Genomic DNA, 111,399 nt, shown 5'->3' with positions numbered 1-111,399 from the left:
ATCGCCAGCGCCACCTCCCAGGCCCAGCTCGACGACCTGGTGGCCGCCACCCGGCTGCAACTGCCGGCCGATGACATCACCCTGCTGGATCAGGTCAGCGCCTATCGCTGAGGTGTCGCGATCACGGACGCGCACGGAGCGGTCCCCTCTCCCTCCGGGAGAGGGTTGGGGTGAGGGCAACCCCAGCAACTGACATCGAGAGAGGAAAAGGCTGCGCCGTTTTCCACGCTACGGTCTTCATCAGCTCCTACCGCACATAATCCAGTGGCAAGGCCGTGCTGTACTTGATCTGCTCCATGGCGAAGCTGGAGCTGACGTCCAGCAACCCCGGCACCTGGATCAGCCGCTTGTAGACGCCGTCGTAGGCGGCAATGTCCGGGACCACGATGCGCATCAGGTAGTCGGTGTCGCCGGCCATGCGATAGAGCTCGACCACCTCCGGAATGGCCGCCACCGCCTCGTGGAAGCGCTGCAGCCAGTCCATGGCGTGCTGATTGGTGCGGACCGAGACGAAGACCGTCACCCCCACATTGAGCTGTCGTGGATCGAGCAACGCCACCCGGGCGCGGATGACGCCCTGCTCCTCCAGCTTCTGGATCCGCCGCCAACAGGCGGTGGTGCCCAGGCCGATACGCTCGGCGATATCGGCCACCGGTCGGGTACTGTCCTGCTGCAAGATCTCAAGAAGGGCGCGATCGAAGCGATCCATGAAATGATTTTCTCTATAAATGCTTCTAAAGAGAATTCTATTCTCCATCGAGTACCAATAAGCGATAAGAAAGCAAATTTCTTCACGAGCGGGAGCGTTAGCCTAGTCCCATTCAAACGCTCGAGGCCGCCATGGACGCTTATCCCCTGTATTTCGATTACGCCGCCACCACCCCCGTCGACGATGTCGTCATCGAAGCCATGCTGGGTTGTATGGGGCGCCAGGGCGTCTTCGGCAATCCCGCCTCTCGCGGCCATGCCTTCGGCAACGACGCCCAGCGCGCCGTGGATACCGCTCGCCAGCAGGTGGCCGACCTGGTCGGCGCCCGACCCGAGCAACTGATCTGGACCTCCGGTGCCACCGAATCCAACAACCTCGCGCTGCTCGGCGTGGCCCGCCGTCGCGGGCGTGGCCACCTGATCACCAGCTGCCTGGAACACCGGGCGATACTGGATACCGCGGCCCAACTGGAAGCCGAGGGCTTCACCGTCACCTACCTGAGGCCGGACGCGGCCGGTCTGATCACCGCTACTGCCGTCGAGCAGGCCTGGCGAGACGACACCTGGCTGGTCTCGCTGATGCGGGTGAACAACGAGCTGGGTACCCTGACCGACATCGACGCCATCGGCCGGCTGGTCCGCGCCCGGGGCGCCCTCTTCCACGTCGACGCCGCCCAGGCCACCGGCAAGGTCGCCATCGACCTGGCCGGCCTGGAGGTCGATCTGATGTCCTTTTCCGCGCACAAGACCTATGGACCCAAGGGCATCGGCGCCCTCTATGTCGGTCCGCGTGCCGAGGGTGCCCTGCAGGCGCAGATCCACGGCGGCGGCCATGAGCGCGGGCTGCGTTCCGGCACCCTGGCCACCCACCAGATCGTTGGCATGGGGACCGCCTTCGCCCTCGCTGGCCAGGCCATGGCGCGGGAGAACGAGCGACTCGGCCAGCTGCGCGAGCGGTTCCTGGCAGGGGTGCAGACGCTGCCCGGCATGCAGCTCAATGGCTGTGCCCGGCAGCGCATTCCCCACACCCTGAATCTGACCTTCGCCACGCCGCTGGATACCGCGTCATTGCAGCGCCAGCTGGCCTTTTCCACCACCTCGGCCTGCAGTTCGGCCAAGGCGGCGCCTTCCCATGTGCTGCTGGGTCTGGGGCTCACTGCCGAACAGGCGGCGCGCAGCTACAGATTCAGCCTGGGTCGCTACACCACGGCCGCGGACGTGGACCAGGCGGTCGCGCTGATCCACCAGCACGCCGCCCAGCCAGCGCCCTTCTGGGCCTGATCAGTCCAGGCGGAAGGCGTCGGCATCGCGCTGCGCCGGAAAGCGCTCGCGATAGGCTTTGAGGGCGGTAGGCGAGAGCGTCGTGTGGAAGATGCCGGATTCCGCGCCGGCCTCGATCAGGGGTTCACCCTGGAAGTCCAGCACCTGGCTGTCGCCCGCATAGGGATGGCCATTGCCGTCGCTGCCGAGGCGATTCACCGCGGCGACATAGCAGAGATTCTCGATGGCCCGCGCCGGCAGCAGGCGATTCCAGTGCCCGCGCCGCGGCGCCGGCCAGTTGGCGACATAGAGCAGCAGGTCGGTATCGTCCTGGGCGCGACTCCAGACCGGGAATCTCAGGTCGTAGCAGATCAGCGGGCGGATCCGCCACCCCTTGAGGGTCACCCGCAGCCGCTGCTCGCCCGGGGCATAGTGCTCGTGCTCGCCGGCCATGCGAAACAGGTGGCGCTTGTCATAGTGCTGCAACTCGCCATCCGGCGTCGCCCATAGCAGGCGATTGCGGTGCTGCCCGTCCGCGTCCCGCACGATCAGGCTGCCGGTGACCACCGCGCCGAGACGCCGCGCCTGTTCGCGCATCCAGGCCGCTGTCGGCCCGTCCGCGGGCTCGGCAAGGGCTGCCGATTCCATGGAAAAGCCGGTGGTGAACATCTCCGGCAGGATGATCAGATCGGTCTCGCCGACTTCCGTCAGCAGCGCCTCGAAATGGGCACGGTTGGCGGCCGGGTCGTGCCAGGCTAGTTCGCTCTGCACCAGCGCCAGGCGCAGGTCCTGGGGTGGGGTCAGATCGCGCATAGCCGCTCCGCTGCCTGCCGCAGGGTCTCTTCGCGCTTGGCGAAGCAGAAGCGCACCAGGCGCAGGTCCGCGGGCGGCGTCTGGTAGAACACCGACAGCGGAATGGCGGCGACGCCATGCTCGCGGGTCAGCCACTCGGCCATGGCCACGTCGTCCAGATCCGGGCGGATGGCGGAATAGTCGACCACCTGGAAATAGGTGCCGGCGGCCCGCTGGAAGGTGAAGCGCGAGTGGCCCAGCAGATCGCAGAAGAGATCGCGCTTGGCCTGGTAAAAGGCCGGCAGCTCGCTGAGATGCTCGGGATGAGCGGCCATGAAGTCGGCCAGGGCTGCCTGGATCGGCGTCACCCCGCAGAAGCTCACGTACTGGTGCACCTTGCGCAACTCGGCCGACAGCGCCGGCGGCGCCACCACGTAGCCGGTCTTCCAGCCGGTGACGTGATAGGTCTTGCCGAAGGAGCTGACCACGAAGGCGCGGGCATAGAGTTCGTCGTGGGCGATGACGCTGGCATGGCGCTCGCCGTCGTAGACCAGGTGCTCATAGACCTCGTCGCTGACCAGATAGAGATCGCGCCCGCGGATCAGCGCGGCCAGGCGATCCAGTTCGGCGGCGCTGACCAGGGCGCCACTGGGGTTGTGCGGGGTGTTGAGCACGATGGCACGGGTGCGCGGACTCAGGGCCGCTTCCAGTACCGCCCAGTCGATACCGAAGCCTGGCAGCGCCAGGGGCACGTGCACGCAGCGCCCGCCGGCCAGTTGCACCGAAGGTTCGTAGCTGTCGTAGCAGGGATCGAAGACGATCACCTCGTCGCCTGGCCGCACCAGGGTTTGCAGGGCGCAGAACAGGCCCTGGGTGGCGCCGGGGACGATGGTGACCTCGGCCTCGGCATCCACCGCGCGGCCATAGAAGGCGGCGACCTTGGCCGCCACCTGCTGGCGCAGCGCCGGCAGCCCGGTCATGGGCGCGTACTGGTTGTGGCCGGCCGCGACATGGCGACCGACCGCCGCGAGCAACTCGGCCGGGCCGTCGAAATCGGGAAAGCCCTGGGACAGATTCAGCGCACCGGTCTGGGCGGCGAGCTGGGACATGCGGGTAAAGATGGTGACGGCGAGGTCGGGAAGCTTGCTCTGGATCATCGCGCGGGCACAGGTCTGGCTGGAAGGAGATCGGCAGACTGCGATTTTTTGCGCGAGAGGGCAAGTCTTGCCGGGCTGTGCAAGACAGCGAACTCGGATAATCCGAAGTGCAGAGCCTGATCCAAACATCCCCTTTCCCTCTGGGAGAGGGCCAAGGTGACCGAGAGCGACGGGGCCCACCTAGGCACCGTAGCGTGGAAAACGGCGCAGCCTTTTCCACTGGGACAAACATCGCAAGGGATGCCCTCACCCCAACCCTCTCCCGGAGGGAGAGGGGGCAGTTCGATGCGCGAGGAGCACCTTCGCCCAAACCCTCTACCAAAGAAAAAGGGGCTCTCCTGAGCCCCCTCCCTGCGCAACGTCCCGCCGGTCTACCGGCGCTTGTCCTTGCGCTTCTTCTCGGCCTTCTTGTGGTGGCTCATCAACCGGCGCTTCTTGTTGACCTGGCGCTCGGTGAGGGTGTTCTTCTTGCCCTCGAAGGGGTTCTCGCCACCGCGGTACTCGATCCGGATCGGCGTGCCCACCAGCTTGAGCACCCGGCGATAGGTCTTTTCCAGATAGCGGGTATAGGACTTGGGCACCGCATCCGTCTGGTTGCCGTGGATGACGATCAGCGGCGGGTTGGCGCCACCCAGGTGGGCATAGCGCAACTTGATGCGGCGACCGCTGACCATCGGCGGCTGGTGCTCCTGCACCGCGTCCTCGAGGATCTGGGTGAGGCGACTGGTCGGCCAGCGGGTGGTGGCCGAGGCGAAGGACTGCTGCACCGACTTGTACAGGTGACCCACACCGGTGCCATGCAGCGCCGAGATGAAGTGGATATCGGCGAAGTCGACGAACAGCAGGCGGCGTTCCAGTTCGGTCTTGACGTAGTCGCGCTCGCCGGACTCCATGCCGTCCCACTTGTTGAGGGCGATCACCAGGGCACGACCGGTCTCCAGCACGAAGCCGAGCAGGTTGAGGTCGTGCTCGACCACGCCTTCGCGGGCATCCATGACGAAGATCACCACGTTGGCGTCCTGGATCGCCTGCAGCGTCTTGACCACCGAGAACTTCTCGACCGCCTCGAAGACCTTGCCGCGGCGGCGCACGCCGGCGGTGTCGATCAGGGTGTAGCGTTCTTCGTTGCGCTCGAAGGGGATATAGATGCTGTCGCGCGTGGTGCCAGCCTGGTCATAGACGATCACCCGCTCTTCGCCGAGCATGCGGTTGACCAGGGTCGATTTGCCGACGTTGGGCCGGCCGATCACGGCGATCTTGATGCCGGTGGTCTCGTCGATGCCCTGCACGCGACGGAAGACGTCACCGCCCTCCTCCGCGGCAGCGCGCACCTGCTCCTCGGTGAGCTCCTCGACCTCGACCTCATCCTTGGGAAAGACGCCCAGGGCGTCTTCCAGCAGGTTGTTCACGCCGCGCCCGTGGGCCGCCGCGATGGGATAGGCGTCGCCGATGGCCAGCGGGCTGAATTCCGCCCGGGCGATATCCGGGTCGACGGTATCGACCTTGTTGGCCACCAGGAAGGTGCGCTTGTTTCGCTTGCGCAGGTGCTCGGCGATCATCTGGTCGGCGACGGTCATGCCGTCGCGGGAGTCCACCAGGAACAGCACCGCATCGGATTCTTCGATGGCCTGCAGCGACTGCTCGGCCATCTTCAGGTCGATGCCTTCCTCGTCACCGGAGATACCGCCGGTGTCGACCACGATGTAGGTACGTCCCTGCCACTTGGCTTCGCCGTACTTGCGATCACGGGTCAGGCCGGCGAAGTCGGCGACGATGGCGTCCCGGGTCTTGGTCAGGCGGTTGAAAAGCGTGGATTTGCCGACGTTCGGCCGCCCCACCAGGGCAATTACGGGAACCATGCGGCTCTCCCAGAGCAGAAAACACGATGGCCGCTACCGAACTTCACGGTAGCGGCCATCGGTTGAGGATAATAGTTTCTAGCGCAGACGATAGGCGACGAGTTTACCGCCATTGCCGTAAACGTAGAGCATGTCGCCGACGACCAGTGGCCGTACCCGGACGCCGTCACCGTCGACCTTGGTGCGACCGACGAAACGTCCATCGACCTGGCTCAGCAGGTGGATGTAGCCGGCGTAGTCGCCCACCACCACGTTGCTCGACCAGACCACCGGGCCGGTGAGCTGGCGACGGGCCAGATCGGCATTGGTCCAGAGCGCGGAGGTCGAGGATTCCTCGACGGCTTCCACGGTGCCGTTGTCCAGGCTCAGGTAGACGTTGCCGAAGCCTTCGGCGACGCCGTCGTAGCTCGAGGCATCACGCTGCCAGAGGATCTGGCCATTGGCTGGATTGAGCGCGGCCACGCGGCCGTTGTAGCTGACCACATAGAGGGTATCGCCCGACAGCGACAGGCCGCCGTCCACGTCGACGATCCGCTCCAGTTCGGAACGACCCTTGGGCACGGCGATCTGCTGTTCCCACAGCGGCAGGCCGCGCTGCACGTCCAGGGCCACCACCTTGCCGCTGGCGAAACCGGCCATGACCACCTGGTTGGTGACCAGGGGCGCCCCGGTACCGCGCAGGCTCAGCACCGGCTGGGTGTCTTCGTAGATCCAGCGACGGGTGCCGCTGCCCAGTTCGAAGGCCTGCAGCTTGTCATCCTGGGACTGCACCACCACCACGTCGTTGTTGACGACCGGGGCGGACAGCACTTCGCTGGATGCCTGGGCGCGCCACTTCTCGTCGCCACTGGCACTGTCGAGGGCGATCACCTGGCCACGCAGGGTTCCGACCAGCACCAGGCCGGAACCGACCCCGACGCCGCCGGATACCGGCAGGTCCAGATCCTTCTTCCACAGCACCTGACCGGTCTCGCGATTCATCGCCATGACCCGGCCATCGGCATCGGCGGCAAAGATCGTCTGACCGTCGACGGCCGGTACCAGGCGGTTGTATTCCTTGCCCTGGCCGTCGCCCACCGAGCGACTCCAGACTTCATCCAGCCGGACTTCGGCCTTGATGTCCTTCAGCTCGGCCGGAGGCAATTCCTTCTTGCCGGTGCTGCTGCACCCGACGACCGCAAGGGCGAGACCCAGTACCGCGATAGGCTTCCAGCGCAACATCAGGCGTCTCCTTTGGCGAGATCATCGAGTTTCATTTGCAGCACGCCTTCGGCTGCATCGTTGGGCAGCGCGGCGCGGGCTTTTTCGTAGGCGGCGCGGGCCTCGGTCGGCTTCTTCAACGCCACCAGCAGGTCGCCACGCAATTCTTCGCGATTGGCGACGTAGGCCTTGGGTGCCTCGCCATCCAGCAGCTTGAGGCCCTCTTCGGCCTTGCCCTGGGCTGCCAGCACCCGGGCCAGACGCTGACGCGCCAGCTCGCCGAGTTCGGCGTCGTGGGGCTTGTCCACCACGGCCTTGAGTTCGGCGGCGGCGTCGTCCAGGCGATTGTTCTCCACCGCCACCTTGGCGACGAAGAGACTACCGTACTGGGCGTAGGCGGTACCGGAATAATCCTGCTTGAGCTTGCCGTAGGTATCGGTCACCCGCGCGGTGTCGACCTTGCCACCGGGTGCCAGGGTAGCTTCCACCAGCTGCTGATAGAGCACCGAGGCGCCTTGCGCCTGGTTGTTCTGATAGCGCTGCCAGCCCTGCCAGCCCAGTACCGCCACCAGGGCGATGACGCCACCGGCCAGCAGCGGCTTGCCGTTACGCTGCCACCAGGCCTTGGCGACCACCAGATTGTCGTCGTCGATGGAACTCAAATCCGTTCTCCTCAATTCCCGCGACCGGAACCGGCCGGGGGCAAAATCTCGTCCAGACGGGCGGCCAGAGCCGCGAAGTCGACCTTTTCCTGGGGCGCCTCGCCACGCAGCGGCTTGAGTGCCACCTGTTGCGTGGCCAGTTCGTCGTCGCCCAGGATCATCGCCCAGAGCGCGCCGCTCTTGTCGGCCTTCTTGAACTGGCTCTTGAAGCTGCCGGCGCCGGCGTTGACCAGCAGACGCAGGTCGGGACGGGCATCGCGCAATTGCTCGGCCAGCTTGAGGCCGGCCAGTTCGGCCGCCTCGCCAAAGGCGCAGAGATAGAGATCGGCGGGGCGCTGCAGATCACCGGGCAGACGCTCCAGGGTTTCCAGCAGCAGCACCAGGCGCTCGACGCCCATGGCGAAACCGACCCCTGGAGTCGGCTTGCCGCCGAACTGGGTGATCAGGCCGTCGTAGCGGCCACCGGCGCAGACGGTGCCCTGGGCGCCGAGCTTGTCGGTGACCCACTCGAAGACGGTACGGCCGTAGTAGTCCAGGCCACGCACCAGCTTGGGATTGATCTGGTAGCGGATCCCGGCGGCGTCCAGACGGGCTTTCAGGCCATCGAAGTGGGCGCGGGATTCGTCGTCCAGGTAATCCGCCAGGGTCGGGGCGTCCTGCAGCAGCGCCTGGGTCTGGGCGTTCTTGCTGTCGAGGATGCGCAGCGGATTGGTGGTCAGGCGGCGCTGGCTGTCTTCGTCGAGCTGCTCGAAGCGGTCCTGCAGATAGGCCACCAGGGCTTCGCGATAGCGCACGCGATCGGCACTGGAGCCCAGGCTGTTGAGCTGCAGGGTGACGGCGTCGGTCAGGCCCAGGCGCTGCCAGAGGCGCGCGGTGAGCACGATCAGCTCGGCGTCGATGTCCGGACCGGGCAGGTTGAAGACCTCGACGCCGATCTGGTGGAACTGCCGATAGCGACCCTTCTGCGGCTTCTCGTAGCGGAACATCGGCCCGGCGTACCAGAGCTTCTGCACCTGGCCACCGCCGGTCATGCCATGTTCGAGCACGGCCCGCACGCAACCCGCGGTGCCTTCCGGCCGCAGGGTCAGGGACTCCTCGTTGCGGTCGAGGAAGGTGTACATCTCCTTGTCGACCACGTCGGTACCCTCGCCGATGCCCCGGGCGAAGAGTTCGGTGAACTCCATGATGGGCAGACGGATCTCGTGGTAGCCATAGCCGTCGAGCAGCGTCGCGAAGGTGCGTTCCAGGTAGCGCCAGGCCGGAGTCTGCTCCGGCAGAATATCGTTCATGCCACGGATGGCTTGCAGGGACTTGCTCACGAAAGGGCCTTATTCCTTGATCTTTCAGCTGCGCGCGATGAGTGCGGCATCCGCTTCGGCCTTTTCGGCCGCCTTGCGGCGGATGAGCCCTTCCAGCTCGTCCACCAGATTGTCGTTGTTCAGCTTGGAGGCCGGCTTGCCGTCGATGTACACCAGGTTGTTGGGCGTACCTCCGGTCAGGCCGACATGGGCCTCCTTGGCTTCACCGGGGCCGTTGACCACGCAGCCGATCACCGCGACGTCCAGCGGCACCAGCAGGTCCTCCAGGCGCCCTTCCAGCTCGTTCATGGTCTTGACCACATCGAAGTTCTGCCGCGAGCAGCTCGGGCAGGCGATGAAGTTGATGCCACGCGAACGCAGGCGCAGGGATTTCAGGATGTCGAAACCGACCTTGATCTCCTCGACCGGATCGGCCGCGAGCGAGATGCGGATGGTGTCGCCGATGCCTTCGGCCAGGAGCATGCCCAGACCCACGGCGGATTTCACCGTACCCGAGCGCAGGCCGCCGGCTTCGGTGATGCCCAGGTGCAGCGGCTGCTCGATGCGGGTGGCCAGCTGGCGATAGGCGGCCACGGCCATGAAGACGTCACTGGCCTTCACGCTCACCTTGAAGTCCGGATAGTCCAGCTTCTCCAGGTGGTCGACGTGGCGCATGGCCGATTCCACCAGGGCTTCCGGGGTGGGCTCGCCGTATTTCTTCTGCAGGTCCTTTTCCAGCGAACCGGCGTTGACGCCGATGCGGATCGGGATGCCGCGCTCGCGGGCCGCGTCGACCACCGCCCGAACCCGGTCTTCGCGACCGATGTTGCCGGGATTGATGCGCAGGCAGTCCACGCCCAGCTCGGCGACGCGCAGGGCGATCTTGTAGTCGAAGTGGATGTCGGCCACCAGCGGCAGGCTGACCCGCTGCTTGATGCGCCCGAAGGCTTCGGCGGCGTCCATGTCGGGCACCGAGATGCGCACGATGTCGGCACCGGCGTCCTGCAGGCGCTGGATCTGCGCCACGGTGGCGTCGACGTCGCAGGTTTCGGTGTTGGTCATGCTCTGCACGGCGATGGGGGCATCGCCGCCGACCGGCACCGAGCCGACCCAGATCTTGCGGGACAACCGACGTTTGATGGGCGATTCGCTATGCATGCTGGTTTCCCATGGGGTCGCCGGACGTCATTGTCCGGCCTGACCGAGTTTGATGCGGGCGGTCTCGCCCTTGGTGTAGGGCGCGAGGTCGACGACCTGACCGTTGTAGGAGATCTGGGCCCCGCGGGCGAAGCCGAGACGGATGTTCACCGGCGCCTTGATCGAAGCGTATTCGAGGCTCTCGCCGCCCTTCTTCACGCCGCTGAAAAGGATCTTGCCGGTACCGTCGCTGACCTGCGTCCAGCAACTGGCGGTGAAACGGATGTTGAGGCTGTCGCTGCCGGCGACGGGCGCCACGCTGGCTGGCGCGGCAGGCGCCGCTGCGGCGGGCGCCGTCGAGGTCGACGGAGTCGAACCCGTTGCCGGGGCCGGGGTGGGCGCGGCGGTGGGAGCGGTCATGGCGGCGACGGCGTTGGCATCCGGCGTCGGCGTGCCCACCGGGGAAGGCACGCTGGTGGCCGGCTGCTGGGCGGCGACCGGGGGCTGTTCTTCCGGCTCGTCGATCGGATGGATCTCGGTCTTGCCGTCGGCGCCCTCGACCTCGACATGCTCCATGCTCACGGCACTGGCGCTGGAGGCCTGGCGACTGCGCTCCTGCCACCAGAACAGGCCCATGGCGATGATCAGCACCACCAGGATGAAACTGACGAATCTCAGGACATTGCGCGACAGCCGCACCGGCTCGTCGAGACGCCCCAGGCTGTGCACGGTGCTGCCCTTGGCATCGGTGCCGGTGTAGCCGTCGAAGGTACGCACCAGCTCGACCTGGTCCAGGCCGAGCAGCTTGCCGTAGGCCTTGGTGTAGCCGCGGGCAAAGGTGTGTCCCGGCATCTGCTGATAGTTGCCGGATTCGAGCTGCTCGATGATGCGCTCGCTGAGATTGAGATTCTGGGCGACCTGGGCCTGGCTCCAGCCAAGCGCCAGCCGCTTCTGCCGCAAGATCTCACCGGGATTGCCCCGTCCGGCGTGTACCGCTTCGGATTGCACTGCGGTCATTTCTGCTCCGACTGAAGTTGACGATATTCAGGTGAGTTCGGGTAGAGGCGCTTCAGCTGCAGGGCATAACTCGCGGCGGTGTTGCGATCATTGAACACCTCGGCAAGACGGATCCCGAGCAGCAGGCTGCGGGCATCCTGGGGGCTTAGCTGGCTGAAGGCCTGGTAATAGCTCCGGGACGGCACGTAATCGCGCGTCTGGTAGGCCAATTGAGCCAATTCGAACAGGGCCCTGGGCTGATTGCGATCCAGCCGCAGGGATTTTTCCAGATTTTCCTTGCCCAAGTCGACCTGATTGAGTCGCAGGGCGGTCAGGCCGAGATTCTCGAACACCCGGGCTCGCTCCGGATAGAGGCTGTCCTCGGCGGCCTGGGTGAAGCGTTCGTAGGCATCCTTGTAGCGCCCCTGCTCATAGAGGAAGCTGCCGTAGTTGTTGAGGATGCGGGCATCGTGGGGCCGCTCGCGCAGGGCCAGGCGGTATTCCTGATCGGCCAGGTCGGTCTCGCCCTGGGCCTGGAACACCAGTCCGAGCGCGGCATGGGCGTCGGCACTCGACGAATCCAGCTCCAGGGCCTTCTTCAGCGGCACCTTGGCCTGCTCGGTGTTGCCCTGCTGGACATAGCCGAGGCCGAGCTGGATGTAGGCATCACGGGCCTGCATCCGTCCCTGGCGGGTATCCATGGGGTTGCGATCACCCTCGGTCACGCAGCCGGCGAGGCCACCGACCACCAGGGCGAGCGCGACAGCTGCAAAGCGCGTGATCGCCATGGTCGCGCCCTCAGCCCTGGAGCGGCGTTACAGTTTCGGCACCGTCGAGCTGGCGAACGGCGATATAGCGCTGGCTGCGGCGGGTACGGTCCATGACCTGCCCCACCAGCTGGCCACAGGCGGCGTCGATGTCGTCACCGCGGGTGGTGCGCACCGTGACGTTGAAACCGGCCTGCTGCAGCAGCTCCTGGAAACGGCGGGTGGCGTTCTTGCTCGGCCGCTCGTAGCCGGAGTGCGGAAAGGGATTGAAGGGAATCAGGTTGATCTTGCAAGGCACGTTGCGCAGCAGCTCGATCATCTGCAGGGCGTGCTCGGGCAGGTCGTTGACGTCCTTGAGCAGGGTGTACTCGATGGTCAGGACGCGCTTCTCGCCCAGCTGGCCGATGTACCTCTGGCAGGCGTCGAGCAGCATGGCCAGGGGATACTTGCGGTTGATCGGCACCAGCTCGTTGCGCAACTCGTCGTTGGGCGCGTGCAGCGACAGCGCCAGGGAGACGTCGATGTGCTTGGCCAGCTCCTCGATCATCGGCACCACGCCCGAGGTGGACAGGGTGACCTTGCGCTTGGAGATGCCGTAGCCGAGGTCGTCCATCATGATGCGCATGGCGGCGACGACGTTGTCGAAGTTCAGCAGGGGCTCGCCCATGCCCATCATCACCACGTTGGTGATGGCACGGTCGATCTTGGCGGGCACGCTGCCAAAGGACTTGTTGGCGATCCACACCTGGCCGATCACCTCGGCGGCGGTGAGGTTGCTGTTGAAGCCCTGCTTGCCGGTGGAGCAGAAGCTGCAGTCCAGCGCGCAACCGGCCTGGGACGACACGCAAAGGGTGCCGCGGCCGTTCTGCGGGATGTAGACGGTCTCGACGCAGCTGCCGGAGGCGACGCGGATCACCCACTTGCGGGTGCCATCGCGGGAGATGTCCTCGCTGACGATCTCGGGGCCACGGATTTCCGCGGCGGCCTTGAGCTTTTCCTTGAGCGCCTTGCCCAGGTTGCTCATGGCGTCGAAATCATCGATGCCGAAGTGATGGATCCACTTCATGACCTGGCCGGCGCGAAAGCGCTTCTCCCCGATGGACTCGAAGAACGACTCGAGTTGCGGCTGGGTCAGGCCCAGCAGATTGACCTTATCGGTGGCTGTGGTCATGGGATCACCTCGACGAAATCTGTTTGAAGCCCGCGCGGGGCGCGGGCGGTGCCAGGAAGGCGGGCTGGCCGCTTCCCTGGCCAGCGCTCATCCTCAGCGGATGCGCTCGCAGACTTCGGTGGCTGCGAAGAAGTAGGAGATCTCGCGAGCGGCGGACGCTTCGGAGTCCGAACCGTGGACGGCGTTCTCGTCGATGGAGACGGCGAAGTCGGCACGGATGGTACCGGCGTCGGCTTTCTTGGGATCGGTGGCGCCCATCAGCTCACGGTTCTTGGCGATGGCGTTGTCGCCTTCCAGCACCTGGACCACGACCGGACCGGAGGTCATGAAGGAGACCAGATCCTTGAAGAAGGGACGCTCTTTGTGTTCGGCGTAGAAGCCACCGGCTTCGCGCTCGGACAGCTGGACCATCTTGGCAGCGACGACGCGCAGGCCAGCCTTCTCGAAGCGGGTGACGATCTCACCGACGACATTCTTGGATACGGCATCGGGCTTGATGATCGACAGGGTACGTTGAACAGACATGTGAACTCCGAATGTGGGAATAGAGCAAAAACGAAACCCGCGGATTATACGCGGGTCCCGGTGAAAAGCGTAGCGCGGTACGGGCGATGCGTCAGGCGGACTCTTCGATCCAGGCGGCCTGGATGGCCTCCAGCACCTTCTCGCCACCCCGCTGGGGATCGTCGTCGAACTCCGGCAGCTCCACGACCCAGTTGCGCAACTTGACGAAATTCACGTAGCGCGGATCCACGTCGGGATGGGTGTCGTTGAGTTCGATGGCGATATCCAGCACATCGGTCCATTTCAGTGCCATGACAGCTGTCCTCAGTGACCTTCGGAAACCTGGTTGATGGTGTAGCGGGGAATCTCCACCACCAGGTCTTCGCTGCCTACTACCGCCTGGCAGGACAGGCGCGAACGCATCTCCAGACCCCAGGCCTTGTCCAGCATGTCGTCTTCGAGTTCATCGGACGGCTCGAGGGAGTCGAAGCCTTCCTGAATGACCACGTGGCAGGTGGTGCAGGCACAGGACATCTCGCAGGCGTGCTCAATGTCGATGCCGTTGCGCATGGCCGCGGCGATGATGGTTTCGCCTTCGCTGGCTTCGAAGACCGCGCCCTCGGGGCAGTGCTCGGCGTGGGGCAGCAGGGTGATCTGCGGCATGATGGAACTACTCCTCGATATCGTTGAGACGACGACCCGCCAGGGCCGCCTTGACCGAGGCGTTCATCCGCCGGGCGGCGAAGGCATCGGTTACGTGAGAAAGACGCTTGGTCTGGTCTTCGAGCGCCTGGAGGTCGGTGGCGTCCAGCAGCTCGGCCAGCCGGCCGATTTCCAGGTCGATCACCTGACGCTCCTCGGCGTCCAGCAGGCGCTCGCCATCGGCGGCCAGCGCGGCGGTGACCGCCTCGATCAGCCGCCGGGCCTCGACCTGCTGCTCGCGCAGCGCGCGGGCCTGCATGTCGTCACCGGCATGGCGGAAGGAGTCCTGCAGCATGTTGGCGATCTCGCCATCGGTCAGGCCGTAGGACGGCTTGACCTGGACGCTGGCTTCCACGCCGCTGGACAGCTCGCGGGCGCTGACGCCGAGCAGGCCGTCGGCATCGACCTGGAAGGTGACGCGGATCTTGGCGGCCCCGGCGACCATGGGCGGAAAGCCACGCAGCTCGAAGCGCGCCAGGGAGCGGGCGTCCTTGACCAGTTCGCGCTCGCCCTGCAGCACATGCACCAGCATGGCGGTCTGGCCGTCGCGATAGGTGGTGAAGTCCTGGCCTCGCGCCACCGGGATGGTGGTGTTGCGCGGAATGATCTTTTCCATCAGGCCGCCCATGGTCTCGAGTCCCAGGGACAGCGGGATGACGTCCAGCAGCAGCAATTCCTCGCCGGCACGATTGCCGGCCAGGGAATCGGCCTGCAGCGCGGCACCGATGGCGACCACGCGATCCGGATCGATGTCGGTGAGCGGGGTGCAGTCGAACAGCTCGCCCACGGCTTCACGGACATAGGGCACGCGGGTCGAACCGCCGACCATGACCACGGCGGCGATGTCCGCCGGCTCCACTTCCGCATCGCGCAGGGCACGGCGGCAGGCCTTGAGGCTGCGCGCAACCAGCGGCGCGATCAGTTCCTGGAAGGTGCTGCGGTCCAGCACGCCCGACCAGTCGCCGTGACTGACCTCGACGCGCTCGGCGGCCGACAGGGCTTCCTTGGCGGCGCAGGCGCTCTGCAGCAGGCGTCGCTGGGTGCCCGGATCCAGATCGCTGGACAGCCCGGCCTGCTGGACGATCCAGCCGGCGATGGCGTGATCGAAGTCGTCGCCACCCAGGGCGCTGTCGCCACCGGTGGCCATGACCTCGAAGACGCCACGGGTCAGGCGCAGGATGGAGATGTCGAAGGTGCCGCCACCCAGGTCGTAGATGGCGACCACGCCCTCCTCGCCCCGGTCCAGGCCATAGGCCACGGCGGCCGCGGTAGGCTCGTTGAGCAGGCGCAGGACGTTCAGGCCGGCGAAGCGGGCGGCGTCCTTGGTGGCCTGGCGCTGGGCATCGTCGAAGTAGGCCGGCACGGTGATGACCGCGCCGACCAGTTCGCCACCCAGGGTGGCCTCGGCCCGCTCGCGCAGCACCCGCAGGATGTCGGCGGAGACCTCCACCGGACTCTTGCGCCCGGCAGCGGTATCGATGAAGGGCATTTCCGATTCACCGGCGACGAAGCGATAGGGCAACTGCTCGCCCAGCTGCTTGACGTCGGCGATGCCGCGCCCCATGAGGCGCTTGACGGAAAGGATGGTGTTGAAGGGATCCTGGGCGGCAGCGGCCTTGGCGCCCGCTCCCACTTCCACGCCAGCGGCGCCATAGCGCACGGCGGACGGCAGGATCACCTCGCCCTGCAGATCGGGCAGGGTCTCGGCCACGCCACTGCGGACGGCGGCCACGAGGGAATTGGTGGTGCCCAGATCGATACCCACCGCCAGCTTGCGCTGGTGCGGCTTGGGCGCCATTCCGGGTTCGGCTATCTGCAATAGAGCCATTGGCTAGTCGGCTTATGGTTGTCGGTGCCTGAGCGACACCTGTGATTAATCGTCCAGACGCTCTTCGAGCTGGCGGATTTCGCTGGCCAGCTTGTCGAGAAACTGCATGCGACGGACCAGGCGCTCGGCAGACTCGCGCTGGGCGGAATCCTGCCAGATCGCGGCGAAGGCCTGCTCGATGTCGCGCTGCGCATCCTTGAGGCGCTGGCGAAAGGCGGGAATGCCCGCGCTGTCGCCCGCGTCCTGCAGGTCTTCCAACTCCTCGCGCCACTGCAATTGCTGCATGAGGAAGTCGGTGTCCTGGATGGTCGCTTCGAGCGGCATCTCGTGCCCTTCGAGCTCCAGCAGATAGCGCGCGCGGCGCGACGGGGCGCGCAGCACGTGATAGGCCTCGTTGAGCTCGGCCGAGCGCTCCAGCGCCTGGCGCCGCTCACGCTCCGGCGCATCGGCGAACCGATCCGGATGGACCGTGCGGGCCAGATCGCGATAGCGCGCGGCCAGACCCGGCTGGTCGATCTCGAAGGCGGGCCTGATCTCGAACAGCGCGAAGTGACAGGGCTTACCCATGGCCGGCCTCAGATGTTGAAGCTTTCGCCGCAGCCACACTCGCCACGCACGTTGGGATTGTTGAACTTGAAGCCCTCGTTGAGGCCTTCACGCACGAAATCCAGCTCGGTGCCGTCCAGGTAGACCAGGCTCTTGGGGTCGATGATGACCTTGACGCCATGGCTTTCGAACACCTGGTCCTCGGCCGCGAATTCATCGACGAACTCGAGCACGTAGGCCAGTCCCGAGCAGCCCGTGGTACGAACGCCCAGGCGGATGCCCTCCCCCTTGCCGCGTCCGTCGAGGGAACGCTGCACGTGGCGGGCGGCGGACTCGGTCATGCTGATCGCCATGGTTCCTCCTTAGAGCAGGCCTTTCTTCTGCTTGTAGTCGCTGACCGCCGCCTTGATGGCGTCTTCGGCGAGTACCGAGCAGTGGATCTTCACCGGCGGCAGGGCCAGTTCTTCGGCGATCATGCTGTTCTTGATCGACGCCGCTTCCTCGATGCTCTTGCCCTTCATCCACTCGGTGGCCAGGGAGCTGGAAGCGATGGCGGAGCCACAGCCGTAGGTCTTGAACTTGGCATCTTCGATGATGCCCTGCTCGTTGACCTTGATCTGCAGGCGCATCACGTCGCCGCACGCGGGAGCGCCGACCATGCCGGTGCCGACATCCGGATCGGCCGCGTCGAACTTGCCGACGTTGCGCGGATTTTCGTAGTGGTCGATGACCTTTTCACTGTATGCCATGGTTCAATCCTCACTCATCAGGGGGTGGGTCAGTGGGCTTGCCACTCGACCTGACTCAGGTCTACGCCTTCTTTGAACATGTCCCACAGCGGAGACAATTCACGCAACTTGTTGACGGCTTCGGTGACCTTGCTCGCGGCATAGTCGACGTCTTCTTCGGTGGTGAAGCGACCGAAGGTGAAGCGGATGGAGCTGTGCGCCAGTTCGTCGTTGCGGCCCAGGGCGCGCAGGACATAGGACGGCTCCAGGGACGCCGAGGTACAGGCCGAACCGGACGAGACCGCCAGGTCCTTGAGCGCCATGATCAGCGACTCGCCTTCGACGTAGTTGAAGCTCAGATTCAGGTTGTGCGGCACCCGATGGATCAGGCTGCCGTTCAGGTAGACCTCTTCCAGGCCTTCGAACTGACGGTAGAAGCGATCGCTCAGGGCCTTGATGCGGGCATTTTCCTGGACCATCTCTTCCTTGGCGATACGGAAGGCTTCGCCCATGCCGACGATCTGGTGGGTCGCCAGGGTGCCCGAACGCATGCCACGCTCGTGACCGCCGCCATGGGTCTGGGCCTCGATACGCACGCGCGGCTTGCGGCGGACGTAGAGGGCGCCAATGCCCTTGGGACCGTAGGTCTTGTGCGCCGAGAAGGACATCATGTCGACCTTGAGCTTTTCCAGATCGATCTCGACCTTGCCGGTAGACTGGGCGGCGTCGACGTGGAAGAGCACGCCGCGGGAGCGGGTCAGCTCGCCGATGGCGGCGATGTCGTTGACGGTACCGATCTCGTTGTTGACGTGCATGATGGACACCAGGGTGGTGTCGTCACGCAGGGCCGCCTCGATCATCTCGGGGGTGATCAGGCCGTCTTCGCCCGGCTCGAGATAGGTGACCTCGAAGCCTTCGCGCTCGAGCTGGCGGGTGGTGTCCAACACCGCCTTGTGCTCGATCTTGGAGGTGATCAGGTGCTTGCCCTTGTTCTGATAGAAGTGCGCGGCGCCCTTGATGGCCAGGTTGTCGGACTCGGTGGCACCGGAGGTCCAGACGATCTCGCGCGGGTCGGCGTTGACCAGCTCGGCCACCTGACGACGGGCGTTTTCCACGGCTTCCTCGGCCTTCCAGCCGAACAGGTGGGAGCGCGATGCGGGGTTGCCAAAGTTGCCGTCCACCAGCAGGCACTCGCTCATCTTCTGAGCGACGCGCGGATCGACGGGCGTGGTGGCGGAATAGTCTAGGTAGATCGGCAATTTCATCGGTTACTCCTAATCAGACGGGCGTCTCTGCTCAGTCGATGGTGGACGCTTCGATTTTTTCGACCGCCAAGGGCGATTGCTTGCTGGCACAGGCCTTGGTGTCCTGACGCTTGGCAACCTGCTGGATCTCGTTGCGGGCGACCAGGTCGGCCAGGGTGATGCCACTGAGAAAGGTGTGGATCTGATCGCTCAGGTCGCACCAGAGGTGGTGGGTCAGGCAGGTGTCACCCTGGTGACAACCCCCACTGCCCTGGCAGCGGGTGGCATCCACGGATTCGTTGACGGCGTCGATCACCTGGGCCACATGGATACCGCCCATGTCGCGCGCCAGCTGATAGCCGCCACCCGGACCGCGCACGCTGTTGACCAGCGAGCCGCGGCGCAGCCGGGCAAACAGCTGCTCCAGATAGGACAGCGAAATGCCCTGCCGCTCGGAAATGTCGGCCAGCGAAACCGGGCCCCGCTGGGCGTGCAGCGCCAGGTCGAGCATGGCGGTTACGGCATAGCGGCCTTTGGTGGTCAGTCTCATGACGAACTCGAGCGGGTTGCATCGGATGCCTCGATTATCGGATTCCCGACAAAAAAGGTCAACTTTAAAACCGACCAAATCACTCAGGCATTATCTATCGGGGGGATAGTCCGCGGATGGGATTCGCCACGGGCGGCCTTCTGGGTTTCGGTTAGGATGCCGCGCAGGATGTTCATCTCCAGCTTGCTGATGCCGGCCCGGCCATAGAGGCGGCGCAGACGACTCATCAGGTGGCGCGGCTTGGCCGGGTCGAGGAAGCCGATCTCCACCAGGGTCTCTTCCAGGTGCTGGTAGTAGAGTTCCAGCTCTTCCACCGTCACCGGCTGGGTGTTGAGCATGGCGGTGGCTTCGACCTTGTTCATCTTGGTCGGCTGGTTCTGCGCCGCGAGCCAGGCCATGCGCACCTCGTACACCAGCACCTGGACCGCCGCGGCGAGGTTGAGCGAGCCGAACGCCGGATCCGAGGGGATGTGCACGTGGTAGTGGCAGCGCTGCAACTCCTCGTTGGTCAGGCCGGCGTATTCGCGACCGAATACCAGGGCCACCTCGCCGCCCTGCTCCACCTGGGCCAGGGAGGTGGTGGCGCATTCGCGCGGATCGAGCAGCGGCCAGGGGATACGGCGATCGCGGGCACTGGTGCCCAGCACCAGGCTGCAGCCGGTCAGGGCTTCTTCCAGGGTGTCGACGACGATGGCGGCCTCGAGCACGTCGTTGGCCCCGGAGGCACGGGCATTGGCCTCGCCGCTGGGAAAGTCCTCGGGATCGACCAGATAGAGGCGCGACAGGCCCATGTTCTTCATTGCCCGGGCGGCACCGCCGATATTGCCGGGATGGCTGGTATTGACCAGAACGACGCGGATGTTGTTCAGCACATGGCTATCCTCGAGCGGACGCGGGAAATCGGCGCCGTATACTACGCCCACACGCGCCCGCTTGCCACGAATACCCCTTCCAGCGCCGCGAAGTCTGCTATCATTGCCGGCTTTCCTTATACAACCCAGGTGATTTATCCATGCAGCCCATGCTGAACATCGCACTGCGCGCGGCCCGCAGCGCCGGTGAACTGATCTTCCGTTCGATTGAGCGCCTGGACGTGATCGCCGTCGATGAAAAAGGCGCCAACGACTTCGTCTCCGAAGTCGACCGGGCCGCCGAGCAGACCATCCTCGCCACCCTGCGCAAGGCCTACCCCACCCACGGTTTCCACGGTGAGGAATCCGGCTACCTGGCGGGCGAAGGCGAAGGCGCCGACTACGTCTGGATCGTCGACCCGCTGGACGGCACCACCAACTTCATCCGTGGCGTCCCGCACTTCTCGGTCAGCATCGCCTGCAAGTACAAGGGCCGCCTGGAACACGCCGTGGTCCTGGATCCGGTGCGCCAGGAAGAATTCACCGCCAGCCGTGGCCGCGGTGCCGCCCTGAACGGCCGGCGCATCCGCGTCACCAATCGGCGCAGCCTGGAAGGCGCCCTGCTGGGCACTGGCTTCCCCTTCCGCGCCAATGACGTTGATCACCTGGACAACTACCTGGGCATGTTCCGCAGCCTGATCGGCCAGACCGCCGGCATCCGCCGCGCCGGTTCCGCCGCGCTGGACCTGGCCTATGTCGCCTCCGGTCGCTTCGACGCCTTCTGGGAAATGGGCCTGTCGGAGTGGGACATGGCCGCAGGCGCCCTGCTGGTGCAGGAAGCCGGTGGCCTGATCGGTGACTTCAATGGTGGCCACGACTTCCTCGAGAAGGGCCACATCGTCGCCGGCAACCCCAAGTGCTTCCGCGGCCTGCTGACGCAGATCCAGCCGCACCTGCCGGCTTCGCTCAAGCGCTGAGTCCGCCTGGCTTACGAAAAAGCCCCTATCGGCCATGCCGACAGGGGCTTTTTCTTGCCTGCCGCGGAGAGACTCCGCGGCAGGCCGGCCGGGTTCACTTGACCACTTTCAGACTCGGCCGCGCCGGTGCCGGCTTGGGCGCCTCGGGCTTGCTGCCGCCGTTGTCGGGACCCTGGTCATCCGGCGGGGTGGGCTCGCTGTCGAAGACCATGCCCTGGCCGTTCTCGCGGGCATAAATGGCCAGGATGGCGCCGATCGGAACATAGAGGTTGTAGGCCACGCCACCGAAGCGACCGTTGAAGCTCACGGCTTCGTTGTCCATGTGCAGGTCACGCACGGCACTGGGCGAGGCGTTCAGCACGATCTGGCCGTCGTTGGCATAGCCCGGCGGCACGCGCACCTCGGCGTAGTCGGCATTGACCAGCAGGTGCGGTGTGCAGTCGTTGTCCACGATCCACTCGTAGAGCGCGCGGACCAGGTAGGGGCGACTGGAATTCATGGGGTTCTCCTCTAGCGCATCTCACGCTCGGTGACCGAAAGGCTGGATCGGAAACTGTCGCGCGCGAACATGCGATCCATGTAGTCCTGCAGCGGCTTGGCGGCCCGGGGCAATTCGATGCCCAGGCGCGGCAGTCGCCACAGGAGGGGGAGCAGGCAACAGTCCACCAGGGAAAAGTCGTCGCTCAGGAAAAAGGGTTTTTCCGCGAAGATCGGCGCCACGCCGGTCAGGCTCTCGCGCAATTCCTTGCGCGCGGCGGCGAGGTCGGCGCCCGGCGCCGCCTGCAGGATGGCGTCCGCCAGGGTGCACCAGTCGCGCCCGATGCGGTGCATCAGCAGCCGCGACTGGCCGCGGGTGACCGGATAGGCCGGCAACAGGGGTGGATGCGGATAGCGTTCCTCGAGGTACTCCATGAGCACCTCGGTGCCATAGAGCACCAGGTCGCGATCCATCAGCGTCGGCACGGTGCCATAGGGATTGTGCTCGGCCAGCTGCCGCGGACATTCGCCACGGCGCACGGCGATCAGCTCGCACTCGACGTTCTTTTCCGCCAGGATCAGACGGATCCGGTGGCTGTAGTGATCCTCGGGATCATGGAAACAGGTCAGGCGGGTTATGGCGCCCATGGGTCCCTCCCCCGTTGGGGGCGAAGCTGCAAAGGCGGGATTATCTCGCACCTTGCCGCCCGAGACCTAGCCTCATCGCTCACTGTCGGGCAATCGCCGCCAGAATTCGCGTTTGAGCCAGAAGGCCAGGACGGCGAACAGCACCAGATAACCCAGCACCCAGGGCGCGAGGCGCCAGGCCAGGCTGCGCTCGGGCGCGGCCGAATAGCCGAGGTAGGCGACCAGATCGTCGACGGTGCGCGCGAATTGCTCGGGCGTCTGGGCACCGCTGCCGGGTTCCAGACGCAGCACGCAGCGCCCTGCGTCGCAGTCGCGCACCTGGCGGCCGCGCAGGGCGGCCAGGACGTCGGGCATGCGAGTGCCGGGCGCCCTGAGGTTGTCGACCCCGAGCGGCCGCCCGGGTGCCACATAGAATTCCTGCAGGAAGGCGCGCAACCAGGCCTCGCCACGCACCGCGGCGATCAGGGTGAGATCCGGCGGCACGCTGCCAAAGGCTCGCCGGGCATCCTCGGGCTTGAGCAGGCCGAGCATGGGCGCGCTGGCGGTGCGTCCGGGCGCCCAGCTGGCAAGGTCCAGGTGGAGATCGGCGGCGACCCGGTCGAAGCGCTGGTACTCCTGGCCATGGCAGGCCAGGCAATAGCGGCCGAAGCTGATGGCTCCCGCCCGGGGATCGCCTTCGGTGCCGACGGCCAGACCGCTGCACAGCAAAAGCAGGCCCAGCAACAGGACGCGACTCATGACCGGGACTCCGCTGGCGCACGCGGACGACCCAGCCGGCTATACCAGGGCATGCCCAGCAGGCCGATGAAATAGACACCCGCGGCCAGGCGCGCCAGCAACAGGCGCCCATCGGTCAGCGCGACCACGCCCAGAATTCCCAGAGCGACAAAGGCCAGGCAGGCCAGGTACAGCCCCAGTCGCGCCGGCCAGGCCTTGTGGCGGACCGAGCGGACCGCGCTGCGATCCAGCCAGGGCAGCACGAACAGCAGGGCGATGGCCAGGGCCGCCAGGCCGAGGCCGCCGGCCTTGCTCGGCACCGCCCGCAGCAGCGCATAGAAGGGCGCCAGGTACCAGGGCGGGGCGATGTGCGCGGGGGTCACCAGCGGATCGGCCGGCTGCTGGTTGGCCGGTTCCAGCACCAGCCCGCCCAGGTCCGGCGCCAGTAGCACCACGGCGAGAAACACCAGCAGGAAGACCGCCAGGCCACAGAGGTCCTTGAGCGTCAGATAGGGGTGAAAAGGCACCCCGGCGACGCCGCTGACCTCGCGCTCATCGCCCTCGGGATTGTTCGAGCCGGTCTGGCGCAGGGCGACGACGTGCAGGCTCACCAGCGTGAGGATCAGCAGCGGCAGCCCGACCACATGCAGGGCCTGGAAGCGTCGCAGGGTGGCATCGGACGGCACCACCCCACCGCGCAGCAGATCGGCCAGGGTCGGGCCCACCAGGGGCAGCGCCTCGATCGCGCTCAGGGATACCTGGGCGCCCCAGTAGGAGAGCTGGCCCCAGGGCAGCAGATAGCCGAAAAAGGCCTGGGCCAGCAGGAGCAGGTAGAGCAGCACGCCAAAGCTCCAGACCAGCTCGCGCGGCGCCCGATAGGAGCCATAGAGCAGGCCGCGCAGCATGTGCAGGTAGAGGCAGACGAACAGCGCCGAGGCGCCCACCGCGTGCAGGTAGCGGATCAGCCAGCCGAAGGGCACCTCGCGCATGAACAGCTGCACCGAGGCGAAGGCGCCCTTCACGGTGGGTTCATAGCCGAACAGCAGCCAGAGTCCGGTCAGCACCTGCAGCGCCAGGATGAAGATCAGCAGCGAGCCGAACAGGTAGAAGACGTTGAGATTGCGCGGCACCCGGTAGTCACTGAAGTGCCGGCGCCAGAAGGCGCGTAGCGGCAGGCGTCGCTCGAGCCAGTCGTGCTCACCTTCCTTCACGTTATCCCCTCCCCGTCACTGCCGATGACCACCAGGTTCTCGCCTTTGAAGTGATAGGGAGGCACGGCCAGATTCAGTGGCGCTGGCTGGTCGCGATAGACCCGGCCAGCCAGATCGAACCGGGAGCCATGGCAGGGACAGAGATAGCCTTGGTTCGTGGTTGCGGTGTCCAGCGAGGGAATACAGCCCAGGTGGGTGCAGATAGCGGTGACCACGAAGATGTCCGGCCGCCGCGATCTCAGGCGCGGATCGACGTAGGGCGGCTGAAGGGATTCCTTGGAAAGCGGATCGGCGAGCCCGGCCTCGTCGGTCAGCAGTTGCGCCTGGTCCGCGGCGCTGCGCCGCAGGACGCAGACCGGCTGGCCGCGCCATTGCACCGTGAGTTGCTCGCCTTCGCGCAGGGCCTGGAGATCCACCTCGACCGGCGCCGCCGCGACCTCCGCCGAACGACTGGGCCGCAGGGCGCAGACGAAGGGCACGCTACCCGCCACCAGTCCCAGGCCGCCGACGGCGGAGGTGGTGGCGATCAGCAGGCGGCGGCGTTGGGCATCGGGGGCATCGTCGGTCACGTCAGGCTTCCCGGCTCCATCTCCAGTGTCACGCCGAAGCGCTCGCGCACCGAGGCGCGGATGCGCTCGGCCAGGGCCAGGACGTCGCGACTGCGGGCGCCACCAAAGTTGACCAGCACCAGCGCCTGGGCGGCATGCACCCCCACGGCGCCATCGCGATGACCGCGCCAGCCGGCCTGGTCGATCAGCCAGCCGGCGGCCAGCTTGACGCTGCCATCGGCCTGCGGATAGGTCGGCAGCCTCGGATGGCGCTCATGCAGCGCTTTGGCTTCGGCGGCGGTCACCACCGGATTCTTGAAGAAGCTGCCGGCATTGCCCAGCACCGCCGGGTCGGGCAGTTTGCTCCGGCGAATGCTGCAGATGGCCGCGCTGACGGCTTCGGGCGTTGGCTGCGTGACGCCCGCCTCGGTCAGGGCCTGGCGTACCGGACCATAGTCCAGCACCAGCTGCGGCTGACGACTGAGGTGGAAACGCACCCGCAGCACGATCCAGCGCCCGGCCTCGGCCTTGAAGCGACTCTCGCGGTAGGCGAAGGCGCAAGCGGCCGGGCTGAGGTCGTGGATCTCACCGCTGTGGCGATCGAGCGCCGTGACGCCGGCGCATCTGTCCTTCAATTCGACGCCATAGGCGCCGATGTTCTGGATCGGCGAGGCGCCCACGGTGCCCGGGATCAGGCTGAGATTTTCCAGGCCGTACCAGCCGTTGGCCAGGGTGGCCATGACGAAGGGGTGCCAGGGCTCGCCGGCTTCGGCTTCCACCAGCAGGGCCTCACCCTCCTCCGCCAGCAGGCGGATGCCGCGCGAGGTCAGCCGCACTACCAGGCCCTCGACCCGCTCGGGCAGGACCAAGTTGCTGCCACCGCCCAGCACCCGCAGGGGCACGCCCAGCTGCCGGGCCAGCACCAGGGCCTCGCGGACCTCGACGTCACTGGCGGCTTCCAGATAGCGGTCGGCTTGCGCCACCAGGCCGAAGGTATTGAGCCCCTGCAGCGGGACCTGCTGTTGCAGCTCAGCGACCATGACGGGCAGCCACCTCGGCGACCAGGCCATCGCAGGCGCTTTCCAGCAGGTCGAGGACCCGCTCGAAGCCGGCTGCACCGCCGTAATAGGGATCGGGCACCTCGTCCACCGCCAGGCCCTGGCGCGCCAGGAAGAGTTCGGGCACCGCGCCCTCGCCCGGACGCAGCTGCTCCAGCCAGGCGAGGTTGTCCTGGTCCATGGCCAGGATCAGGTCGAAGCGCTGGAAATCGTCCTCCGCGACCTGGCGCGCGCGCAGGTCGCCGATGTCATAGCCGCGACCGGCCGCGGCCTGGATGGCACGGGAATCCGGCGCCTTGCCGACATGCCAGTCGCCGGTGCCGGCCGAGTCCAGCTCCACCGCCCCGGCCAGGCCGGCGGCGTCCAGCTTGGCCCGGAGGATGCCTTCGGCGGTGGGCGAGCGGCAGATGTTGCCCATGCAGACGAACAGGATGCGCAGGGTCATCTAGGCTCCCAGCAGGCGTCTGACGCGCTCGAGGTCTTCCAGGGTATCCACGCCGGCCTGGGGCGCTTCCAGGGCGTCGGCGACATGGATGCGCACGCCGTGCCAGAGGGCGCGCAGTTGCTCCAGGGCTTCGGTCTCTTCCAGGGCGCAGGGACCCCAGCTGACGAAATCAGCGAGGAAGCCGGCACGATAGGCATAGATGCCGATGTGGCGCCGATAGGGAAAGCCCTGGGGCAGCTGCGCGCGATCAGCGGCAAAGGCATTGCGCGCCCAGGGCAGCGGCGCCCGGCTGAAGGTCAGCGCCAGGCCGTTCACATCGGTGCTCACCTTGACCACATTGGGATTGAACAGGCTGTCGACGTCACTGATCGGCTCGGCCAGGGTGGCCACCCCGGCTTCGGGATGGGCGGCGAGATTGCCCGCCACCTGATCGATCACCGCCGGTGGAATCAGCGGCTCGTCGCCCTGGACGTTGACCACCATGGCGTCATCGGCGAGGCCGAGCAATTCGGCCACCTCGGCCAGGCGATCGGTGCCCGAGGCATGGTCGGCGCGGGTCAGCAGGACCCGGGCGCCAAAGCCTTCGCAGGCGCGCAGGATGTCGTCGTGATCGGTCGCCACCACCACCTGCTCGGCGCCGCTGCGGCGCGCCTGCTCCCAGACGTGCTGGATCATCGGCTTGCCGGCGATGTCGAGCAGCGGCTTGTTGGGCAGCCGGGTGCTGGCCAGTCGCGCCGGGATGACGACGGTGAAGGCGGTGCTCATTTGTCCAGACGCTCATCCGTGGTGATGATGCGCGCCTCGCTTTCCAGCATCACCGGGATGCCGTCGCGAATCGGAAAGGCCAGGCCGGCGGCCTTGCTGATGAGCTCGGTCTTGTCGTCGCTCAGGATCAGCGGGCTCTTGGTCAGGGGGCAGGCGAGGATGTCCAGCAGCTTGAGATCCATGGGCGAAGATTCCGTCAGTGAGAGTGTTCGGGCAGGAGTCGGTCGAGACGCCCATCCAGCCAGGCGACGAAGGCGGCCGAGGGCTGGGCGTCCACCGCCAGGTACCACCAGTCGGCGGCGGCGAAGGAGCGGCACTTGACCGCGTCCTTCTCGGTCATCACCAGCGGCAGCGCCGGCGTGAAGGCCAGCTCCGCGGCGCTGTAGGTGGCGTGATCGGCGAAGGCATGGGGCAACGGCTGCCAGTGTAGTCCTTCGAGGGTAGCGAAGAAACGGCCGGGGTTGCCGATGCCGGCCAGGGCGTGCAGGCGCTGGCCCGGGGGAAAGAAATCCAGCGGTCGCGGCTCGCCGCTGCGCAGATTGACCAGGGCGCTGGGCTGCAGGGTCAGGCCGAAGCCGTCAGCAGGATCGACCGCGGCGCCGTTGTGGATCACGGCGTCCACCTCGGCCAGGCGCTCCAGGGGTTCGCGCAGGGGGCCGGCCGGCAGGCAGCGGCCATTGCCGAAGCCGCGCGCCGCATCGACCATCACCAGCTCCAGGTCACGGGCCAGGCGATAGTGCTGCAGGCCGTCGTCGCTGAGGATGACATCGAGCCGCTCCTCGGCGAGCAGGCGCTCGACGGCGCGACCACGATCGGGATCCGTGACCAGGGCGACCCCGGTACGCTGCACGATCAGCAGCGGCTCGTCGCCGGCGACGGCGGCGGTGTCGGTCGCCCGTACCCGCCAGGGCAGACTCGGCGGCGTCGCGCCATAGCCACGGCTGACCACCCCGACCCTCAGTCCACGCGCACGCAGGTGGCCGATCAGCCAGAGGATCATGGGCGTCTTGCCGGTACCGCCCACGGTGAGATTGCCCACCACGATGACCGGCACCGGAGCGCGATGGATGCTGCCCTGCCCCGTCAGGAAACGCTGGCGCTTGCGCCGGGCGACCTGGCGATAGAGGGCTTCGAGCGGCGCCAGCAGACCCAGGGCCGGATGCCCCTGGTACCAGGCGCGGACCAGGCGCTCGCCCAGGCTCACGGCCGTTTCGCCTGGGCCTCGAGGGTGGTGATGCGCAGCTGGCTGAAGCCCAGCTTGCCGGCGGCGTCCATGGCCATGACCACCGCCTGGTGGGTGGCGCGGCCATCGGCGGTGATCACCAGCGGCAGGCTGTTGTCACCGCCGGATTCCCGCTGCAGCGCGGTGGTCAGGCCGGTCAGGTCGTTGCGCGCCAGGGTCTGGCCGTTCAATGCCATCTGGCCTTCGGCGGTGATGCTGATTTCCAGGATCTTGCCCTGGTTGGCGGCCGCCGCGGCGCTGTCGGCCTCGGGCAGTTCGATCTTCAGCTGGCTGGGCTTGCTGAAGGTCGCGGTCACCACGAAGAACAGCAGCAGGACGAAGATGACGTCGATGAAGGAGGCCAGGTTGATATAGACCTCTTCGCGAGCGGCGCCCCCGGCGCGACGACGGAATTTCACGCCGGGGCTCCTTCGCGGACGTCCACCTCGCGATCGCCGTGAAGAATGTCCACCAGCTTGACCGCCTCCTGCTCCATGCCCACCACCAGCTCATCGACCCGGCGCAGCAGATAGCGATGGAAGAACACCGCAGGAATCGCCACCAGCAGGCCGGTGGCGGTGGTGACCAGGGCCTTGGAGATGCCGCCGGCGAGGATGGGCGCATTGGCCATGCCGTCGTTCATGAAGGCGCTGAAGATGTCGATCATGCCGAACACCGTGCCGAGCAGGCCCATCAGGGGCGCCAGGGCGGCGATGCTGCCGAGGGTGTTGAGATAGCGCTCGAGGTCGTGCACCACGCGGCTGCCGGCTTCCTCGATGGCTTCCTTCATGATGTCGCGGCCATGACGGGAGTTGGTCAGGCCCGCGGCGAGGATGTCGCCCAGGGGCGACCCGGCGCGCAATCCGCGCAGCCGCTCGGCATTGAGCTGCTTGTCCTGGATCCAGCGCCAGACCTGCGCGAGCAGCGTTGGCGGTGCGACCCGGCTGCGCCTCAGGGTCCACAGCCGCTCGGCGATGATGGCCGTGGCCAGGATGGAACTGAGGATGATCGGCAGCATCATCCAGCCGCCAGCTTTGACCATTTCGAACACGAGACCGTTACCCCTGCCGCAAAATGCGGCCACTCTAGCACGAACGCCGGAGAGCCTGTTCAAGGGCTCGCGAGCTGGAGAAGGCGAAAGACCTGAGGAAGCGGATCGGACCCGCGCACGGGTTTACGAAGGGTAAATGAGCATTGCGACGGGGCCGCCTAGGTGGGGCTGGCGAACCAGGGTCTTTTCAACGCGGTTTGGCCGACGCGCAGCAGCCTTTGAATAGGCTATCAGGGTGTCGGCGGTGGGATCCGCCACCAATGCCGCACCTGGCGCTGCCCGTGCGGTACCTCCCAGCGCCCGAGGGTCCAGCTCAGGGCGCCCAGCTCGGCGGTGTCGTAGGGCAGCACGCCGCGCTCGCGATAGCGCGCCAGTACCTGGGGATGGGGATGGCCGTAGCGGTTGTTCAGCCCCCGGGAAATCAGTGCGCCGCGCGGCTGGACGGCGTCGATGAAGGCGGCGCTGGAACCACTGCGACTGCCATGGTGCGGAGCGACCAGCCACTCCGCCGCCAGCGGCACCCCGCTGGCCACCAGTTCCGCTTCACGGCGGGCATCGATATCGCCGGTCAGCAGCAGGCGCTCGCCCCTCGCCGCGACGCTGAGCACGCAGGAGGACGCATTGGAATCCGCCGCGGGGTGCCACCAGGTGGTGAAGACGACCTCGTTCCAGCGCCACTCGGCTCCATCCGTGCAGTCCCGGGCATGCAATTCCGGCGTGAGCCGACCCGCCTCGCCACTGAGCACCTGACCCGGAGGCAGTCCCCTGGCCACGGCCGGCGCACCGCCGGCGTGGTCGGCATCGGCATGACTGAGCAGCATGACATCCAGGGCGCCGATGCCGACGGCCTTCAGGTTGGGCAGGACGACCCGGGCGCCGGCGTCGTAGCTGCCCTGGCGCGGACCGGCATCGTAGAGCAGCGCATGGTCACGGGTACGCACCAGCACGGATAGGCCCTGCCCCACGTCCAGCACGGTGATCCGCGCCAGCCCCGCCGCGGGTACCGGCGGTGGGGGAAACAGCCCCGGCAGCATCAGCAGCGCGCCAAAGCCGCGCAGCGGCACACCCGCGGGCAGCAGCGCCAGCAGCGCTCCCAGCCCCGCCAGCCACAGCGCCCAGGCGGGCGCGAGGACCGGCTGCCAGGCCGCAGCCAGGTGCGCCAGCCCGCCCAGCAGCCAGAGCAGTCCCTGCAGCAAGCCACCCGCCAGCAGCAAGGCCGGAGTCCCCAGCGGCGACCAGAGCAGGGACAGCAGGGTCCCCGCCAGCGCCAGCGGCACGATGGCCAGGTCCATCAGCGGCACGGCCAGGGCATTGGCCAGCGGGCCGCTCGGACTCAGCGGCAGGCCCAGCGCCAGGAGCAGCGGCGCCAGTCCCACCGCCATGCACCACTGGGCGCGCCCGAGGGTGAGCCACCAGGGCAGTCGGCCCAGGCGGCCGGCAAAGCTCCACAGCAGCAACAGCACGGCGCCAAAGGACAGCCAGAACCCGGGCAGCAGACTGACCAGGGGATTGGCGGCCAAGACCAGTGCCAGGGCCAGCAGGACGGCGTCCGCCAGCCGTACCTGCTGGCGCCCGAGTTGCCAGAGCAGGCCCAGGGTGACCATGACGCAGGCCCGCTGCACCGGCACCTCGAAGCCGGCCAGCAGTCCGTAGCCCAGCGCGGTGGCGATGGTCAGCACCGCCGCGGACAGGCGCCAGGGCAGTTGGCGCGGCCAGAGGCCCCGGCGCGCCAGGAGGACCACCCCGGCATAGACGCCCAGGGCGATCAGCCCGATATGCTGCCCGGAGATGACCATCAGGTGCACGGTGCCGGTGTCCTGGAACAGCTGCCACTGGGCATCGGTGATGCCCGAGCCGTCGCCCACCACCAGGGCGGCGAGCAGGCCGCCCTGCCCCGCCGGATCCCGCGTCTGCAGGTATTGCCGGATGCCGTCGCGCCAGGTCGCCAGGCCACTGGCGGCGGCCAGGCGCTGGCCATCCTCGACGCTGCCGGTGGCGCCTATGCCCTGGGCCAGCAGCCAGGCTTCGCGATCCTGCCCGAGGGGGTTGACCAGACCCGCGGGGCCGCGCAGCTCCGCGGCCAGGCGCCAGCGTTCGCCGGCCAGTGGGCGCGGCCCTCCGTGCCAGCTCAGGCGGATCCGCGCCGGCAGCTGCAGCGCGCGGCGGCTGGTTGCCCCGGCGAGCACGAAACCCACCGAGTCGGCGTCCAGCGTGGGCAGCCCGCTGATCTCGCCGTCGATCCACAGCACCCGCTGCTCCAGCGTCGGATCCAGGCGATCGTCCAGCGCCCAGTGACCATTGAGCAGCGCCCAGGCCAGGCCCAGCCCGAAGGCCCCGAGAACCAGGAAGCGGGTGAACAGCAACACCAGGGCGACCGCCGCGAGGGCCGCCAGCAGGGATAGCGACGGCAGTGTGGCGAAGGCGCGCAGGAGCAGCACGCCCAGGGCGAAGGACAGCAGCGCGGCGCGCATCAGGACTCCATCCGTGGAGAGCCGAAAGGGCTTCAGAAGCGCGGATTAGAGCAGTTTGGACGCCGCAGGGCCAGGGGCATGGCGCCACCTGGCCCGGCAGGAGATCAGTCGTAGCGCAGGGCTTCGGCCGGAGAGGTGCGCGAGGCGCGCCAGGCGGGATAGAGGGTCGCCAGGAAACTCATGCTCAGGGCGGCCACGGCGATCAGCACCACGTCTTCCAGCTCCAGCCGCGACGGCAGGTTGCTGATGAAGTACATGTCGCCGCCAAACAGCTTGTGGCCGACCAGGCGTTCCAGGGCGGCGATCCAGCTGCTGACGTTGAGCGCCGCGATGACGCCCAGCACGCCGCCGATCAGGGTACCGACCAGGCCGATCACCGTGCCCTGCACCATGAACACCGCCATGATCTGCCCGGGCGTGGCGCCCAGGGTGCGCAGGATGGCGATGTCGGCCTTCTTGTCGGCCACCACCATGATCAGGGTGGCGATGATGTTGAAGGCGGCCACGGCGACGATCAGCAGCAGCAGCAGGCCGATCATGGTCTTTTCCATCTGCATCGCCTGGAACAGGCTGCCCTGGGAGATCGTCCAGTCGCGCGCCTGGTAGCCGTCGCCGAGGGCCTTGGCCACCTCGCGGGAGATGCGCGGCGCCTGGAACAGATCGTCCAGCGCCAGGCGGATGCTTTCCACCTGGCCCGGCTGCCAGCCCTTGAGCGGGGCGGCATCGGCGACGTTGATCAGCGCCAGGGAGGCATCCAGTTCGGCGCCAACCTTGAAGGTGCCGACCACGGTGAAGCGCCGCAGCCGCGGGGTGATGCTGCCGGTGGCGCCCACCTCGGGGATGATCACCGTGACCTGGCTGCCCAGCTCCAGCTGAAAACGCCGCGCGGCGATCTCGCCCAGCACGATGCCGAATTCGCCGGGCTTGAGGGCGTCGAGACTGCCCTGGGTCATGCGCTCGCCGACGATGGACACGCGCTTTTCCTGGGCCGGATCGATGCCGTCCACCAGCAGCGGCTGCATGCGGCCCCGTACCGAGAGCATGCCCTGCAACTGGGTATAGGGCACCGCCGCCAGCACATGGGGCTGCTGCTCGGCCTTGGCCGCCAGCGGGCGCCAGTCGTCCAGCGGCTGGGCCGCGCTGATGAAGGCATGGGGCACCATGCCGAGGATGCGGCCGCGCATTTCTTCCTGGAAGCCGTTCATTACCGACAGCACCAGGATCATGGCCAAGACGCCCAGCGCGAGGCCGAACATGGAGACCAGCGAGAAGAAGGAGATGAACGACTTGCGCCGCTTGGCGCGGGTGTATCTCAGGCCGATGAACAGCGAAAGCGGTCTGAACATGGCGACCTCAGACCTGCCGGGCCGGCGTGGCGTCGACCAGATGGCCTTCGTCCAGGCGCAGCATCCGGTCCATCTGGCCAGCCAGCACCTGGTCGTGTGTCACCACCAGGAAGGCGGTGCGCAGCGAGGTGGACAGCTCCAGCATCAGGTCCTGGATGCCATGGGCAGTGTGCTGGTCGAGGTTGCCGGTGGGTTCGTCGAGCAGCACCAGCTTGGGCTGGTTGACCAGCGCCCGGGCGATGGCCACGCGCTGGCGCTCGCCGCCGGACAGCTCGGCCGGCTTGTGGCCCAGGCGATGACCGAGACCGACCCGCTCCAGCAGCTTGGCGGCGCGCTCGCGGGCTTCGCCAATGGACGCCTTGCCGATCAGCAGGGGCATGCAGACGTTTTCCAGGGCGCTGAATTCGGGCAGCAGGTGGTGGAACTGGTAGACGAAGCCCATGGCGCGATTGCGCAAGAGGCCACGGGCCTTCTCGTTGAGCGCCGACAGCTCTTCGCCGTCGAGCCAGACACTGCCGCTGCTGGGGGTATCCAGGCCGCCGAGCAGGTTCAGCAGCGTGGTCTTGCCCGACCCCGAACTGCCGACGATGGACACCCGCTCGCCCGGTTGCAGGGTCAGCTGGACGTTGCTCAGCACCTCGACGGTCTGGGGGCCTTCCTCGTAGCGCTTGCCCAGGTCCTGGCAACGCAAAACGGCTCGATCATTCATAACGCAGGGCCTCGGCGGGTTGGGTACGGGCGGCGCTCCAGGAGGGATAGAGCGTGGCCAGGAAGCTCAGGGCGAAGGACGCGCCGCAGACCAGCAGGACGTCGTGCAGCTGCAGCTGCGCCGGCAGGTAGTCGATGAAGTACACCTCGGCGTTGAGGAACTGGTGCCCGGTGACCCGTTGCACCCAGGCCAGCGCGGCACTGACGTTGAGCGCGGCGAGCACGCCCAGCAGGCAGCCGATGGCGGTGCCGATGACGCCGATGAAGGTCCCCTGGACCATGAACACCGCCATGATCTGCCGGGGCGTGGCGCCCAGGGTGCGCAGGATGGCGATGTCGGATTTCTTGTCGGTCACCACCATCACCAGGGTGGAGACGATGTTGAAGGCGGCCACGGCGACGATCAGCAGCAGCAACAGGCCGATCATGGTCTTTTCCATGCCGATGGCCTGGTAGAGATTGCCGTGGGTGCGGGTCCAGTCGCGGGCGTACCAGTCGTTGCCCGGCAGCTGGCGAGCGATGTTCCAGGACACGTCGGGCGCCTGGAACAGGTCGTGCAACTTGAGGCGCACGCCCTGCACCGCGTTCGCCGGCCAGCGCTGCAGCCGCGCGGCATCCTCGATGTCGATCAGGCCCACCGAGCCGTCCAGCTCGCCGGCGCCGACGCTGAAGATGCCCACCACGGTGAATCTCTTCATGCGCGGAAACATGCCGGCGGGAGTCACGGCCACTTCCGGGGCGATGTAGGTGAGCTTGTCGCCAACCTTCACGCCCAGTTTCTCGGCGGCCAGGGAGCCGATGATGATGCCGAATTCGCCCGGTTTGAGGTCGTCGAGCCGGCCCTCGCGCATGAAGCTGGAGATGATCGAGACCTTGGGCTCCTCGGCCGGATCGATGGCGTTGAGCAATACCGTCTGCACCGCCTTGTCGTGGGCCAGCATGCCCTGCAACTGGGTGAAGGGCGCCACCGCGGCCACCTGGCTGTTCTGCAGCGCCAACTCGCGCACGCTGCGCCAGTCGGGCACCGGCTGGTAGGACTCCACCGTCGCATGGGGAATCATGCCGAGGACCCGATCGCGCATCTCGCGATCGAAGCCGTTCATGACCGACAGCACCACGATCATGACGACCACGCCGAGGGCCAGGCCGATCATGGAGGTGAGCGAGATGAAGGAGACGAAATGGTTGCGGCGCTTGGCGCGGACGTAACGCAGGCCAAGGTAGATCGGCAGGGGTCTGAACATAGGCTCGCTTGCACGGCGGAAAGACGTAGGCGCCCTGCGGGTTGGACGGCGACACCGTGCCGGCTCGCCGGCTACACTCGGGGCCATCACCCACGGAGCGGCCCGACATGACCACCCCAGACGCGCGTGAACGGCGGGAATACTATCGCATCACCGACCGCATCGCACTGCAAATCAGCCCTGCCGACGGGGTCCCCGGCGAGACCGCGCCCTTGTTCGCACTCCTGAGCGAACTGCACCAGCTGGAATTCGAATCCCGCCACCTGCTGCGCAATCTGGACGAGCGCGACCGCGCCGTCACCGCCTGCCTGCGCCTGGTGAACAAGCGCCTGGACCTGCTCGGCCAGGCCTTTACCTGGAATCTCCTGCACGACAGCGGCGCCACCCGCGACGTGGTGCTGTCCGAAGGCGGCCTGGCCTTCGTCGATGCCGAGCCCTATGCCCTGGGCACCCGGCTCGACCTGCGCATGGCACTGCCGCCCCAGGGCCTGGGCCTGCAGGTGCTGGCCGAAGTGACCGGTTGCCAGGCCGTGGCCGGCGGGTACGAGATCGGCACCAGCTTCATCGACCTGGAAGACGCCCAGCGCCAGTTGCTGGCGCGCCACGTCTTGCGCCAGCAGGCGCGAGTGCGGCGCGCCGACCGCGGGGACGAGGCGTGAAACGCGCCTGGCTGGCGCTCCTGCTGCTCGGCGCCACCCTGCCCGGCTGGGCCGAGACCCTGCAGATCCCGCTGGGCCAGCAGGGCGATGGCAGTACCCCGCTGCCCCTGCGCGGCGACAGTCGCAGCCAGGTCCTGGAGCGCTTCGGCCTGCCCGACCAGGAGCATCCACCGGTCGGACGCCCGGCGATTCGCCGCTGGGACTACCGAGATTTCAGCGTCTATTTCGAAAACGACCGGGTGCTGGACGCGGTCCGTGAACCGCGACGCCCGGTCCCGTCACCCTAGGAGCCCTCATGACCCTCATTTACGGACACCGCGGTGCCCGCGGCGAAGCCCCGGAAAATACCCTGGCCGGATTCGAGCTGTGCCTGGAGCTGGGCGTCAGGCGCTGCGAACTGGACCTGCACCTCTCCCGGGACGGCGAGCTGGTGGTGATTCATGACCCGACCCTGAAACGTACCACCGGGCGAGGCGGCAAGGTCAGCGAAAAGGCCGTCGCCGATCTGGTCGCCCTGGATGCCCGCCAGGGCGGCCCGGCCTGGCCGCGCCCCTGCCCCATCCCGACCCTGCGCGAGCTGTTCGAGAAGTGCGCCTTCGACCACTGGCAGCTGGAGGTGAAGAGCGCCTCGCGGGTGCGGGCGGCGCAGACCGTCAGGGCCATCGCCCAGCTGGTCGAGGAATTCGGCCTGCAGGACAGGATCACCGTGACCAGCGCCTCGCGTGAGGTCCTGCGTGCCCTGCAGCGCGATACGCCGCATCTGGCGCGCGGGCTGGTGGCGGAATACGCCTGGCTGGATCCGCTCAAGGTGGCCGCTCACTACGACTGCCACCTGCTGGCACTGAACTGGACGCTGTGCACCCCGGAGCGCCTGCTCAAGGCCCAGCGCCAGGGCCTGCATGTCTCGGTCTGGACGGTGAACGACGCCAGCCTGATGCGCCGCCTGGCCGACTTCGGCGCGGACAGCCTGATCACGGATTTTCCAAGTCTGGCACGGCGGACGCTGGGGTAGGCGCTGGCGCAGGTCGAAGCCCGGGACGTGTTGGGCTTCGCTGCGCTCAACCCAACCTACGAAAGCCAAATCTATCGGCCATGGCCGCGATATGAGCCGACGCAGAACCGTAGCGTGGAAAACGGCGCAGCCTTTTCCACTGGAGGCTGCTACGGGGGTACCCTCACCCCAGCCCTCTCCCGAGGGGAGAGGGGGCTAGCCGAGCGGACATTCGCATCCGTCCGCTCAACCTAGGCCGACTCAGAACAACCGATTCAAGCCATCGAAGGCCGCTACCCGGTAGGCCTCGGCCATGGTCGGGTAGTTGAAGGTGGTGTTGACGAAATAGCGGATGCTGTTCGCCGTACCTTCCTGGTTCATGATCGCCTGGCCGATGTGCAGGATCTCCGACGCCTGGTCGCCGAAGCAGTGCACGCCCAGCACCTGCAGGGTCTCGCGATGGAAGAGGATCTTCAGCATGCCCACCGGCTCACCGGAGATCTGCGCCCGCGCCATGCTCTTGAAGAAGGCCTTGCCGACCTCGTAGGGCACCTTTTCCTGGGTCAGCTCGCGCTCGGTCTTGCCCAGCGAACTGATCTCGGGAATGGTGTAGATGCCGGTGGGGATATCGTTGACCACCCGCCCGTTGTTGTCGTGCAGGATATTGTCCGAAGCCGACCGCCCCTGGTCGTAGGCGGCACTGGCCAGACTCGGCCAGCCGATGACGTCGCCCGCCGCATAGATGTTGGCGACCGAGGTCCGGTAGTTCTCGTCGACGGTGACCTGGCCGCGGCTGTTGACCGAGATGCCCACGTTCTGCAGGCCCAGCTGGTCGGTGTTGCCGGTCCGGCCATTACACCACAGCAGGGCATCGGCGCGCAGTTTCTTGCCGGACTTCAGATGCAGGACGACGCCGTTTTCCTGGCCTTCGATACGCTCGTATTCCTCGTTGTGGCGAATGAGCACGTTGTTGTTCTGCAGGTGATAACTCAGGGCGTCGGAGATTTCGTCGTCGAGGAAGCTGAGCAGCTGGTCGCGGTTGTCGATCAGGTCCACCAGCACCCCGAGGCCGCTGAAGATGGAGGCGTATTCGCTGCCGATCACCCCGGCGCCGTAGATGATCAGCCGGCGCGGGGTGTGGGTCAGCGACAGGATGGTGTCGCTGTCGTAGATGCGCGGATGGCTGAAGTCCACGTCCACCGGACGATAGGGACGCGAACCGGTGGCGATGACGACCTGCTTGGCCACCAGTCGCTCCAGGTCACCGCGCAGGTTGACGATCTCGATGGTGTTGTCGTCGGCGAAGCTGGCGGTGCCGAAGAACAGGTCGACGCGATTGCGCGCGTAGTAGCCGGTGCGGGACGACACCTGCCGGGCGATCACCCGCTCAGCGCTGCGCAGCACGTCGGGAAAGGAGAACCAACGCGGCTCGCCGATGGAGCGGAACATCTCGTTGGTGTTGAACTGGATGATCTGCTTGACCGAATGGCGCAGCGCCTTGGAGGGAATGGTACCCAGGTGGGTGCAGTTGCCGCCGACCACCTGGCGATTGTCCACCACCGCCACGCGGCGGCCATTCTTGGCGGCGTTCATCGCCGCGCCCTCGCCGGCCGGTCCCGAACCCAGTACCACCACGTCGTAGCTATAGACCGCCATGCTTTCTCCTCAGAAGGTTAGCCGTCCGCAGGCGACGGCTGGAGCCGGACCGCCTCGTGAGAGGCCGGATCCGACGCGAGATCGCCCCAGGGGGCTGCGACCTCTTGTCACGGGCCGCCATTGTGGCGCAAAACCCGGTCAAAACGAAAACGGGAGCCACCTGGGCTCCCGTTTTTTCTTGCAAGTCAGCCTTGCCTAGGACGCAAGACTCAGGCCGGGAAGGCCGGCGGATTGACGCCCGCCATCTCTTCCAGCACCCGCACGACCTGGCAGCTGTAGCCGAACTCGTTGTCGTACCAGACATAGAGGACGACACGGTTGTCGCTGACGATGGTGGCACCGGCATCGACCACGCCCGCATGACGGGAGCCGACGAAGTCGCTGGAGACCACTTCCGGCGAGTTCACGAAATCGATCTGCTTGTGCAGCGGCGAGTGCAGCGCCATTTCGCGCAGGTACTCGTTGATCTCGTCCTTGCTGGTGCCGTTTTCCAGGTTCAGGTTGAGGATCGCCATGGAAACGTTGGGCGTCGGCACGCGGATGGCGTTGCCGGTCAGCTTGCCAGCCAGTTCCGGCAACGCCTTGGCCACGGCCTTGGCGGCGCCGGTCTCGGTGATGACCATGTTCAGCGCGGCGCTGCGGCCACGGCGATCGCCCTTGTGGAAGTTGTCGATCAGGTTCTGGTCGTTGGTGTACGAGTGCACGGTCTCGACGTGACCGTTGACGATGCCGTACTTGTCGTTGACCGCCTTCAGGATCGGCACGATGGCGTTGGTGGTGCAGGAAGCCGCGGTGACGATGGTGTCTTCGGCGGTGATGGTGTCATGGTTGATGCCATGCACGATGTTCTTCAGGCTGCCCTTGCCGGGTGCGGTCAGCACCACGCGGGAGACGCCCTTGCACTTGAGGTGCTGGCCCAGGCCTTCGGCATCGCGCCATCTGCCGGTGTTGTCGACCACGATGGCATCCTGGATGCCGTACGCGGTGTAGTCGACGGTGGTGGGATCGTTGGAGTAGATCACCTTGATCAGGGTGCCGTTGGCACACAGGGTGCTGTTGGCTTCGTCGACGGTGATGGTGCCGTCGAAGGAACCGTGCACGGAATCGCGACGCAGCAGGCTGGCACGCTTGACCAGGTCGTTGTCGGCGCCCTTGCGCACGACGATGGCGCGCAGGCGCAGGCCGTCGCCGCTACCCTGGTGCTCGATGAGGATGCGCGCCAGCAGGCGGCCGATGCGACCGAAGCCGTAGAGCACCACGTCCTTGCCCTTGCGCTGCTCGACGCCCTGCTTGCCGACCACGGCGGACAGTTCGCTGCGCAGGAAGTCCTTGAGGTCGCGACCGGCGCCTTCGGCCTTGAACTTCAGGCTCAGGCGGGCCAGGTCGATGGAGGCGGCGCCCAGTTCCAGCTCGCTCAGGGCCTTCACCAGCGGGTAGGTGTCCTGCACGGACAGCTCGACGTTGTCGATCTGGCGGGCGAACCGGTGGGCCTTGAGAATGGAGATCACCGAACGGTTGACCAAACCGCGACCGTAAATCGAGGTCACAACATTGTTGTTACGGTACAGCTGACCAATCAGGGGAATCATGGCCTCGGCGAGCGCTTCGCGATCGATCCATTCTTCAAGGCACTGCTCAGGCTTCTGACTCACGACAAATCCTTCCCTATGTAGGAGCTGAAAAAAGGAACTACATTATGACCGCGCTGCCTCTCCCAGGCAATCTACGCGCGTCGCTGCACTGACAGCGCGAAAGCCCGGTCGTTACAATCCCAACCCTCCCGACATCCACCGGAGTTCCGCCCGCGTGTCAGTTTTGCGTACCCCGTCAATTCCTGAAACCGCCGGCCGCCAGCAGTGGGGCAACCTGCCCGGCGCCGCGCTAGCCCTCGCCATCGCTGAAGCCGCCAAGGCCGCGACTCGCCGCTTCACCCTGCTGATCACCCAGGACAGCCAGACCGCTGATCGCCTGGAGCAGGAACTGCGCTTCTTCGCCCCCGAGCTGCCGGTGCTGAATTTCCCCGATTGGGAGACGCTGCCCTACGATGTCTTCTCGCCGCACCAGGACATCATCTCCCAGCGCGTCGCCACCCTTTATCGGCTGCCGGAGCTCTCCCACGGTATTTTGGTAGTCCCTTTGGCGACCGCCCTACACCGCCTGGCGCCCACCCGTTTCCTGCTCGGCAGCAGCCTGGTGCTGGACGTCGGCCAGCGGCTGGATGTGGAAGCCACCCGCGCGCGCCTGGAAGCGGCCGGCTACCGATATGTGGATACGGTGTACGAGCATGGCGAATTCGCCGTACGCGGCGCCCTGATCGACCTCTTTCCCATGGGCAGCAACCTGCCCTACCGGATCGACCTGTTCGACGACGAGATCGAGACGCTGCGCACCTTCGACCCGGAGACGCAGAGATCCATCGACAAGGTCGACAGCATCCGCCTGCTGCCGGCGCGGGAATTCCCGCTGCATAAGGAAGCCGTGACCGGCTTTCGCGCGCGTTTCCGCGAGCGCTTCGACGTGGACTACCGGCGCTGCCCCATCTATCAGGACCTGGCCAGCGGCATCACCCCGGCGGGCATCGAGTACTACCTGCCGTTGTTCTTCGACGAGACCTCGACCCTCTTCGACTATCTGCCGGCCAACACCCAGGTGTTTTCCCTGCCCGGCATCGAGCAGGCCGCCGAGCAGTTCTGGACCGATGTCCGTAACCGCTACGAGGACCGCCGGGTCGATCCGGAGCGGCCGCTGCTGCCGCCGGCCGATGTCTTCCTGCCGGTGGAAGACTGCTTCGCCCGCCTGAAGAACTGGCCGCGGGTGGTCATCGGCGCGGACGACCTGGAAGCCGGTGTGGGCCGCGAGCGCTTTACCGCGCGCGCCCTGCCGGACCTGGCCATCGACGCCAAGGCCAGCCAGCCGCTGGCCGCCCTGGAGCACTTCATCACCGACTTTCCCGGCCGGGTGCTGTTCACCGCGGAAAGCGCCGGTCGCCGCGAGGTGCTGCTGGAATTGCTGGCCCGCCTGAATCTGCGTCCTGGCCAGGTCGAGGGCTGGGCGGCCTTCCAGGCCAGCGCCGAACGCATCGCCATCGCCCTGGCGCCGCTGGACGAGGGCCTGGTGCTGGATGACGCCGGTGTCGCCCTGATCCCGGAGAATCCGCTGTTCGGCCAGCGCATCATGCAGCGCCGCCGCCGCGAGAAGGGCCGTGACGCCGGCGAGAACGTCATCAAGAATCTCACCGAGCTGCGCGAAGGCGCCCCGGTGGTGCACATCGATCATGGCGTCGGCCGCTACATGGGCCTGATCACCCTGGAGCTGGACGACCAGCCCCAGGAATTCCTGCTGCTCGAATACGCCGACGACGCCAAGCTCTATGTGCCGGTGGCCAGCCTGCACCTGATCGCCCGCTACTCGGGCACCGACGATGCCCTGGCGCCACTGCACAAGCTGGGTTCCGAGACCTGGCAAAAGGCCAAGCGCAAGGCCGCCGAACAGGTGCGCGACGTGGCCGCCGAGCTGCTCGACATCTATGCCCGCCGTGCCGCGCGCAAGGGCTATGCCTTCAAGGACCCGGCCGTCGACTACGCCAGCTTCTCCGCCGGCTTCCCCTTCGAGGAGACGCCGGACCAGCAGGCTGCCATCGAGGCGGTGCACAAGGACATGCTGGCGGGCACGCCCATGGATCGCCTGGTCTGCGGCGACGTGGGCTTCGGCAAGACCGAGGTGGCCATGCGCGCGGCCTTCATCGCCGTGCACGGCGGCCGCCAGGTGGCGGTGCTGGTCCCCACCACCCTGCTCGCCCAGCAGCACTACAACAGCTTCCGCGACCGCTTCGCCGACTGGCCGGTACGGGTCGAGGTGATGAGCCGCTTCAAGTCGGCCCAGGAAGTCGCCGCCGCTGCGCGCGAGCTGGCCGACGGCAAGATCGACATCATCATCGGCACCCACAAGCTGCTGCAGGGCGATGTGAAGTTCAAGGACCTGGGCCTGGCCATCATCGACGAGGAGCACCGCTTCGGGGTGCGTCAGAAGGAACAGCTGAAGTCGCTGCGCAGCGAGGTGGACATCCTCACCCTCACCGCCACGCCGATCCCGCGTACCCTGAACATGGCCGTGGCCGGCATGCGCGACCTGTCCATCATCGCCACGCCCCCGGCCCGCCGGCTTTCGGTGCGCACCTTCGTCATGGAGGAGCAGAACGCGGTGATCAAGGAAGCCCTGCTGCGCGAACTGCTGCGCGGCGGTCAGGTGTACTTCCTGCACAACGAGGTCAAGACCATCGAGAAGCGCGCCCGCGAACTGGCCGAGCTGGTGCCCGAGGCCCGCGTCGGCATCGGCCACGGGCAGATGCGCGAACGTGATCTCGAACAGGTGATGAGCGACTTCTACCACAAGAGATTCAACGTGCTGGTGGCCTCGACCATCATCGAGACCGGCATCGACGTGCCCAATGCCAACACCATCATCATCGAGCGCGCGGACAAGTTCGGCCTGGCCCAGCTGCACCAGCTGCGCGGCCGCGTCGGGCGCAGTCACCACCAGGCCTATGCCTACCTGCTCACGCCGCCGCGCAAGGGCATGACCCCGGATGCCGAAAAGCGCCTGGAAGCCATCGCCGGTGCCCAGGACCTGGGGGCCGGTTTCATCCTGGCGACCCACGACCTGGAGATCCGTGGTGCCGGCGAACTGCTTGGCGAAGGCCAGAGCGGGCAGATCCAGGCGGTGGGCTTCACCCTCTACATGGAAATGCTAGAGCGGGCGGTCAAGGCCATCCGCAAGGGCGAGCAGCCCAACCTGGAGCAACCACTGGGCGGCGGTCCGGACATCAACATGCGGGTTCCCGCGCTGATCCCGGAAGACTACCTACCCGATGTCCATGCGCGGCTGATCCTCTACAAGCGCATCGCCTCGGCGGCGGACGAAGACGCACTGAAGGAACTGCAGGTGGAGATGATCGACCGCTTCGGGCTCCTGCCGGAACCGACCAAGAATCTGGTGCGCCTGACGCTGCTCAAGCTGCGTGCGGAAGGCCTGGGCATCGTCAAGGTGGATGCGGGCCCCCAGGGCGGGCGGCTGGAATTTGCCGCCGATACCCAGGTGGATCCGCTGGTGCTGGTGAAGATGATCCAGGCGCAGCCGAAGAAGTATCGGCTGGAAGGCGCGACCCTGTTCAAGTTCCAGGTGCCGATGGAGCGGGCGGAAGAGCGCTTCAACGTCCTGGAAGCCCTGTTCGATCGCCTGACGCCCGCCGCCAGCTGATCGCAGAGCCGCTCCCGGTTGATCCAGGGAGCGGCTTGGCTCTTGTCAGCCGGTCAGCACCTCGGCCAGCACCTGACGAACCTCGTCGATGCCGCTGGCCAGGACCGCTTCGATCTCGGCCATGGTGATTTCCCGCTGCACCTTGCCGGCCGCCGGATTCACCACCAGCGCCAGGCAGGCATAGGGCAGGCCCAGTTCGCGTGCCAGGGCCGCTTCCGGCATCCCGGTCATGCCGACGATATCGCAGCCATCGCGCTCCAGCCGGACGATCTCCCCTGCGGTCTCCAACCGCGGCCCCTGGGTGGCGGCATAGACCCCATGGTCGCTGTGCGGCAGCTGCAGCGTGCGCAGCGCATTCAGCAGCCGTTGGCGCAGGGACTCGTCGTAGGGAAAGCTGAAATCGATGTGGGTGACATGCGCAAGGTCCGCGCCTTCGAAGAAGGTATGGCCGCGCCCCCAGGTGTAGTCCACCAGCTGGTGGGGCACGCACAGATGGCCACTGCCCATGGCGGCATGGATGCCACCCACGGCATTCACCGCGACGATGGCTTCGGCGCCGGCTTCCTTGAGCGCCCAGAGGTTGGCGCGGTAGTTGACCTGATGCGGCGGTATGCGATGAGGATGGCCGTGGCGGGCCAGGAACAGCACCGGGCGGCCGGCATAGTGGCCGCGCTGCACGGGCGCCGAGGGCGCTCCCCAGGGCGTCTCGAAAGTCTGGGCCTGGTCCAGCTCCAGGCCGGCGAGCGCGGTGAGGCCGGTACCGCCGATGATGGCGTAGGTAGTCATGCAAAAATCCCCTTAGAGCCTGTTCAAAGGCTCGCGAGCTAGAGACAAACAAGGCGAAAAGGCCGGAGAAAGCGGATCGGACTCGCGCGCGAGTTTACGTGTGGTAAATGAGCATTCCGACCGGGCTGGCGACCCAGGGCATTTTCAACGCGGTTTGGCCGACGCGCAGCAGCCTTTGAATAGGCTCTTAGATGAGTTCGGCCTGGCGCAGCCGCTGCAGGGCAAGACTCCACTGCGGTTGCTGGCGGTAATCGAGATCGACGAGGCGGCGGGCTCTCATGCTGGCCAGTCGTGGCGCGGGCGAGACGCCCAGCTGCTGCACCCGGATCAGGGCCAGCTCGGCCGCTGCGCGGTCATTGCACACCAGCCCCATGTCGCAGCCGGCGCTAAGCGCCGCCTCGACGCGCTGGCCGGCATCGCCCGCGACGTGGGCGCCGGCCATCGACAGGTCGTCGCTGAAGATCACGCCCTGGTAATCCAGCTCGCCGCGCAGGATGTCCTGCAGCCAGCGTCGGGAAAAGCCGGCCGGCTGGGGATCCACCGCGGGATAGATGACGTGAGCGGGCATCACCGCGCCCAGCACCGGCAACAGGGCCTGGAACGGGCGCAGGTCGGTACGCAACAGGGTGTCCAGATCGCGCTCGTCGGTGGGAATGGCATAGTGGGAGTCGGCTTCGGCCCAGCCATGACCGGGGAAGTGCTTGCCGGTGGCGGCCATACCGGCGTCGCCCATGCCGGCGATGAAGGCGCTGCCCAGCTCGATCACCTGCTCGGCGCTGCCGAAGGAACGAGCGCCTATGACCTGGCTGCGCCCATGGTCGACGTCCAGCACCGGGGCGAAGCTGAAGTCCAGCCCCACCGCCAGGATCTCGGTCGCCATCAGCCAGCCGCAGAGTCGGGCCAGTTCCGCGCTGTCCGCGCGACCGCCCAACTGCCCCATGGCCGGCAACCGCACCACGTCGCGGCGCAGCCGCTGCACGCGACCGCCTTCCTGGTCCACGGCCAGCAGCAATTCTGGTCGCACCGCGCGAATGGCACGGCACAGTTCCCGTACCTGACCCGGGGTTTCGATGTTGCGGGCGAACAGGATCAGTCCGCCCACCTCCGGCTGGCGCAGCAGCTGGCGATCCTCGGCGGTGAGCCAGGTGCCAGCGATATCGACCATCAGGGAGCCTTGCATGGGTACCTCGTCCGAATGCTCCGGCGCACGGCGCCGTGAAAGGGACGCAAGCTTACCCCAGGCACCGCCGGCCTCGCAGCCTAGTAGCTCTCGACCGTCTCCGCGACCACCGGCCGCCGTGGCCGATACTGCGCCTGGGCCAGCTCCGGCGCGTGCATCGCCGTAGGGGCGCGCATCCCGCTGGCGAGGAAAGGCACCATCAGTCGCAGCACCTGATCGGTATGGGTATCGACGCCGAAGTCGTTTTCGCCGATCGCCCGCAGCGCCTTGATGCCGGACATGCTGAACACCGCCGCGCCCAACATGAAGTGGGCGCGCCAGAACAGCTCCAGGGGTGGAATCTCGGGAACGGCTCGATTCACCAGCAGCAGGAAGCGACGGAAGGCGCGGCCGTAGGTCTGTTCCAGATACTTGCGCAGGTGGCCCTGGCTCTGGCTGAAGGCCAGGCCCAGCAGGCGCATGAACACCGAAAGGTCATTGCCATGCCGCGGCTTGATGGCCAGGGAATGATCCACCAGCAGATTCAGCAGCGCCTCCAGGCTCACGTCCTCGCCCTGCTTCGGCTGCCACTGATCGAGGTCCCGCTCCAGGTTGAAGCAGAAGGGATCGAGAAAGCGCGAGAACACCGCCTGGATCAGGGCCTTCTTCGAGCCGAAGTGATAGTTGACCGCGGCCAGGTTGACGGCGGCCCTGGTGGTGATGAGTCGCAGCGAGGTCTCGGCAAAGCCGCGCTCGGCGAACAGCTGCTCGGCCGCATCCAGAATGCGCTCCACGGTATCCGACTGCGCCATGACCTTCCTCGATAGATGAATTCCGTTTGAAACATATGTTTCAAACGCCATCCAAGTCAATCACGGCCTGGATTCGAGGCGTCGGCACCATGGCGTGAAAGGCCCACCGATCCCCGACCTGGAGGCTGATCGCGGTGAATCCGGCCTGTCGTCCGAAGGCCTGGGCGGCGGCCTTGCCTACCACCCTGAGTTACTGTATATAATCACAGCATCATTAGACGACGCGACGTGCATCATGCTGAAACTGACACCGCGACAAGCCGAGATCCTGGCCTTCATCAAGCGTTGCCTCGAAGCCAATGGCTTTCCGCCTACCCGCGCGGAGATCGCGCAGGAGCTTGGTTTCAAATCACCGAACGCGGCCGAGGAACACCTCAAGGCCCTGGCGCGCAAGGGCGCCATCGAGATGACGCCGGGCGCCTCCCGGGGCATCCGCATCCCGGGGCTGGATGCCACGCGCAAGGCCGACGAGAGCCTGCCGGTCATCGGTCGGGTCGCCGCGGGTGCGCCCATCCTGGCCGAACAGAACGTCGAAGAGAACTGCGCCATCAATCCGGCTTTCTTCCAGCCGCGTGCCGACTACCTGCTGAAGGTCAAGGGCATGAGCATGAGAGACGTCGGCATCCTCGATGGCGACCTCCTGGCGGTCCATGTGACCCGTGAGGTGCACAACGGCCAGATCGTCGTGGCCCGGGTGGGCGACGAGGTCACCGTGAAGAGATTCAAGCGCTCGGGCAACCAGGTCACCCTGCTGGCAGAGAATCCCGAGTTCTCCCCTATCGAAGTCGATCTTTCCACCCAGGAATTCGCCATCGAAGGGTTAAGCGTTGGCGTCATCCGCCGCTAACGTCTAAGGCTGGCCTTCGGGCCAGCCGTTATCACGCCTTTTGCCTTACGCCGAAGTCTTGATCGGGGGTATCTGTTCGCGCTCCGGAAAGCGCTCAAGACCAGGCTGAGCACAGTGACGTCATGTATCCGTGGTACATGACCTCGAGTGGATTTGATCGAGTCGCCTCTAGGAGGTCGCCATGCAATTTCCCCTGATGTTCGATGCACCGCGCTCGCCCGTTCAAGAGCTGGATCTGGCACCCGAGCTCCTGCTGCAGGAGCTGACCGCCTTTCTACCCAAGCCCGGCAAGCCGGCACGGGAGCTGCCGGCCGCCCCGCTGCCAGACACCTTCAGCGAGATGTCCCTGAATGGTAGCCAGGAGCAGTGCCTGCAGTTGCTGGCACCCATCCTGCGCCAGCTGAGCGACAAGGACGATGCCCGCTGGCTGACCCTGGTCACGCCGCCGTCGCTGCTCAGCAACGCCTGGCTGCGCAGTACCCATCTGAATCCGGAGCGCGTGCTGCTGCTGCAGACGCCGAGCGCCGCCAAGACCCTGCAATTGGCTTGCGAGGTGTTGCGCAAGGGGCAGAGTCATACGGTGATCAGCTGGTTGCACGACCTGAGCGATGCGGGCAAGCAGCAACTGGCACGCGCCGCCGCCCAGGGTCACAGCCAGAGTCTGAACGTCAGGTTCGCGTAGGAAGCAGGCGCCGATACGGCCTGTGAGGGCGGCATTCCACTATGGAATGCCGGATCGAGAAGAGTATCAGTGCAGGACGCGCGGTTGATCGTCACGCTGGAGGCTGTCGCCTTCGGCCAGTCGACCGGCCATCTGCACGCCCAGGTTGAACATGGCCTTGGCCACCTCTATCTGCTGTCCATGCAGGAAATCCTTGGCATCGCTGGAGAACTCCAGGGTAACCAGAGCTTCCTCGTCGTCCGCACGGCGCAACACGATGCGACCATCGGAGAGTTCAACGATTTCCAGGTAGGCAGTAGTCATTCAGTATCTCCACAGCTAAGCGGATAGTGTAACAGCGTGGGGTCTGAGAGGCTGACTTGCCTGAGCCTTTTTCGACGGTCTGCAAGGCTATCGTCCTGACGGCCTCTGCGGCGTTGCAGCGGGTGGCGATTTACCACTCGGTCATGGCGCCGCGAAATCTGAGCGCGGTCTGCTTGAGACTTTCACGCCAGGCTTCCACCTCTTCGAGACCCAGTTCCGGCTCGGCCGGTTCCAGGCTGACCGCCTCGATCAGCGCCAGGGTCGGGTCCTGCTTGGGTCGCCGCGGCGCCTGGGGCGGTTGCAGCAGTCGCTGGTATTCGGCGATCAGGCGCGCCAGCCAGGTTTCCGGATTGCCGGCCAATTCGATCAGTTCGCCCATCTCGGGGCTAGGACTTTCGGCGAGCGTTGCGGGGGCAAGCAGGACGGCCAGCGACGTGGCCTCCATGCTGGGATGACGATAGAAGCCCGCCACTTCCTGACAGAGGCCCAGCAAGGCGCCGTGCAGGTGAAACAGGCAGGCTTCACGTTCAGCCATGATGCGACCCTGGCTTTGCGCTGAAGGCGCGGCCTGGGCCAGGCGCCAGCTTTCCAGGGCCAGACCGGCGAAGTACAGCTTCTGGTTGGTACGGGTATAACGCTCGTTGGCCATGCCCTTCTCCTGGAGCCGACTCACGCCGGCCGCCTGTCTGCCGTTAGCGCCAGAGGCGCTAGCGCTTTTCGTCCACCTGCCACTTCTTGCCGTCGTAGAAAGCTTTCCAGCCGGTGGGCTTGCCCTCGACCTCGGTCTGCACGTACTGCTCCTTGGTCTTGCGGCTGAAGCGGATCACCGCCGGGCGACCCTCGGAATCCTTCACCGGGGCACTGAGCAGATAATGGTACTTGGGATCGATCTCGTCGCGATGGGGCAGCAATTCGCTGACCAACGGCGCGCGGGTCTCGCGATTCTTCGGGAAGCCGCTGGCGGCCAGGAACAGGCCCGAAGCCCCGTCGCGCAACACATAGGTGTCGTCGACCTTTTCGCAACGCAGCTCCGGCATGGGCACGGCGTCCATCTTCGGCGGGGCCGGCTCGCCATTCTTGAGCAGCTTGCGGGTGTTCTTGCAGGCCGGGTTGGTACAGCCGAAGAACTTGCCGAAGCGGCCGGTCTTGAGCTGCATCTCGCTGCCGCACTTGTCGCATTCCAGCGACGGGCCTTCGTAGCCCTTGATGCGATAGCTGCCCTGCTCGATCTCGTAGCCCGGGCAGTCCGGGTTGTTGCCGCAGACGTGCAGCTTGCGATGCTCGTCGATCAGGTAGGCATCCATCGCGGTGCTGCAGATCGGGCAACGGTGCTTGCCGCGCAGGACCAGGGACTCGGATTCGCCCTCGTCGTCTTCGGCGATCTCGTCACCCGGCACCAGGTTGATGGTGGCCTTGCAACGTTCCTTGGGCGGCAGGGCATAGCCCGAGCAGCCGAGGAAGACCCCGGTGGACGCGGTGCGGATCATCATCGGCCGGCCGCAGAGCTGGCAGGGAATGTCGGTCAGGGTGGGCTGGTTGGCCCGCATGCCCTTCTCGCCGGTCTCGGCGGTTTCCAGCTTCTGCTTGAAGTCGCCATAGAATTCGTCGAGCAGATTCTTCCAGTCCCGCTCGCCCTGGGCGACGTTGTCCAGGTTGCCTTCCATGTTGGCGGTGAAGCTGAAGTCCATCAGGTCGGCAAAGCTTTCGTTGAGTCGATCGGTGACGATGTCGCCCATCTTCTCGGCATAGAAACGGCGATTGTGCACCGTCACGTAGCCACGATCCTGGATGGTGGAAATGATGGCGGCGTAGGTCGACGGCCGGCCGATGCCGCGCTTCTCCAGCTCCTTGACCAGGCTGGCTTCGGAGAAGCGCGCCGGCGGCTTGGTGAAGTGCTGGCTCGGGTCGAGCTTGATCAGGCCAAGGTCCTCGCCCTGCTTCATCTCGGGCAGGACGTCGTCGTCGCCCGGCTTGCTCTGCTGCGGCAGGACACGGGTATAGCCGTCGAACTTGAGGATGCGGCCACGGGCACGCAGCTCGAAGTCACCCGCCGCGGCGGTCACGGTGGTGGACAGGTATTCAGCCGGCGGCATCTGGCAGGCCAGGAATTGACGCCAGATCAGTTCGTACAGGCGCTCGGCGTCACGCTCCATGCCCGACAGGCTGTTGGGCTTGACGTTGATGTCGGACGGACGGATGGCCTCGTGCGCTTCCTGGGCGCCTTCGCGGCTGCCGTAGACATTGGCTTTTTCCGGCAGGTACTGCTTGCCGAATTCGCTCTCGATGTAGCCACGGGCCATGGCGATGGCATCGCCCGACAGGTTGGTCGAGTCGGTACGCATGTAGGTGATGTAGCCGGCCTCATAGAGACGCTGGGCCATCATCATGGTCTTCTTCACCCCGAAGCCCAGGCGATTGCTCGCGGCCTGCTGCAGGGTGGAGGTGATGAAGGGTGCCGAGGGCCGGCTGCTGGTCGGCTTGTCTTCGCGCTTGGCGATGCGATAGGCGGCCTTCTCCAGCTTGGTCAGGGCAGCCTTGGCCTGGGCTTCGTTCAGCGGCTTGAAGGCTTCGCCCTTCTCACGCACCACCTCGAAGCGCACCTGAGCCTTTTTCGGCGTGGCCAGGTCGGCGTGGATTTCCCAGTATTCCTCGGGGACGAAGGCGCGGATCTCGCGCTCGCGCTCCACCACCAGCTTGACCGCGACGGACTGCACCCGACCGGCGGACAGGCCTCGGGCGATCTTCGACCACAGCAGTGGCGAGACCATGTAGCCGACCACGCGGTCGAGGAAGCGGCGCGCCTGCTGGGCGTTGACGCGATTGATGTCCAGCTCGCCGGGCTGGGAGAAGGCTTCCTGGATGGCCTTCTTGGTGATTTCGTTGAAGACCACGCGCTTGTAACGCGAGTCGTCGCCACCGATGGCTTCCCGCAGGTGCCAGGCAATGGCCTCCCCTTCGCGGTCCAAGTCGGTTGCGAGATAGACGGTGTCGGCGTCCTTGGCCAGGCGGCGCAGCTCTTCGATCACCTTTTCCTTGCCGGGCAGGATCTCGTAGTGCGCCTTCCAGCCGTGCTCCGGGTCGACACCCATGCGGGCGAACAGCTGACGCCGGGCCTTTTCCTTGGGTGACAGCGCGGGCGCCTCGGCGGCGGTCTTGCGCGTCTTGGCGGCGGGCTCCTTGGCGGTGCCGGCGCCGCTGGTGGGAAGGTCGCGGATGTGGCCGATGCTCGACTTCACCACGTACTGGTTGCCCAGGTACTTGTTGATGGTCTTGGCCTTGGCCGGGGATTCCACGATGACCAGCGATTTACCCATGGGAGAGTCAGATTCCTGCTTGAAGGCGGTAAGCGAGCGAAAGGCGAGCGCCATAAAGGCGGATGGAGGACCAGAACGATTTCAGTCTGGTGCGCCGGGGGCGGTCGGCCAACGCGGCACCGCTATATATAGTGGCGATGTCGGCAAGGTCAAGGCTGCGGCGTGGCATCCAGACCCAAGGGATCGGCTTCGACGCTGATCAGCGCGAAGCGCGGCACCTGCTCGCCATCCACCTGGACGCTCTCGCGAAACATGCTCAGGGGACGCGCCCAGAGACCATATTCACCATACAACGCCTGATAGATGACCAGCTCTTCTTCGGTCTCGGAATGCCGGGCCAGACCCAACACCCGATACTGCTGACCCTTGTAGTGCCGGTAGAGTCCCGTCTGCAATGCCATGTTCCACCTCGAAAAAAGAAAACCGGGGCAGCCCTGGGGGCGCCCCGGTCGGATGACGCACGCTGCGGCGGATCAGCGCAGGCGTTCGAACACCGTGGTGATGCCCTGGCCGAGCCCCACGCACATGGTGGCCAGGCCGAAGGTGCCGTCATTCTGTTTCATGACATTCAACAGCGTGCCTGAAATCCTGGCGCCAGAGCAACCGAAGGGGTGACCCAGGGCGATGGCGCCCCCATGCAGGTTGACCTTCTCCTCCATCTTGTCGAGCACCTTGAGGTCCTTGAGCACCGGCAGGGCCTGGGCGGCGAAGGCTTCGTTGAGCTCGATGAAGTCGATGTCGGCGATGGTCAGGCCGGCGCGCTTGAGCGCCTTCTGCGACGCCGGCACCGGGCCGTAGCCCATGATCGCCGGATCGACGCCGGCCACGGCCATGGCGCGGATCCTGGCCAGCGGCTGCAGGCCGAGGTCCTGGGCGCGCTGGGCCGACATGACCAGCATGCAGGAAGCACCGTCGGTGATCTGCGACGAGGTGCCGGCGGTCACGGTACCGCCCTTGGGATTGAAAGCCGGCTTCAAGGCCGCCAGGCCTTCGAGGGTGGTTTCCGGACGGATGGTCTCGTCCTGGCTGAAGACCTTGAGGAAGCCGTTCTCGTCGTGACCTTCCAGGGGAATGATCTCGTCCTTGAACTTGCCTTCCTGGGTGGCCTTCCAGGCCAGCTGGTGCGAGCGGTAGCCGAACTGGTCCTGGGCCTCGCGGGTGATGCCGTGCATTTTGCCCAGCATCTCGGCGGTCAGGCCCATCATGCCGGAGGCCTTGGCGGCGTGCAGCGACAGCTGGGGATTCGGGTCGACGCCATGCATCATGCCGACGTGGCCCATGTGCTCCACTCCGCCGACGACGAAGACGTCGCCGTTGCCGGTCTGGATCGCCTGGGCGGCGGTGTGCAGGGCACTCATGGAGGAACCGCACAGGCGGCTCACCGTCTGGGCGCCGCTGGTGTGCGGGATGCGGGTCAGCAGCGAGGCCATGCGGGCGATGTTCCAGCCCTGCTCCAGGGTCTGGTTGACGCAGCCCCAGATCACGTCCTCCACCTCGGCCGGATTGACCTGGGGATTGCGGTCGAGGACCGCGTCGATCAGCCGCGCGGACAGGGTCTCGGCGCGAGTGTTGCGGTGCATGCCGCCCTTGGAACGGCCCATGGGCGTGCGGGCGAAGTCGACGATGACGACGTCTCTCGGATTCAGACTCATTTCTTTACTCCAGGCTCAACCGAAGAAGCGTTGGCCAGCGGCGGCCATTTCGCGGAGTTTGGGGGTCGGGTGGTACAGCGGCCCGAGGTCGGCGTACTTGTCGGCCATGGCGACGAATTCGGCCACGCCCAGGCTGTCGATGTAGCGCAGCGCACCGCCACGGAAGGGCGGGAAGCCGATGCCGTAGATCAGGCCCATGTCGGCCTCGGCGGCGCTGTCGACAATGCCGTCTTCCAGGCAGCGCACGGCTTCAAGGCACAGCGGCACCATCATCCGCTCGACGATTTCCTCGTCGGTGAATTCACGCTGCTCGTAGGTGACCGGTGCCAGCACTTCGGCCACGGCCGGGTCGGCGACCTTCTTCGGCTTGCCCTTCTTGTCGGTCTCGTAGACATAGAAGCCCTTGCCGTTCTTCTGGCCGAAGCGCTGGGCTTCGTAGAGGGCGTCCACCGCGGTCTTGCGGCTTTCCTTCATGCGCTCGGGGAAGCCCTCGGCCATGACGTCGCGGGCGTGGTGGGCGGTGTCCATGCCGACCACGTCCATCAGGTAGGCCGGGCCCATGGGCCAGCCGAACTTCTCCATCAGCCGGTCGACGCGCTGGAAGTCGGCGCCCTGGGCCAGCAGCGCGGCGAAGCCGCCGAAGTACGGGAAGAGGATGCGGTTGACCAGGAAGCCAGGGCAGTCGTTGACCACGATGGGGTTCTTGCCCATCTGGCGGGCATAGGCCACGGTGGTGGCGATGGCCCTCTCGCTGGTCTTCTCGCCGCGGATCACCTCGACCAGGGGCATCATGTGCACCGGGTTGAAGAAGTGCATGCCGCAGAAGTTTTCCGGACGCTTGAGCGCCTGGGCCAGCAGGCTGATGGAAATGGTGGAGGTGTTGGAGGTGAGGATGGCGTCCTCGCGCACCTGCCCCTCCACTTCCGCCAGCACGGCCTGCTTGACCTTGGGATTCTCGACCACGGCCTCGACCACCAGGTCGACGCTCTTGAAGTCGCCATAGGACAGCGTTGGACGGATGCGATTGAGCGCCTCGGCCATCTTCGCCGGCTCCAGGCGGCCCTTCTCGACGCGCTTGTTGAGCAACTTGCTGGCTTCGCTCAGCCCCAGCTCCAGGGCTTCGTCGCGAATGTCCTTCATCAGGATCGAGGTGCCCTTGAGCGCGGACTGGTAGGCGATGCCGCCACCCATGATGCCGGCGCCCAGCACGCTGGTCAGCTTGACCGGCGCGGCCTGCTTTTCTAGTACCTTGGCCTTGCGCTTGAGCGCCTGGTCATTGAGGAACAGGCCGACCAGGCTGGCGGAGACCGAGGTCTGGGCCATCTTGGCGAAACCGGCGCCTTCGACTTCCAGGGCCTTGTCGCGGCCGTAGTTGGCGGACTTCTGGATGGCCTTGATGGCCTCCAACGGTGCCGGATAGTGCGGACCGGCCTGGCTCGCGACGAAGCCCTTGGCCGATTCGAAGGCCATCATGGCTTCGATGGCATTGAGCTGCAGCTTTTCCAGTTTGGGCTTGCGCTTGGCGCGGTAGTCCAGCTCGCCGGCGGCGGCGCGGCGGACCAGGTCCAGGGCGGCGTCGAACAGGTGCTCGGGGGCGACCACGGCATCGGCCACGCCGACTTTGAGGGCGGTGGCGGCGTCGTTTTCCTTGCCGGAAGCGATCCACTCGATGGCGTTGTCGCTGCCGATCAGGCGCGGCAGGCGGACGGTGCCACCCCAGCCCGGATAGATGCCCAGCTTGACTTCCGGCAGGCCGATGCGCGCCGCGGTGCTCAGCACCCGGTAGTCGGCGGCCAGGGTCATCTCGCAACCGCCACCCAGAGCGATGCCGCCCACGGCGGCCACGGTGGGCACCGGCAGGTCTTCGAAGTCGTTGAAGATGCGGTTGATCTCGGCGATGCCGGCCTGCAGCTCTTCGGTCGGCCGGCCGAACATCTCGACGAATTCGGTGATGTCGGCGCCGACGATGAAGACGTCCTTGCCGCTGGTGACGATGACGCCGCGCAGGCCGGCGTGGGCTTTCAGGGCATCCACGGCCTGGCGGAATTCGCGCAGGGTGATGGCGCTGAACTTGTTGACCGATTCGCCTTGGAGGTCGAAGCGAAGTTCGGCGATGCCGTCCTCCACGTCGCGCACCGAAAGGGCTTTGCCTTCGAAAATCATCAGCGGGTCTCCCTTGAGTCCTGGTCGCGAAGCGGGCGGCGGCTTGAGTGGAAGCCGAGAATCGCCAGCCCCGATATTGTTCTGTGGAGGGCACCGGCCGGGCCGGGGCGAAAATTCATACAACCGTTTGAACGGCTCGCACAACCTTCTGGCAAAAGCGGGCGCTTGTCAATTGGGACGCACGGGGAAAGCGCGACCGGGGTATATGGGGTGGGCGCTTGAGCTTGGCGCGCTTCTGTGCAAGATAGCCGTGGAGCTATCCCCGACTCCTGGAGTCGAAACTACAAGTGGGCTAGAGCCTGCGAATCGAGCGCCAGCCACGGTACGGTCTGGCGCCCCATCATGAAGGAGAGTTGTGTATGGCCTACCAACACATATTGGTTGCCGTCGACCTGACCGAAGATTGCCAGCCGGTGATCCGTCGCGCCGTGGCCATGGGTCAATGCTGTGGCAGCAAGGTGTCGCTGGTGCACGTGGTCGAGCCCATGGCCATGGCCTTTGGCGGTGACGTGCCCATGGATCTGTCGTCGCTGCAGCAGCAGCAGATCGAGCAGGCCCGCGAGCGACTGGATGGCTTCACCACCCAGTACGCCGAGCTGGCCGGCAACTGCGTGCTGGCCTATGGGCAGCCGCGTCAGGAGATCCACCGCATGGCCAAGGAGCAGGGCTGCGACCTGATCGTGGTCGGCAGCCATGGTCGTCACGGCCTGGCGCTGCTGCTGGGCTCGACGTCCAACGACCTGTTGCACGGCGCGCCCTGCGATACCCTGGCGGTGGCCCTGAAGAAAGACAAGGCGTGATCCCATGGCCGGGCTGGATTACTCCAGTTCGGCCCAGCGCTCGATAAGGCGATCCAGCTCGGCCTGCAGCGCGTCCATGCGGGCGAGCTTGGCCTGGGTGACTTCGCCCGGTAGCTGATAGAAGCCGGGATCGGCAATGGCAGTCTGCAGGGCTTCCAGTTCGATTTCCGCGGTTTCAATGGCGCCCGGCAGGGCGTCCAGCTCACGCTGCTCCTTGTAGCTGAGCTTGCGCCTGGCCGGTGCGGCTGCAGCGGCCACCGGGGCCGCTGCGGGTGCGGGCTCGGCCTTGGCAGCGGCGGGCGCCGGCTTGCTGTCCTCGCGGGTCTGCACGCCCAACAGCCGCGGCGAGCCGCCCTGGCGCAGCCAGTCCTGGTAGCCACCGACGTATTCCCGGACCCGCCCTTCCCCTTCGAACACCAGGGTGCTGGTCACCACGTTGTCGAGGAAGGCCCGGTCGTGGCTGACCATCAGCACCGTGCCCTCGAAACTCAGCAGCACCTCTTCGAGCAGCTCCAGGGTTTCGACGTCGAGGTCGTTGGTGGGTTCGTCCAGCACCAGCAGGTTGGCCGGCTTGCTGAACAGCTTGGCCAGCAGCAGGCGCGCGCGCTCGCCACCGGACAGCGCCTTGACCGGCGTGCGGGCACGCTGGGGGCTGAATAGGAAGTCGCCCAGGTAGCTCAGCACGTGGCGATCCTGGCCGTTGATGGTGATGAATTCACGACCCTCGGCAAGGTTATCGATCACCGTCTTTTCCGGCTCCAGCTGCAGACGCAACTGGTCGAAATAGGCGATTTCCAGCTTGGTGCCGTACTGGATCTTGCCGGTGGTCGGCTGCAGGTCGCCCAGCAGCAGCTTGAGCAGGGTGGTCTTGCCGGAACCGTTGGGGCCGAGCAGGCCGATGCGATCGCCGCGCTGGATCAGCAGGGTCAGGTCGCGGATCAGCGGTTCGCCACCGGGATGGGCATAGCTCATGTGCTCGGCGAGGATGACCTGCTTGCCGGACTTGTCGGCCGTCTCCAGCAGGAGGTTGGCCTTGCCCTGGCGCTCACGGCGCTCGCTGCGCTCGTTGCGCATGGCCTTGAGGGCGCGGACACGGCCTTCGTTGCGGGTACGGCGGGCCTTGATGCCCTGGCGGATCCATACCTCTTCCTGGGCCAGGCGCTTGTCGAACAGAGCGTTGGCGGTCTCTTCCGCCGCCAGCTGCTGCTCCTTGTGCACTAGGAAGCTGGCGTAGTCGCCCTGCCAGTCGATCAGGTTGCCGCGATCCAGTTCGAGGATGCGGGTGGCCAGGGCCTGGAGGAAGGCACGGTCGTGGGTGATGAACAGCACGGCGCCCGGATAGCCGCGCAGGGCGTCTTCCAGCCAAGCGATGGCACCGATGTCCAGGTGGTTGGTGGGTTCGTCGAGCAGCAGCAGATCCGGCTCGGCCACCAGCGCCTGGGCCAGCAGCACGCGCCGCCGCCAGCCGCCGGACAGTTCGGCGAGGGTCTTTTCGGCCGGCAGCTGCAGCCGGCTCAGGGTGCTGTCCACCAATTGCTGCAGGCGCCAGCCATCGCGGGCCTCGAGCTCCTGCTGGACGTGCATGAGCCGCTCCATGTCCAGTTCGCCGCTGGTGTCCTGGGTCAGGTGGTGGTACTCGGCGAGCAACTCGCCGACACCGGCCAGGCCCGCGGCCACCACGTCGAATACCGAGCGGTCGTCGGCCCGTGGCAATTCCTGCGGCAATTCGCCGATCTTGATCGCCGGAGCGCGCCAGACCTCGCCGTCGTCGGCCTGCTGCTCGCCCTTGACGATGCGCAGCAGGCTGGATTTGCCGGTGCCGTTGCGGCCGATGATGCATACCCGCTCGCCCCGCTCGATCTGCCAGGACACCCCGTCCAGCAAGGGGGTGACGCCAAAGGCCAGGGATACGTTGGTGAACTTGAGCAGCGCCATGGGTTTCTCCGCGAAAAAGGCCATCCAGTCTAGCAGAGACGCCTGCCCTGGCGCCGATCTGCACGAGCCGGCGAAACGCCCGGACCGCCCGACGGCAGGCCATGGCCGACGCTTTCGCCACCTGGCGCCGGCACGTAAGCTAGACTGCCCCGTGACGGTCGGCCGCCTGCCCTGAGCCTGGCGCGCCGCCCCCTCCGCATCCAGCTTTTACGGAATTCCCATGCGCGGTCGCCTGTTCGTCATCCTGCCCCTGCTCCTCGCTCCCCTGATCGGCTCCACCACCTCGCAAGCCGCTCCCCTGGAGCAGCAGCGGCAACTCTACGACCAGGCCAAGGTGGCGCTGGACCGCGGCGATGCCAGCGTCTACCTGGCCAGTCGCGGCGACTTGCGGACCTATCCGCTGGAGCCCTACCTGGCCTACGACGAGCTGATCAAGCGCGTCCCTGGGGCCAGCGATGCCGAGATCGAGAGTTTTCTCGCCGAGCACGGCGATCTGCCGCAATCCAACTGGCTGCGCCTGCGCTGGATGCGCAGCCTGGCCGATCGCGGCGACTGGAGTCGCTTCGAGAAATACTATTCGCCGGACTTCAACTTCACCGAACTGGACTGCCTGCACGGCCAGTACCTGATCGCCCAGGGCAACGCCAGCGAGGGCTTCAAGCTGGCGGAAAAGTACTGGCTGGTGGGCAAGGCCCAGCCGACCACCTGCGATGGCCTGTTCCAGGCCTGGGCGGCGCGTGGCCAGCTCACCGAGGAGCGGGTCTGGGAGCGCGCCAAGCTGGCCGCCGACAAGGGTGAATACGGCCTGGTGCGTACCCTGTCCGCCCAGCTACCCACGTTGTCCGGCCAGGCCCAGCGGCTGATCGACGTAGCCCAGAAGCCGCAGCAGATCGCCAATGTCCAGGCCTTCGCCCCGGCCAGCGAAAGCCTCGCCGACGTGGTCGGCCTGGGTCTGCGCAAGCTGGCGCGCCAGGACCCGGAACAGGCCATGAGCCTGCTCGAGGTCTACAGCCAGCGCATGCCCTTCACCCGCGATGAAAAGGTCGCCATCGCCCGCCAGATCGGCCTGACCCTGGCGAAGAACTTCGATCCGCGCGCCCTGCCGCTGATGGAGCGCTATGACCCCGAGTTGCGGGACGACGACGTCAGCGAATGGCGTGCCCGCCTGCTGCTGCGGCTGGGTCGCTGGAGCGATGCCCACGCCCTGATCGAACGCTTTCCGCCGAGCCTGGCCAAGGCCAATCGCTGGGAATACTGGCGCGCCCGCACCCTGGAGCTGATGCAGCCGCAGAGTCCGGCGGTGCTGCGCGAATACGCCGAGGTGAGTCGCGAGCGTGACTACTATGGCTTCCTCGCCGCCGACCGCAGCAAGGCGCCCTATCAGCTCAACAACAAGCCGCTGATGCTCAGCGACGCCCTCAAGCGCAAGGTGCGCAACACCCCCGGCGTGCAGCGGGCCCTGGAATTCATCGCCCGCGGCGAGCCGATCAACGCCCGCCGCGAGTGGTTCTATGTCAGCCGCCACTTCAACCGTGACGAACTGGTGGCCCAGGCGCGCATGGCCTATGACATGCAGTGGTACTTCCCGGCGATCCGCACCATCAGCCTGGCCAAGTACTGGGACGACCTGGACATCCGTTTCCCCATTGCCTATCGCGAAAGCTTCGTGCGCGAGGCCCAGACCCGCGGTCTGCACAGCAGCTGGGTGTTCGCCATCACCCGCCAGGAAAGCGGCTTCATGGCCGATGCACGCTCCGGGGTGGGCGCCATGGGCCTGATGCAGCTGATGCCGGCCACCGCCAGTCATACCGCCAGCAAGTTCGCCATTCCCCTGGCCTCGCCGCAGCAGGCGCTGACCCCGGAAAAGAACATCCAGCTGGGGACCGCCTATCTGTCCATGGTCCATGCCCAGTTCAATGGCAACCGGGTGCTGGCCTCGGCGGCCTACAACGCCGGCCCGGGGCGGGTGAAGCGCTGGCTGACGGGCGCTCGCCACCTGGCTTTCGACGTCTGGGTGGAGACCATTCCCTTCGACGAGACGCGCCAGTACGTGCAGAACGTGCTGGCCTACGCGGTGATCTACGGGCAGAAGCTCAATGCGCCGCAGCCCCTGGTGGACTGGAACGAGCGCTTCTTCGACGAGACCTGAGCGCTCGGCGGCCCGCCCTGATACCACCGCAGCGGACTCGCACGCCGGGTCGGGTTCGCTGCATAACCGCTGCCCAGAGCCGTCGCGTCATTCCACAGCGGCATCCTGCAAGGCCTTCGGCCCCGTGACGGCTGCGCAAAACAGCGCCACCCCCTATACTGCAGCCCCTTTTTTTCCGCTATTGAACCGGAGAAACCCATGCTCAAGCGTTCGCTGGCCCTGGCAGCAGGCCTGGCCCTGTCCCTGACTTCCCTGCTCTCCCACGCCGCCGACGAACTGCGCGTCTCGGCCATTCCCGACGAGGCGCCCACCGAGCTGATCCGCAAGTTCAAGCCGCTGGGTGAATACCTGGAGCAGCGTCTGGGCATGCCGGTGAAATTCGTCCCGGTGTCCGACTATGCCGGGGTGGTGGAAGCCATGGCCTCGGATCGCCTGGACCTGGCCTGGTTCGGCGGTTTCACCTTCGTCCAGGCGCAGCGCAAGGCGCCGATGACCCCCCTGGTGCAGCGCGAAGAAGATCAGAAATTCACCAGCAAATTCATCACCGCCGACCCGGCCGTGAAGACCCTGCAGGACCTCAAGGGCAAGACCTTCGCCTTCGGTTCGGTCTCTTCCACCTCGGGCAGCCTGATGCCGCGCTACTTCATGCAGCAGGAAGGCATCGTCCCCGAGCAGTTCTTCTCGCGGGTGGCCTACTCGGGCGCCCATGACGCCACCGTCGCCTGGGTCGCCGCGGGCAAGGCCGATGCCGGCGTGCTCAACGCCTCGGTGTGGAAGAAGCTGGTCGACGCCGGCAAGGTCGATACCAGCAAGGTCCGGGTCATCTCCACCACCCCGACCTACTACGACTACAACTGGACGGTGCGCGGCAATCTGGATCCTCAACTGGCGGCCAAGATCAAGCAGGCCTTCCTCGACCTGGATCCGGCCAAGCCGGCCGACAAGGCGATCCTCGACCTGCAGGCGGCCAGCCGCTTCGTGCCGACCTCGCCGGACAACTACAAGAGCATCGAGGCTTCCGCCCTGGCAGCCGGCCTGCTCAAGTGAGTCTCGCCCTCAGGGGCGTGACGCTGGTACACGCCGACGGCTCGCCCGCCCTGGCCGATCTCGACCTCAGCCTGCAACAGGGTGAGCAGGTCGCGCTGATCGGCCCGTCCGGGGCGGGCAAGACCAGCCTGTTGCGCCTGCTGGCCACCGGGCTGCGACCGGTCGCGGGTGAGCTGGAGCTACTCGGCCAGCAGCCCTGGAGCCTGGGCAACCGGGCGCGGCGCCAATTGCGCGCCCGTATCGGCCTCATCCACCAGGCGCCGCCCTTGCCGGCGCGCCAGCGCGTCATCACCGCGGTGCTGGCCGGACGTCTCGGCCAGTGGTCGCTGGCGCGCAGCCTGGTCAGCCTGGTGCATCCGCTGGACCGCGCCGGCGCTGCGGCGGCCCTGGCACCGCTGGATCTCGCCGATCGGCTCTATTCCTCCTGCGATCAGCTGTCCGGTGGCCAGTTGCAGCGCATCGGCATCGCCCGGGCGCTCTACCAGCAGCCGCAGCTGCTGCTCGCCGACGAACCCGTGTCGGCCATGGACCCGGTGCTGGCCGCCCATACCCTGGAGGTGCTGAGCGACGCCGCGGCGCGCCAGGGCACCACCCTGGTCACCAGCCTGCACAACGTCGAACTGGCGTTGCAGCGCTTTCCGCGCATCCTCGGTCTGCGTGCCGGTCGGCTCCTGTGGGACAAGCCCGCCAGCGCCGTCACCCCGGCCGATCTTGCCGCGCTCTATGCCAACGAGGGCTTGAGCACCACCCTGCCGCCCGCCGCTCCGGCCCCAGTCCCGGCCGAGACGCCGCTCGACCTGCCGCGATGCTGACCTCGCCTCGCCAGGACCCGGCCGCCCGGCCTCGTCTGCTGCTCACCCTGCTGGCCCTGCTGCTGGCCTGGCCGATGCTGCGCCTGGCGGAATTCGATCTGCCGGGTCTCTTCACCGGCGACAACGCCCGCACCATGGGCAACTTTCTCGCCGGCTTCTGGCCGCCCGCCCATGACGCCGACTTTCTCGCCGTGCTCGGGCGTGCCACGCTGGAAACCCTGGCCATCGCCACCCTGGGCATGGCTCTGGCCGCGCTGATCGCCCTGCCCGCCGCCCTGCTCGCCACCCGTGTGCTGTCGATCTCCGCCCTGTCCCGCGGCGGACGTCCAGGCCGCCTGCCGCGCCTGCTCCGCGGGCTGGTCCGCGGGGTGCTGATCGTCTTGCGCAGCGTGCCGGAGATCGTCTGGGCGCTGCTGTTCGTCCGCGCCGTGGGCCTGGGCCCCACCGCCGGGGTGCTGGCCATCGCCATCACCTACGGCGGCATGCTGGGCAAGGTCTATGCGGAGATCTTCGAATCGGTCGATCCCCGCCCGGCGCGGGCCCTGCTGCTGCAGGGCGCCGGTCGCCTGCAGGCCTTCGTCTATGGCGTGCTGCCCAATGCCGCGGGCGAGATGATTTCCTACAGCGTCTACCGCTGGGAGTGCGCCATCCGCGCCTCGGTGGTGATGGGCTTCGTCGGCGCCGGCGGTCTCGGCCAGCAGGTCGATCTGTCGCTGCGCATGTTCGCCGGTGGCGAGGTGGCCAGCCTGCTGCTGACCTTCCTGGTGCTGGTGCTCCTGGCCGATGTGCTCAGTCGCCTGCTGCGCCAGGTGGAGCGCGGTCAGGGCCGGGGCCGCGGCGCGCTGACGGTGCTGGCCATGGGCGCCGCCCTGATGGCGTCCGCCAGCTACCTGGGCACCGCCTTCGGCGAATTGCTGAGCGCTCGCGCCCTGGCGCAGATGGGCAGCTTCCTGGCCGATTTTCTCCAGCCGGATTTTTCCCTCGCCCAGCTGTCGGCCGTGGCCCACGGTGCTGTGGAAACCCTTGCCATGTCGGCCCTGGGCACCCTGCTCGCCGGGCTGCTCGGCATCCTGCTGGCGCTGCCGGCGGCCGGTCGCCTTGGCCTGGGCGCCCTGGCGCTGGCGCGGCTGTTGCTCAATGCCTTGCGCGCCGTGCCGGAACTGGTGTGGGCGGCGTTGATGGTGCTGGCCGCCGGCCTGGGACCCAACGCCGGGACCCTGGCCCTGGCCCTGCACACCGCCGGGGTACTCGGCCGGCTGTTCGCCGAAGCCCTGGAAAACACCCCCAAGGCGCCCGCCGAGGCCATTCGCCTGGCGGGCGGTGGCGCGCTGACGGCCTTTCTCTACGGCACCCTGCCGGCGGTCTGGCCGCAGTTGCTGGCCTACCTGCTCTATCGCTGGGAAAACAACATCCGCATGGCCAGCATCCTCGGCTTCGTCGGCGCCGGCGGCCTGGGGCAGCAGCTGTACTTCAGCCTGAGCCTGTTCCAGCAGGCCCAGGCCGCCACCGTGATCCTCGGCATGCTGGTGCTGGTGCTGGGCGTGGATCTGCTGAGCAACTGGGCCCGGCAGCGCTGGGTCGTTCGCTAGCGAATCTCCGGTAGCAGCAGCGCGGGTAGTTGCGCGAGAAAGGTCGCTTCGTCGTCGAGTTGGCGCAGGTCCAGCCAGAGCGCATCGGCGTCGATGCGCCCCACCACCGGAATGGGTAGCTGGCGCAGGCCCTCTTCCAGTTGCCGCAAGGCACGCCCGCGCAGGCGCTTGCTGACCTGGGGACGACAGCACAGCGCCGCCCCGGGCAGGCGTGCCACCGGCTGGGCGCCACTGCCGATCATGCCCAGCGCCGGCTCCACGCTGACCGCATAGGTCGCGCCCAGCACGGCAGCGAAGGCTGGCAGCAGCCGCTCGGCCTGGGTGGTGATGGCCTCGGCCGGGCGCGACAGCAGGCGCAGGCTGGGCAATCGCTCGGCCAGCCGATCCGGATCGCGATAGAGCGCCAGGGTCGCCTCCAGGGCGGCCAGGGTCAGCTTGTCGACCCGCAGCGCTCGCTTGAGTGGATTCTTCTTGATGCGCTCGATGAGGTCGCGGCGACCGACGATAAGGCCGCACTGGGGTCCGCCGAGCAGCTTGTCGCCACTGAAGGTCACCAGGTCCGCGCCATCGCGCAGGGCCTGCTGCACCGTGGGTTCGGCGGGCAGCCCCCAGCGGGTCAGATCCACCAGGGTACCGCTGCCCAGGTCTTCCAGCAGCGGCACGTCGTGGGCGCGGGCGATGGCGGCCAATTCCGTCGTGGCCACGCTGGCGGTAAAGCCCTGGACGCTGTAGTTGCTGGTGTGCACCCGCATCAGCAGCGCGGTGCGCGGGCCGATGGCGGCTTCGTAATCGCGGGCATGGGTGCGATTGGTGGTGCCCACCTCCACCAGCTTGACCCCGGCGCGGGCCATGATGTCGGGAATGCGGAAGGCACCGCCGATCTCGATCAGCTCACCGCGGGACAGCACCCCTTCCTTGCGTGCACCTATGGCATGCAGCGCCAGCAGGACCGCCGCGGCGTTGTTGTTGACCACCGTCACCGCCTCGGCGCCGGTGAGTTCGCGCACCAGGTCGGCGACCAGGTCGTCGCGATCGCCGCGCTTGCCGGTGGCCAGGTCGAACTCCAGATTCATCGGCTGACGCGCGGCCTCGGCTACCGCGGCGATCGCCTCTTCCGCCAGCAGCGCCCGCCCCAGGTTGGTGTGCAGCACCGTGCCGGTGAGGTTGAACACCCGCCGCACCCGCGGCTGGCTGTGCAACGCAAGCCGCTCGCCCAGGCGACCGGCCAGCACGCCCTCCTCCACCTCCACGGCGGTCAGGGTGCCGGCCCTCAGGGCCTCGCGCAGATCGTCCAGCAGCGAGCGATAGCCGCCAAGGACCTGCTCGCGACCATGACGCTCCTCCAGCGGACGCGAAGCGGGATGGCGCAGCAGGCGGTCGATGGACGGCAGGCGAATGGCGGTCATGGGAGCCTCTTGGGTCGAGTCGACCCCCAGTGTAGCCCGAACCCGCGGCGGGTCGACCAGGGGCGCCGGACTGTTCCCAGGCTGGCCCGCACGGGAAGGGAGCGGCCCGACCCCGGACCCGGGGCGTCCGGAAATGACCCCCGGGTTCCCGGTTTGCCGCGTGCCAGAGCCCGTCCTAGGATGGTTTCGCGGGCTCTTCCCAGGCACCTGCCACGGTCCTGGCGTGGAGAGCCCTGGCCACCACGTCCACCTCACGACAATAACAAGGGTGCCGTCATGTCCAAGAAATCCTCCCTCTGGGCCAGCGATGGCCTGCTCGACAACAGCGACATCGTCAGCCTCGGCAACTTCACCTACCTGCACACGCTGAAGAGCGCCGCAGCCACGCCGCTGGCGCAGACCAGCCCGGCCAGCACCCCTACCGTCAGCGAATTCCTCAACGGCGCCATCAGCGAGTACGTACTGGGTGGCACGCCCGACGGCATGCGGCCGTTGCTGGTCGATGGCCATCAGCTGACGCTGCACAACTCGCTCAACGGCGCCACGGCCCATACCTGGATCACCGCCGAGAACCAGGTGCTCATCACCTATGCCGGCACCACTCGAGGCGAGAATCTGCTGATCGACCCCCTGTCCACCGCCGGTGGCCTGCTGAGCGATCTGCAGATCCTCGGCCAGCAGGTCTCCAGCGCCCAGCGGCAGTCGCTGGACTTCGCCCACCAGGTGATCGAGGCGGCGGCCAAGCAGGGCTATGGCACCCAGGACATCTTCGTCACCGGCCACTCCCTGGGTGGCATCTCGGCGGCATACGTCGCCCAGCAGACCGGTCTCGGCGGCATCAGCTTCGAGGCCTCGGGCATTCCCCGCGATGCTCAGGCGGTCGGTCACGGGGGCAATTTCGTCAATGTGGTCACCCTCGGCGATCCGGTGGCCAACTACAGCTCCGACATCCGCGGCGAGCAGCCCTTCGCGCCCAGCTTCGTCAGCCAGGCCGAGGGTGGCGGCAGCCTGCCGCACTATGGCTCGCTGTTCCTGATCGGTGCCCAGGCCGACCAGCACGACCTGACCCAGGCGGCGGCCAAGGTCGGTCAGCTGTTCAACGGCGACAACGGCGGCCAGGTCAATCCACTGGGGGCGGCCCTGCATCCACTCAGCGTGGCCGCCGGGATCGCCGAAGCGGCGCGCCTGATCGCCGAATTCCACCTGCCGGCCGCCGAATACACCAACCTCGGGGTAACCCCTACCGGTGGCTTTCTCGACACCCTGCCGGCGCAGATCGGCACGGCCCATGGCCCGGTGCTGATGGTCGGCAACTACAGCGTGGCGGAATTGCAGGCCTATGCCGAGACCCACGCGACCTTCGGCTGAGACCCGCTTATAAAACTACTGCGCGTCCGCCATACAGGCACGTGCGGTGCTCGGAATCCTCATGTACTACTCGTACACTCCTGTCCCTGCGCGCCGCACACACCTGTCTGACAACCGCTCGCGACGTTTTATAACCGACTCACGCCTTTGCGGCAGTCTTCTTTCACCTGCGCGAGAGAACTCCCCCCTGCCGTTCGGGTCTGCCCTCCTATCGTCCGGGACCCTGAGGGTCCCGCCCGCCTTTAGCTCAGGAGAACCCCATGACCGCAGACGGTCCCCAGCGCATGACCGATGAAGAAGCCCAGGAATTCGCCACCGAGGTGTTCAACCTCGCGCGCACTGGCAATGCCGAGGTGCTGGCTCTGGTGCTGGAAAAGGGGCTGACGCCCAATCTGCGCAACCACAAGGGCGACGGCCTGCTGATGCTGGCCAGCTACCACGGTCACCTGGACGCCAGTCGTGTCCTGCTGGAGCACCGGGCCGATCCGAATCTGGCCAACGACATGGGCCAGTCCCCCCTGGCCGGCGCGGCCTTCAAGAACAACCTGCCGATGGCCGAGCTGCTGCTGGAGCACGGCGCCGCCGTGGAGGGCGCCATGCCCGACGGCAAGACCGCGCTAATGATGGCGGCCATGTTCAATCATGTGCAGATGGTGGAATTGCTGGTCGCCCGCGGCGCCGATCCCAAGGCTCGGGACGCCGCCGGCAACACGGCGCTGAGCGTGGCCCGCGCCATGGGCGCCCAGGACACCCCCGCCGTGCTGGAGCGACTGGGCGGCGTCTGATCAGCGCTTCTGGTAGCGATAGAACAGATTGGGCTCGCTGACCACATAGAGGTTGCCGGTGGTATCCAGGGTAACGCCTTCGGGCTGGCGGATCCGCCGTGACAGGCCGCCGAAGGGCGCCACCAGGGAACGGGTATCCAGGGTATGGCCCTGGTCGTCGAGTTCGATCAGTACCCGCGACTCGTCGCTGAGCAGCAGCAGGTGGCCGGTGCGGCGATCGACATGGACCGCGGACAGGTCACCGGTGCTGGGCGCCTGGTCCAGCCAGGCCTGGCGATCGATGATGCGCAGGGCGAAGTCGCCGTCGAAGCTCCTGAGCAGGCCACGGATTTCATAGAGCTTGCGCGGCGAGTGCTCCTTGACCACGAACAGGCGATCGCGGGCGGCGTCGTAGTCCAGGCCTTCGAAGCCCTGGTTGGCGCGGGGGAAGAGATCCAGGGTCAGGCTGCGGTAGTCCTTGCGCCGGAGCACGTCGTCGCCTTCGGGGATGCCTACCAGGGTCAGGGCGTTGGCGCCCTCTTCCGCCAGCAGCAGGCGGTCGTTGCCCAGATAGGTCACGCCTTCGACGTCGTCGAAGCCTTCCAGGCGATGGCGTTGCAGCAGCTCGCCGTCACGGCTCAGGGCCAGCAACTCCGGCGGATTGTTGACCACCGCCCAGAGCCGATCCCGCTGCGGGTCATAGCTAAGGTCGGACAGATTCTCGGTGACGCCGGCCACCGGCTTGGCTTCCACCGCCACCCGGTAGCGACCCAGTTCCAGCGAGGTTCGGGGTTCGCTCTGCCACTGCTGGCCGAGCCAGAACAGCAACTGGCTGTCCAGATGGCTGCTGCGCAGGCCCTGGGTCACCCCCAGAGCCAGCAGCAGCGCCAGGGCCAGCAGCCAGCCGGTCCGTCCGATCCTGATCCGTCGTACCCACGCCGTCATCGCCTTGCCCCGTCATTGTTGTACGGGGCGGAGTATCCGGGGCTGTCTTTATGGTTGTATGACAGTCCTAGCGCCGGGGCTGAACGGGGTTGCCCTCCCAGCGCGAGCGACCCGGCAGGGTTTCGCCCTTCATCACCAGCGACAACGGGCCCAGTTCCACGTCGTCGCCGACGCGGGCGCCATAGAGCACCACGCTACGCGGCCCCAGGTTGACGCCCTTGCCCAGCTCGACTTCGCCAACCTTCATCACCCGGTCTTCGAACAGGTGGGTCTGGGGCCCGGCCAGGGCATTGAGTTCGCCGTGGTCACCGAGGCGCACGCAGTCGAATTCGGTGAGGTCGGTGGTATCCAGGTAGGTGCCGCGACCCAGGCGGGCGCCGAGCAGACGCAGCGCCAGCGGCAGCCAGGGCGTGCCGCGCAGGGTGCCGAGCAGATTGGGCACCGCCAGGGTTTCGTAGAGGCTGGTGATGGCTTCGCTGCGCCAGACGAAAAAGGTCCACATGGGCGCCGAGCGCGGGCGATAGCGGCCTACCACCAGCCACTTGAGCCCCAGCACGACCAGGAAGCTGGCCAGGGCGAAGGCGCTGCCGGCCAGCAGCGTCTCGCCAAGCAGTTGCAGCCAGGCGCCCTGCTGCCACAGCGGCACCAGGGCCTCGGCGATGGCACAGCCGGCGGCCACGGTGAAGCCGGTGGGCAGCACGATGCGCAGGGCCTCGATCAGGCCACGCGCCACCCGGCGCCAGGGGGCCGGGCGGAAGGTCAGGCTTTCCGGATAGCCGGTGAGGGTTTCCCGCGCCGGCAGCCGGACCGCTGGCGAGCCGAGCCAGGTTTCGCCCTGGCGCAGGGGCACGCCTTCGTCGAGCCGACCCAGGACACCGATCAGGGCGTCTTCGGGGATGTGGCAGCCGTCGGCGACATAGGCACCGTTGCCGACGAAACTGCGCCGGGCGATGGAGGTGCGTCTGAGGGTCATCCAGCCCTGGGCGACCTGTTCGTCACCGAGCATCACGGCATCGGCGATAAAGGTCTCGGCGCCCAGCTCCAGCAGCGAGGAGACCGGGCCCTGGGCGGTGGAAATCTCCGCATCACGACCGACCCGGGCACCCAGCAGGCGATACCAGAGCGCCGAATAGACGGTGGCATAGAGGCCCTGCAGGCTTTGCAGCGCCGACTCCTGGATCAGGTTGGCCAGCCACTTGCGCCAGTAGAAGAGGCTGTCGACCGACCATTGGCCTTCTTCCAGCCGCGGCAGGATCAGCCGCCGCGCCAGGGCACAGCCGAGCAGGGTCAGGGCGACGCTGACCACGCCCAGCGGCAGGGCCAGCACCCCGTATTGCAGGGCATCGAGCAGCAGCGAAGAGGTGTGCCACCAGGGCAGCCCCCCGAAGCTTTCCAGTTCGTCGATCAGCAGCGCCAGGGGGAACAGCGGCATGAAGAACAGCACCGAGACCACCAGGCCGCTGAGGGCATAGAGTCCCTTCAGCACGGCGCGCTGGGCACGGGACACCGGCGCCGGCGGCAGGACGCGGGCACCGGCGGCGCCCTGGTCATGGGCCGGCGCGCCGCCCCAGTTGCGACCGGCCGGGATGCGCTGACCGCTGCGCAGGGCGGATTGAGCCTGCAGGCGCGCACCGTCACCGAGGGCGGTGTCGCCTTCGAGGATGGCATAGGAGCCGACCTGGGCTTCGCGACCCAGGGTCACGGCGCCGAGCAGCAGTTCGCCGCGCAGCACCCGGGCATTTTCGAAGTTGACGCCGTTGCCCAGGCTGGCGCCCTGCCCCAGGGTCAGCAACTCGGGGACGCGCAGGGTCAGGGTGCCGACGAAGGCCTCGGCGCCGACCTGAGCCCCGAGCAGGCGCATCCAGCCCCGCGCCAGGGGCGAGCCGCTGAGCAGGTAGGCCGGCGCCAGGGCGAGGAAACGCTCGCCCAGCCACCAGCGGTAGTAGGTCAGGCCCCAGAGCGGATAGCGACCGGGCTGCAGGCGGCCGGTGAGGCGCTTGCCCACCACGGCCACGGCGAATTCCAGGCCGATGGCGAGAACGAACAGACTCAGGGCGGTCAGCATCGCCAGGGGCAGCGCGGTGCCGGAATGGATCAGCAGCGGGAAGGCCAGGAAGGGTGCCAGCCAGCGGCCCAGGCGCAGGGTCAGCAGCGGCGGCAGAGCCACCGCCTGGGCCAGGCCACAGCGCCAGCGCCGCCAGCGGCTGGGCGGCGCCCAGGCCTCGGTGGCCGTCGTTGCGCCCGCCTCGGCGGCGTCGGCTTCCAGGGCCTCGGCGATGGCGCCCAGGGTGCGGCCGGCATAGACCGCCTTGACCGTGGCACTGGCATAGCGCGGATCCTGGCGCAGGCGCGAGACCAGGCGGGCGGCGAACAGCGAGTGCCCGCCCAGGTCGTCGAAGAAATCCATCTCGGCGTGCAGCGGCTGCCCGGGAAACAGCTCGGTGGTAGCCGCCAGCAGCGCACCCAGGGCGCCACTGGCCGGGGCGACCGCCGCGACCGCGGCAATGGCCAGGGGCCGGGCCCGCAATTGCTTGCGATCGATCTTGCCGGAATTCAGCCGTGGCATCTCGCCGAGCCACTCGAAGCGGCTGGGCACCATGTACAGCGGCAGGCAGCCGGCCAGCTCGGTGCGCAGCAGGTCGCTGCGCGGCAGCGGGCCGCCATCGCCGACCAGGAAGGCCACCAGCTGCTCCACGCCGCCTTCTTCGCGCAGCACCACGGCCACGGTCCCGACCCCGGGTTGCCGAGCCAGGGTGGCTTCGATCTCGCCCAGCTCGACGCGATAGCCGCGGATCTTGACCTGGTCGTCGACGCGGCCCAGGCAGTGCACCTGGCCGTGCGCGTCGACCCGCGCCAGGTCACCGGTGCGATAGAGCTTGAGGTCGTGGCTGCCGGTGCTCCAGGGATTGGGCAGGAATTTCTCGGCGGTCAGCTCCGGGCGGCCCAGGTAGCCGTCGGCCACGCCGGGACCGGTGATGCAGAGTTCGCCCACCTGATCGCGCGGCAGCAGCGCCAGTGGCTGGCTGGCATCGGCAGGCACCACCAGCAGGCTGTAGTTGGGCAACGGCCGGCCGATGGTAACCGGCTCGCCCGGTTGTAGCTGCGCCAGACTCGCCGAGACGGTGGCCTCGCTCGGGCCATAGGTGTTGAACAGCCGCCGCTGCGGCCGACTCCAGCGTGCCACCAGGGGCTCGGGGCACATCTCGCCGCCAAGGTTGATCAGGCGCAGGCTGGGGACGTCTTCCGGCAGCAGCGCCAGCAGGGTTGGCACCACGTGCAGCACGCTGATGCGATTGGCGCCAAGGGCGCGGGCCAGGGCCTCGGGATCGGCGGTGATCTCGCGCGGGGCCAGCCAGAGGGTGGCGCCCACCAGGTAGCTGATCCAGATTTCTTCGAAGGACATGTCGAAGGCCACCGAGAAACCCTGGTAGACCCGATCGCCGGCCTCGATGCCGAGCAGCGAATTCTCGCTGCGCAGGAAGTGGCAGATGCTGTCCTGGCGGATGCCGATGCCCTTGGGCTTGCCGGTGGAGCCGGAGGTGTAGATCAGGTAGGCCAGGTGGTCCGGAGAGACCTGGCCACGCCGGCGCAGGGTCTCGCCCTGGGCCAGGGCGACGCTCAACTCGTCGGGGGTCCAGCAGCCGAGCCCGGGACGCGCCAGCAGATCGGCGAAGGGCGCCCCGGTGATCACGCCCACCGCCTGGGCATCTTCCAGGCAGAGGGCCACGCGATCGGCCGGGGTTTCGGCGTCGCAGGGCAGCCAGGCGGCGCCGGTCTTGGCGATGGCCAGCTGCATCACCAGCAGCTCGATCCCGCGTGGCAGCCAGAGGCCGACCACGCGGCCAGGCCCGGCGCCGGCGGCCAGCAGCCGCGACGCGGCGCGGTCGGCCCAGGCGTTCAGTTCGCCATAGCTCAGGCTGCGCTCGCCTTCGAGCAGGGCGGGCCGCTCCGGCGCCCGCGCCGCGGTGGCCTCGAACAGATCGGCGAGGACTTCATCGCGGCACAGATCGGGGCGGATGAGGCCTTCGACCAGACTGAGGGAGAGTTCGGCAAGCGCTTCCATGGGGACAGCCTCTGGGTGTTTGGCGCAGTTTGTATCTCCCGGGTTACGCGCTCCTTAAGGGGCGCTTAGGGTTTGCTTAAGGCCGGACCAGCCCTGCGTCGCGGGCGCCAGAACGGCTCTGAGACGCGCCTTCCACTCGATCCGCCATTGATCGGCGACGGACGGCGGTGCGCTGGCGAGGCCAAAAAAACGCCTCCCGAAGGAGGCGTTTCAGTCACCGCATGGCCATCAGCGCAGATCGAAACGATCCAGCTCCATCACCTTGGTCCAGACCTTGACGAAGTCCTTGACGAACTTCTCCTGGGCGTCGGCACTGCCGTAGACCTCGCTCAGCGCCCGCAGCTGGGCGTGGGAGCCGAACACCAGGTCGACCCGGGTACCGGTCCACTTCACGGCACCGGTCTGGCGATCGCGACCTTCGAAGGTGGCCTTGTCCGGACCGGTGGCCTTCCATTCGGTGGCCATGTCCAGCAGGTTGACGAAGAAGTCGTTGGTCAGGGTCTGCGGCCGCTGGGTGAAGACGCCGTGCTTGGCGCCGCCCACGTTGATGTCCAGCACGCGCAGGCCACCCAGCAGCACCGTCAGCTCGGGCGCGGTCAGGTTCAGCAGGTGCGCCTTGTCCACCAGCAGGAATTCCGGCTTGACCTTGAATTCCCCGCCCACGTAGTTGCGGAAGCCGTCGGCCCAGGGCTCCAGGTGCCCGAAGGAATGGACATCGGTCTGCTCCTGGGAGGCGTCCACGCGACCCGGGGTGAAGGGCACGCTGATGGAGTGACCCGCCGCCTGGGCGGCCTTTTCCACCCCAACGCTCCCGGCCAGCACGATCAGGTCGGCGATGGAGACCTGCTGGCCCTGGCCCTGGACGTCACGCTGGATGCCTTCCAGCACGCCCAGCACCTTGGCCAGTTGCGCCGGCTGGTTGACCTCCCAGTCCTTTTGCGGCGCCAGGCGCAGCCGGCCGCCGTTGGCCCCGCCGCGCTTGTCGGAACCGCGGAAGGTGGAAGCCGCCGCCCAGGCGGTGCCGACCAGTTCGGACACGCTCAGGCCGGACGCGGCCAGCTTGTCCTTGAGCGCCTTGACCTCGGCCTCGCCCAGGGGCGCGCCTGCGGCCTTGGGCAGCGGGTCCTGCCACAGCAGCTCCTCGGCCGGGGTTTCCGGGCCTAGGTAGCGGGCCAGCGGCCCCATGTCCCTGTGGGTCAGCTTGAACCAGGCGCGGGCGAAGGCATCGGCCAGCTGGTCCGGATTTTCCAGGAAGCGGCGGGAGATCTTCTCGTAGGCCGGATCGAAGCGCAGCGCCAGGTCCGAGGTCAGCATGGTCGGCTGGTGACGCTTGCTGGGATCGTGGGCATCGGGCACGGCATTGGCACCGGCGCCGTCCTTCGGCCGCCACTGGTGGGCACCGGCCGGACTCTTGAACAGCTCCCACTCGAACTTGAACATGTTCTCGAAGTATTCGTTGCTCCAGCGGGTGGGCGTGGAGGTCCAGGTCACTTCGAGGCCGCTGGTGATGGTGTCGGCGCCCTTGCCGGTGCCGTAGCTGTTGTGCCAGCCGAAGCCCTGCTGTTCCAGGTCGGCCGCTTCCGGCTCGGCGCCGACGCTGGTGGCCGGGCCCGCGCCGTGGGTCTTCCCGAAGGCGTGGCCACCGGCGATCAGGGCGACGGTTTCCTCGTCGTTCATGGCCATGCGGCCAAAGGTTTCGCGGATGTCGTGGGCGGACGCCACCGGATCGGGATTGCCGTCCGGGCCTTCGGGGTTCACGTAGATCAGGCCCATCTGCACCGCGCCCAGGGGGTTTTCGAGGGTGCGCTGCGGATTGTCGTTGCGGCTGTGCTCCACCGGATGCTGCTCGGGCTGGGCGGTCAGCACGCCGTCACCGGGCTGCTCCATCTTCTTGTGGGCGCCGTAGCGGACGTCGCCACCCAGCCAGACGGTTTCCGAACCCCAGAACACCGCGTCGTCCGGTTCCCAGACGTCCTGGCGACCGCCGGAGAAGCCGAAGGTCTTGAAGCCCATGGATTCCAGGGCGACGTTGCCGGTGAGGACGATGAGGTCGGCCCAGGATATCTTGCGGCCATACTTCTGCTTGATCGGCCAGATCAGCCGGCGCGCCTTGTCCAGGCTGACGTTGTCCGGCCAGCTGTTGAGCGGCGCGAAGCGCTGCTGACCCTGACCGGCGCCGCCACGGCCGTCACCGACGCGATAGGTGCCGGCGCTGTGCCAGGCCATGCGCACGAACAGCGGGCCGTAGTGGCCGAAGTCGGCCGGCCACCAGTCCTGGGAGTCGGTCATCACGGCGCGCAGGTCGGCCTTTACCGCTTCGAGGTCCAGGCTCTTGAATTCGGTGGCGTAGTCGAACTCTTCGCCCATGGGATCGGAGAGCGAGGAATGCTGGTGCAGGAAGTTGAGATTGAGCTGGTTCGGCCACCAATCCTTGTTGGTGGTACCGCCGCCGGCGGCGTGATTGAACGGGCACTTGGATTCGGTCGACATCTTCTTGGCTACCTCAGGGTCTTGTTCATCCGGTTGTCAGCCGCGACAGCAGCACGGCCTGCAGAAGGCGTGGTTCCGGTCGCGTCGGCCTAGGGGCTCGACAGGCGCCGAGGCCGGCGTCGAGCCGACTCCGGGGGAAGCCCCACCATGGGCGAAGCGGACGTTGCGGTCATTGTTATCCCCTCATCAGATGGGCACACCGACGAAGCGGCGCAATCTCCATACTAGACGGCTTCGCCGCCCGGCGTGATAGAAGGTTTTGTGCCCCTCGATAGACTGGCTCTGCAAGATGACCCTGCGGTGACAGGGCCCTGTCGACCCACGCTTGGCGCGATAAGCAACGTTGGCGACCGCTTCGCCGAGGTTCGCGCGGCTTGGCTTCACGAAGTGGAAAAGGGCCGCGTGCGTCAGCGAGGGCCGGGCCCGGGCAGCCCGCCATATGCGGAAACAGAAGCGGCGGCGACCGCCGTGCCCCGGGCGGTCGCCTTGCCCGGTCTAGCCCGGGGCGAACAGCAGGTTGGGCGCGTGACGCTCGTAGCCCTCTTCCGCCAGGCGCACGTCCAGCGCCAGGCTGGCGAGATCGGCGGACAGGGGTTCGCTGCGGGCGTCGTGGTCGCGATAGAGGTGCTTGAGATAGGTCTTGCAGTGGGCGCAGGTCTCGGCGCGCAGCGGAGCCTTCCGGGCGTTGGCGTCGTCGGTGCTCAGGGAGTAGTAGCCCAGGCCCTTGCCGGTTTCGCAGTGGCTGCACTTGACCCGTACGAAGTGCCACTCGCAGGCGCACAGCGAACAGGTCAGGTACCTCAGGCCATTGGCCTTGCCCAGGTGATGGATGACGCCGGCCATGGGTGGCGCGCCGCAGCAGGGGCAGGACGTCTGGCTGCCCTGTTCGCGCAGGGCGGTGAAGTCGCTGCGCTGTAGCCAGTGGGTCCAGGCCACTTGGAGGGCGGCGCCGAGGAAAGGCACCACGCCGGCCGGCACCAGCTCGTAGCTGCCCGCCAGCAGGGCGATGGCCCAGGCCTTGCGCTGGCCGGCATCGGCCTGGCGCAATTCCTCCAGGGCCGCCTGCACCGGCGCCTGAGAGAGCCTGAGGGTCTCCAGCAGGGCATCCAGCGCGGGCAGCCAGTCGCCCTCGCGGACCAGGGTGTCGTAACCCAGGGGTGGCAGGCCGTGAGCCAGGCTCTGGGCACTGCGCGCCTCGTCCAGCGGCAGGGGCGCGAGGGTGTCGAAGACCCCTTGCTGGGCCTCGCACACCTCGGCCATCAACAGCAGGTAGTCGCCCAGGGCATTGCCGGCGGCCAGCAGGCGCAGGCGGTCGGCGCGATAGCCGAACAGCTCGCCACCGGGCAGCAGGATGAAATCGGGATTGACGGCCGCGGCTTCGATTTCGCCGGGTTCGAGGATCTGGCCCGCCATGGCAGGGCTCCTTAGCAGAACGGTGGAAGAGAGAGAATTCAGGATAGCGGGCGGGTTGGGGTGTCGGGCTTCGCTGCCCTCACCCCAACCCTCTCCCGAGGGAGAGGGGGCAAAACGCCGCGTACCTCATCCGGTAGGTTGGGTTGAGCGCGGCGAAGCCCAACAGCAAAGGGCTTACTTCTTCTCGCGGGTGACCTTCTCGTACCACAACGAGTGGTGCTTCTTGGCCCAGGCCCGGCTCACCCAGCCGGTCATCATCGCGGTCACCGAACCCTTGATCCAGATCCCGGCATAGATGTGCACGATGATCGACAGCACCAGCACGAAGGCGGCGACGGCATGGGCCAGGGCGCCCAGGCGGATCACCGGGATGGGGAACAGGTGGGCGAAGTACTGCCGCCAGATGACCACGCCGCTGACCAGCAGGACCAGCATGCAGGCCAGCAGCACCCAGAACAGGATCTTCTGCCCGGGGTTGTACTTGTCGATCGGCGGCAGCTTTTCCTCGCGGTTGTTCAGGACATCGTTGATCTGCTTGAGCCACTGGGTGTCTTCGCGACCGATCTTGTTGTGCCGCCAGAAGCGGATCACCAGAAAGGCGAAGAACACGAACATCGCCACGCCCATGAAGGGATGCAGGATGCGCGTCCAGGTGCCGCCGCCGAACAGATTCGACAGCGGGAACAGCGCGGGATGGAACAGCGCCAGCCCCGACAGCCCGGCCATGAAGAACAGGATCGCCACGATCCAGTGGTTGGTCCGCTCGTTGGCGTTGTAACGCTGGATTTCAGGTTTCATCTCGATCTCCCAGGACGCCCCCGGCCAAACCGGGGGCGTACGCCTGCTAGGGCTGCTTGTCGTGCGGATCGAAGATCTGCACGGACGGACTCAGCTGCTTGACCTCGCCCCTGGGCGCATCGCCCTCGGGACGGGGCGGCGCCTCGACCACCTCGTCATCGTCATCGGTCCGGTTGGGGCCGACACGCACGTAGTGGAAGAAGCCGGCCAGCACCGCCGCCCCCATGGCGAACAGCGCCAGGGGTTTGGTGAAGCCCTTCCACAGGCCCACGGTGGGGCTGATGGTCGGATCCTTGGGCAGGTGGTTGTACAGCTGCGGCTGGTCGGCATGGTGCAGCACGTACATGACGTGGGTGCCCCCTACCCCAACCGGGTCGTACAGGCCGGCGTTCTCGTAGCCGCGGCTCTTGAGATCGACGATGCGCTCGGCGGCGTGCTCCTTCATGGCGTCCTTGGTGCCGAAGGTGATGGCGCCGGTCGGGCAGGTCTTCACGCAGGCGGGTTCCAGCCCCACGCCGACCCGGTCCGAACAGAGCGAGCACTTGTAGGCCTTGTTGTCCTTCTTCGAGATCCGCGGGATGTCGAAGGGGCAACCGGCGATGCAGTAGCCGCAACCGATGCAATGATCCTGGTTGAAGTCGACGATGCCGTTGGCGTACTTGACGATGGCCCCCGGACTCGGACAGGCCTTGAGGCAACCGGGCTCGGCGCAGTGCATGCAGCCGTCCTTGCGGATCAGCCATTCCAGCTTGCCGGCCTCGTCCTCGTGCTCGGTGAAACGCATCAGCGTCCAGGAGTCCGCGGTGAGGTCCGCCGGGTTGTCGTAGGTGCCGTGGGTATGGCCTACCTCGTCGCGCAGCTCGTTCCATTCCGAGCAGGCGACCTGGCAGGCCTTGCAGCCGATGCACTTGGACACGTCGATCAGCTTGGCCACTTCCGCCTGGGTGCGCACCGAGGTGTAGGCCGTGGTGGTCGCGGAGCGGGCATAGATATCCTGACTGGCCATCACGCTTTCTCCACGTTGACGAGGAACGACTTGAACTCGGGCGTCTGGGTGTTCCCGTCACCCACGAAGGGGGTCAGGGTGTTGGCCAGGTAACCCATTCGCGCCACCCCGGAGAAGCCCCAGTGGATGGGGATGCCGACGTGGTGCACCGTCTCGCCGTTGACCTGCAGCGGACGGATCCGCTTGGTCACCACCGCCTTGCAGACGATGTGGCCGCGCTTGGAAGTGACGCGCACCAGATCACCGGCGGCGATGCCCTTCTGCTTGGCCAGCACCTCGCCGATCTCGACGAACTGCTCCGGCTGGATGATGGCGTTGAGGCGACAGTGCTTGCTCCAGTAGTGGAAGTGCTCGGTCAGGCGGTAGGTGGTGGCCGCATAGGGGAAATCCTTGCGATCGCCGAAATCCGCCCAGTCGTCCTTGAGCACCCGCGCCGCCGGGCTGTTGAGGGCCTTGCGATTGTTGGGGTGCAGCGGGTTGACGCCGATCGGCGTCTCGAACGGCTCGTAGTGCTCCGGGAAGGGCCCCTCGGCCAGCTTGTCCAGGGCGAAGAAGCGCGCCACCCCTTCCGGGTTCATGATGAAGGGACTCATGCCGTCGGCCGGCTTGGCATCGATCTTGAAGTCGGGCACGTCGGTGCCGCCCCACTTCTGCGCCTTGTCGTTCCACCACACCAGCTTCTTGCTCGGGTCCCAGGGCTTGCCCTGGAGATCCGAGGAGGCGCGGTTGTAGAGGATGCGTCTGTTGTTCGGCCACGACCAGGCCCAACCCAGGGTCTGGCCCATGTGGAAGGGATCGCTGTTGTCGCGCCGCGCCATCTGGTTGCCCTGCTCGGTCCAGGACCCGCAGAAGATCCAGCAACCCGACGCCGTGCTGCCGTCGTCCATCAGCTGGCCGAAACCGGCGATTTGCTGGCCGGCCTTGGCCGAGACCGCGCCCTTGGCATCCAGCACATCGGTGACGGCGTAGCCGTTGAACTCCTTGGCCAGCTCCTCGGGTGCCGGCTCCTCCGGCTTGGCGTAGGGCCAGGACAGCCCCAGGATCGGATCGGGGAAGGCCCCGCCCTCCCTGGCATAGGCCTCGCGCAGCTTGAGGAACAGCTCGGACATGATGGCGATGTCGCTGCGCCCTTCGCCAGGTGCCTCGGCGCCCTTGTAGTGCCACTGCAGCCAGCGACTGGAGTTGACCAGGGAGCCGTCTTCCTCGGCGAAGCAGGTGGTGGGCAGGCGGAACACCTCCGTCTGGATCTCGGCGGTGTTCACATCGTTGTGATCGCCGTGGTTGCGCCAGAACTCGGAGGTTTCGGTGGCCAGCGGATCCATGATCACCAGCCACTTGAGCTTGGACAGCCCGCGCATCACCTTGGCCTTGTTGGGGAAGGCGGCGATGGGGTTGAAGCCCTGGCAGACATAGCCGTTGACCTGGCCCTTGCCCATCATGTCGAAGTAGCGCAGGACGTCGTAGCCGGCGCCGGTGACATCGACCTTGGGCAACCAGTGGTAGCACCAGTCGTTGTCCTTGGTGGCCTTGTCGCCGTACCAGGCCTTCATCAGGCTGACGTGGAACTTGCCGTAGTTCTGCCAGTAGCTCATCTGCCCCGGACGCAGCGGTTTGCTGGCGCGCCGGGTGATGAAGGTGTTGTAGTCCTGCTCGCCGTCGCCGCCGATGGTCAGGTAGCCGGGCAGCTGGATCGACAGCAGCCCCAGGTCGGTGAGGCCCTGGATGTTGGAGTGACCGCGCAGGGCGTTCATGCCGCCACCCGGCAGGCCGATGTTACCCAGCAGCAGTTGCACCATGGCGCCGCAGCGGATGATCTGCGCCCCGATGGAGTGCTGGGTCCAGCCCAGGGCATAGAGGATGGTCATGACGCGACCGGGCGCCGAGGTCTCGGCGATCTCGGCCCAGACCTTCTGGATCGCATCGGTCGGCGTGCCGCAGGTCTGGCTGGCCACCTCCAGGGTGTAGCGGCTGTAGTGCTGCTTCATCAGCTGGAAGACGCAGCGCGGATCCTGCAGGGTCGGATCGATCTTGACGAAGCCGTCGTCGCCGATCTGGTAGCCCCAGTTCACCTTGTCGGTGTAGGTGCGCTTCTCGGCGTCGTAGCCGTTGTACAGGCCGTCCTCGAAGGTGAAGCCTTCCTTCACCAGGAAGCCGGCGTCGGTGTAGTTGCGGACGTACTCCTGCTGGATCTTGTCGTGGGTGATCAGGTAATTGATCAGCCCGCCCAGGAAGGCGATATCGCTGCCGGTGCGGATCGGCGCGTAGTAATCCGCCACCGAGGCGGAACGGGTGAAACGCGGATCGACCACGATCAGCCGGGCGTTGTTGTGCGCCTTGGCTTCGGTGACCCATTTGAAGCCGCATGGATGGGCTTCAGCGGCATTGCCGCCCATGATGAGGACGAGATTGGCGTTCTTGATGTCGCTCCAATGATTCGTCATCGCACCACGGCCAAACGTCGGGGCAAGACCTGCCACCGTCGGGCCGTGTCAGACGCGCGCCTGGTTGTCGAAGGCCAGCAGGCCCAGACTGCGTGCGATCTTGTGCGTCAGATAACCGGTTTCATTGGAGGACGCCGAGGCGGCCAGGAAGCCCGTGGTCAGCCAGCGATTGACCGTCTGGCCCTGGTCGTTGGTGGCGATGAAGTTGGCATCGCGGTCTTCCTTCATCAGGGTGGCGATGCGCCCCAGCGCCTCGTCCCAGCTGATGCGGGTCCACTCGTTGCTGCCGGGCTTGCGCACCTCGGGATACTTGAGGCGATTGGGGCTGTGGATGAAATCCAGCAGGCCGGCGCCCTTCGGACAGAGGGTGCCGCGGTTGACCGGGTGGTCGGCGTCGCCTTCGATGTGAATGATGTTCTGGGCCACGTTCTTGGCCCGGTCGCCCATGCTGTACATGATCAGGCCGCAGCCGACCGAGCAGTAGGGACAGGTGTTACGGGTTTCCACGGTGTGCGCCAGTTTGAAATGGCGCACCTGGTCGGCAAAGGCGGCTGTGGGAGCCATGCCTAACGCCGCCAGGCTGGATCCCGCAAGGCCGACTCCAGCGACCTTGAAGAATTGCCGACGGTTCATATCCACGGTTCTTATCCTCGTTCAGGCTGGGTCCGGTACGTAGCCGAACCCTGCACAGAGAGTAACCCAACCGTCTGGCTTATCGAGCGCTTCGCTGTTGTCGCCGATCAATGGAAGTCGGCCTTCCGTCCCCCGAACTGCCGCTCGCCGAGCCGACACGCAGGGACGAACGCGATCAAAGGCGTCCAGTAGAGCGGTCCGTCGATCCCGTCAATTCGGCAGCGCCGAAAAGTCATGCTAAGCTCGCTAACTTTCCTCGCGATGCCTTCGGACCCCCTCACCATGTCCAAGCGCCTGCCGACGCCGCCATAGCACCACCCCTCCCCCGGTAACCGTCCCTGTGGCGTGTACCCATGTCTTGCTGCCTGTCGTCTCTCCGCGATCGCGCCCCGCTGTGCTGTCGCCCGTTCTGGATACGCCATGAAAAGTGTCTCTCCCCGCGCCGACATCCTGGCCGGTCTCACCACGTCCTTCGCGCTGGTGCCCGAGTGCATCGCCTTCGCCCTGGTCGCCCATCTCAATCCGCTGATGGGGCTCTATGGCGCCTTCTTCATCTGCACCCTCACCGCCCTCTTCGGTGGCCGCCCCGGCATGGTCTCCGGCGCCGCCGGCTCCATGGCGGTGGTCATCATCGCCCTGGTGGTGCAGCACGGCGTGCAGTACCTGCTGGCCACGGTGGTGCTCGGCGGCCTGCTGATGATCGCCTTCGGCCTCCTGCGCCTGGGCAAGCTGATCCGCATGGTGCCGCACCCGGTCATGCTGGGGTTCGTCAACGGCCTGGCCATCGTCATCGCCCTGGCCCAGCTGGAGCACTTCAAGCAGGGCGAGACCTGGCTCAGCGGTACCCCGCTGTACCTCATGATCGGCCTGACCGCAGCGACCATGGCCATCATCTGGCTGCTGCCGCGACTGACCCGCGCCGTGCCACCGGCCCTGGCCGCCATTCTCGGCGTCGGCCTGGCGGTGCACTTCCTCGACCTGCCGACCCGTACCCTGGGCGACATGGCCCATATCGCCGGTGGCCTGCCGCGGCTGGCGCTGCCCGATATCCCCTGGAGTCTGGAAACGCTGCAGATCATCCTGCCCTATGCGGTGCTGATGGCCCTGGTCGGCCTGCTGGAAACGCTGCTGACCTTGAATCTCACCGACGAGATCACCGAAAGCCGCGGCCTGCCCAATCGCGAGTGCGTGGCCCTCGGCGCGGCCAACCTGGCCTCGGGACTGTTCGGCGGCATGGGCGGTTGCGCCATGATCGGCCAGACCATGATCAACCTGAGTTCGGGTGGCCGTGGCCGGCTGTCCGGGGTGGTCGCCGGCGTGCTGATGCTGCTCTTCGTGCTGTTTCTCTCGCCGCTGATCGAGCGCATTCCGCTGGCGGCGCTGGTCGGCACCATGTTCGTGGTCGCCCAGCAGACCTTTGCCTGGGCCTCGCTGCGGGTGCTGCACCGGGTACCGCGCAGCGACATGCTGATGATCGTCGCCGTCACCGTGATCACCGTGTTCGCCGACCTCGCCACCGCGGTGCTCTGCGGCATCGTCCTGGCCGCGCTCAATTTCGCCTGGCAGCATGCCCGCCGGCTCTATGCCGACAGCCACCTGGAGGCCGACGGCAGCAAGAGGTACCAGGTCCACGGCACCCTGTTCTTCGCCTCCACCGCCACCTTTTTGAACCAGTTCGATCCGGCCGGTGATCCTGCCAGGGTCGTGGTGGACTGCCGCCACCTGAGTTTCGTCGACTACTCCGCCGTGGCTGCGCTGCGCACCCTGCACGAACGCTATGCCAAGGCCGGCAAGCGGGTACGGGTGCTGCACCTGTCGCAACGCTGCAAACAGCTGCTGCGCCGCGGCGGGATGACGGACGACCTCGCCCTCGGCGATTGAACCCGAAACGGCGCCGCCGGGTCTTTCCCAGCAATGTCCTGCTCCTGGAGACCCGCGGCCATGTCCAAGATCCTCGCCTGCCTCGACGGCTCGGCCGTCAGCGCCGCCGTCTGCGACTTCGCCGCCTGGGCCGGCACCACCCTGGATGCCCCGCTCACCCTGCTGCATGTGCTGGATCAGCGCCGCTTTCCACGGCCGGGCCAGGCCACGCCGCCCCTGCTGGTCAACCGCGAACACCTGCTGACCGAACTGGCGGCCCTGGATGCCCAGCGCGGCACCCTGGCGGAAGACCAGGGTCGGCTGCTGCTCGATGCGGCCCAGCTACGGGTGGAAGAACAGCAGGCGCGCTGCGCCGGGGCCGTGCTGCAGCACGGTGACCTGATAGGTTCGCTGGAAAGTCTGCAGGAGGATTTCGACCTCATCGTGCTGGGCCGCCAGGGCGAGGACAGTCCGCCCAAGCGGCTGATCGGCCGCCACCTGGAAAGCGCCATCCGCCTCCTGCATCGCCCGCTGCTGGTGGCCGGCCACCTGTTCGTCAAACCCAGCGGCGTGCTGCTGGCCTATGACGACAGCAACAGCGCGCGCAAGGCGGTGACCTGGGTGGCCAACTGCCGGCTGTTCGACGGCCTGGCCTGCCACCTGGTGACCGTCGGCCGCGACCGCGAAGAACGCCGCGCCGCCCTCGCCCGCGCCGCCGACGAACTCAGGGCCCGGGGCCGCACGGTCACCACTGCCATCACCGACGGCGACGTGGAACTGGGCCTGGAGCGCTATCGCAAGCAGCATGGCCTGGAGCTGGTGGTGATGGGCGCCTTCGGCCACTCCCGCCTGCGCCACTTTTTCATGGGCAGCAACACCCGCAACATGCTGGAAGCCGCCGGCAGCGCGCTGATCGTGGTGCGCTAGCTCAGGCTACGCGGAGCCTAGAAATCCACCCGCCCACGACTGGCCTTGAGGCCGCTGCGGCGCGACTTGCCTTCCAGGCGGCGCTGCTTGGAGCCGTAGGTGGGCTTGGTCGGTCGGCGCGGCTTTTCCTGGACGTTGGCGGCGGCGATCAGCGCGGCCAGGCGCTCCAGGGCGTCGGCGCGATTCTGCTCCTGGGTGCGGTACTGCTGGGCCTTGATCACCACCACGCCGTCGCGACTGATGCGCCCGTCGCGCAAGGCCAGCAGGCGCTCCTTGAGGGCGTCCGGCAGCGACGAGGCCTGGATGTCGAATCTCAGGTGAACGGCGCTGGAGACCTTGTTGACGTTCTGCCCACCCGCGCCCTGGGCGCGAACCGCGGTGAGCTGGATTTCCTGCTCGGGCAGCGTCAGACGCTCGTCGATGACCAGACTCACGCCAGGTGCGCGCCGCGGCTGAGCCAGGCGTCCAGCAGCGGTTCCAGTTCGTCCAGCGGCTGGTAGCCGTTGGTGACCAGCGCCAGCTGGCCGTCACGCTCGGCCAGCAGCGTGGGGAAGCCGGCGATACCCAGATTCAAGGCCCAGTCGAAGTCGGCCTGGGTTGCCTGGTGCGCCGGCTCGCCGTCGAACAGTGGCGCGAATTCGATGCGCGGCAGGCCGCAGGCTTCGGCCAGTTCCACCAGCAGGGCCGGCTGGGTGACGTCGCGGGCTTCGACATAGAAGGCCCGCTGGATGCGCTTGGCCAGCGGCCAGACGGCTTCTTCGTCGAGCTGGCGAGCGGCGACCAGGGCGCGGCAGGCCGGCTCGGTGTCGTACACCAGGCCTTCCGGCGGCCCCTGGTCCAGGGCGAAGGGCTGGCCGGTGGTCTCCTGCACCGCCTGCCAGTAGGCCAGGGTACGCACCCGGCTGGCGGTGTCCTGGGCCACCCGCTCGCGACGCAGGCCGCCCACTACCAGGTGCAGGGGAATGCCCTGGGCAGCCGCCCGCTCGGCCAGGCGCTCGACCACCGGAGCGAAGCCCCAGCACCAGGAGCACATGGGATCCATCACATAGAGCAGGCGACCGGGCATGCTAGACCTCCTCGGGGCTGGGCATGGCGTTCAGCCGCGGATCGCGGCCGATGGGGTGGGGTTCGTTGCGCAGGCGCGCCAGCTCGATCTGCTTCTGCCGCTCGCGGGCGCCAGCGCGGGTCTTTTCCGACAGCGAATCCCAGCAGTGCGGACAGCTGATGCCGGGGCTGTAATGCGGGGACTGCATGTCTTCCGGCGAGACCGGCGTGCGGCAGGCATGGCACTGGTCGTAGACCCCTTCGGCGAGGTCATGGGTCACGGTCACCCGGTTGTCGAAGACGAAACACTCGCCTTCCCAGCGCGACTCCGCCGCCGGCACCTCTTCGAGGTACTTGAGGATGCCGCCCTTGAGGTGGAAGACCTCGGGAAAGCCTTCCTGCAGCATGAAGCTCGACGCCTTCTCGCAGCGGATGCCGCCGGTGCAGAACATGGCGACCTTCTTGTGCTGTTGGGGATCGAAATGCTCGCGGATATAGGCCGGGAAATCGCGAAAGCTCTTGGTCTGGGGATCGATGGCACCCTTGAAGCTGCCGATACCCACCTCGTAGTCGTTGCGGGTGTCGATCACCAGCACCTCGGGATCGTCCACCAGGGCATTCCAGTCCCGCGGCTCGACATAGGTACCCACGCGGCGATTGGGATCGACGCCCGGCACGCCCAGGGTGACGATCTCCTTCTTCAGCTTGACCTTGGTGCGATAGAAGGGCTGCTCGGCGCAGTAGGATTCCTTGTGGTCGATGTCGACCAGGCGCGGATCGGCGCGCAGCCAGGCGAGCACGGCGTCGATGCCTTCGCGGCTACCGGAGACGGTACCGTTGATGCCTTCCTCGGCCAGCAGCAGGGTGCCCTTGACGTCGTTCGCCAGGAGGGTCTGCAGCAGGGGTTCACGCAATTGGACGTAGTCGTCCAGGGTGACGAACTTGTACAAGGCCGCCACGACAATCTTGTCGGTCATCTTCGGGTTCCCAGGGGTCGCCCTCGCAAAGGGCGGACCGGTTAGACGAAAACGCCGGCAAGGATGCCGGCGCCGATCAAATTTTAACCAATACAGGCTACCGCTGAACAGGGCTCGCCCGGCTCAACCCGCCAGGTCGTGCTTGCTGCCACCGCGGCAGGTGGGCGAATCCGGTGCCTGGCCCTGGGCCGCCCACTCTTCCGGGGTATAGGTGTGCAGCGCCAGGGCATGGAACTGGCCCATGAGTTCGCCCAGGGTGCCGTAGACCTTCTGGTGACGCTTCACCGCGTTGAGACCGGCGAAGTGCTGGCTGACCACCACCGCCTTGTAGTGCGTCTCCTGGCCGCGGCTGTGCATGTGGCTTTCGTCCAGCACCTCCAGGTGCTCGGGTTGCAACAGGCCCAGGCTGGACTGGATACGTTCGCGCATGCTCATGGGGATACCTCGACTGTGAGACCCCCTAGTCTAACGGGCTGGCGCCCGCCTCGGAATCTCTCCGGTCGGCCACAAACGACGAAGCCCGGAACAGGTCCGGGCTTCGTGGCAACGACGGGAATCAGCGCTTGGCGGGCGGCGGCGCGTTCTCGGCACCGGCCGGCGGCTTCACGCCCAGCTCCTTGTCCATCTCGGCCAGGATGCCGTTGACCTTGGGTACCGCCTGCTCCAGCTTGGCCTGGGTCAGCTGGGCGGACTGCGCCGACAGGCGCGGCAGGGTGGCGATCATCTTCTTGCCCAGATCGGACTGGTAGAACTTGATCAGGCCTTCCAGCTCGTCTTCGGTGAAGTTGTCGGTGTACAGCTTGACCATCTCGGGCTTGATCTTTTCCCAGCCGATGGTGCTGTCCAGCGCCTGGTTGGCGCGGGCGGTGTAGCTTTCCAGCACGGCTTTCTTGGCCGGCGACTTGGCCTGCTCGAAGTGCTGGGCGAAGAGCTGCTGGACCTGGGCGTAGACCGGCGTGGTCAGCTTGTCGGCGTTGGCCAGCTTGAGAAAGCGCTCCGCGTCGGCCGCGTGGCTCTTGGCATCGGCCAGGGCGAAGCTGCTGGCGCTGGCGAGTACAACAACGGCGCCAAGCGTACGGAGGGTCTTCTTCATGGGCATCCTTCAGGAGGCTGAAAATGGACCGCGAGTGTGCCACAGAGCGGCTGAACCTGGCCTGAACTTATCGAGGACGGCCGCCCATTTGAGAACACTTCCCATTTGGGAACCCTGGCGCTAACCTGCTGCCCAAGTTAGCTGGACCCTATCTCATCTACGGAGACCGCCATGAGCCGCACCGAAACCGATAGCATCGGCCCCATCGAAGTAGCCGACGACGTCTACTGGGGCGCCCAGACCCAGAGGTCGCTGGAAAACTTCGCCATCGGCAACCAGCAGATGCCGCTGGCGGTGGTGCATGCCCTGGCGACGGTGAAGAAGGCGGCCGCGCGGGTCAATCTGCGCCTTGGCGAATTGCCGGAAGACGTCGCCACCCTGATCGAGAAGGCCAGCAGCGAGATCCTCGACGGCTTCCACGATGACCAGTTTCCCCTGGTGGTCTGGCAGACCGGCAGCGGCACCCAGAGCAACATGAACGTCAACGAGGTCATCGCCGGGCGCAGCAACGAGCTGGCCGGCAACGGCATGGGCGGCAAGCAGCCGGTCCATCCCAACGACCACGTCAATCGCGGCCAGAGTTCCAACGACTGCTTCCCCACCGCCATGCACATCGCCACCGCCCTGGCGGTGCAGAACGACCTGCTGCCGGCCATCGCCGAGCTGTCCGGCGGCCTGGCGCTGCAATCGGCGCGCTATCAGAACCTGGTCAAGACCGGCCGCACCCACATGATGGACGCCACTCCGGTGACCTTCGGCCAGGAGCTGTCGGCCTTCGTCGCCCAGCTGGATCTGGCCGAGCGAGCCATCCGCAATGCCCTGCCGGCGGTCCTGGAACTGGCCCAGGGCGGCACCGCCGTGGGCACCGGCCTTAATGCGCCCAAGGGCTTCGACGAAGCCATCGCCAAGGAAATCGCCGAACTCACCGGCCTGCCCTTCGTCACCGCGCCGAACAAGTTCGCCGCCCTCGCCGGCCATGAGCCGCTGGTGGCCCTGCACGGTGGACTCAAGACCCTGGCCGTGGCGCTGATGAAGATCGCCAACGACCTGCGCCTGCTGGGCTCCGGCCCGCGCGCCGGTTTCGCCGAGGTGAAGCTGCCGGCCAACGAACCGGGCAGCTCCATCATGCCGGGCAAGGTCAACCCGACCCAGTGCGAGGCCCTGTCGATGCTGGCCTGCCAGGTGATCGGCAATGACGTCACCGTCGGTTTCGCCGCGAGCCAAGGTCATCTGCAGCTCAACGTCTACAAGCCGGTGATCGCCCACAACGTGCTGGAATCCATCCGCCTGCTGGCCGATGGCAGTCGCAACTTCAACACCCATTGCGTCACCGGCATGGAGCCGGACGAGCACAAGATGGCCGAGCACCTGGAACAGGGGCTGATGCTGGTGACGGCGCTCAATCCGCACATCGGCTATGACAAGGCCGCCGAGATCGCCAAGAAGGCCTATGGCGAAAACAAGACCCTGCGCGCCGCCGCGCTGGAACTCGGCTACCTGACCGATGCGCAGTTCGACGAGTGGGTACGTCCGGAAACCATGCTGGAAGCCGGTGGCCGTGGCTGAAGTTCGCGGCGCTACGCCGCTGGAAGGGGATGGCCGGCGCCTGCTGGTCATCCAGGGCAATCCCAAGCGCACCAGTTTCTGCCAGTCGCTGGCCGACGCCTATGTGCAGGGCGCCCAGGCCACTGGCCAGGTGGTGCGTCAGCTGAAGCTGGCCGAGGCGCAATTCGATCCGGTGCTGCGCGAGGGCTATGACCTCTCGCAGCCCCTGGAGCCGGACCTGCTGGAAGCCCAGCGGCAGATCCACTGGGCGGAGCACCTGGTGTTCATCTACCCGGTGTGGTGGAACGGCCTGCCAGCGGTGCTGGCGGGCTTTCTCGAACGGGTGCTGCAACCGGGCTTCGCCTTCGCCCAGCGCGACCAGACCTGGGGCGGCGAGCCGCTGCTGACCGGGCGCAGCGCCGAGCTGCTGGTCACCTCCGACACCCCGCCCTCGCCCTGGCAGCGCCTGCGCAACCAGGCCCCCCATCGCCAGGGCATCCAGGAAGGTCTCGAGGCCTGTGGCATCCAGGTGCTGCAGGTCCACGAGTACTCGCCGGTGCGGGCGGCGGACGAGGAGCAGCGGCTGCGCTGGTTGCAGGAAGTGGAAAGGCTGGGGCGCAACGAGTAGTCCAGCTAAGTCCTTTGTCGGTTGGGTGGAGCGCCAGCGAAACCCAACGGCAACTCGACATCGGCCCCGTTGGGCTTCGCCGATGGCGCTGTTTCAGCCCAACCTACGGGTCTACCACGACGCAAGCTCCAGGCATAACCAAAGCGCCTTTTATTCTTTCTCCTGCGGATCAAGCACCGGCACTATCGACGCTCCCCTTTCGTCCGCGGAACACCGCCATGACCCGCTATCTCATCCTTCCCGGCTGGCAAGGCTCCGGCCCCGATCACTGGCAGACCCACTGGCAGCGCCGTCTGCCGGATGCCCGACGGGTCGAACAGGACGACTGGCAGCATCCCGATCCGCAGCGCTGGGTCGCCGCCCTCGACGCGGCCATCGCCCAGGCCAATGCGCCGGTGGTGCTGATCGCCCATAGCCTGGGCTGCGTGACCGTCGCCCGCTGGGCGGCCAGCGCCCCGGTGGCCCGCCGGCAGCGGGTGCTGGCGGCCTTGCTGGTGGCGCCGGCCGACGTCGAGCGCCCGGGTTGCCCGGCGGAACTGGTGGGTTTCGCGCCCTTGCCGCGGCAGCCACTGCCCTTCCCTTCCAGGATAGTGACCTCGGACAACGACCACGCCATCAGCCTGCCGCGGGCCGAAGCCCTGGCCAAGGCCTGGGGCAGCGAGTTGGACATCCTCCCGGGTGCCGGCCATATCAACACCCGCTCCGGGCATCGGCAGTGGGAAGAAGGCCTGATCCACCTGGCCAAGCTGGGGTCGAGCCAGGGCCTGCGCGTCGCCTGATCCCTGCCCTTCCAAATCTCTCACAACGCCCGGCCCCAGGCGCTTCCCTGGCTCAGCCGGGGCGTTGGCATTTCTGCCCTGGCAGCGGCGCCCGGGGCATTTGCCCTCTCAAGCCTGGTGTTGGGCTTTGCTGGCGCTCAACCCAACCTACGGAGTAGCGCGAGAACGTAGGTTGGGTTGAGCGCAGCGAAGCCCAACAACTCCGAAGCCAAAAAAACCCGCCACCAGGGCGGGTTTCCTCACCACCAGGGCCGCATCACAGCTTGGCGATGGACACCTCGGTGGATTTGACGAAGGCGATCACCTCGCTGCCCACCACCAGTTCCAGCTCCTTGACCGAGCGGGTGGTGATGACGGAGGTGACGATGCCGGCGGCGGTCTGGACGTCGATCTCGGAGAGCACCGAGCCCTCGATGATTTCCTTGATGGTGCCCTTGAACTGGTTACGAACGTTGATGGCCTTGATGGTCATGGCAGAACTCCTCGGATGAACGATCAGTAGGCCCAGCGCAGTTGCGTGGGCAGGGGTTGCACGATTTCGGGTAGATCGGGATTGAGCGGCTGCTGCAGCACCCGGGCCAGTACCTCGGCTTCCAGGCGGGCCAGCTGGGCATCGCCGGCGGCCCGGGGACGCGCCAGGTTGACGTCGAGATCCAGGCCGACATGGCCGTCTTCGATGAGCACCACGCGGTCGGCCAGGGCTACCGCCTCGCCCACGTCGTGGGTCACCAGCAGCACGGTGAAGCCGTGGCGCTGCCAGAGGCCCTCGATGAGTTGCTGCATCTCGATGCGGGTCAAGGCATCCAGGGCGCCCAGCGGCTCGTCCAGCAAGAGCAGGCGCGGCTGGTGGATCAGAGCGCGGGCCAGGGCCACGCGCTGCTTCTGGCCGCCGGAGAGCGCCGACGGCCATTCACCCGCACGATCCGCCAGGCCGACCGCCGCCAGGGCTTCCAGCGCCTTAGGCTTCCAGTCGCCCTTGAGGCCCAGGCCGACGTTGTCGATGATGCGTTTCCAGGGCAGCAGGCGCGCGTCCTGGAACATCAGCCGGGTGTCTTCGCGGTGCTCCGCCAGGGGCTCGTCCTGACCCAGCAGGCTGCCGCCGCTGGCACGGTCGAGACCGGCCACCAGGCGCAGCAGGGTGCTCTTGCCGCAACCACTGCGGCCCACCACGGCGACGAACTGGCCGGCCGGGATCTCCAGATCGATCCCATGGAGCACGGTGCGCTCGCCAAAGGTCTTGACCACCTGTTGCAGCTTCAGGGCGATGCCCCGCGCCAACGGCGGAACGGCTTGCAGACTGGTCATGCGTGGGCTCCCTTCTGATAGGCCGGGTGCCAGCGCAGCCAGGCACGTTCCAGGCCGCGGGCGGCGAGATCCGCCAGCTTGCCAAGTACGGCGTAGAGCAGGATGGCCAGCACCACGATGTCGGTTTGCAGGAATTCCCGCGCGTTCATCGCCAGGTAGCCGATGCCGGAGCTGGCGGATATGGTCTCGGCGACGATCAGCGTCAGCCACATCAGGCCGAGGGCGAAGCGCACCCCCACCAGGATGGCCGGCAAGGCGCCCGGCAGTATCACGTGCCAGAACAGCCGCGCCCCGGAGAGGCCATAGCTGCGGGCCATCTCCACCAGCGCCGGATCGACGTTGCGGATGCCGTGGTAGGTGTTGAGGTAGATGGGGAAGAACACCCCTAGGGCCACCAGGAACAACTTGGCCGACTCGTCGATGCCGAACCAGAGGATCACCAGCGGGATCAGCGCCAGGTGCGGCACGTTGCGCACCATCTGCAAGGTGCTGTCGAGCAGACGCTCGCCCCATTTCGACAGCCCGGTGATGAAGCCCAGCGCCAGGCCGATACTGCCGCCGATGGCGAAGCCGATGCCGGCGCGCCAGCCGCTGATGGCCAGGTGTTGCCAGAGCTCACCGCTCTTGACCAGGCTCCAGCCCGCTTCCAGCACCGCTGCCGGCGACGGCAGGATGCGACTGGACAGCAGGCCGCTGCTGACCGCCAGCTGCCAGGCGACGATCAGGGCCACCGGCACCACCCAGGGTGCCAGGCGCTGCAGTTGACGCTCGGTCGTGCTGTTCATGCCCGCCCCCTCAGCTCTGCGCCGCTTTCTGCGGCAGGATGTCGTTGGCCACCATCTCGCCGAAGGGACTCACGTAGTTGGCGCCCTCAACCTGGGTCGGCCGCTTGACCGGCAGGTGCGGGAACAGCAGTTCGGCCACCCGATAGGATTCTTCCAGGTGCGGATAGCCGGAGAAGATGAAGGTATCGATGCCCAGGGCGGCATATTCCTTGACCCGGGCGGCCACGGTGGGACCGTCGCCGACCAGCGCGGTCCCGGCGCCGCCCCGCACCAGGCCGACACCGGCCCAGAGGTTGGGGGCGATCTCCAGCTTGTCGCGACGGCCCCCGTGCAAGGCGGCCATGCGCTGCTGGCCGACCGAGTCGAAGCGGGCGAAGGCGGCCTGGGCCTTTTCGATGGTGGCGTCGTCCAGGTTGGCGATCAGCCGGTCGGCGGCCTTCCAGGCCTCTTCATTGGTCTCGCGGACGATCACGTGCAGGCGGATGCCGAAGCGCACCGTGCGGCCCTGGGCGGCCGCCTTGGCCTTGACCGCCTCGATCTTCTCGCGCACCGCGTCCAGGGGTTCGCCCCAGGTCAGGTAGAGCTCCACCTGCTCGGCGGCCAGGTCCTGGGCAGCATCGGAGGAGCCGCCGAAGTACAGCGGCGGGCGCGGTTGCTGCAGTGGCGGATAGAGCAGCTTGGCGCCCTTCACCTGGATGTGCTTGCCGTCGTAGTCCACCGTCTCGCCTTCCAGCACGCGACGCCAGATGCGGGTGAATTCCACCGAGGCTTCGTATCTTTCGCTGTGGGACAGGTGCAGGCCGTCACCGGCCAGTTCGTCGGGATCGCCGCCGGTGACCAGGTTGAACAGCGCCCGGCCGCCGGAGAGGCGATCCAGGGTGGCCGCCTGCCGCGCCGCCACGGTGGGCGAGATGATCCCGGGGCGCAGGGCCACCAGGAACTTGAGTTTCTGGGTGACCGGGATCAGCGAGGCGGCCACCAGCCAGGAGTCCTCGCAACTGCGGCCGGTGGGGATCAGCACCCCACCGAAGCCCAGGCGGTCGGCGGCCTGGGCGACCTGGGTCAGGTAGCCGTGGTCGACGGCGCGGGCGCCTTCGGCGGTACCCAGGTAGTGGCCATCGCCGTGGGTCGGCAGGAACCAGAAGATATCGAGACTCATGGGGCTTTCTCCAGCAGGCGAAATCAGGGTTTGGCGGCAGCGGTCTGCAGACTGGCGGGCGGGGTCCACACCACGTCGCGGATGACCAGCGGCTTGGGAATCAACTTGAGGGCGGTGAAGGCGTCGGCGATTTTCTGCTGCTGTTCGGCCACCTCGGGACTGATGAACCGGGCGCCATAGCCCTGGCGCTTGACCACCCGTTCGGCGGTGTCCAGCGGCAGGTTCAGCAGCGGCGCCACCTGGGCGGCCACCTGGTCGGGGTGGGCCCTGGCCCACTCGCCCACCGAACGCACCTCGTCGACGATGGCGCCGACCTGTTCGGGATGGGCCTTGGCGAAGCTGCGGGTGGCCAGATAGAACTGGTGGTTGTCGGCGAGGCCGGTGGCATCGGTCAGGGTGCGTGCCTGCAACTGGGTCTCGGCGGCGGCCTGGTAGGGATCCCAGATCACCCAGGCATCCACCGCGCCACGCTCGAAGGCGGCCCGGGCATCGGCGGGCGGCAGATAGACCGGCTGGATGTCCTTGTAGTCGATGCCGGCCTTGGCCAGCGCCTGCACCAGCAGGTAATGGACGTTGGAGCCCTTGTTCAGGGCGATCTTCTTGCCCCTGAGATCGACCAGCGACTGGATCGGCGAATCCTTGGGCACCAGGATGGCCTCGCTGGTGGGCGCCGGGGGTTCGTGGGCCACATAGACCAGATCGGCACCGGCCGCCTGGGCGAATACCGGTGGCGTCTCCCCGGTCACGCCGAAATCGATGCTGCCGACGTTGAGGCCCTCCAGCAGCTGCGGGCCGCCGGGGAATTCGGTCCACTGCACCTTGACGCCGTCCTTCGCCAGGCGCTGCTCCAGGGTGCCGCGGGCCTTGAGAGTGATCAGGGTGCCGTACTTCTGGTAGCCGATGCGCACCGTCTCTTCCGCCTGGGCCAGGCCGGCGGCCAGGGTCAGCAGGGAAACGGCGAGCAGCGAACGCGTGAAGGAGAACTGCATGGCTAACGCTCCTGGTCAGATGCCCCAGCGCGCCTGGCCGATGCGATCGGCGAGGAGCTCGGGGGTCAGGGGTTGGGGACGCCGCACCAGGGCCGCGTGGAATTGTTCGAGGGACTCGTGCAGGCGCTGCTCCAGCGCCGGGGTCAGGGCGACCCCGGTCTCGGTGTAGCTGACCTGGCTGTCGTCGGCGAAGACGCCGTTGAGGATTTCCTGGGCCTTGAGCGCCGAGAGCACCGGCTTCAGCGCGTAGTCGATGGCCAGCAGGTGACCGCTGGAACCGGCGGTGGCCAGCGGCAGTACCACCTTATGAGTCAGGGCGCGCTCCGGGAGCAGGTCCAGCAGGGTCTTGAGGGCGCCGGCCAGCGAGGCCTTGTAGACCGGGGTGGCGATCACCAGGCCATCGGCGGCCTGCAGCTGGGCGATCAGCTCCACCACGGGCGGGCTGTCGAAACGGGCGCCAATGAGGTCGGCGGCGGGAAAGTCCTGGATGCGCCAGCGGGACAATTCCACGCCGCGCCCCTGCAGCCAGTTCGCTGCCAGATCCAGCACGCCGCTGGAGCGCGACCGCGCTGCCGGACTGCCTGCCAAAGTCACCACCTGCATCGCCGTCTCCTAGAGAAAAAAGAGCGGTGTCGCGCCGCTCGAAAAAGGAATGAGCGGACCTTAGCAGCGGGTGTTTATTCCCTAAAAATACCCTTTCGGCACTTGGTTATAACCAGAAAAACAAAACCCCGGCCTGGGCCGGGGTCTGGTTGTCGCAGGAGATTTCAGCGGTTGGGCTGGGGGGTCAGACGCAGGTAGGGTTTCACCGCGGTGTAGCCCTTGGGGAAACGCCGCTTGAGTTCTTCCTCGTCCTTGAGCGACGGCACGATGACCACGTCGTCGCCATCCTTCCAATTGCCCGGGGTCGCCACCTTGTGGTTGTCGGTGAGCTGAAGGGAATCGATGACCCGCAGGATCTCGTCGAAGTTGCGCCCGGTGCTGGCCGGATAGGTGATCGACAGCCGCACCTTCTTTTGCGGATCGATGACGAACAGCGAGCGCACCGTGAGGGTGTCGTTGGCATTGGGGTGGATCATGTCGTAGAGGGTCGAGACGCTGCGATCGGCATCGGCCAGGATCGGAAAGCCCACGGCGGTGGCCTGGGTTTCCTCGATGTCCTTGATCCAGCCCTGGTGCGATTCCAGGCCGTCCACCGAGAGGGCGATCACCTTGACGTCGCGCTTGGCGAATTCGTCCTTGAGCTTAGCGGTGAGGCCCAGCTCGGTGGTGCAGACCGGGGTGAAGTCGGCGGGATGGGAGAAGAGCACGCCCCAGCTGTCGCCCAGCCACTCGTGGAAGCGGATGCGACCCAGGCTGGAATCCTGTTCGAAATCGGGGGCGATGTCGCCCAGACGGATGGTCATTGGCAGTTCTCCTGATGCAGGTAGGGATAGCGGCACTATGCCGCCCACCAGCGCGGGCGGGAAAGATCGGATCACGCTGTGGTTATAACGCGAAAGCCGACCCAGCCTGGGCCATCCCCTGACGGCTGCGCCACGCGCTGCGTGATCACCCTCACAATTTCGTCGCGCTTTTTCCACCCAGGCGCAGCGGCCGCTAGGGTGCTACACCTAAGGAAGATCGACGGACCGCAATTCGGCCGAGCGGGGCAACCCGCAGCGCTCGCCATGGTCTGTTGGCAAGACGAGGAGGAGATTCTCATGTTCGGCAAACGCAATGACGACCCCGGTGCCAGCACCCATTTCCGTAGCGAGCGCGTCAGCGTGGTCAACGGCCAATTCTTCTTCACCACCCGCGAAGGCACCCTGGAGGGCCCCTTCTTCAGCCGCGAAGAAGCCCTCAACCAGATCGACCGCTATGTCGAGCGGTTGCAGACCTCTCAGGGGCTGATGCGCCAATCCGTCAGCAACGTCTGACCGCCTGCGCTCGATCCTTTAGACTGCGCGCCCTGAACTCCAGGCCGCGCCGCTCATGACCGACTTCCAGCACGCCCAGCTCGACTGGGACGCCTCCGGGCAACCCCTCTCCCGCACCTATGGCGATGTCTACTTTTCCCGCGCCAGCGGTCTGGAAGAGACGCGCTACGTCTTCCTGCAGCAGAATCGCCTAGCCGAACGCTTCGCCGCGCTGGCGCCGGGAGAAGTCTTTACCATTGGCGAGACGGGCTTCGGCACCGGTCTCAATTTCCTCTGCGCCTGGCAACTCTTCGCCACCCTGGCACCCAGGGAGGCGCGCCTGCATTTCGTCAGCGTCGAGCGCTTTCCGCTGACCGCTGCCGATCTCGCCCAGGCGCTAGCCCTCTGGCCGGAACTCGCCTCCTACAGCGCGGCGCTGCAGCGGCAGTACCTGGCCATTCATCCGGGCTTCCAGCGGCTGGTCCTGGAGGACGGGCGCGTCACCCTGACCCTGCTGGTCGGCGATGTGCTGGAGCGCCTGCCCGAACTGGATGCCCGGTGCGACGCCTGGTTCCTGGACGGCTTCGCCCCGGCCAAGAATCCCGAGATGTGGACGCCCGCGCTGTTCGCCGAACTGGCGCGGCTGTCCCATGCCGGCACCACCCTGGCGACCTTCACCTGTGCCGGCTTCGTCCGCCGTGGCCTGAACGAGGCCGGCTTCGCCATGGCCAAGGTGCCCGGCTTCGGCCACAAGCGGGAAATGCTGGCCGGCGCCCTGGAGCGCCCGGTCACCTCTGCCGCCGTACCCTGGTATACCCGCCCACCGCGCCCCCAGGGCCCGCGCACGGCGCTGGTCATAGGCGCCGGCCTGGCCGGTTGCGCCACCGCCGCCAGCCTCGCGCGCCGCGGCTGGCAGGTCAGGGTCGTCGAGCGCCACGGGGCGCCCGCCCAGGAAGCCTCCGGCAATCCCCAGGGTGTGCTCTATCTCAAGCTGTCGGCCCATGACACCCCGCTCAGTCGGCTGATCCTCGATGGCTTCGGCCTGACCCTGCGCGAATTGCAGGCCCTGCCAAAGGGCGCTGCCTGGTCACCCTGCGGGGTGCTGCAACTGGCGCTGACGGACAAGGACGCCCAGCGGCAGGCGCAATTGGCGGCGCACTTTCCCGCCGCTCTGCTGCATCCCCTGGATAGCGAAGCTGCCAGCGACACGGCCGGAATCGGTCTGACGGCGGGCGGCCTGTTCTTTCCGGAAGGGGGCTGGGTACATCCGCCCGCCCTGTGCGCGCACTGGCTGACCCATCCGAATATCGAGCTGGTCACCCATACCGAGGTGATCGCCCTGCAGCAGACCGGGCACGGCTGGCAGGCCAGCACCCAAGATGCGGCGCTGGCGGCGACGGTGGTCGTGATAGCCAGCGCCGCCCAGGCCAGGACGCTGCTGCCCGGACTGCCACTCAAAGCGATCCGCGGACAGCTGTCCGCGCTGCCGGAAACCCTGGACAGCCAGGCACTGGCGACCGTGGTCTGCGGCGAGGGCTATCTCGCCCCGGCACGGGAAGGTCGGCATTGCCTGGGCGCCAGTTTCGTCTTCGACCGGGACGACACCGAGCCCAGCCAGGCGGAACACCAGAGCAACCTGCGCCTGCTCGCCGAACTGTCGCCGACATTGGCCACCGGCTACGCGGCCGAAACGCTGGAAGGTCGGGTGGCCTTTCGCTGCACCTCGCCGGACTATCTGCCCCTGGTCGGCCCGGTCGTGGACGAAGCCGCCTTCGCCCAGCAATACCAGGCGCTGGCCTACGATGCCCGCCAGGTACCGGAGCAGGCAGCGCCCTGGCGCGAGGGACTCTATCTCAATCTGGCCCATGGCTCGCGCGGCTTGGTCACCACCCTGCTGGCCGCCGAACTGCTGGCGGCCTGGCTGGAAGACGAACCCCTGCCGGTGGCACGACGGGTGGCCGAAGCCTGCCATCCCTCTCGCTTTCCCCTGCGTCGGCTGATCCGCGGCGGCTAGATGATCGCCAGCGGCGTCTTGCTTTGCGGCGGCGGGAAGGCACCGTCGAGCAGGGCGAAGTCTTCTGCGCTCAACCGCAGATCCAGGGCCCGCGCGTTCTCTTCGAGATGCCCGGCATCGCCGGCCTTGGGAATGGCGATCACGCCCGGCTGCCGCAGTACCCAGGCAAGGGCGATCTGTGCTGGCGTGGCCTGATGCCGCTCGGCCAGGGTTGCCAAGGTGGGATGCCGCAGGAGATCACCGCCCTGCCCCAGCGGACAGTAGGCCATCACCGGCATCTGCTGACGCTGGCTCCAGGGCAGAAGGTCGTGCTCGATGCCGCGCTGCTCCAGGTTGTAGAGCACCTGGTTGGCGCTGCAGCGATCATCGTTCAGTTCGAGCATGTCGCTGGTGTCGAGATTGGACACGCCCCAGTGGCGGATCTTGCCTTCGTCGCGCAGCTTCTCCAGCGCCATGACCGTCTCGATCAGCGGCACCTGGCCGCGCCAGTGCAGCAGATAGAGGTCGATGACATCGGTGCCCATGCGCTTCAGGCTGCGTTCGCAGGCCAGGGGTACGCCGGCTTCGGTGGCGTTCTTCGGATAGAACTTGCTCACCAGGAACACCTCGTCCCGCCGCCCGGCGATGGCCTCGCCAACCAGTTCCTCGGCGCGGCCTTCGCCATACATCTCGGCGGTGTCGATCAGGGTGAGCCCCAGGTCCAGGCCCTGGCGCAGGGCGCTGACCTCCTGGCGATGCAGGTCGGCGTTCTCGCCCATGCGCCAGGTACCCTGGCCCAGCGCCGGAACGGTAGTGCCATCGGGCAAACGAACGGTTTGAGCGGTATTCATGGACGCATCCTTCTCATGGGTGTGGACGTTGGAACGCCAGCGCGACGCCGATTCTCCCGGTCATCCGCCAAACGGCAGCCAACGCCTTCCCACAGGCCCTGCGACCGGACGTCGCACTGGTAAAGTACGCCTATAAGGATTCCAAGAATAACCACCAGGACCTGCCATGAAACCGTCGATCCTGGGCCTTTGCGCCCTGCTCTCCGCTGCCCTGCCCATGACGTCCAGCTACGCTGACGTCATTACTCTGAGGTTTTCCCATGTGGTGGCACCGGAGACCCCCAAGGGCAAGGGCGCTCAGCTGTTCCAGCAACTGGTGGCGCAGCGCCTCGCCGGGCAGGTCCAGCTGGAGGTGATGCCCAGCGGCACGGCCTTCACTGATGCCGACGAACTCCAGGCGCTGCAGGACGGCAAGGTCGACATCCTCGCGCCGGCGATCAGCAAGCTCACCGAACTTAGCCCCAAGCTCAAGCTGTTCGACCTGCCCTTCTTGTTCGAGAGTCGCGCGGCCCTCGATCACTTCCAGGCCCGACCCAGTGGTCGCCAACTGCTGCACAGTCTGGAGCCGGCCGGCATCATCGGCCTGGCCTACTGGCCCAACGGCCTCAAGCAGCTGGCGGCGCGCAAGCCCTTGCGCGAACCCGGCGATGCCAGGGGGCTGGTGTTCCGCATCCAGAATTCCGACGTCTTGCAGAGCCAGTTCGAGGCGCTCGGCGCCACGGCGGTCAGGCTGCCCTTCAACCAGACCCTGCAGGCGCTCACCACCGGCACCGTCAATGCCACCGAGAACACCTGGTCCAACTACTGGAGCCAGCGCCTCGATGGGCAGCAGCGCTATTTCACCGAAAGCAACCACGGCGCCCTGGACTACATGCTGATCGTCAAGGCGGATCGCTGGCGCACCCTGCCCTTCGCCGTACGCAGCACCCTGGAAGAGATCATCGACCAGGTGACCTTCGAGGTGAAGAAGCAATCCGAGGCGGAAAATCAGCGCGATCGCGCGCGCATCGCCGCCGCGGGCGGCAGTGAGATCATCACCCTCACGCCCGAGCAACGGGCACGCTGGCGCGAGGCCATGCGCCCGGTGTGGCAACGCTACGAAGGCGAGCTCGGCGCCTCCCTGCTCAAGGCCGCCGAGACCTCGAACTAGAAGCGCTGTTGCGGCGGTGCGGCCCAGCGGCGCAAGGGCAGGTTGCCCGGCTCGCGACACTGCAGATCGCGAAAGGGCCCCGCGATCCGGACCCAGCCCGTGCCCGGCGGCGTCTGGGTGCAGAACTCCTGGCCATCCGTGTTGCTGCGCCAGCGCCAGTAGGCCGCCGGCTCGGCGACGGCCTGGTTACCCAGCAGCCCCAGCAGGCCGATCGCCAGGCACCTGCCGGCGGCCCGCCGGAACCTCTCGCGCGATAAGCATGTCGGTTTGCAGGTAAGCCCTTCGAATTCGCACAGGATTTTCGCCATGCCGCTGTCCGTCTTGCGTAGCAAACCCACCCTCCTCGCCCTGGCCCTGGTCGGCGCCGGCCTTGCCTTGACCGGCTGCGCCCGCGATCCGGAAAAACGTTCGCTGGGAGCCGAAGCGGTCAGCAATGCCAAGAGCATGGCGCGTACCGATGCCGACATGCAAAAGGTGCTCGACAAGTACGCCAGCTTCGATCCCAAGGCCGTGGAAAAACTCACCGCCCAACAGGCCCGCAAGCAGCCTACCATCGCCGATGCGGTCAAGGGCGTCCTGCAGGATGAAGGTCGTCCCACCCAGCCCGAGGCCCTGGTACCCGGCGTGACCAGTGTCGACCGCGCCGTCGACGGCGCCGCCGGTGTGCTGCCTGCCCGTATCTACACCCCCGAAGGCCATGGCCCCTTCCCGGTCATCCTCTACTTCCACGGTGGCGGCTGGGTGTTCGCCGATCGCAACGTCTACGACGGTGGCGCCCGCGGCCTGGCCAAGCAGGCCAATGCCATCGTGGTGTCGGTGGACTATCGCCAGGCGCCCGAATACAAGTTTCCCGCCGCCCACGACGACGCCCTGGCGGCCTATCGCTGGGTGACCACCCACGCCGGCTCGCTGAATGGCGATCCGCAGCGCCTGGCCCTGGCCGGCGAAAGCGCCGGGGGCAACCTGGCGGTGGCGACCGCCGTGGCGGCACGCAAGGCCGGTCTCACCGCGCCCAAGCACGTGCTGTCGGTCTATCCGGTGGCCCAGACCAACACCCATACCCCGTCCTACGAGCAGTACGACGACGCAAAGCCGCTCAATCGGCCGATGATGCTGTGGTTCGTCGAGCAGGTGACCCGTACCCCCGCCGACCTCAAGGATCCGCGCCTGGATCTGACCCGGGCCGATCTCGCCGGCCTGCCGCCGGTGACCATCGTCAATGCCGAGATCGATCCCCTGCGTGACGACGGTGGCTTCCTGGAGACCGCCCTGCGCCAGGCCGGCGTGCAGGTGGAGCGCAAGGTCTATCCGGGTGTCACCCACGAGTTCTTTGGCACCGCTGCCGTGGTACAGAAGGCCAAGGATGCCCAGGCCTATGCCGGCAGCCGTCTCAAGGCCGATCTGGGCAAGTAACGGCGGCTCGCTCGTCCTGAACACCGCCGGCCCCGTGCCGACGGTGTTCATTCAGCCGGGAAACAGCAGGGGGCCCGCCTCGCGCATGAAGATCTCGCAGGTCTTGGGACCTACCCCCTTCAGGGTCTGCAAACGCCGCTCGAAATCCGCACGATCTGTGCTGGAGTCACGCAAGTCGAGGAAGCGGCCACCATAGTCCTCCTGCAGGCGGTGGCAGACGTCCAGCAGGCGCGTGGCCGTGCTCTCGTCATAACGTCGGTAATGCCCCTCGCCGAGATAGTTGACCAGTTGCTGCCGGCTCAGGTTGAGCAGCTTGCGCGGCGTATCGCGACCGTAGGTGCGATAGAGCACCGTCCAGGCCTGGGCGGCAATGGTCCGGGAGATGCGCTTACCGAACAGGTAGCTCGCCAGGAACCAGCCGAACAGCGCCGCTTCGTCGTCCACCGTTAGTGTCAGGCCGAGATCGGCCGCTGAAGTCGTCTTGCTCAAGCACCATCCCTCTTGCAGGCGTCTTGCCTAGGGAGGATCGCGCGCGGTTGAGGTTCGAAAACAGCGACGGCCGGCAGGCTACTGCCGGATCACCTGGCCGCGCTGTGGCGCCAGGCGCGCCAGCAGGGCATTCTGCGCCCGCTCCGGGACGCCCTCGCGCTGCATGGCCAATTGCAGGTCTTCCACCAGGGCATTGAAGTCAGCGGGTTGCAGATTCAGACCGCGATGACTTTCCGCCATGCTCGCCCCTTCATAGCGGCAGGGACCGCCCGCATCGGCGCAGAATTTCTGGACGAGCAGACTGCGCAGTCGCGCGATGTCGACGTTGGCGAAGTAGTGGCGGATCCGGCCATCGCGCGCCACATTGAGCAGCATCCCCTCGACGATCCGGGTGATGCCCGGCTGGCCTCCCAGTTCCTGATAGAGCCGATCACCCGCCGGCGGCTGCGGCGTGCAGCCCAGCATCAGCAGCAGCGCCAGCAGCGCCAGGGGTCTCGCCGGCATCAATAGCTCCCCTGCAGCGACAGATAGAGACCCTGCTGATCGTCCAGGGTGGCGATCTCGCCCAGCCAGGCATAGGCCAGCACCAGCGACAGCTGCTTGTTGGGGAAGTAACCGACGAAGGTATCCACCCAGTCGCTCTCCCGGGTGAAGGACAGATTCTGCGGCTTCTCGCGATACTCCATGCCTACCGCCCAGCGGGGATTGAAGAACACCGCGGCCGAGCCTTCCTTGAGCCATTGGCGGCTGTCGTTGCGGTCGCCGCCAAAGCCCAGCAGCCCCATCTCGTTGGCGCGACTGTATCTGAGGCCGACGTTGATCAAGAGGTTGTAGCCGAAGGCACCGCCCAGAAACAGCCGACTGGCGCCCAGGTAGCCCTCGACATCGCTGTCGCGCCGCGCGCCCACGGCCGCAGGAATGCCGAAATCCCGCTGATGCTTGTACTGCACGCCCACGGCGATCTGCGGCAGCCGATCGTAGATCAGGTCGCCCGCCAGGCGCACCTTGGCGCCGACGATGTCCTGGCTGAGGCTGTCTTCCTCGAGCTTCATCAGGCGGCGCAGGGTCGGCATGTCCAGGCGCTGCCGGGCATAGGAGACTTCCACCCGATTGTCGTAGGCCACCGCCACGCCGGCCGCATCGAGCCGGTAGTCACCGGTCCACACCCGGGTGGCAAAGGCCGTGGCGCCGGGCTGGCCGCTTTCGCCATAGCCCCCGATCACCGCCCAGGGTGTGATGCCGCCGCCCGCCGCGCCTTCCAGACTGCTGGCGCCGCCGGTGGCCAGCAGCTTGCCGCCGTCGGCCTGCACCCCGGTCGCCAGCAGCAGGCCAGCCAGCAGCCAGCCGTGATTCATGACAGCGCCTCCAGCACCGGCTGGCTCTGCCGCTCCATCCAGGCCTCGAATTCCGCAGCCGGCACCGGGCGGCTGATGTAGTAGCCTTGGATCACATCGCAACCCCAACTGCGCAACAGCGCCAGGGCCCGGGCTTCCTCGACCCCCTCGGCGACCACCTCCAGGCCCAGGTTGTGGCCCATCTCGATGGTCGAGCGGACGATGACGGCGTCATCGTTGCCCGGCGCCAGTTCCTTCACGAAGGACTGGTCGATCTTCAATTCGTCCACCGGCAGCCGCTTCAGATGCGCCAGGGAGGCATGCCCGGTACCGTAGTCGTCCACCGACAGCCGGATGCCCAGCACGGACAGCTGCGTCAGCAGCGCGATGGCCGCCTCGGGATCGTCCATGATGGCGCTCTCGGTGATCTCGAAGGTCAGCTGCCGCGCCGAGACGCCGGCGTCATCGAGCCAGCCCATGACGCGCTCGGGCAACCGGGCATCGGCCAGGTCGACCGCCGAGACGTTTACCGACACCTTCACCTCGCGGTCCTGGGTCTGCCAGAGCGCCAGTTGCCGGATGGTCGCCTGGATCACCCAGCGGGTGAGTCCGGCCATGCTGCCACTGCGCTCGGCCAGGGGAATGAATTCACCCGGCGAGACCATACCCAGCTCGGCATGGCGCCAGCGCAGCAGGACCTCGGCCTGGTGCGGCCCACTGCCCTGCAGGGCCACCTTGGGTTGGAACACCAGCATCAATTCACCCCGCTCGCCCGCCAGCGGCAGATCGTGGACCAGTTGCAGACGCCGCTGCTGGGCCGCATCCCGCCCTTCATCATAGACCCGCAAGCGATCCGGAACCTGGCCGGCATCGAGCATGGCACTGCGCGCGCGTTCGATCAGCAGGGTCGGGTCGTCGCCATGGCGGGGATACTCGACGACACCGATCCGGCAACTCAGACGAAACAGCTGACCTTCCCATTCGATGGGTTCGGCCAGTGACAGGCGCAGTTGCTCGGCCAGCCCCACCGCGCCTTCCAGGCCGACGCGGCAGAACTGCACGAGAAATTCATCGCCCACCGGGCGCGACACGCAGCCACGTCCGGCCAGCAGCACCTGGGCCCGCTCGGCCACCATCCGCAGGATGCGATCGCCCCCGGCGACCCCGGCGCTTTCATTGATCGCCTGGAAGCCATCCAGCCCCAGGTACAGCAGCGACACCTGGGACTGGGTGGCGATGAAGACCCGCAGCCGCTCCTCGGCCAGGATGCGATTGGGCAGCCCGGTCAGGGCGTCGTGCAGGGCATTGTGGTTGAGTCGCTGCTCGCGCTCGGCGATCCCCTGGCGCATCTCTTCGAGCACCTGCGCCAGCCGACCGAATTCGTCGCGGCGCTGGACCTCCGCCTTGACCCCATAGTCCCCCTGACCGATCCGCCAGGACATCACCGACAGCTGCCGCAGCGGCTGGGCCAGGTTGCGTGCCAGCCACAGTGCGCCCAGCAGGGCCGCCAGCAGGGCACCACCGGCGATCAGCGCCAGTTGCCTGAGCAGGGGTTCGAATTCGGCCATGGCCACGTCGAGCGAACGCAGCAGATAGACCTGTACCGGATGATCGACGGTGCCGAGGGTCAGCCGCTTGACCTGATAGAGTCGGCCGCCCAGGGTCAGTTGCCAGATATCGCTGCCCTGGGGTGAGGTCGCCAGCTCATGCAGCAGCAGCCGTCCCTGCTCCTCGGGCAGGGTACTGGCCATCAGCGCGGCTTCGCCGACAAACACCACGTCCAGATTGATCAGCGAGCGAAATTCCTCGGCCATGGCCTGATCCATGGCGAAACTCATCACCACCTGGGCGATGGGTACAGGGGCACGGACCGGCACCGTGACCCGCAATTGCGGCAGGCCGGTACCGGCCAGCACGCAACTGCCGTCATTGCCCGACGCCACCGCGACGGGCAGACGCTCGCCTTCGCTATGCGCCGCCACGGTGCTGGCGATCAGCCGGCCGTCCAGATCCAGCAGGTAGGTATCGCCCGCCCCCACCCGGGCGCCATGGTTGGCCAGCACCGACCTCAGCGTCGGCACATCGCCACTGGCCACGGCATCGCGAAAGCCGAAATCGGCGGCGAGCACCCGCACCGCATCGTTCAGCCGGCGGCAGCGACCGTCCAGCACCTGGCGGAACACCCGCGCCCCGGTGTCGAGCTGGTCATAGGACTGGCGCACGGCACTGGCCTCGGTGGCCGCCTTGACCGTCAGATAGACCAGGGTGATGACCACCAGCATGAGCAGGAAGAGACTGCCGGCGATGCGGGTCTGGAAACTATGGATGAGCTTCATCGTGCGTGGCCTTGTGGAAGGCATCCTCGAAAGCCGAGCTCGCCGGTTCCGCAGGCTGCGGCTTCGGCTGAACCGCCAGCTGGAGTTTCAGGGTCACCGGCTTGCCCGCCACATCCAGCGCGGGCTGGGCAACCTCCTGCTTGTCGCTGAGGTCGGGATGCCAAAGTGCCAGCTGATAATGACCGTCCGGCGCCTCCAGTCGGGCGCGGCCCTGACCGTCGGTCACCGCGGAGCGCCCGGCGGCGGTCACGTAGACGTAACCCACCATCCAGTCGTGGATGTTGCAGCCCACCACCACAACGCCGGGTTGGTCGAACACCACCGGCGTGCTGGGAAGCCCGTGGTAGAGCGGTAGTTCGAAACGCTTGGGACTGGAAAAGGAATAGACCTGGTGGCGAATGTCATCGGTATTGGGAAAGCTCACCGCCGTCCCGGTGGCCACCGCCAGGACATGGGGGACGAACCGCCGATTCTGCTGATCGATGGCCGCTGGATGCCGCTCGGGCACCAGGCCCTGGCCCGACAGCATCACCACGGCATCGGCCAGGGGTGCCCCCTGACCGTCGACCACCTGCACCGCGACCTCGGCCGCCTGCGCAACTCCCAGGCCCAAGGCCAACCATCCCGCCACAAACCTATGCTTGTTCACCCGCTGTTCTCCACCACGCGCCCTTGGAAACTCTCGCCGGCTTCGCGGCGTGACTTCAGCTTTAGCGGCCGTCCCGGGGGAATCTTTATCGCCGCGGTGGCCAGGCTTCGTCCCGGTCGTCGCACTTCGAGCGGTACCCGGCGGTCAAGAAGGACAGGTCTTTGCCTGCGTTGAAAAAGCGACGCCCTCGCCCCATGTTGGCCTCACATCCAAGCCCAAGGTACGCCAATGAGCGATCAGGACAATCAAGCGGATATTCTCAGCGAAGAAGCCGGGCAGACCGGCCTGGTCCTGCCTGGCCAGAATCTTCCCGACAAGCTCTACGTCATTCCCATCCACAACCGGCCCTTCTTTCCGGCCCAGGTCCTGCCCGTCATCGTCAATGAAGAGCCCTGGGCGGAAACCCTGGAACTGGTGGCCAAGACCGACCACCACTGCCTGGCGCTGTTCTACATGGAGCAGCAGCCCGGCGATGCCGAGGGTTTCGATCCCGACCAGTTGCCGCAGCACGGCACCCTGGTGCGCATCCACCATGCCACCCGTCAGGACGGCAAGCTGCAGTTCGTCGCCCAGGGCCTGTCGCGGGTGCGTATCCGCGGCTGGCTGCGCCGGCAGCGCCCGCCCTATCTGGTGGAGGTCGAGCACCTGCGCCCCAGCCCCGATCCCAGTGACGAGGTGAAGGCCTACGGCATGGCGCTGATCAACGCCATCAAGGAGCTGCTGCCGCTCAACCCGCTGTACAGCGAAGAGCTGAAGAACTATCTCAATCGCTTCAGCCCCAACGACCCCTCGCCGCTGACCGACTTCGCCGCCGCCCTCACCACCGCGCCGGGCGACGAACTGCAGCAGGTACTCGATACCGTGCCCATGCTGCAGCGCATGGAAAAGGTCCTGCCGCTGCTGCGCAAGGAGGTCGAGGTCGCCCGCCTGCAGAAGGAGCTGTCCGCCGAGGTCAATCGCAAGATCAACGAGCGCCAGCGCGAATTCTTTCTCAAGGAGCAGCTCAAGCTGATCCAGCAGGAGCTGGGCATCACCAAGGATGATCGCAGCAGCGACATCGAAAGCTTCCGCCAGCGCCTGGCAGGCAAGAGCCTGCCCGAAGCCGCCCAGAAGCGTATCGAGGACGAGCTGAACAAGCTGTCCATCCTCGAGACCGGCTCGCCGGAATACGGTGTCACCCGCAACTACCTGGATTGGGCCACCGACCTGCCCTGGGGCGTCCACGGCCAGGACAAGCTCGACCTCAAGCATGCGCGCAAGGTGCTCGACCGCCACCATGCCGGGCTCGACGACATCAAGAATCGCATCCTCGAATTCCTCGCCGTGGGCGCCTTCAAGGGTGAGGTGACCGGCTCCATCGTGCTGCTGGTGGGCCCGCCCGGAGTGGGCAAGACCAGCATCGGCAAGTCCATCGCCGAATCCCTCGGCCGTCCCTTCTATCGCTTCAGCGTCGGCGGCATGAGGGACGAAGCCGAGATCAAGGGTCACCGCCGCACCTATATCGGCGCCATGCCCGGCAAGCTCGTCCAGGCGCTGCGCGACGTCAGGGTGATGAATCCGGTCATCATGCTCGACGAGATCGACAAGATGGGCCAGAGCTACCAGGGCGACCCCGCCTCGGCACTGCTGGAGACCCTGGATCCGGAGCAGAACGTCGACTTCCTCGACCACTATCTGGATCTGCGCCTGGACCTGTCCAAGGTGCTGTTCGTGTGTACCGCCAATACCCTGGACTCCATTCCCGGTCCCCTACTCGATCGCATGGAGGTCATCCGCCTGTCCGGCTACATCGCCGAGGAAAAGCAGGCCATCGCCAAGCGCCATCTCTGGCCCAAGCAGCTGGACAAGGCCGGGGTGCCCAAGGATCGCCTGACGCTCACCGACAGTGCCCTCAAGGCCCTGGTGGAGGGCTATGCCCGCGAAGCCGGCGTGCGCCAGCTGGAGAAGCAACTGGGCAAGCTGGTGCGCAAGGCGGTGGTCCGGCTCATCGAGGATCCCAAGCTCAAGGTCAAGATCGGTGCCTCGGATCTCGAGGACTACCTGGGCATGCCGCCTTTCCGCAAGGAACAGGTGCTATCCGGCGTCGGCATCATCACCGGGCTGGCCTGGACCAGCATGGGCGGTGCCACCCTGCCGATCGAGGCGACGCGCATCCATACCCTGAATCGCGGCTTCAAGCTCACCGGCAAGCTGGGTGACGTCATGAAGGAATCCGCCGAGATCGCCTACAGCTACGTCACGGCGCATCTCAAGGACTTCAAGGGCGATCCGAATTTCTTCGACCAGGCCTTCGTCCACCTGCACGTACCCGAAGGCGCCACACCCAAGGACGGTCCCAGCGCCGGCGTCACCATGGCCTCCGCCCTGCTGTCGCTGGCGCGCAACCAGGCGCCGAAGAAGAACGTGGCCATGACCGGCGAGCTGACCCTGACCGGCCAGGTGCTGCCCATCGGCGGGGTACGGGAAAAGGTCATCGCGGCGCGGCGGCAGAAAATCAGCGAGCTGATCCTGCCGGAGCCCAATCGCGGCGACTTCGAAGAGCTGCCCGCCTATCTCAAGGAGGGGCTGACCGTTCACTTCGCCAAGCGCTTCGCCGACGTGGCCAAGGTGCTCTTCTAGTCTGACCGCCAATCTCTTGGGGTATGCTCTGCGTTTTGCCGTCATACCCCGGAGGTTTCCATGTCCAACCGTCTTCTGTTCTGCGGCTGTCTGCTCCTGGCCGGCTGTAGCAGTACCCAGCCGAGCGGCAACCTCATCCTGGGCGACGACAGCGACTGCACCCCGCTGGCCATGCGCACCGGCCAGGAACTGACCCTGACCCTGCCCAGCGATCCCACCAGCGGCTATCGCTGGACCATCCTCCAGCGCAGCGACAACCTCAGGCAACTCGGCCCGGAAGTCTTCCGCGAACAGCGCCAGGACCAGGGCGGCATCGGCAGCGCCGGTCAGTCCCTCTGGCGCTTTCGCGCCCAGAGCGCCGGCAGCGCTCATCTCGAACTCCAGGCCCGCCAGCCCTGGGATGCCGAAGCCGAGCCCCAGGCGCGCTTCGACTGCCGTATCGAAATCCGCTGAAGCCACGTCCCGCGGTGCCTGCCGGGGGTACAATGCCCCCTTTCGATTTTCCAGGTACCGCCCATGAGCGAAGCCGACCGCCTGTTCGCGTCGCCGCAGCCTCCTGCCGACTTCACCTTCAACGAAGACGTGGTGCGCGTCTTTCCCGACATGATCAAGAGATCCGTGCCGGGCTATCCCACCATCGTCGAGAATCTCGGCGTCATCGCGGCGCGGTTCGCCCAGCCCCATAGCCGTCTCTATGACCTCGGCTGCTCCCTGGGCGCTGTGACCCAGGCCCTGCGCCGTCATGTCCGCGCCGAGGGTACCCGGGTGGTGGCCATCGACAACTCCACGGCCATGGTCACCCGCTGCCGCGAATACCTCAGCGCCCAGGATTCGATGCACGAGGAGTTGCTGCCAGTCGAGGTCGTGGAAGGCGACATCCTCGAGGTCCCGCTCGAACCGGCCTCGGTGATCGCGCTCAACTTCACCCTGCAATTCATCGCTCCGGAACAGCGCCTGGGCCTGCTCAGCCGGCTGCGCGACAGCCTGCTGCCAGGGGGTGCCCTGCTGCTGTCGGAAAAGATCCGTTTCCCGGAGGCCCAGACCCAGGCACTGCTCAACGGCCTGCACCTGGACTTCAAGAGAGCCAATGGCTACAGCGAGCTGGAAATCGCCCAGAAACGCACCGCGCTGGAAAACGTCATGCTCACCGACACCCTGAACGAACACCGGGCGCGCCTGCAGGCCGCCGGCTTCACCACCGTCGTGCCCTGGTTCCAATGCCTCAACTTCACCTCCCTGATCGCCCTGCCATGACCCAGCCCTCTTACCTCGCAGCCCTGCAACGGGCACTGGCGGATACCCCGCTGGCCACCTGGTCCCAGTCCCTCGAAGCCGTCCTGGCCGCCAAGTACGCTCGTGGCCACGGCGATCTGCAGCGCTGGCAAGCGGGTGTCGATGCTCTTCCCGAAATCGCGGTAGAAGCTGTCGACCTGCGCGAGGCCGTTCGCCTCGCCGGCGCTCCTACCGCGGAGCAGCATCAGGCCCTGCGCGAGGCGCTGCTGCAACTGCGGCCCTGGCGCAAGGGCCCCTTCCAGCTGTTCGATCTTCATCTCGATACCGAATGGCGCTCTGACTGGAAATGGGATCGGGTCGCCCCTCATCTGGATCTGCAAGGCAAGCGCGTCCTGGATGTCGGCAGCGGCAACGGCTACTACCAGTGGCGCATGCTTGGTGCTGGAGCCAGCCTGGTCCTGGGCGTCGATCCCAACTGGCTGTTCCACTGCCAGTTCCAGGCCCTGCGTCGCTATCTGCCCGACCTGCCCACCTGGCACCTGCCACTGACGCTGGAAGAACTGCCCGCCCTGGACGGCGGCTTCGATACCGTCTTCTCCATGGGCGTGCTCTACCATCGCCGCTCGCCCATCGACCACCTGCTGGACCTGAAGAACTGCCTCGACAGCGGCGGTGAGCTGGTCCTGGAAACCCTGGTCGTGGCGGGCGATGCCACCACCGTCCTGGTCCCCGAGGACCGCTATGCCCAGATGCGCAACGTCTGGTTCCTGCCCTCCGCGGCCGCCCTGCAGCTCTGGCTGCAGCGCGCCGGCTATCGTCACATCCGCCTGGTGGATCTCACCCCGACGACGGTAGACGAGCAGCGCTCCACCGAATGGATGGGCTTCCAGTCGCTACCGGACTTCCTGAACCCGGAAGATCCCAGCCTGACGGTAGAAGGCCTCCCTGCCCCCCTGCGCGCCACCCTGATCGCCCGCAAACCCTGAACGCAAAAAGCCCTGCACCTGCCGGGCTTTTTCTTGCTCGCGTAACACGGTCGTAGGTTGGGCTGAGCCTGGCTATCCGGAATCCAAACCTGGCCCTTCAGCGTCCTTCCCCAATTCTCTCGATATTTGCAGTGAACCTCATCGTTGGGCTTCGCTGCGCTCAGCGCCAACCTACGGCCTGATCCTCACGGGCGATTACGCCTCTTGCGCTTAAAACAGTACAGCCCGGCGCAGCCGGGCTGTTCTGGCTCTTGGGCTCTTGCAAGCTTCAGGCAGCACCCCTCTGGCAGGCACTGCACCAAACGCTCCGCTGCACCGCTTCTGGTCCCCTTTCCCCCCGGGAGAGGGCTAGGGTGAGGGCCACCTCAGCTCCGTAGCCTCAGGCGTCCGCTAGCCGATTATCTGCTCCAAGCGCCCCGGCACCCTGACGCCCGGCCAAACTTTTCCCGCCCCAAAGACAACACCCCCGCCAGAATGAACTGAGCGGGGGTGCTGGGTGTTAGGCGCTTGACGATGACCTACTCTCACATGGGGAAACCCCACACTACCATCGGCGATGCATCGTTTCAC

Annotated in this window: 105 protein-coding genes, 1 other RNA gene and 1 pseudogene (1 of these 107 only partly in view); 31 read left to right on the top strand and 76 right to left on the bottom strand. The window is 66.7% G+C overall.

Going from position 1 to position 111,399, the window contains the following annotated elements; all coding sequences use genetic code 11:
* Positions 1-111: the final stretch of an aldo/keto reductase gene (locus FHR73_RS00530; RefSeq protein ID WP_183628688.1), read on the top strand. 840 nt of this gene lie to the left of the window's left edge; 111 of the gene's 951 nt are visible here — the last part of the coding sequence; the start codon falls outside the window, past its left edge; it ends in the stop codon at positions 109-111.
* Positions 112-247: 136 nt separating this feature from the next.
* Here the strand turns inward: FHR73_RS00530 and FHR73_RS00525 are convergent, their stop codons facing one another.
* Positions 248-709, bottom strand: a complete 462-nt coding sequence (locus FHR73_RS00525) for an Lrp/AsnC family transcriptional regulator (RefSeq protein ID WP_183628686.1) — start codon at positions 707-709, stop codon at positions 248-250.
* Between the two features lie 131 nt (positions 710-840).
* On the opposite strand from FHR73_RS00525, the gene FHR73_RS00520 reads away from it, so the two are divergent.
* Positions 841-1,989 carry an aminotransferase class V-fold PLP-dependent enzyme gene (locus FHR73_RS00520; protein ID WP_183628685.1) on the top strand — a complete coding sequence of 383 codons (1,149 nt, stop codon included), beginning with the start codon at positions 841-843 and terminating at the stop codon, positions 1,987-1,989.
* On the opposite strand, the gene FHR73_RS00515 is transcribed toward FHR73_RS00520, so the two are convergent.
* The 20 genes from FHR73_RS00515 to trmJ all read right to left on the bottom strand — a co-directional run bounded on the left by FHR73_RS00515 (position 1,990) and on the right by trmJ (position 19,981).
* Positions 1,990-2,781, bottom strand: coding sequence for an amidohydrolase (locus FHR73_RS00515; RefSeq protein WP_183628684.1), 792 nt, complete (start codon positions 2,779-2,781; stop codon positions 1,990-1,992).
* A complete protein-coding gene (locus tag FHR73_RS00510; RefSeq protein WP_183628683.1) occupies positions 2,769-3,917 on the bottom strand; it encodes a pyridoxal phosphate-dependent aminotransferase in 1,149 nt (382 codons plus the stop codon). Before FHR73_RS00510 ends, FHR73_RS00515 begins: the two co-directional genes overlap by 13 nt.
* Before the next feature lie 371 nt (positions 3,918-4,288).
* Positions 4,289-5,776 carry a ribosome biogenesis GTPase Der gene (gene der, locus FHR73_RS00505; RefSeq protein ID WP_183628682.1) on the bottom strand — a complete coding sequence of 496 codons (1,488 nt, stop codon included), beginning with the start codon at positions 5,774-5,776 and terminating at the stop codon, positions 4,289-4,291.
* A gap of 78 nt (positions 5,777-5,854) precedes the next feature.
* Positions 5,855-6,997, bottom strand: coding sequence for an outer membrane protein assembly factor BamB (gene bamB / locus FHR73_RS00500; protein ID WP_183628681.1), 1,143 nt, complete (start codon positions 6,995-6,997; stop codon positions 5,855-5,857).
* Positions 6,997-7,638, bottom strand: a complete 642-nt coding sequence (locus FHR73_RS00495; protein WP_183628680.1) for a tetratricopeptide repeat protein — start codon at positions 7,636-7,638, stop codon at positions 6,997-6,999. Before FHR73_RS00495 ends, bamB begins: the two co-directional genes overlap by 1 nt.
* An 11-nt stretch (positions 7,639-7,649) precedes the next feature.
* Positions 7,650-8,957: a histidine--tRNA ligase gene (gene hisS, locus FHR73_RS00490; protein WP_183628678.1), complete on the bottom strand. Its 1,308-nt coding sequence runs from the start codon at positions 8,955-8,957 to the stop codon at positions 7,650-7,652.
* A 24-nt stretch (positions 8,958-8,981) separates the two neighbouring features.
* Positions 8,982-10,094: a flavodoxin-dependent (E)-4-hydroxy-3-methylbut-2-enyl-diphosphate synthase gene (ispG, locus tag FHR73_RS00485; RefSeq protein WP_183628676.1), complete on the bottom strand. Its 1,113-nt coding sequence runs from the start codon at positions 10,092-10,094 to the stop codon at positions 8,982-8,984.
* A gap of 27 nt (positions 10,095-10,121) precedes the next feature.
* The gene (locus FHR73_RS00480) at positions 10,122-11,090 is read right to left on the bottom strand and encodes a helix-turn-helix domain-containing protein (RefSeq protein WP_183628674.1); all 969 of its coding nucleotides are present in this window, start codon (positions 11,088-11,090) and stop codon (positions 10,122-10,124) included.
* Positions 11,087-11,857 carry a type IV pilus biogenesis/stability protein PilW gene (gene pilW, locus FHR73_RS00475; RefSeq protein ID WP_183628672.1) on the bottom strand — a complete coding sequence of 257 codons (771 nt, stop codon included), beginning with the start codon at positions 11,855-11,857 and terminating at the stop codon, positions 11,087-11,089. Before pilW ends, FHR73_RS00480 begins: the two co-directional genes overlap by 4 nt.
* Before the next feature lie 10 nt (positions 11,858-11,867).
* The gene (rlmN, locus tag FHR73_RS00470) at positions 11,868-13,007 is read right to left on the bottom strand and encodes a 23S rRNA (adenine(2503)-C(2))-methyltransferase RlmN (RefSeq protein ID WP_183628670.1); all 1,140 of its coding nucleotides are present in this window, start codon (positions 13,005-13,007) and stop codon (positions 11,868-11,870) included.
* A 93-nt stretch (positions 13,008-13,100) separates the two neighbouring features.
* Positions 13,101-13,532 carry a nucleoside-diphosphate kinase gene (ndk, locus tag FHR73_RS00465; protein ID WP_007162425.1) on the bottom strand — a complete coding sequence of 144 codons (432 nt, stop codon included), beginning with the start codon at positions 13,530-13,532 and terminating at the stop codon, positions 13,101-13,103.
* A gap of 91 nt (positions 13,533-13,623) precedes the next feature.
* A complete protein-coding gene (iscX, locus tag FHR73_RS00460) occupies positions 13,624-13,824 on the bottom strand; it encodes a Fe-S cluster assembly protein IscX (protein WP_133862767.1) in 201 nt (66 codons plus the stop codon).
* Between the two features lie 11 nt (positions 13,825-13,835).
* A complete protein-coding gene (gene fdx / locus FHR73_RS00455) occupies positions 13,836-14,174 on the bottom strand; it encodes an ISC system 2Fe-2S type ferredoxin (RefSeq protein WP_145009466.1) in 339 nt (112 codons plus the stop codon).
* Between the two features lie 7 nt (positions 14,175-14,181).
* A complete protein-coding gene (hscA, locus tag FHR73_RS00450; protein ID WP_183628668.1) occupies positions 14,182-16,041 on the bottom strand; it encodes a Fe-S protein assembly chaperone HscA in 1,860 nt (619 codons plus the stop codon).
* A 45-nt stretch (positions 16,042-16,086) separates the two neighbouring features.
* Entirely contained in the window at positions 16,087-16,608 is a 522-nt protein-coding gene (hscB, locus tag FHR73_RS00445) for a co-chaperone HscB (RefSeq protein ID WP_183628666.1), read from the bottom strand.
* A gap of 8 nt (positions 16,609-16,616) precedes the next feature.
* Complete coding sequence (gene iscA / locus FHR73_RS00440) at positions 16,617-16,940, bottom strand: iron-sulfur cluster assembly protein IscA (protein ID WP_007162420.1); 324 nt, start codon at positions 16,938-16,940, stop codon at positions 16,617-16,619.
* Between the two features lie 9 nt (positions 16,941-16,949).
* Positions 16,950-17,336, bottom strand: coding sequence for a Fe-S cluster assembly scaffold IscU (gene iscU, locus FHR73_RS00435; protein ID WP_007162419.1), 387 nt, complete (start codon positions 17,334-17,336; stop codon positions 16,950-16,952).
* Between the two features lie 29 nt (positions 17,337-17,365).
* On the bottom strand, positions 17,366-18,580 hold the full coding sequence (locus FHR73_RS00430; RefSeq protein ID WP_183628664.1) for an IscS subfamily cysteine desulfurase: 1,215 nt from the start codon (positions 18,578-18,580) through the stop codon (positions 17,366-17,368).
* A 31-nt stretch (positions 18,581-18,611) separates the two neighbouring features.
* On the bottom strand, positions 18,612-19,109 hold the full coding sequence (gene iscR / locus FHR73_RS00425) for a Fe-S cluster assembly transcriptional regulator IscR (protein WP_007162417.1): 498 nt from the start codon (positions 19,107-19,109) through the stop codon (positions 18,612-18,614).
* Between the two features lie 83 nt (positions 19,110-19,192).
* A complete protein-coding gene (trmJ, locus tag FHR73_RS00420; RefSeq protein ID WP_183628662.1) occupies positions 19,193-19,981 on the bottom strand; it encodes a tRNA (cytosine(32)/uridine(32)-2'-O)-methyltransferase TrmJ in 789 nt (262 codons plus the stop codon).
* A gap of 140 nt (positions 19,982-20,121) precedes the next feature.
* Here trmJ and suhB point away from each other — a divergent pair, with 140 nt between their 5' ends.
* Positions 20,122-20,937: an inositol-phosphate phosphatase gene (gene suhB / locus FHR73_RS00415; RefSeq protein ID WP_183628660.1), complete on the top strand. Its 816-nt coding sequence runs from the start codon at positions 20,122-20,124 to the stop codon at positions 20,935-20,937.
* Positions 20,938-21,031: 94 nt separating this feature from the next.
* Here the strand turns inward: suhB and FHR73_RS00410 are convergent, their stop codons facing one another.
* The 16 genes from FHR73_RS00410 to FHR73_RS00335 form a co-directional block, all read right to left on the bottom strand.
* Entirely contained in the window at positions 21,032-21,436 is a 405-nt protein-coding gene (locus FHR73_RS00410; protein ID WP_183628658.1) for a ClpXP protease specificity-enhancing factor, read from the bottom strand.
* An 11-nt stretch (positions 21,437-21,447) separates the two neighbouring features.
* Positions 21,448-22,062 (bottom strand): glutathione S-transferase N-terminal domain-containing protein, encoded by a 615-nt coding sequence (locus tag FHR73_RS00405; protein WP_183628656.1) that lies wholly within the window; start codon positions 22,060-22,062, stop codon positions 21,448-21,450.
* A 72-nt stretch (positions 22,063-22,134) separates the two neighbouring features.
* Complete coding sequence (locus FHR73_RS00400) at positions 22,135-22,800, bottom strand: cytochrome c1 (RefSeq protein ID WP_183628653.1); 666 nt, start codon at positions 22,798-22,800, stop codon at positions 22,135-22,137.
* Positions 22,797-23,990: a cytochrome bc complex cytochrome b subunit gene (locus FHR73_RS00395; protein ID WP_183628651.1), complete on the bottom strand. Its 1,194-nt coding sequence runs from the start codon at positions 23,988-23,990 to the stop codon at positions 22,797-22,799. The genes FHR73_RS00400 and FHR73_RS00395 overlap by 4 nt, the downstream gene beginning before the upstream one ends.
* Complete coding sequence (gene petA, locus FHR73_RS00390; protein ID WP_183628649.1) at positions 23,987-24,559, bottom strand: ubiquinol-cytochrome c reductase iron-sulfur subunit; 573 nt, start codon at positions 24,557-24,559, stop codon at positions 23,987-23,989. Before petA ends, FHR73_RS00395 begins: the two co-directional genes overlap by 4 nt.
* The gene (gene murB / locus FHR73_RS00385; protein WP_183628647.1) at positions 24,556-25,578 is read right to left on the bottom strand and encodes a UDP-N-acetylmuramate dehydrogenase; all 1,023 of its coding nucleotides are present in this window, start codon (positions 25,576-25,578) and stop codon (positions 24,556-24,558) included. Before murB ends, petA begins: the two co-directional genes overlap by 4 nt.
* Positions 25,568-26,041 carry a low molecular weight protein-tyrosine-phosphatase gene (locus tag FHR73_RS00380; protein ID WP_183628645.1) on the bottom strand — a complete coding sequence of 158 codons (474 nt, stop codon included), beginning with the start codon at positions 26,039-26,041 and terminating at the stop codon, positions 25,568-25,570. Before FHR73_RS00380 ends, murB begins: the two co-directional genes overlap by 11 nt.
* Entirely contained in the window at positions 26,042-26,806 is a 765-nt protein-coding gene (gene kdsB, locus FHR73_RS00375) for a 3-deoxy-manno-octulosonate cytidylyltransferase (RefSeq protein WP_183628643.1), read from the bottom strand.
* Positions 26,803-26,988 (bottom strand): Trm112 family protein, encoded by a 186-nt coding sequence (locus FHR73_RS00370; protein ID WP_007162406.1) that lies wholly within the window; start codon positions 26,986-26,988, stop codon positions 26,803-26,805. The genes kdsB and FHR73_RS00370 overlap by 4 nt, the downstream gene beginning before the upstream one ends.
* Positions 26,989-27,002: 14 nt before the next feature.
* Positions 27,003-28,010, bottom strand: a complete 1,008-nt coding sequence (gene lpxK / locus FHR73_RS00365) for a tetraacyldisaccharide 4'-kinase (RefSeq protein ID WP_183628641.1) — start codon at positions 28,008-28,010, stop codon at positions 27,003-27,005.
* Entirely contained in the window at positions 28,007-28,447 is a 441-nt protein-coding gene (locus FHR73_RS00360) for a biopolymer transporter ExbD (protein ID WP_007162404.1), read from the bottom strand. The genes lpxK and FHR73_RS00360 overlap by 4 nt, the downstream gene beginning before the upstream one ends.
* Positions 28,444-29,079, bottom strand: coding sequence for a MotA/TolQ/ExbB proton channel family protein (locus tag FHR73_RS00355; RefSeq protein WP_183628639.1), 636 nt, complete (start codon positions 29,077-29,079; stop codon positions 28,444-28,446). The genes FHR73_RS00360 and FHR73_RS00355 overlap by 4 nt, the downstream gene beginning before the upstream one ends.
* Positions 29,080-29,309: 230 nt before the next feature.
* Complete coding sequence (locus tag FHR73_RS00350; RefSeq protein ID WP_183628637.1) at positions 29,310-31,550, bottom strand: DNA internalization-related competence protein ComEC/Rec2; 2,241 nt, start codon at positions 31,548-31,550, stop codon at positions 29,310-29,312.
* 104 nt (positions 31,551-31,654) lie between these two features.
* Positions 31,655-32,896 (bottom strand): lipoprotein-releasing ABC transporter permease subunit, encoded by a 1,242-nt coding sequence (locus FHR73_RS00345; RefSeq protein ID WP_183628635.1) that lies wholly within the window; start codon positions 32,894-32,896, stop codon positions 31,655-31,657.
* Positions 32,897-32,903: 7 nt separating this feature from the next.
* Positions 32,904-33,605 (bottom strand): lipoprotein-releasing ABC transporter ATP-binding protein LolD, encoded by a 702-nt coding sequence (lolD, locus tag FHR73_RS00340; protein WP_026083696.1) that lies wholly within the window; start codon positions 33,603-33,605, stop codon positions 32,904-32,906.
* Positions 33,598-34,848: a lipoprotein-releasing ABC transporter permease subunit gene (locus tag FHR73_RS00335; protein WP_183628633.1), complete on the bottom strand. Its 1,251-nt coding sequence runs from the start codon at positions 34,846-34,848 to the stop codon at positions 33,598-33,600. The genes lolD and FHR73_RS00335 overlap by 8 nt, the downstream gene beginning before the upstream one ends.
* Positions 34,849-34,955: 107 nt before the next feature.
* Between FHR73_RS00335 and FHR73_RS00330 the strand changes: the two genes are divergently transcribed.
* The 3 genes from FHR73_RS00330 to FHR73_RS00320 are packed head-to-tail and all read left to right on the top strand — an operon-like array spanning position 34,956 to position 36,519.
* Positions 34,956-35,507: a PilZ domain-containing protein gene (locus FHR73_RS00330; protein ID WP_183628631.1), complete on the top strand. Its 552-nt coding sequence runs from the start codon at positions 34,956-34,958 to the stop codon at positions 35,505-35,507.
* Positions 35,504-35,794 carry a phosphodiesterase gene (locus FHR73_RS00325; RefSeq protein WP_183628629.1) on the top strand — a complete coding sequence of 97 codons (291 nt, stop codon included), beginning with the start codon at positions 35,504-35,506 and terminating at the stop codon, positions 35,792-35,794. The genes FHR73_RS00330 and FHR73_RS00325 overlap by 4 nt, the downstream gene beginning before the upstream one ends.
* Before the next feature lie 8 nt (positions 35,795-35,802).
* Positions 35,803-36,519 (top strand): glycerophosphodiester phosphodiesterase, encoded by a 717-nt coding sequence (locus tag FHR73_RS00320; protein ID WP_183628627.1) that lies wholly within the window; start codon positions 35,803-35,805, stop codon positions 36,517-36,519.
* A gap of 240 nt (positions 36,520-36,759) precedes the next feature.
* Here the strand turns inward: FHR73_RS00320 and sthA are convergent, their stop codons facing one another.
* Both sthA and FHR73_RS00310 read right to left on the bottom strand, forming a co-directional pair.
* Positions 36,760-38,154 carry a Si-specific NAD(P)(+) transhydrogenase gene (gene sthA / locus FHR73_RS00315; RefSeq protein ID WP_183628625.1) on the bottom strand — a complete coding sequence of 465 codons (1,395 nt, stop codon included), beginning with the start codon at positions 38,152-38,154 and terminating at the stop codon, positions 36,760-36,762.
* A 209-nt stretch (positions 38,155-38,363) separates the two neighbouring features.
* A complete protein-coding gene (locus FHR73_RS00310; protein WP_017639775.1) occupies positions 38,364-39,806 on the bottom strand; it encodes a glyceraldehyde-3-phosphate dehydrogenase in 1,443 nt (480 codons plus the stop codon).
* A 154-nt stretch (positions 39,807-39,960) separates the two neighbouring features.
* Between FHR73_RS00310 and mfd the strand changes: the two genes are divergently transcribed.
* Complete coding sequence (gene mfd / locus FHR73_RS00305; RefSeq protein WP_183628623.1) at positions 39,961-43,410, top strand: transcription-repair coupling factor; 3,450 nt, start codon at positions 39,961-39,963, stop codon at positions 43,408-43,410.
* 45 nt (positions 43,411-43,455) lie between these two features.
* Here mfd and FHR73_RS00300 read toward each other — a convergent pair whose 3' ends face one another.
* The 3 genes from FHR73_RS00300 to FHR73_RS00290 form a co-directional block, all read right to left on the bottom strand.
* Positions 43,456-44,196, bottom strand: coding sequence for an S-methyl-5'-thioinosine phosphorylase (locus FHR73_RS00300; RefSeq protein ID WP_183628621.1), 741 nt, complete (start codon positions 44,194-44,196; stop codon positions 43,456-43,458).
* A gap of 187 nt (positions 44,197-44,383) precedes the next feature.
* Entirely contained in the window at positions 44,384-45,376 is a 993-nt protein-coding gene (gene nagZ / locus FHR73_RS00295; protein WP_183628619.1) for a beta-N-acetylhexosaminidase, read from the bottom strand.
* 80 nt (positions 45,377-45,456) lie between these two features.
* Positions 45,457-46,167, bottom strand: a complete 711-nt coding sequence (locus FHR73_RS00290; protein ID WP_183628618.1) for a TetR/AcrR family transcriptional regulator — start codon at positions 46,165-46,167, stop codon at positions 45,457-45,459.
* A 235-nt stretch (positions 46,168-46,402) separates the two neighbouring features.
* Here FHR73_RS00290 and lexA point away from each other — a divergent pair, with 235 nt between their 5' ends.
* Both lexA and sulA read left to right on the top strand, forming a co-directional pair.
* Positions 46,403-47,014 (top strand): transcriptional repressor LexA, encoded by a 612-nt coding sequence (lexA, locus tag FHR73_RS00285; protein WP_183628616.1) that lies wholly within the window; start codon positions 46,403-46,405, stop codon positions 47,012-47,014.
* 181 nt (positions 47,015-47,195) lie between these two features.
* Complete coding sequence (sulA, locus tag FHR73_RS00280) at positions 47,196-47,696, top strand: SOS-induced cell division inhibitor SulA (protein ID WP_260175341.1); 501 nt, start codon at positions 47,196-47,198, stop codon at positions 47,694-47,696.
* A gap of 66 nt (positions 47,697-47,762) precedes the next feature.
* On the opposite strand, the gene FHR73_RS00275 is transcribed toward sulA, so the two are convergent.
* From FHR73_RS00275 to fadB, 6 genes are all read right to left on the bottom strand, one after another.
* Positions 47,763-47,999, bottom strand: coding sequence for a hypothetical protein (locus FHR73_RS00275; protein WP_007162387.1), 237 nt, complete (start codon positions 47,997-47,999; stop codon positions 47,763-47,765).
* Positions 48,000-48,129: 130 nt separating this feature from the next.
* Entirely contained in the window at positions 48,130-48,648 is a 519-nt protein-coding gene (locus FHR73_RS00270; RefSeq protein ID WP_183628614.1) for a DUF6586 family protein, read from the bottom strand.
* 58 nt (positions 48,649-48,706) lie between these two features.
* The gene (gene topA, locus FHR73_RS00265) at positions 48,707-51,313 is read right to left on the bottom strand and encodes a type I DNA topoisomerase (protein WP_183628612.1); all 2,607 of its coding nucleotides are present in this window, start codon (positions 51,311-51,313) and stop codon (positions 48,707-48,709) included.
* A gap of 149 nt (positions 51,314-51,462) precedes the next feature.
* Positions 51,463-51,714, bottom strand: a complete 252-nt coding sequence (locus FHR73_RS00260) for a DUF1653 domain-containing protein (RefSeq protein ID WP_026083700.1) — start codon at positions 51,712-51,714, stop codon at positions 51,463-51,465.
* Positions 51,715-51,786: 72 nt separating this feature from the next.
* Positions 51,787-52,965: an acetyl-CoA C-acyltransferase FadA gene (fadA, locus tag FHR73_RS00255; RefSeq protein WP_144962241.1), complete on the bottom strand. Its 1,179-nt coding sequence runs from the start codon at positions 52,963-52,965 to the stop codon at positions 51,787-51,789.
* A gap of 15 nt (positions 52,966-52,980) precedes the next feature.
* Positions 52,981-55,128, bottom strand: a complete 2,148-nt coding sequence (fadB, locus tag FHR73_RS00250; protein ID WP_183628610.1) for a fatty acid oxidation complex subunit alpha FadB — start codon at positions 55,126-55,128, stop codon at positions 52,981-52,983.
* A 359-nt stretch (positions 55,129-55,487) separates the two neighbouring features.
* Here fadB and FHR73_RS00245 point away from each other — a divergent pair, with 359 nt between their 5' ends.
* The gene (locus FHR73_RS00245; protein WP_183628608.1) at positions 55,488-55,928 is read left to right on the top strand and encodes a universal stress protein; all 441 of its coding nucleotides are present in this window, start codon (positions 55,488-55,490) and stop codon (positions 55,926-55,928) included.
* 18 nt (positions 55,929-55,946) lie between these two features.
* On the opposite strand, the gene FHR73_RS00240 is transcribed toward FHR73_RS00245, so the two are convergent.
* A complete protein-coding gene (locus tag FHR73_RS00240; protein ID WP_183628605.1) occupies positions 55,947-57,863 on the bottom strand; it encodes an ATP-binding cassette domain-containing protein in 1,917 nt (638 codons plus the stop codon).
* Positions 57,864-58,083: 220 nt separating this feature from the next.
* On the opposite strand from FHR73_RS00240, the gene FHR73_RS00235 reads away from it, so the two are divergent.
* The 5 genes and pseudogenes from FHR73_RS00235 (at position 58,084) to phnE (ending at position 63,460) form a co-directional block, all read left to right on the top strand.
* Entirely contained in the window at positions 58,084-60,012 is a 1,929-nt protein-coding gene (locus tag FHR73_RS00235; protein WP_183628597.1) for a transglycosylase SLT domain-containing protein, read from the top strand.
* 198 nt (positions 60,013-60,210) lie between these two features.
* Positions 60,211-61,059, top strand: coding sequence for a putative selenate ABC transporter substrate-binding protein (locus FHR73_RS00230; RefSeq protein ID WP_183628595.1), 849 nt, complete (start codon positions 60,211-60,213; stop codon positions 61,057-61,059).
* Complete coding sequence (locus FHR73_RS00225) at positions 61,056-61,871, top strand: ATP-binding cassette domain-containing protein (RefSeq protein WP_183628593.1); 816 nt, start codon at positions 61,056-61,058, stop codon at positions 61,869-61,871. The genes FHR73_RS00230 and FHR73_RS00225 overlap by 4 nt, the downstream gene beginning before the upstream one ends.
* Positions 61,865-62,677, top strand: a pseudogene (locus FHR73_RS22455) (PhnE/PtxC family ABC transporter permease); the annotation flags it as partial. The gene FHR73_RS00225 and the pseudogene FHR73_RS22455, both read left to right, overlap by 7 nt.
* A 51-nt stretch (positions 62,678-62,728) precedes the next feature.
* Entirely contained in the window at positions 62,729-63,460 is a 732-nt protein-coding gene (gene phnE / locus FHR73_RS22450) for a phosphonate ABC transporter, permease protein PhnE (RefSeq protein ID WP_260175617.1), read from the top strand.
* Here phnE and selA read toward each other — a convergent pair.
* Positions 63,457-64,866 carry an L-seryl-tRNA(Sec) selenium transferase gene (gene selA / locus FHR73_RS00215; protein ID WP_183628589.1) on the bottom strand — a complete coding sequence of 470 codons (1,410 nt, stop codon included), beginning with the start codon at positions 64,864-64,866 and terminating at the stop codon, positions 63,457-63,459. The genes phnE and selA overlap by 4 nt on opposite strands.
* 276 nt (positions 64,867-65,142) lie before the next feature.
* Here selA and FHR73_RS00210 point away from each other — a divergent pair, with 276 nt between their 5' ends.
* The 3 genes from FHR73_RS00210 (at position 65,143) to FHR73_RS00200 (ending at position 67,019) form a co-directional block, all read left to right on the top strand.
* A complete protein-coding gene (locus tag FHR73_RS00210) occupies positions 65,143-66,234 on the top strand; it encodes a lipase (RefSeq protein ID WP_183628587.1) in 1,092 nt (363 codons plus the stop codon).
* A 61-nt stretch (positions 66,235-66,295) separates the two neighbouring features.
* Positions 66,296-66,370, top strand: a non-coding RNA gene (locus FHR73_RS00205) — sX9 sRNA.
* A gap of 124 nt (positions 66,371-66,494) precedes the next feature.
* Entirely contained in the window at positions 66,495-67,019 is a 525-nt protein-coding gene (locus FHR73_RS00200) for an ankyrin repeat domain-containing protein (protein WP_183628585.1), read from the top strand.
* On the opposite strand, the gene FHR73_RS00195 is transcribed toward FHR73_RS00200, so the two are convergent.
* From FHR73_RS00195 to fdnG, 7 genes are all read right to left on the bottom strand, one after another.
* Entirely contained in the window at positions 67,020-67,943 is a 924-nt protein-coding gene (locus tag FHR73_RS00195) for an SdiA-regulated domain-containing protein (protein ID WP_183628583.1), read from the bottom strand.
* A gap of 67 nt (positions 67,944-68,010) precedes the next feature.
* Positions 68,011-72,006: a Pls/PosA family non-ribosomal peptide synthetase gene (locus tag FHR73_RS00190; protein WP_183628581.1), complete on the bottom strand. Its 3,996-nt coding sequence runs from the start codon at positions 72,004-72,006 to the stop codon at positions 68,011-68,013.
* Between the two features lie 228 nt (positions 72,007-72,234).
* Positions 72,235-74,496, bottom strand: coding sequence for a catalase/peroxidase HPI (katG, locus tag FHR73_RS00185; RefSeq protein ID WP_183628579.1), 2,262 nt, complete (start codon positions 74,494-74,496; stop codon positions 72,235-72,237).
* A 495-nt stretch (positions 74,497-74,991) separates the two neighbouring features.
* The gene (gene fdhE, locus FHR73_RS00180; RefSeq protein ID WP_183628577.1) at positions 74,992-75,909 is read right to left on the bottom strand and encodes a formate dehydrogenase accessory protein FdhE; all 918 of its coding nucleotides are present in this window, start codon (positions 75,907-75,909) and stop codon (positions 74,992-74,994) included.
* 174 nt (positions 75,910-76,083) lie between these two features.
* A complete protein-coding gene (locus tag FHR73_RS00175) occupies positions 76,084-76,707 on the bottom strand; it encodes a formate dehydrogenase subunit gamma (RefSeq protein WP_183628574.1) in 624 nt (207 codons plus the stop codon).
* A 46-nt stretch (positions 76,708-76,753) separates the two neighbouring features.
* On the bottom strand, positions 76,754-77,713 hold the full coding sequence (gene fdxH / locus FHR73_RS00170) for a formate dehydrogenase subunit beta (protein ID WP_007162368.1): 960 nt from the start codon (positions 77,711-77,713) through the stop codon (positions 76,754-76,756).
* A complete protein-coding gene (fdnG, locus tag FHR73_RS00165; protein WP_183628573.1) occupies positions 77,713-80,793 on the bottom strand; it encodes a formate dehydrogenase-N subunit alpha in 3,081 nt (1,026 codons plus the stop codon). Before fdnG ends, fdxH begins: the two co-directional genes overlap by 1 nt.
* A 414-nt stretch (positions 80,794-81,207) precedes the next feature.
* Here fdnG and FHR73_RS00160 point away from each other — a divergent pair, with 414 nt between their 5' ends.
* Both FHR73_RS00160 and FHR73_RS00155 read left to right on the top strand, forming a co-directional pair.
* On the top strand, positions 81,208-82,668 hold the full coding sequence (locus tag FHR73_RS00160; protein ID WP_183628571.1) for a SulP family inorganic anion transporter: 1,461 nt from the start codon (positions 81,208-81,210) through the stop codon (positions 82,666-82,668).
* Between the two features lie 60 nt (positions 82,669-82,728).
* Positions 82,729-83,574: a universal stress protein gene (locus FHR73_RS00155; RefSeq protein ID WP_183628569.1), complete on the top strand. Its 846-nt coding sequence runs from the start codon at positions 82,729-82,731 to the stop codon at positions 83,572-83,574.
* A gap of 17 nt (positions 83,575-83,591) precedes the next feature.
* Here FHR73_RS00155 and arfB read toward each other — a convergent pair whose 3' ends face one another.
* The 5 genes from arfB to FHR73_RS00130 form a co-directional block, all read right to left on the bottom strand.
* The gene (gene arfB / locus FHR73_RS00150; RefSeq protein WP_183630159.1) at positions 83,592-84,002 is read right to left on the bottom strand and encodes an alternative ribosome rescue aminoacyl-tRNA hydrolase ArfB; all 411 of its coding nucleotides are present in this window, start codon (positions 84,000-84,002) and stop codon (positions 83,592-83,594) included.
* 2 nt (positions 84,003-84,004) lie between these two features.
* Positions 84,005-84,640 (bottom strand): DsbA family protein, encoded by a 636-nt coding sequence (locus tag FHR73_RS00145; protein WP_183628568.1) that lies wholly within the window; start codon positions 84,638-84,640, stop codon positions 84,005-84,007.
* 1 nt (position 84,641) lies between these two features.
* Positions 84,642-85,595 (bottom strand): rhodanese-related sulfurtransferase, encoded by a 954-nt coding sequence (locus FHR73_RS00140; RefSeq protein WP_183628559.1) that lies wholly within the window; start codon positions 85,593-85,595, stop codon positions 84,642-84,644.
* A gap of 123 nt (positions 85,596-85,718) precedes the next feature.
* The gene (locus tag FHR73_RS00135; protein ID WP_181110218.1) at positions 85,719-86,030 is read right to left on the bottom strand and encodes a BolA family transcriptional regulator; all 312 of its coding nucleotides are present in this window, start codon (positions 86,028-86,030) and stop codon (positions 85,719-85,721) included.
* A 121-nt stretch (positions 86,031-86,151) separates the two neighbouring features.
* Positions 86,152-86,688 (bottom strand): DUF2059 domain-containing protein, encoded by a 537-nt coding sequence (locus tag FHR73_RS00130; protein WP_133862822.1) that lies wholly within the window; start codon positions 86,686-86,688, stop codon positions 86,152-86,154.
* Between the two features lie 171 nt (positions 86,689-86,859).
* Between FHR73_RS00130 and FHR73_RS00125 the strand changes: the two genes are divergently transcribed.
* The 3 genes from FHR73_RS00125 to FHR73_RS00115 all read left to right on the top strand — a co-directional run bounded on the left by FHR73_RS00125 (position 86,860) and on the right by FHR73_RS00115 (position 89,640).
* On the top strand, positions 86,860-88,254 hold the full coding sequence (locus FHR73_RS00125) for a class II fumarate hydratase (RefSeq protein ID WP_133862823.1): 1,395 nt from the start codon (positions 86,860-86,862) through the stop codon (positions 88,252-88,254).
* Entirely contained in the window at positions 88,241-88,861 is a 621-nt protein-coding gene (locus FHR73_RS00120) for an NAD(P)H-dependent oxidoreductase (protein ID WP_183628557.1), read from the top strand. Before FHR73_RS00125 ends, FHR73_RS00120 begins: the two co-directional genes overlap by 14 nt.
* A gap of 218 nt (positions 88,862-89,079) precedes the next feature.
* Positions 89,080-89,640 (top strand): alpha/beta hydrolase, encoded by a 561-nt coding sequence (locus FHR73_RS00115; RefSeq protein ID WP_183628555.1) that lies wholly within the window; start codon positions 89,080-89,082, stop codon positions 89,638-89,640.
* A gap of 256 nt (positions 89,641-89,896) precedes the next feature.
* Here the strand turns inward: FHR73_RS00115 and FHR73_RS00110 are convergent, their stop codons facing one another.
* The 7 genes from FHR73_RS00110 to FHR73_RS00080 form a co-directional block, all read right to left on the bottom strand.
* Positions 89,897-90,112 (bottom strand): molybdopterin-binding protein, encoded by a 216-nt coding sequence (locus FHR73_RS00110; protein WP_010795839.1) that lies wholly within the window; start codon positions 90,110-90,112, stop codon positions 89,897-89,899.
* 23 nt (positions 90,113-90,135) lie between these two features.
* Positions 90,136-90,945: an aliphatic sulfonates ABC transporter ATP-binding protein gene (gene ssuB / locus FHR73_RS00105; protein WP_183628553.1), complete on the bottom strand. Its 810-nt coding sequence runs from the start codon at positions 90,943-90,945 to the stop codon at positions 90,136-90,138.
* Positions 90,942-91,730 carry an aliphatic sulfonate ABC transporter permease SsuC gene (gene ssuC, locus FHR73_RS00100; RefSeq protein ID WP_183628551.1) on the bottom strand — a complete coding sequence of 263 codons (789 nt, stop codon included), beginning with the start codon at positions 91,728-91,730 and terminating at the stop codon, positions 90,942-90,944. Before ssuC ends, ssuB begins: the two co-directional genes overlap by 4 nt.
* 10 nt (positions 91,731-91,740) lie before the next feature.
* Positions 91,741-92,889 (bottom strand): FMNH2-dependent alkanesulfonate monooxygenase, encoded by a 1,149-nt coding sequence (gene ssuD / locus FHR73_RS00095; protein WP_183628549.1) that lies wholly within the window; start codon positions 92,887-92,889, stop codon positions 91,741-91,743.
* 23 nt (positions 92,890-92,912) lie between these two features.
* Positions 92,913-93,878, bottom strand: a complete 966-nt coding sequence (locus FHR73_RS00090) for a sulfonate ABC transporter substrate-binding protein (RefSeq protein WP_183628547.1) — start codon at positions 93,876-93,878, stop codon at positions 92,913-92,915.
* A gap of 15 nt (positions 93,879-93,893) precedes the next feature.
* Positions 93,894-94,481, bottom strand: a complete 588-nt coding sequence (gene ssuE / locus FHR73_RS00085; RefSeq protein WP_183628546.1) for an NADPH-dependent FMN reductase — start codon at positions 94,479-94,481, stop codon at positions 93,894-93,896.
* A 164-nt stretch (positions 94,482-94,645) separates the two neighbouring features.
* Positions 94,646-95,284, bottom strand: a complete 639-nt coding sequence (locus FHR73_RS00080) for a peroxiredoxin (RefSeq protein ID WP_027598409.1) — start codon at positions 95,282-95,284, stop codon at positions 94,646-94,648.
* A gap of 297 nt (positions 95,285-95,581) precedes the next feature.
* Here FHR73_RS00080 and FHR73_RS00075 point away from each other — a divergent pair, with 297 nt between their 5' ends.
* Together FHR73_RS00075 and mnmC are read left to right on the top strand one after the other, a co-directional pair.
* Entirely contained in the window at positions 95,582-95,797 is a 216-nt protein-coding gene (locus FHR73_RS00075; protein WP_132831703.1) for a DUF6316 family protein, read from the top strand.
* Positions 95,798-95,852: 55 nt separating this feature from the next.
* Positions 95,853-97,790, top strand: coding sequence for a bifunctional tRNA (5-methylaminomethyl-2-thiouridine)(34)-methyltransferase MnmD/FAD-dependent 5-carboxymethylaminomethyl-2-thiouridine(34) oxidoreductase MnmC (mnmC, locus tag FHR73_RS00070; protein ID WP_183628544.1), 1,938 nt, complete (start codon positions 95,853-95,855; stop codon positions 97,788-97,790).
* Here mnmC and FHR73_RS00065 read toward each other — a convergent pair.
* Positions 97,787-98,620, bottom strand: a complete 834-nt coding sequence (locus FHR73_RS00065; protein ID WP_183628542.1) for an aldo/keto reductase — start codon at positions 98,618-98,620, stop codon at positions 97,787-97,789. The two genes, mnmC and FHR73_RS00065, sit on opposite strands and share 4 nt — an antisense overlap.
* Before the next feature lie 166 nt (positions 98,621-98,786).
* Here FHR73_RS00065 and FHR73_RS00060 point away from each other — a divergent pair, with 166 nt between their 5' ends.
* A complete protein-coding gene (locus FHR73_RS00060) occupies positions 98,787-99,770 on the top strand; it encodes a DctP family TRAP transporter solute-binding subunit (RefSeq protein ID WP_183628540.1) in 984 nt (327 codons plus the stop codon).
* Here FHR73_RS00060 and FHR73_RS00055 read toward each other — a convergent pair.
* Positions 99,767-100,078, bottom strand: a complete 312-nt coding sequence (locus FHR73_RS00055) for a hypothetical protein (RefSeq protein ID WP_260175332.1) — start codon at positions 100,076-100,078, stop codon at positions 99,767-99,769. The two genes, FHR73_RS00060 and FHR73_RS00055, sit on opposite strands and share 4 nt — an antisense overlap.
* On the opposite strand from FHR73_RS00055, the gene FHR73_RS00050 reads away from it, so the two are divergent.
* Positions 100,077-101,183 (top strand): alpha/beta hydrolase, encoded by a 1,107-nt coding sequence (locus FHR73_RS00050; protein ID WP_183628538.1) that lies wholly within the window; start codon positions 100,077-100,079, stop codon positions 101,181-101,183. The genes FHR73_RS00055 and FHR73_RS00050 overlap by 2 nt on opposite strands.
* Before the next feature lie 51 nt (positions 101,184-101,234).
* Here FHR73_RS00050 and FHR73_RS00045 read toward each other — a convergent pair whose 3' ends face one another.
* From FHR73_RS00045 to FHR73_RS00025, 5 genes are all read right to left on the bottom strand, one after another.
* Positions 101,235-101,672: a DNA methylase gene (locus tag FHR73_RS00045; RefSeq protein ID WP_183628537.1), complete on the bottom strand. Its 438-nt coding sequence runs from the start codon at positions 101,670-101,672 to the stop codon at positions 101,235-101,237.
* A gap of 78 nt (positions 101,673-101,750) precedes the next feature.
* Positions 101,751-102,176 carry a group 1 truncated hemoglobin gene (locus tag FHR73_RS00040; protein WP_183628536.1) on the bottom strand — a complete coding sequence of 142 codons (426 nt, stop codon included), beginning with the start codon at positions 102,174-102,176 and terminating at the stop codon, positions 101,751-101,753.
* A complete protein-coding gene (locus tag FHR73_RS00035) occupies positions 102,176-103,027 on the bottom strand; it encodes a DUF3034 family protein (protein WP_183628535.1) in 852 nt (283 codons plus the stop codon). The genes FHR73_RS00040 and FHR73_RS00035 overlap by 1 nt, the downstream gene beginning before the upstream one ends.
* Complete coding sequence (locus tag FHR73_RS00030; protein WP_183628534.1) at positions 103,024-105,342, bottom strand: bifunctional diguanylate cyclase/phosphodiesterase; 2,319 nt, start codon at positions 105,340-105,342, stop codon at positions 103,024-103,026. Before FHR73_RS00030 ends, FHR73_RS00035 begins: the two co-directional genes overlap by 4 nt.
* A complete protein-coding gene (locus tag FHR73_RS00025; RefSeq protein WP_183628533.1) occupies positions 105,326-105,955 on the bottom strand; it encodes a methylamine utilization protein in 630 nt (209 codons plus the stop codon). Before FHR73_RS00025 ends, FHR73_RS00030 begins: the two co-directional genes overlap by 17 nt.
* Positions 105,956-106,219: 264 nt before the next feature.
* On the opposite strand from FHR73_RS00025, the gene lon reads away from it, so the two are divergent.
* The 4 genes from lon to cmoB all read left to right on the top strand — a co-directional run bounded on the left by lon (position 106,220) and on the right by cmoB (position 110,829).
* Positions 106,220-108,610, top strand: a complete 2,391-nt coding sequence (lon, locus tag FHR73_RS00020; RefSeq protein ID WP_183628532.1) for an endopeptidase La — start codon at positions 106,220-106,222, stop codon at positions 108,608-108,610.
* Between the two features lie 60 nt (positions 108,611-108,670).
* Positions 108,671-109,063 carry a protease inhibitor I42 family protein gene (locus FHR73_RS00015; protein WP_183628530.1) on the top strand — a complete coding sequence of 131 codons (393 nt, stop codon included), beginning with the start codon at positions 108,671-108,673 and terminating at the stop codon, positions 109,061-109,063.
* A gap of 63 nt (positions 109,064-109,126) precedes the next feature.
* On the top strand, positions 109,127-109,864 hold the full coding sequence (gene cmoA, locus FHR73_RS00010; RefSeq protein WP_183628528.1) for a carboxy-S-adenosyl-L-methionine synthase CmoA: 738 nt from the start codon (positions 109,127-109,129) through the stop codon (positions 109,862-109,864).
* Positions 109,861-110,829, top strand: a complete 969-nt coding sequence (cmoB, locus tag FHR73_RS00005; RefSeq protein WP_183628526.1) for a tRNA 5-methoxyuridine(34)/uridine 5-oxyacetic acid(34) synthase CmoB — start codon at positions 109,861-109,863, stop codon at positions 110,827-110,829. Before cmoA ends, cmoB begins: the two co-directional genes overlap by 4 nt.
* Positions 110,830-111,399: the final 570 nt, after the last annotated feature.

The organism is Pseudomonas sp. AS2.8, assembly GCF_014190935.1.
GTDB lineage: Bacteria > Pseudomonadota > Gammaproteobacteria > Pseudomonadales > Pseudomonadaceae > Chryseomonas.
This window is presented reverse-complemented; position numbering and strand designations above follow the sequence as displayed.

What these genes read in the sequence shown, in the direction of transcription:
- FHR73_RS00290 (WP_183628618.1), bottom strand. Translation starts at nt 46,167, where the DNA reads ATGGCGCAGTCGGATACCGTGGAGCGCATTCTGGATGCGGCCGAGCAG.
- FHR73_RS00155 (WP_183628569.1), top strand. Translation starts at nt 82,729, where the DNA reads ATGTCCAAGATCCTCGCCTGCCTCGACGGCTCGGCCGTCAGCGCCGCC.
- FHR73_RS00075 (WP_132831703.1), top strand. Translation starts at nt 95,582, where the DNA reads ATGTTCGGCAAACGCAATGACGACCCCGGTGCCAGCACCCATTTCCGT.
- bamB (WP_183628681.1), bottom strand. Translation starts at nt 6,997, where the DNA reads ATGTTGCGCTGGAAGCCTATCGCGGTACTGGGTCTCGCCCTTGCGGTC.
- FHR73_RS00050 (WP_183628538.1), top strand. Translation starts at nt 100,077, where the DNA reads ATGCCGCTGTCCGTCTTGCGTAGCAAACCCACCCTCCTCGCCCTGGCC.
- FHR73_RS00240 (WP_183628605.1), bottom strand. Translation starts at nt 57,863, where the DNA reads ATGGCGCTGCTCAAGTTCACCAACGTATCCCTGGCCTTTGGCGTCACC.
- mnmC (WP_183628544.1), top strand. Translation starts at nt 95,853, where the DNA reads ATGACCGACTTCCAGCACGCCCAGCTCGACTGGGACGCCTCCGGGCAA.
- FHR73_RS00110 (WP_010795839.1), bottom strand. Translation starts at nt 90,112, where the DNA reads ATGACCATCAAGGCCATCAACGTTCGTAACCAGTTCAAGGGCACCATC.
- FHR73_RS00125 (WP_133862823.1), top strand. Translation starts at nt 86,860, where the DNA reads ATGAGCCGCACCGAAACCGATAGCATCGGCCCCATCGAAGTAGCCGAC.
- FHR73_RS00210 (WP_183628587.1), top strand. Translation starts at nt 65,143, where the DNA reads ATGTCCAAGAAATCCTCCCTCTGGGCCAGCGATGGCCTGCTCGACAAC.
- selA (WP_183628589.1), bottom strand. Translation starts at nt 64,866, where the DNA reads ATGACCGCCATTCGCCTGCCGTCCATCGACCGCCTGCTGCGCCATCCC.
- sthA (WP_183628625.1), bottom strand. Translation starts at nt 38,154, where the DNA reads ATGGCGGTCTATAGCTACGACGTGGTGGTACTGGGTTCGGGACCGGCC.
- FHR73_RS00190 (WP_183628581.1), bottom strand. Translation starts at nt 72,006, where the DNA reads ATGGAAGCGCTTGCCGAACTCTCCCTCAGTCTGGTCGAAGGCCTCATC.
- FHR73_RS00515 (WP_183628684.1), bottom strand. Translation starts at nt 2,781, where the DNA reads ATGCGCGATCTGACCCCACCCCAGGACCTGCGCCTGGCGCTGGTGCAG.
- ssuD (WP_183628549.1), bottom strand. Translation starts at nt 92,889, where the DNA reads ATGAGTCTCGATATCTTCTGGTTCCTGCCGACCCACGGCGATGGCCAC.
- FHR73_RS00480 (WP_183628674.1), bottom strand. Translation starts at nt 11,090, where the DNA reads ATGACCGCAGTGCAATCCGAAGCGGTACACGCCGGACGGGGCAATCCC.
- FHR73_RS00060 (WP_183628540.1), top strand. Translation starts at nt 98,787, where the DNA reads ATGAAACCGTCGATCCTGGGCCTTTGCGCCCTGCTCTCCGCTGCCCTG.
- fdx (WP_145009466.1), bottom strand. Translation starts at nt 14,174, where the DNA reads ATGCCGCAGATCACCCTGCTGCCCCACGCCGAGCACTGCCCCGAGGGC.
- FHR73_RS00275 (WP_007162387.1), bottom strand. Translation starts at nt 47,999, where the DNA reads ATGACTACTGCCTACCTGGAAATCGTTGAACTCTCCGATGGTCGCATC.
- iscR (WP_007162417.1), bottom strand. Translation starts at nt 19,109, where the DNA reads ATGAGACTGACCACCAAAGGCCGCTATGCCGTAACCGCCATGCTCGAC.
- ispG (WP_183628676.1), bottom strand. Translation starts at nt 10,094, where the DNA reads ATGCATAGCGAATCGCCCATCAAACGTCGGTTGTCCCGCAAGATCTGG.
- fadA (WP_144962241.1), bottom strand. Translation starts at nt 52,965, where the DNA reads ATGAGTCTGAATCCGAGAGACGTCGTCATCGTCGACTTCGCCCGCACG.
- FHR73_RS00030 (WP_183628534.1), bottom strand. Translation starts at nt 105,342, where the DNA reads ATGAAGCTCATCCATAGTTTCCAGACCCGCATCGCCGGCAGTCTCTTC.
- FHR73_RS00145 (WP_183628568.1), bottom strand. Translation starts at nt 84,640, where the DNA reads ATGCCCGGTCGCCTGCTCTATGTGATGGATCCCATGTGCTCCTGGTGC.
- fadB (WP_183628610.1), bottom strand. Translation starts at nt 55,128, where the DNA reads ATGATTTTCGAAGGCAAAGCCCTTTCGGTGCGCGACGTGGAGGACGGC.
- FHR73_RS00350 (WP_183628637.1), bottom strand. Translation starts at nt 31,550, where the DNA reads ATGCGCGCCGCGCTGCTGTCCTTCGCCCTGGGCGTGCTGCTCCTGCGC.
- FHR73_RS00510 (WP_183628683.1), bottom strand. Translation starts at nt 3,917, where the DNA reads ATGATCCAGAGCAAGCTTCCCGACCTCGCCGTCACCATCTTTACCCGC.
- sulA (WP_260175341.1), top strand. Translation starts at nt 47,196, where the DNA reads ATGCAATTTCCCCTGATGTTCGATGCACCGCGCTCGCCCGTTCAAGAG.
- FHR73_RS00080 (WP_027598409.1), bottom strand. Translation starts at nt 95,284, where the DNA reads ATGACCATCCGTCTGGGCGACATCGCCCCCGATTTCGAACAGGATTCC.
- fdxH (WP_007162368.1), bottom strand. Translation starts at nt 77,713, where the DNA reads ATGGCCAGTCAGGATATCTATGCCCGCTCCGCGACCACCACGGCCTAC.
- FHR73_RS00380 (WP_183628645.1), bottom strand. Translation starts at nt 26,041, where the DNA reads ATGACCCTGCGCATCCTGTTCGTCTGCATGGGCAACATCTGCCGCTCG.
- FHR73_RS00410 (WP_183628658.1), bottom strand. Translation starts at nt 21,436, where the DNA reads ATGAATTCCAGTCGCCCCTACCTGGTCCGCGCGCTCTACGAGTGGATC.
- FHR73_RS00230 (WP_183628595.1), top strand. Translation starts at nt 60,211, where the DNA reads ATGCTCAAGCGTTCGCTGGCCCTGGCAGCAGGCCTGGCCCTGTCCCTG.
- FHR73_RS00130 (WP_133862822.1), bottom strand. Translation starts at nt 86,688, where the DNA reads ATGAAGAAGACCCTCCGTACGCTTGGCGCCGTTGTTGTACTCGCCAGC.
- FHR73_RS00055 (WP_260175332.1), bottom strand. Translation starts at nt 100,078, where the DNA reads ATGGCGAAAATCCTGTGCGAATTCGAAGGGCTTACCTGCAAACCGACA.
- FHR73_RS00015 (WP_183628530.1), top strand. Translation starts at nt 108,671, where the DNA reads ATGTCCAACCGTCTTCTGTTCTGCGGCTGTCTGCTCCTGGCCGGCTGT.
- rlmN (WP_183628670.1), bottom strand. Translation starts at nt 13,007, where the DNA reads ATGACCACAGCCACCGATAAGGTCAATCTGCTGGGCCTGACCCAGCCG.
- FHR73_RS00065 (WP_183628542.1), bottom strand. Translation starts at nt 98,620, where the DNA reads ATGAATACCGCTCAAACCGTTCGTTTGCCCGATGGCACTACCGTTCCG.
- suhB (WP_183628660.1), top strand. Translation starts at nt 20,122, where the DNA reads ATGCAGCCCATGCTGAACATCGCACTGCGCGCGGCCCGCAGCGCCGGT.
- FHR73_RS00370 (WP_007162406.1), bottom strand. Translation starts at nt 26,988, where the DNA reads ATGGATCTCAAGCTGCTGGACATCCTCGCCTGCCCCCTGACCAAGAGC.
- topA (WP_183628612.1), bottom strand. Translation starts at nt 51,313, where the DNA reads ATGGGTAAATCGCTGGTCATCGTGGAATCCCCGGCCAAGGCCAAGACC.
- FHR73_RS00115 (WP_183628555.1), top strand. Translation starts at nt 89,080, where the DNA reads ATGACCCGCTATCTCATCCTTCCCGGCTGGCAAGGCTCCGGCCCCGAT.
- FHR73_RS00200 (WP_183628585.1), top strand. Translation starts at nt 66,495, where the DNA reads ATGACCGCAGACGGTCCCCAGCGCATGACCGATGAAGAAGCCCAGGAA.
- hscB (WP_183628666.1), bottom strand. Translation starts at nt 16,608, where the DNA reads ATGGGTAAGCCCTGTCACTTCGCGCTGTTCGAGATCAGGCCCGCCTTC.
- ssuE (WP_183628546.1), bottom strand. Translation starts at nt 94,481, where the DNA reads ATGCAGGTGGTGACTTTGGCAGGCAGTCCGGCAGCGCGGTCGCGCTCC.
- murB (WP_183628647.1), bottom strand. Translation starts at nt 25,578, where the DNA reads ATGGTCGCTGAGCTGCAACAGCAGGTCCCGCTGCAGGGGCTCAATACC.
- FHR73_RS00235 (WP_183628597.1), top strand. Translation starts at nt 58,084, where the DNA reads ATGCGCGGTCGCCTGTTCGTCATCCTGCCCCTGCTCCTCGCTCCCCTG.
- ssuC (WP_183628551.1), bottom strand. Translation starts at nt 91,730, where the DNA reads ATGAACAGCACGACCGAGCGTCAACTGCAGCGCCTGGCACCCTGGGTG.
- FHR73_RS00345 (WP_183628635.1), bottom strand. Translation starts at nt 32,896, where the DNA reads ATGTTCAGACCGCTTTCGCTGTTCATCGGCCTGAGATACACCCGCGCC.
- FHR73_RS00090 (WP_183628547.1), bottom strand. Translation starts at nt 93,878, where the DNA reads ATGCAGTTCTCCTTCACGCGTTCGCTGCTCGCCGTTTCCCTGCTGACC.
- kdsB (WP_183628643.1), bottom strand. Translation starts at nt 26,806, where the DNA reads ATGAGCACCGCCTTCACCGTCGTCATCCCGGCGCGACTGGCCAGCACC.
- FHR73_RS00330 (WP_183628631.1), top strand. Translation starts at nt 34,956, where the DNA reads ATGACCACCCCAGACGCGCGTGAACGGCGGGAATACTATCGCATCACC.
- FHR73_RS00040 (WP_183628536.1), bottom strand. Translation starts at nt 102,176, where the DNA reads ATGCCGGCGAGACCCCTGGCGCTGCTGGCGCTGCTGCTGATGCTGGGC.
- cmoB (WP_183628526.1), top strand. Translation starts at nt 109,861, where the DNA reads ATGACCCAGCCCTCTTACCTCGCAGCCCTGCAACGGGCACTGGCGGAT.
- FHR73_RS00175 (WP_183628574.1), bottom strand. Translation starts at nt 76,707, where the DNA reads ATGAAACCTGAAATCCAGCGTTACAACGCCAACGAGCGGACCAACCAC.
- fdhE (WP_183628577.1), bottom strand. Translation starts at nt 75,909, where the DNA reads ATGGCGGGCCAGATCCTCGAACCCGGCGAAATCGAAGCCGCGGCCGTC.
- iscA (WP_007162420.1), bottom strand. Translation starts at nt 16,940, where the DNA reads ATGGCGATCAGCATGACCGAGTCCGCCGCCCGCCACGTGCAGCGTTCC.
- FHR73_RS00430 (WP_183628664.1), bottom strand. Translation starts at nt 18,580, where the DNA reads ATGAAATTGCCGATCTACCTAGACTATTCCGCCACCACGCCCGTCGAT.
- FHR73_RS00270 (WP_183628614.1), bottom strand. Translation starts at nt 48,648, where the DNA reads ATGGCCAACGAGCGTTATACCCGTACCAACCAGAAGCTGTACTTCGCC.
- lolD (WP_026083696.1), bottom strand. Translation starts at nt 33,605, where the DNA reads ATGAATGATCGAGCCGTTTTGCGTTGCCAGGACCTGGGCAAGCGCTAC.
- FHR73_RS00035 (WP_183628535.1), bottom strand. Translation starts at nt 103,027, where the DNA reads ATGAATCACGGCTGGCTGCTGGCTGGCCTGCTGCTGGCGACCGGGGTG.
- FHR73_RS00335 (WP_183628633.1), bottom strand. Translation starts at nt 34,848, where the DNA reads ATGTTCAGACCCCTGCCGATCTACCTTGGCCTGCGTTACGTCCGCGCC.
- lexA (WP_183628616.1), top strand. Translation starts at nt 46,403, where the DNA reads ATGCTGAAACTGACACCGCGACAAGCCGAGATCCTGGCCTTCATCAAG.
- cmoA (WP_183628528.1), top strand. Translation starts at nt 109,127, where the DNA reads ATGAGCGAAGCCGACCGCCTGTTCGCGTCGCCGCAGCCTCCTGCCGAC.
- phnE (WP_260175617.1), top strand. Translation starts at nt 62,729, where the DNA reads ATGGGCGCCGCCCTGATGGCGTCCGCCAGCTACCTGGGCACCGCCTTC.
- ssuB (WP_183628553.1), bottom strand. Translation starts at nt 90,945, where the DNA reads ATGACCAGTCTGCAAGCCGTTCCGCCGTTGGCGCGGGGCATCGCCCTG.
- FHR73_RS00260 (WP_026083700.1), bottom strand. Translation starts at nt 51,714, where the DNA reads ATGGCATTGCAGACGGGACTCTACCGGCACTACAAGGGTCAGCAGTAT.
- nagZ (WP_183628619.1), bottom strand. Translation starts at nt 45,376, where the DNA reads ATGCAAGGCTCCCTGATGGTCGATATCGCTGGCACCTGGCTCACCGCC.
- iscX (WP_133862767.1), bottom strand. Translation starts at nt 13,824, where the DNA reads ATGGCACTGAAATGGACCGATGTGCTGGATATCGCCATCGAACTCAAC.
- der (WP_183628682.1), bottom strand. Translation starts at nt 5,776, where the DNA reads ATGGTTCCCGTAATTGCCCTGGTGGGGCGGCCGAACGTCGGCAAATCC.
- katG (WP_183628579.1), bottom strand. Translation starts at nt 74,496, where the DNA reads ATGTCGACCGAATCCAAGTGCCCGTTCAATCACGCCGCCGGCGGCGGT.
- FHR73_RS00405 (WP_183628656.1), bottom strand. Translation starts at nt 22,062, where the DNA reads ATGGGCGCCATAACCCGCCTGACCTGTTTCCATGATCCCGAGGATCAC.
- FHR73_RS00400 (WP_183628653.1), bottom strand. Translation starts at nt 22,800, where the DNA reads ATGAGTCGCGTCCTGTTGCTGGGCCTGCTTTTGCTGTGCAGCGGTCTG.
- FHR73_RS00320 (WP_183628627.1), top strand. Translation starts at nt 35,803, where the DNA reads ATGACCCTCATTTACGGACACCGCGGTGCCCGCGGCGAAGCCCCGGAA.
- FHR73_RS00300 (WP_183628621.1), bottom strand. Translation starts at nt 44,196, where the DNA reads ATGACTACCTACGCCATCATCGGCGGTACCGGCCTCACCGCGCTCGCC.
- FHR73_RS00520 (WP_183628685.1), top strand. Translation starts at nt 841, where the DNA reads ATGGACGCTTATCCCCTGTATTTCGATTACGCCGCCACCACCCCCGTC.
- FHR73_RS00195 (WP_183628583.1), bottom strand. Translation starts at nt 67,943, where the DNA reads ATGACGGCGTGGGTACGACGGATCAGGATCGGACGGACCGGCTGGCTG.
- FHR73_RS00140 (WP_183628559.1), bottom strand. Translation starts at nt 85,595, where the DNA reads ATGACCGACAAGATTGTCGTGGCGGCCTTGTACAAGTTCGTCACCCTG.
- pilW (WP_183628672.1), bottom strand. Translation starts at nt 11,857, where the DNA reads ATGGCGATCACGCGCTTTGCAGCTGTCGCGCTCGCCCTGGTGGTCGGT.
- hscA (WP_183628668.1), bottom strand. Translation starts at nt 16,041, where the DNA reads ATGGCTCTATTGCAGATAGCCGAACCCGGAATGGCGCCCAAGCCGCAC.
- iscU (WP_007162419.1), bottom strand. Translation starts at nt 17,336, where the DNA reads ATGGCATACAGTGAAAAGGTCATCGACCACTACGAAAATCCGCGCAAC.
- FHR73_RS00525 (WP_183628686.1), bottom strand. Translation starts at nt 709, where the DNA reads ATGGATCGCTTCGATCGCGCCCTTCTTGAGATCTTGCAGCAGGACAGT.
- FHR73_RS00135 (WP_181110218.1), bottom strand. Translation starts at nt 86,030, where the DNA reads ATGAGCATGCGCGAACGTATCCAGTCCAGCCTGGGCCTGTTGCAACCC.
- FHR73_RS00245 (WP_183628608.1), top strand. Translation starts at nt 55,488, where the DNA reads ATGGCCTACCAACACATATTGGTTGCCGTCGACCTGACCGAAGATTGC.
- FHR73_RS00160 (WP_183628571.1), top strand. Translation starts at nt 81,208, where the DNA reads ATGAAAAGTGTCTCTCCCCGCGCCGACATCCTGGCCGGTCTCACCACG.
- ndk (WP_007162425.1), bottom strand. Translation starts at nt 13,532, where the DNA reads ATGTCTGTTCAACGTACCCTGTCGATCATCAAGCCCGATGCCGTATCC.
- lon (WP_183628532.1), top strand. Translation starts at nt 106,220, where the DNA reads ATGAGCGATCAGGACAATCAAGCGGATATTCTCAGCGAAGAAGCCGGG.